The following is a 113245-nucleotide window of genomic DNA, read 5'->3' as shown; positions in this document are numbered from 1 at the left end:
GCTAGGCCTCATTGGTCCGCGCAGAAAAGGGAACGAGCCTACAATCTAAAGGTAGATACTGCGAGATTCCTTAGTGGTGCCACAAGTCGGTGCAACTGCCGCAATATTTGATAGATGATCTTCAAGGAGCATATTTTGACCTCCGTCAGCCTCGGCATGCCGCCACTGCCACCGCCAGTCCTTGCGCCGCGCCGCAAAACCCGGCAAATCAAGGTCGGAAGCGTCGGCGTCGGTTCGGATTCGCCCATCAGCGTGCAGTCCATGACCACCACAAAGACCACCGACATCAATGCCACATTGCAGCAGATCGCCGAGTTGACGGCGTCAGGCTGTGACATTGTGCGCGTGGCCTGTCCGCACCAGGATGATGCGGATGCCCTGCCGATCATCGCCAAAAAGTCGCAGATCCCCGTGATTGCCGACATCCACTTCCAGCCGAAGTACGTCTTCGCGGCCATCGAGGCCGGTTGTGCAGCGGTGCGAGTGAACCCGGGCAATATCCGCAAGTTTGACGACCAGGTCAAGCAAATTGCCCAGGCCGCCAAGGACCACGGCACCTCCATCCGGATCGGTGTGAATGCCGGTTCGCTGGAGCCGTCCATCATGAAGAAGTACGGCAAGGCCACTCCCGAGGCGCTCGTTGAGTCGGCCGTCTGGGAGGCATCCCTGTTCGAGGAGCACGGCTTCCACGACTTCAAAATTTCCGTCAAGCACAACGATCCGGTCATCATGGTTGCCGCCTACGAAATGCTCGCCGAACAAGGCGACTGGCCCCTGCACCTGGGTGTCACCGAAGCCGGCCCCGCCTTCCAGGGCACCATTAAGTCTGCCGTAGCGTTTGGCGCATTGCTCGCCAAGGGCATCGGCGACACGATCCGGGTGTCCCTCTCCGCCCCGCCGGTTGAGGAAATCAAGGTCGGCAACCAGATCCTGCAGTCGCTGAACCTGCGCCCGCGCAAGCTGGAAATTGTCTCCTGCCCCTCGTGCGGCCGCGCCCAGGTTGACGTGTACAAGCTTGCCGAGGAAGTCACCGCCGGCCTTGAGGGCATGGAAGTTCCGTTGCGCGTTGCCGTCATGGGCTGCGTCGTCAACGGACCCGGCGAGGCCCGTGAAGCGGACCTCGGTGTGGCTTCAGGCAACGGCAAGGGCCAGATTTTTGTGAAGGGGGAAGTCATCAAGACTGTGCCCGAGGACCAAATTGTTGAGACACTCATTGAAGAAGCCATGAGGCTTGCCGAGCAGATGGAGTCCGACGCGGATGACACGACTCTCCAGGGTGGCCCCGTGGTTACCGTTTCCTAGGGGGGCGCACCACAATCCGGTGCGCGTCCTTGTCCACAGGGACACGGACGCGCTCCGGGCGCTGATCGCCCGCGACAGGGTCGCCAACGTGTTTGTCGATTCCCTCGTGAACCAGAACAACAGTGCTGTGCCCGCCTCCCAGGGCGCTGACATGCTCGGCTTTTTCGAGGACGACGGCGTGACCCTGGCCGCTGCCTGCTGGGTCGGTTCCAATGTGGTCCCCATCGAGGCAAACGCATCGCAGGCCACCAGTTTCGGCGAGTGGATCGTCGCCAATTGGCAGCCCCACGCTTCAATTTTTGGCCCCGCCGAGGCCACGCTGGCCATGATCGATGTCCTGCGCAAGGCAGGAATCCAGGCCCAGGAGGTTCGCGCCAACCAGCCGCTGCTGGCCATTTCAGGACCGCCGAAGGTGGCGCCCAACCCGCTGCTGGCCGTCAGCGAAAGCAGCCAGTTCAGCGATATCCTCACAGCCGCAGCTGCCATGTTCGAGGAAGAAGTGGGATACTCACCTTTCCTTGGCGGCGAGGCAAACTACCGGCGCCGCGTCGCCTGGCTGATCAGCAACGGCTATTCGTTCAGCCACGACGAACACCAGGGCGAGGTCATCTTCAAGGCGGACCTCGGGGCAGTCACAAAATTTGCCACCCAGGTCCAAGGCGTATGGATGAACCCGCGCTACCGCGGCCTCGGCCTGAGCGCCGGCTACATGGCCGCCGTCGTCCTGCTGGCCCAGGCCCACGCGCCCGTGACCAGCCTGTATGTCAACGACTACAACGCCCCCGCACGGGCCCTGTACAAGCAGGTCGGCTTTGAACAGGTCGGAACATTCGCGACTGTGCTGTTCTAGTCCCCGCGCCCTCCCACAGCTCGCAAGCTCGCCGTGGGTCCCTCGGGCGCGTGGGCCCACCCGCGCCCAAGATGCCGACGGCCGGAAGAGTCGCCTCCACTCGGCCAGCGGGTTGCTGCTCCGTCGAAACCCGTGTCCAGCCGATCAGCATTGTCATAGCCTGATCCAATGTGTCTCATAACCAACAAAGGGGACGCCGATTCAGCCCGAAGGATTCGAGGCATGGTATTGAGAATTGGCATCTAAGGATGTGACTCTCAGCGCTAATTGGTAGGGTTCTCGCAGCGATATGTGGCACGCCCTACTGGGTCTCGCCGGGTTTCAACGCTCTGACCTACGGCTTTCAAGACAGCAGAGCACCGTCCCGGGCACTGCTGTGTGTCGAGGTACCACCTCCCAGGCTCCGGCTACACCATATCGTTCAGGCGAGCGTGGCGGACAGGGAGCGCCGGAGCCAGTCCCGGTAGGCGGGCACGGACCACCCCGCATCGGTAACCAGTGTGCGATATCCCTGGGGATGACCCAGGGACCAGATGGCAGCGGCAGCATCAGCGTCTGACATACCGGAGGTGAGCCCGCCGCGGGAACGTACGGCCGCGGCCGCCTCCGCATATCGTTCTAGGCGCTGCAGCGCGCGGTCCTTTTGCAGCTTCTCCACAACCGAGTCGACGGCGGCAGCCTGAGCAATGATGTCCATTACCGGGCCGATACGGTGATGGACATCCACGAACCAGTCGGTGAGTACGGTGATCAGGGAGTCGAGGTCGGCGGCGTCGGCGGTGCGCTTGCGCATCAGTTCAAGCACGCTCATCGGGGAGTCGAGGCCCGACGCTGCCGCGTCCAATACCGCCGACAGCACCGCAGCCTTGTTGCCCACAGAGTTGTAAATAGTTTGGAGGGCAACGCCGCTTTCGCGGGCTATCGCTTCGATGGTTGTGACCACATACCCGTGCTGGAGGAAAAGGCGGCCAGCAATAGAAATGATGTGCGCCCGCGTATCTGCTGCCTGCACGGCACGGCGGCCAGCTTTGCGGACAACCGGTACTCGGGGGGCCGGGTCTGAAGCGGAATGAGAGACAGGCATGTAATTAGACTATCCCTCTAGTGACTAGAATGGTATTCTTGTTGAATCCGCCGGGCACCACCCCGGAAGCGCCCCGGTCTGGTGAAGGAGCCAGCTATGAAACAGGATGTCAAGGATGTTGTGGTCATTGGCGGCGGGCAGGCAGGACTTGCCACCGGCTTTCATCTGCAGAAAACGGGACTGCACTTCAGTATTCTGGAAAGGTCGGCACGGGTGGGCGACAGCTGGCGCAACCGGTGGGATTCGCTGCAGCTGTTCACCCCTGCCCGGTACAGTGCACTTCCGGGCATGCAGATCCGCGCACCCGGCGGATGGTTTCCGGACAAGGACCAGTTCGCCGATTACCTCGAAAGCTACGCACGGCAATTCCGGCTACCGGTCCAGACGGACACCCAGGTTGTGTCGGTGCGCAGACTGGACGGGACCTTCGAGGTCCGCACCAGCGAAGGAACTCTCCTTGCCCGCAGCGTGGTGGCGGCGCCCGGTCCCACCACTACCCCGCGGATTCCTGCCCTCGCGCAAGAGCTGAATCCAGGGATCACGCAGCTTCACAGTTCCCAATACCGGGCACCCGACGCCCTGCCGGTGGGCGACATTGTCGTGGTTGGGGCAGGGACGTCGGGTGCGGAGATCGCGATGGAGCTCGCCGGCGCCCACCCGGGCGGAACCGTGTATCTAGCGGGTCGCCCCACCCCGCACATTCCAGACGCCGTGTTCCGCTTCGCCGGCCCGGTTTACTGGCAGCTGGTGAACTCGCTGCTGACCCTCGACACCAAGCCCGGACGCAAGGTCGCCGCCGGCTTCCATGACCGCGGTGCGCCCCTCATTCGGGTGTCCATGCACGACGTCGAGCAGGCGGGAGTCGTGCGGCTCCCGCGCCTCACGGGGGTGGTGGACGGACAGCCGGTGTTCGACGGCACGAAAGCGGCGGCCATCGCCGCGAACCAGAGCAGAGCCCCGGCGCCGGGATACGTCCGCACTATCATCTGGGCGACGGGATACCGCCCGGAGCTAGACTGGATCGAGGATCTTCCGGTAGGCGCGCATGGCTGGCCCGCCACCGTGCGGGGCGCCGTGGCGGAGCTGCCCGGGCTCTACTTTGTGGGCATGCCGTTCCAGTACGCGCTGACGTCCGGGCTGATCGGCGGCGTTGGACGCGACGCGGCATACGTGGTGGAACACCTCAGGGCCCGGAAAAGCTGAGCCGGTGGCCGGCGGAGAATCCCGTAATTCATTCGGGAATTACATCCAGAACTCCGTGCAGCCCACGCATCGAGGCAACATTGCTGCCCTTGGGGTGAATCGCAACGGTATATGGGCGGCACTAAATGTCCCCTTTGATGTCCGTTGGCCGGTCCTTCACCTTGCCTGCCGTCGTGATGACCGAGCAATGACCAATGCGCGGTGTGAACCGCAGTGGTACGGCCTCGCTTTCGTAAATGGCGTGCCGGACTCTCGAAAAGTCATCCCGCCGTAAAGTGTCTTGGCCAACGCGCACTATCGAATTGGCGCGACGGGTCGTAATATCACCTTAGGAGACCTCACCGAGCGTTTGGTTGACTATTCGCAATTAAATCCCAAGGCTTCGGCGATCCCGGGCCACTCCGTGGAGGTGCGTCATGTACAGGTTAAGATTGCTGACGGCGGCGGCTGCCGCCGTCCTTTTATTACCGATTCTCCCCGCAGCCGCAGCGGTCACGGGCGACCAGCTCGTGAACACCGGCAGCACTTCAGCGCCATTCTCCCAAAACAAGCAGAATGAGCCTGGTCTCGCCGTCGACGCCGCGCACCCTACGGTGCTCGCGGCTGGTGCAAACGACGAAATCGACATGGAAGCTTGCGCCGCGGGCGCGCCGAACACCTGCCCGTTCACCCAGGGTGTGGGCGTCTCCGGAATCTATTTCTCCCTAGACTCCGGACACACCTGGACCCAGCCCACGTACAGTGGCTGGAGCGCACGTGACTGTGTCGGACCAGCTGTGTGTGCAGCCCACGTCGGTCCGATCGGAACTCTGCCGGGCTACTACGAAAAGGGTCTGGTTTCCAATGGTGATCCAGAATTGGCATTCGGGCCGCGCAAGGGCGCGGACGGAAACTTCTCCTGGGCGGCTGGCTCCCGGCTCTACTACAGCAACATCGCCACCAACTTTGGGACCACTCGCAGCGATCAGGCATTCAAGGGATCCGGGGCGATTGCGGTGTCCCGCACCGACAACGTGGTGGCCGCTGCGAACAACGATGCCAGCGCCTGGATGGCTCCCGTCATTGTGAGCAAGCAGAGCAGTGCCACTTTCAGCGACAAGGAGCAGATCTGGGCTGACAACGCTGCCAGCAGTCCCTACTTTGGAAATGTGTACATTTGCAACGTCAGCTTCCGCAGCAATGGCCACGGGGGTGCTCCGGCGCCGGTTATGCTGCACCGCTCCTCAGATGGGGGTGACAGCTGGACTACCCGCCAGATCTCCGCCGCAGTGAATAACGCTCAGATCAACGGCCGCCAGGGTTGTGCCGTACGCACAGACAGTGCAGGCCGGGTATACGTGGTCTGGTCCGGCTTTACGCAGGCAGGCGTAAGCGTCTTCTACCAAGTGACCTCGGACAACGGCGGCGCCAACTTCACACGGCCGCAGGTCGTGACGGCGATCGGTGGTATCGGCCAACTGGATCCCGTCACCGGGCGATCCACCATTGACGGCGTCGCAGGTTCGCGGACCGACGTCTTTCCGAGCATCGATATCGCAAATGGTGCGCCGACCGGCGTAGGGGCTCTGAACACGGTGGTACTCGGCTGGTCCGATGACAGCGCAGGAACCAATATGGAGCGGGCCTATGTCTCCTACTCCAGTGACCGCGGCGCGAGCTATAGCCCAAAGCAGGCGGTATCCACCACCGGCGACCGCGCGAACCAGCCAGCGGTTGCCATTTCGCCCAATGGAGGCACGGTCTACATGACCTACAATGCCTGGCAGGCTCCTTGGCAGATGACCACTGCCAACGCGCGCCCGATGGAGGGCGTCGTGCTCAGCGGCCCGACTCGGGGCACCCTCGCTGAAGTTCATCGTGGAGTCTCGGGTGACGCCCGCGGCTCGAGCGCCAATTCACTGAATGCGGAGTTCCTCGGCGATTACAACTACGCGGTGGCGACCGACAGCTACGGTGCGGCCGTCTGGAACGATGTGCGTAACGCGACCGATTGCCCCGCGGTGGATGCGTACCGCGAGGCGCTGGCCAACGGCGGCACCCCGACCCCGCCCGTGCCGTGCCAGTTCCCAATGACCGCCTTCGGCAATACGGACATCTACGGGTACACCTCGGCACCGTAGGCAGATACGAGGTCGCTTGACCGGGCCGTCGCGCTTCTGCGCCGGCCCGGTCAAGAGGCGTGTCGTCACCTCGCTGCTCTCGCTCGGCTGGAAACTACCGGCATGCTTGGCTACGTCCATGACAGCACAGTACACACACGACGACTGGGCCAGCATGGCAGAGACCCTAGAGACCTCGATGCGTTGCTGTTGGACGGCGTCCGCTCAGCATTTCCCTTGCGGACACCATCTTGCTGCTTGCACGAGTACTGAAAATTGTTCTGCCGGGTTCGGGCAATGACACGTTGCCTCTTAACCCTATGCCGCCGACAGCCTCATAACCTCAGTGCCTCGAATCCCATGCCATTCAAGACAGCTTCAGCCGGGCTGAACTCCACCATGCACAGCAGCGTCCGCCATCGTGCAAGCGGCCCTTCTTGGGGCGCAGGCGGGGGTCAATGAGGCACATCACACTTTTACCTGGATGTGCGCTACGCTTATGCAACTTGTTGCGCAAAGGAGTGCATAAATGAACGCCGGTCAGTTTCCGCACCTGTTCGCCCCCTTGGATCTTGGATTCACCACCCTGCCCAACCGGGTGCTGATGGGGTCAATGCATGTAGGGCTCGAAGAACAGCCGGGCGGTTTCGAACGCATGGCCGCGTTCTATGCCGAGCGGGCCCGCGGAGGTGTGGCACTGATGGTCACCGGCGGCATCTCACCCAACGAGGCAGGCTGGCCCATGCCGGGCGGCGCCAAACTCAGCACCCCCGAAGAGGCGGCACAACACAAAGTTGTCACCGCTGCCGTGCATGCCGAGGGCGGCAAGATCGCCCTGCAGTTGCTGCACTTTGGCCGCTACGCCTCCCATTCACACCTCGTCGCACCCAGTGCAGTCCAGGCGCCGATCAACCCGCTCACCCCGCACCCGCTCAGCGGCGCGGAAGTGGAGCAGACCATTGAGGACTTCGCCAACGCCGCCCTGCTCGCTCAGTCGGCGGGCTACGACGGCGTTGAAATCATGGGTTCCGAGGGGTACCTGATCAACGAATTCATCGCCAAAAGAACCAACCACCGCAGTGATGAATGGGGCGGCCCCTACGAAAACCGCATGCGCTTCCCCGTCGAAATCATCCGCCGCACCCGGAAACGCGTGGGCGAAAACTTCATCATCATCTACAGGCTTTCCATGCTCGACCTGGTCGAGGGCGGCTCAACACTGGATGAGGTCATCACATTGGCTCGGGCCATCGAGAAGGCCGGCGCCACCATCATCAACACGGGCATCGGCTGGCACGAGGCACGCATCCCCACCATCGCCACTTCCGTGCCACGGGCCGGCTTCGCCTGGGCCACAAGAAAGGTCATGGGTTCGGTGGGCATTCCGCTGGTTGCCACCAACCGCATCAACACCCCCGAGGTCGCGGAGAAGCTTCTGGCCGACGGCACGTCCGACATGGTCTCCATGGCACGGCCATTCCTTGCCGACGCATTCTTCATGCGCAAGGCAGGGGAGGGTCGCAGCGACGAGATCAACAGCTGCATCGGCTGCAACCAGGCCTGCCTGGACCACACGTTCGTCGGCAAAACCTCCTCATGCCTGGTCAACCCCCGTGCGTGCCACGAGACGGAAATCATCATCAAAGAGGCAAGCAAAACCAAGAAACTCGCGGTTGTCGGTGCCGGTCCGGCCGGCCTCGCCTTTGCCGTGACAGCCGCAGAGCGCGGCCACACCGTCACGCTTTTCGAGGGTTCCGGGGAGATCGGCGGGCAGTTCAACCTTGCCAAGCAGATCCCCGGCAAGGAGGAATTCCACGAGACCATCCGCTACTTTAACCGCCAAATCCAGCTGCGCGGCATCGAACTGCGCCTGGACACCACAGCCACCGCGGACAGCCTTCTGGCCGAAGGATTCGATGAGATCGTGCTGGCCACCGGTGTTCTCCCGCGCACACCACAGCTCGACGGCGTGGACCACCCGAGCGTGTTGACTTACCTCGACGTGCTGCGGGAGAAGAAGGAGGTGGGCGCCAACGTTGCCATCCTCGGCGCCGGCGGCATCGGCTTCGACGTCGCCGAATACATCACCGCGCACGGCACCAGCGCAACCCTCGTGCCGGAAAAGTTCTACCGCGAATGGGGCATCGACCCGGACTACAAGAACCCCGGCGGCATCACCACGCCCGCCCCGCCCCGGCCCGACCGACGCGTGGGTCTTTTTCAGCGCAAGGAATCCAAGGTTGGTGCGGGGCTTGGCAAGACCACCGGCTGGATCCACCGCACGGCGCTGAAGGCCAAAGGCATCCACATGGTGGCCGGGGTCGAATACCAAAGGATTGACGACGCCGGACTCCACCTCCGCGTCAACGGCGCCGACACCGTGCTCGCCGTGGACACCGTCATCCTGTGCACCGGCCAGGAGCCACGCCGCGAACTGCAGGCGGGGCTGGAAGGAGCTGGCGCCGTCGTGCATCTCATTGGGGGAGCGGACGTGGCCGCCGAACTTGACGCCAAGCGTGCAATTGACCAGGGAACCCGTCTGGCGGCCCGGATCTAGATGTCTCTCACTCACGCAATCCTGACCTCGCTGATGGAAAAACCCTGCACCGGGGCCGAATTGGCGCGGCGTTTTGACAAATCGCTGGGACATTTTTGGCAGGCCACACACCAGCAGATCTACCGGGAACTCGGACACCTGGAACGGGGAGGACTGGTGGAGGTCCGGGAGATGCCCTTAAGCCGCGGGCAACAGCGCCACTTTCAGGTACTTCAGGCGGGACGGAACGCGCTGCAGCAGTGGTGCGCCGGGCAGGGCGAACCGCGCCCTATCCGGGATGAACTCCTGGTGCGGCTGCGGGCCGCTGCCGTGCTGGGAACGGTGGATGTCACCCCTGAAATGCGCCGACATCAGGAGGCGCACGCCGACTCCCTGCAACGGTTCGAAACCATTGAACGGAGCGACTTTCCTGAGGGCGGGCAACGCACCGCGGCCGATGAATTGCAGCTTGCTGTGTTGCGGGCGGGGATCGCGTACGAGAAATCGTGGCTGGCCTGGTGCGCGCAGGCCCTGGCCGACATCGAGCCCGGAAGCCAGCAGCCCTAGCTGCTGGCAGTGTCCTGTTCGCAAGCCTGGGCCGTGAGCATCCTCGCCGTATCCGACAGCATGGCCGCGGTCCGTCCGATCACTGGCGCATAGGAGGACTGCCAGGCGTGCCTGAAGACAAAGGCGTCCGGTCCCTCCCAGCGCAGCGTGGACGTGATGCATGAGCTGAGCTCGCTCCTGACTGACAACAGGACATTTTGCGCACGGAGTAGCTCACGGGCAAATTCCCGCAGGTCCTCGGGGTCTGCCCCGTACAGGCCGGTGCCCATTCATTCTCCCGTGATAGCCGTGCCGCCAAATCCCAACAATGGTGGTGTTCGGCGCTCATTGACCTTCAACACTAGGGCGCCGGCCGCGATCAGGCGATGGGCAGAGGTGCCCATGCGTCCTTCTCAGGCCGTCCGGCGCCGCAACGTCAGCGAAGCAGCCAGCAGCCCTGCCACCACAAACCCCGCAACCACCATTAGGTCAACGGCCAGTGCGGAGGTCGGAGCGGCGTGCGCTGCCACCTGCTGCAGCCCGTCAACGGCGTAACTGAGCGGCAAGATGTTTGAGATTGCCTCCAATACCCCGTTCATGTGGTCCCTAGCCACAAACAGCCCGCACAGCAGAATCTGCGGTATCACCACGACGGGCATGAACTGGACCGCCTGGAATTCGGTGGTGGCAAACGCCGAGCACAGCAGGCCAAGTGCCACGCCAAGAACCGCCGTCAAGACCGAGATCAGCACCACCCACCCCGCATTGCCCTCAATCTTCATCCCAAAGATCCAGTACGCAGTCGCCGTGGCCACCAAGGCCTGCAGCGCGGCCATGATGGAAAACGCCAGGGCGTAGCCGAAGAGGAGATCGGCCTTGTGGATGGGTGTTGTCAGCAGGCGTTCCAACGTGCCAGATGTCCGCTCGCGCAGCATCGTGATCGAGGTGACAAGGAACATCACCACGAAGGGGAAGATGCCAAGCATCATCAGGCCCACCCGGTCAAAGGTGCGCGGCACACCCGGCGGCAGTGACTCATTCTGGTACAGCCAGTACACCAGTGCCAGAAGCACGGCCGGGACCACAAGGATCAACCCGATGCTGCGGGGGTCGCCCTTGAGCTGTCGCAGTACCCGGGCGCACGTTGCCCACAGCATTGCAAGGTTCATGAGAGTGCCCTTCCGCGCGTGACGCCCGGTTCCTTCCCACCGGCGTCGGCCTCCATCGACGCGCGGATCAGCCGGAGGAAGGCCAGCTCAAGGTCGTCTGTCCGGCCGCTTTCTCGCAATTGCGCCGGCGTCAGCTGGGAGAGCAGCAGGCCGTCGCGCAAAAGCAGCAGGGAATCGCAATGCCCGGCCTCCTCCATCACATGGCTTGAGATCAGAAGCGTTGTCCCCTCTGCTGCCATGTCCGAAAATTGCTGCCACAAATCCGCCCGCAGCACGGGGTCAAGCCCCACAGTCGGCTCGTCTAGGATCAGCAGCCGCGGCTTGCCCACCAGCGCACAGGCCAGCGAGACCCTGCTGAACTGTCCGCCCGAGAGGTTTCCCGCCTTGCGTTTGGCCAGTTCGGAAAGCCCGACGGCGGCCAGCACCGCATGCGCGTCCTCCCGGCTTCCGCCGTGGACGGCGCCGAAGTAACGGACATTATCGATGACGCTGAGGTCCCTGTACACGCTGGCAGCCTGGGTGACATAGCCGACGTCGTTCCTGTTCCGCGGATCCCCTGCCGGACGGCCAAGGACAGTGACAGTGCCTGCGGCGATCCGTTGGACACCGACAAGCGCCCGCATGAACGTCGTCTTGCCGCTGCCTGAGGGGCCGAGCAGGCCGGTGATGCGGCCCGCCGGAATGTTGCAGGAGATGTTGGCCAGCACTGTTGTCTTGCCGCGGTTCACGCGCAGACCCTCAACGTTGACACTCACCGGACCGTTCATGCCCGAGGGGTCCGCCGGCACAGGGGCGAATGGAGGGTCGGGGGAGGGCATGGCCGCTCTGTGGGACATTGGGGCTCCAACGCTGCAGGGTCATGGACGTTTCACTTCAAACTAGACCCCGGGAAAGTCACTGTCCAGCATGTGCACCCGCGGACGCGAGCCTAATCATGGGACGAGGCAAGGGCCTGCGGGCGTGAATCGCCGAGCCGGCCCATGGTCAGCGTGGGCGAGAAGCCGCAGAAAGATTCGAACTCGTGGATCAGGTGCATCTGGTCGTGGTAACCGGCGTTCACAGCGATATCAAGCCATGATTTATCCGGAGATCCAACCTTGGCATCCAGCGCTGCCTGGAAGCGGGCCACCCGGGCGAACCTCTTGGGTGTGATTCCCATGTCCTGGATGAACAACCTCTCCAGCTCCCGCACACTGACATTCACATGCGACGCCAAATCCACGATCGTGATGCGCCCTGCCCGGCGCGTCAGCAAGGATCCCGCAGTGGTGGCGATGGTGGCCGCACCCCTTTCCAAGGCCAGCTGCCGCAGAAGGAACGTCTCGCTGATGCGTATTCTGTCAAGGAAATTGGTTGTTTCGGCCAAGACGTTCCACAGCGTCGAAAGGGAAGCCCCGAGGACGTCCGTCGAATCGTAAAAGGTGTCCACGATGGTGCTGATTGGCACACGGAACAGCGGCCACAGTGCGGTTGGTTCGAGGAAGATCGCGAACGAATCGATGGTGCCCTGGAACAGCAGGCTGGTGCAGGTGTGGGTGTGTGGTCCCACCAGCGACATGGGACTGCCCGCCTCGCAGCTTCCGTCAGCTGATTGAATCGTCAAGACGTCGTTGAAGTCGAAGTGGAGGACAGTCTCCAGGAATGCCGGCATGGGTTGCGCCTGAAAGGTGTCTGTCAGGGTGCGCTGGGCGAAGGCACGCACGAACGGGCGAAGCGCCGGTGATGCCTGTGCAGATTGCACTGAACGCATTGGTCCATCCCCCTTCCCCTGCTTCACGGGGTGCGTCGCATTTCTACTAGGCGAGGCGAATTCCTGCCGTGAATGATGTAGCTAAGCGCATCATCATTGATTCGTGGCAGAAATGCAATGCCCCGGGGGATGCACTTTTAGGGGCGGGAGATCCAAACCATTCTCCAGTGGCTTGGAGGAGTAGGAGCTCATGATGTCCGATGGAACCGAAAACCGGCAGATAGCGGCGATCCGACCTGTCAAGGAGTCGGCCGAGGATCAGATCCTCAGCGTTCCTGGCGTCGTTGGCGTCGATATCGGCGAGAAGATCAGCGGTGGAAAGCCCACCGGTGAGATGAGCATTCTCGTCTACGTCAAGGCGAAGAAGAAGAAGTCTGCACTGTCCGCCAAAGATCTGGTTCCGCCCATGGTTGATGGCGTCAAGACGGATGTCCAGGAGCTGGTCATCGAGCTGCAAGCGGCCATGGGAAGGCTGGAGGGCGAGCTGCAGATCGATGCCGGGACCTACACAACATTGCACGGTGGCATTGGCATGGGCCCATCACGCAGCGTGTACATGACGCCGCCGGACGTGCCGACGGCCGGGAATTATGTGTTTGTCGGAACCTTGGGTGCCATGGTGCGTGACCGGGCCAGTGGCGCCACCATGGCGTTGACCAATTTTCACGTTGCCGCCATCAACAGCGGCTGGAACGTGGGCGACCGAATGGTTCAGCCCGGCCGCGTGGATGGAGGGAACCCGGCCACCCAGGAATTCGGCGCGCTGACGAGGGCCCAATTGACTGAAAACACCGACGGTGCCGTTGTCACAGTTGATTCCGCCAAGGCGTGGGACTACACGGTGGAGGGTATCGGGGATGTTGCGGGCACCTCGACAGCGACGGCCGGCATGGCTGTCCAGAAGCGTGGACGGACAACGGAACATACATTCGGCAACGTCGCATCCGCGGATGCCACCATCAGCATCGACTACGGCGATGGCATTGGCACCCGGACGTTGCGGCATCAGATTCGTATTTCAACGGACACATCACAGTCCGCCCGATTCTCCGACCACGGCGATTCCGGGTCCACGGTGATGGACATGAACCGCAACGTTGTCGCGCTGTTGTTCGCCGGTTCGTCAGACGGCTCCACCACCTTCGCCAATCCAATTGCTGGAGTCCTCAACGAGCTCGGGGTAGACATCCTGGTGCGTCCGGTCATCGTGGTTACCAGGCCGCTCATTTCATGCCTGAACACCCGGATTCAAATCTGTGATCTGACGCGGCCCACCACATGCTTCATCCAAACGCGCACCGCGGTGTGCACGCTGACCCGTCCCGTGATCTGCGAGATCGTGACCCGCACGCCGGTCTGTAATATCGTGACCCGCACGCCGGTCTGTAATATCGTGACCCGCACGCCGGTCTGCAATATCGTGACCCGGGGTGGGTGCCCTGGGCCACATCCCGGCGAAGGCATGAACAACGGAGCGAATCTCGGATACGGCGACCCGACGTGGATGGGTTCCCAATACGACACGGGCCCCTTCGACGCGGATCCTTCCTTCGTCGCCGGCTACCTCGCGGCCCTCGAGGAAATCGTAGCCATCGAAGAAGAAGGCGAAAACTGAGCACCGTGACAGTCCCCGAGCTGGTCGCCCGCGGCATTGCGGCAGGCTTGCTTGCGGCCAGTGAAGTGCTCGACGGTGCCATTGCCGTGTACCCGCAGTCACGGAGCAACGTTGTTTACAGGGTTGAGCGCCACGGGGTTCCCTTCGCCTATGTGAAGCAGCGGGGGCAGTCATCGATGCTTGACGGGGACGACGTCGTATTCAACGAACGTGCGGTGCTCACGGAACTCGCAGGGGTGGGCTGCCTCCCGCAGGTATTGTCCATTGACGATCCGGGGGCCCTCTGGGTGAAGGCGGTGCCGGGCAGACCGCTCGCCGAGCTTCTCAGCGGCGGTGCCGAATTCGATGCCGCCTGCAGCGGGTTGGCACAATCGCTGGTGGAGCTCCACTCCTGGCCCGCGGCCGGGACGCTTTCCGGACTGCCCCGTGCACCTGAACCGTGGGCGCTGCGCCCCGATGAACTCCCGCCATCAATGGCCGGGAGTCCGCCGGACTCCGCGTGTGCGGCAGTCTTGGACCTCACACGGGAGCCGGACGTGCGGGCTGCACTCGAGCATGCATCGTCAAGGTGGACGAGGACAGCCTGGATCCATGGGGACGTTTCGGCGAACAACATCATCATCGATCAAGGACGGGCCACACTTGTGGATCTGGAAGGCGCCGGGTTGGGCGCCCCTGACTGGGATCTTGCGACCGCCGTGTCGACACTGGGTGGACTCGGCAACACCGGAACGGCATTCCTTACCGAGTATTGGCGGCAGGGCGGTCCGGCCCGGCTCGATGATGCAATGCTCACCGTCCGCGCAGTCCAGACAGCGTGGCAGGTGGCTGTGCTCACCACGGAGCAGGGCGACTCCTTCGTCGATGCGCCCGGGCATCTCGAGGCTGCGCGGAAGCATGCCGCCTCATTCGTGTCCACCCATGGCAGGCGATGAAAATGCACGGGTTCCCCGCCATCCACGCGCGGACTCTGGGTGAAGCGAAAGTACTGGCGGAGTCGCCTGCCGCAAAAGGCCAGGACCTCGCCACCTACCTCTACACCCGGTGGTATGCCGCAACGGGTACGGAAACCGGCCTTGACCCGGCATGGCCTCCCCTGGAAGGCATGTTGCGCGTCGCCCAATCTGAAGTGCTGGGGTGGCAACCGGCCCTCGTCCTGCGGCAGGGCGCCAGTGGAATCGTCCTCGCACGGGGCGCTGACGGCCGTGCGCGGGCCCTGCTCCGCGGTGGTTACACACATCAGGACGCCAGCGAACACATGGGCCTGCCGCCGCAACGGGGGGACTCCATCGTGGCGGTCCCTCGCTCCGGCGCCGTCGTCTCCGAAGGATGGTGGCGTACATGGGGTTGTGGCTGGGATCCACGGTCGGCGCCGGAAGGAGTCACCCGCGTGTACATTGGCCCGAAGCTTGTGGAACTGCCGGTCCTGATGGCTGCCCTGACTGTGACCCTCCAGACGCACGCAGTGCCGTGGATGATCAAGGTGGCCACGCAGGCCGGGAGCCTTGCCCGGCCCGACGCCGTCGTGCTGTATCTGAGGTCAACGGCTGCTTTCGAGGACATCGTGGCGGCCGCCAGGGACCGGGTGCGCAAGGAACCTGGGCCCGCGCTGACAGAGACGCTCGCCCCAGGGGTTTCTTGGGCGCAGGATCCCGGTGACGGACGCAGCTTCGGCGAAAGCCGGTGCTCTCTCGTGGCGACGGCGCTCCTGCGTGCATCCAACGGCGGCACCGAAGCATTTCTTGGCATCCTCCGGCAGGAATTTGTGGCAGCCGGGCTGGATCCCGCTGCCCCACATTTGTGCGGGAGAGCCAATGGCTGAGCACGAGCCGCTGCCCCTGCTCCGGGACGCGCTGGATCGATGTTTGGACGCGCTCTGTGCCACTGCCGTAAGGTCCGACGACCGGGCCGGGTGGCTCAGTTGGGACCTTGACGTAGACGGCGGACCCCGACGGATGCTGGGTGGACGGGCCAGCCTCTACGACGGTGATGCCGGGATGGCGTGGGCCCTTGCGACTCTCGCCAACGCAACAGAGAGAGAGGATCTGGCAGATCTCGCCACAGGTGCCGCGCGCAATGTGGGCGACGCCGGCCACGCGGGATTGCTGGCCGGGCAGGCCGGATTGCTGGCCGGGCAGGCCGGCATTGCGCTTGCACAGTACCGGGCGGGACAGCCATCACAAGGGCTGCCTGTCCCAACATCCTTCGCGGGAGCGGACCTCTCCAATGGCCTTGCGGGCCTGTTGCTGGCCCAGGTGCGCATGGGGCGCTGCGGTCAGGCCACCATCGATGCAGTCGACCTCCTCCAGGCAAACGCCTACAAGACCCCGATGGGTGTTTGCTGGCCGGAATCCGAAGGTCCCGATGGAAGGCCCCTCTGCGGTTTGGCCCATGGCAACAGTGGGATTGCCCTGGCTCTGGCCGAGGCGGCCGCAGCCTATCCGCCCTGTGCGCCCCAGGCCGTGGAGCTCGCGGTGGAAGCGCTTCGCTGGGAATCAGCCTGGTTCGATCCACTCCTGGGTGGATGGCCGGACCTGAGGACTGAGCCGCCCTCATACCCTGCGCTGTGGTGCCATGGCGCCGCAGGAATCGCAGTGGTACGGCTGCGGCTCCTGGGGCTCCCAGCATCCTTGGGGCTGCCCGTAAACATCCTCAGGGCCGAGGCTGAGGCCGCCGTCGTGGCCTGTGGCTCCGACCTGACGCGTGTGCTCGGCAGCGGCAGCATCCCACCTACAGGGCTGACGTTGTGCCATGGAATCGGCGGGGCACTTGAGGCACTCACGCTTGCCCATGACCTGTGGAAGGTGGTGCCCCACCTCGCCGCAGCACGCGAATTTGCCGCGGCCGCCGTCGCCGGCCTCGATGAGGACCCCCTTGCCTGGCCAGGTGGTGTCAGGGCTGCTGGCAGTACAGGACTGTTCGTGGGGGTCGCCGGAGTTGCTCTTATCTTGGCCAGATTGATCGACCCCGGGAAGATCTCCAGCCCTGCATTGCTGTTGTGACAGTGGATCCCACGGGCCCCGCGGGCAGGAGCCGGGCGGCTGGCTACCTGCGGGCGCCGGGCCGGGTTCGCAGTCCTTCCGCGGGCTGCGTGTGCCACAGCCACTGCCTGAACCGGTAGATTGGTACCAGCACGTCTGTATCCACGACTGCACCCATCAACTTCAAGAAATGGAAAATTACGCGTGGCACTTCGCCTTTCCACCCTCTTTTTACGTACCCTGCGTGAAGATCCCGTCGACGCCGAAGTGGACAGCCACAAACTGCTGCTGCGCGCGGGTTACATCCGCCGGGCGGCCCCGGGCATCTACACCTGGCTCCCGCTGGGCCTGCGCGTGCTGCGCAAGGTCGAAGCCATTGTGCGTGAAGAGATGGACGCGTTCGGCGCTCAGGAAGTCCACTTCCCGGCCCTGCTGCCCAAGGAACCCTACGAGCTGACCAACCGCTGGCTCGAATACGGCGACGGCATTTTCCGCCTGCAGGACCGCAAGGGCGCGGACTACCTGCTGGCCCCCACCCACGAGGAAATGTTCACGCTGCTGGTCAAGGACCTGTACTCCTCCTACAAGGACCTGCCCCTGAGCCTGTACCAGATCCAGAACAAGTACCGCGACGAGGCACGTCCCCGCGCCGGCCTGCTGCGCGGGCGCGAGTTCATCATGAAGGACTCCTACTCCTTCGACGTCGACGAGGCCGGCCTGGACGCCAGTTACCTGGCCCACCGCGCCGCCTACCTGCGCATTTTCGAGCGCCTGGGCCTGGAAATCATCCCCGTGGCAGCCACCGCCGGTGCCATGGGTGGCTCCAAGAGCGAAGAGTTCCTGCACCCCGTGGCCATTGGTGAGGACACCTTTGTGCGTTCGGCCGGCGGATACGCTGCCAACGTCGAAGCCGTCACCACCGTTGTTCCGGAGGACATCGACTTCACCAACGCGCCCGCCGCGATCGTCCGCGACACCCCCGATACACCCACCATCGACACCCTGGTTGAGGCAGCCAACGAGCTCGCGCCCCGCGCCGAAGGGGCCTGGACCGCGGCCGACACCTTGAAGAACGTCGTGCTGGCCATCGACCTGCCCACAGGCGAACGCCGGATCGTCGTCATCGGCGTTCCCGGGGACCGCGCCGTGGACCTCAAGCGCATCGAAGCCAACATTGGTGCCCACCTCGAGGTCGGCGGTGAAGTTGGCGTGGAAGCAGCCGGTGAAGCTGACCTGAAGAAGATCGCAGGGCTCGTCAAGGGCTACATCGGCCCGGGCCTGAGCCTTGACGCCGCCGTGCTCGGCGCCGAAAGCACCACCAAACTGCTGTACCTGGTTGACCCGCGCGTCGTCTCCGGCACCACCTGGATCACCGGGGCTAACGAGGCAGGCAAGCACGTGTTCGGCCTCGTGGCTGGCCGCGACTTCGCCTGGGATGGCACTATCGAGGCCGTTGAAGTTCGCGAAGGCGACCCCGCCCCCGACGGATCCGGCCCCCTGGAAACCGCCCGCGGCATCGAAATGGGGCACATCTTTGCCCTGGGCACCAAGTACGCCGAAGCACTGGGACTGAAGGTCCTGGACAAGAACGGCAAGCTGAGCGTTGTCACGATGGGCTCCTACGGCATTGGCGTCACCCGCGCCGTTGCAGCCTTGGCCGAGTCCAACCACGACGACAAGGGCCTGATCTGGCCCGCCAACGTGGCTCCGGCCGACGTTCATGTGGTGGCCGTTGGCCGCGGCGATGAAATCTTCGACGCGGCGGCGCAGCTCACGGCCGACCTTGAAGCTGCGGGCCTGGACGTCATTTACGACGACCGCCCCAAGGTTTCCCCCGGCGTGAAGTTCGGCGATGCCGAGCTCATCGGCGTCCCGACCATCCTGGCCGTTGGCCGCGGACTTGTCGACGGCGTCGTGGAGATCAAGAATCGTGCCACCGGCGTTGCCGAGAACGTTCCCGTTGCCGAGGCCGTGCAGTACATCCTCGAGAACCAGTAGCCACTTCATCTGACCCGCAGAAAACAGCGAAAACCGTGGGAAATCCACGCCTTTTTCGCAGTTTTCTGCGGGTCAGTTGCCATTTATGAGGGGAATGCATGATTTCCGGCCTTGAAAACATCACGACGGCGACGATCCTGCTGATCATTGTGGCGGGCTTCGCCGCCGGCTGGGTCGACGCCGTCGTGGGCGGCGGCGGCCTTATCCAGCTCCCTGTCATGCTCATGATCCCCGGAATCACGCCCGTGCAGGCCCTTGCCACCAATAAGATGGGCTCGATTTTCGGCACCGCCACGAGTTCGATCACCTATTACAGGCGGGTGAAACCAGACCTGCGCACGGCCCTGCCCATGGCCGGTGTGGCACTGGTGGGCAGTGTCTGCGGGGCGGTTGTTGCGGCGAGCCTGCCCGGTTCGGTTTTCAAGCCGATCATCGTTGCGGCCCTGGTTGCCGTGCTGCTGTTCACAGCGCTCAAGCCAAACATCGGCGAGCTGACGGCCCTTCGCCACAGCGGCCGCAAGCACTACGTCGTCGCTGGGTGCATTGGCGCGGTGATCGGCTTCTACGACGGCCTCATCGGCCCCGGCACCGGCTCATTCCTGATCATCGCGATGGTCACCCTCATGGGCTACGCGTTCCTTGAGGCCAGCGCGAAGGCGAAAATTGTCAATCTTGCGACGAACGCCGGTGCCCTCATGTTCTTCCTTCCCCACGGCTCGCTGCTGTGGGGCGTGGGACTGATTGTGGGCGGAGCGAACATGGCCGGCGGCTATCTCGGCGCCCGCACGGCCGTAAAGCAAGGCAGCAAGTTCATCCGCATCGTTTTCCTGGTCGTCGTCACGGTGCTGATCATCAAGCTCGGAATCGACGTCTGGAATGAAAACGTCCTGCTGGGCTAACTAGTACAGCAGCTTCAGACCTTGTACGCCGGGGAGCCCTGGAAGCGTCTTCCCCGCCATGGTGCTTGCCACCCACAGGGACCGCTGGGCGTCGCCGCCATGTCCGGGTTCCTCCAGGTAGCAAAGTGCGTTTTCGACCTCCCTGACCACCGACCAGCCCGCGGTAAGCCCCTCGTCGAGCCCGGCAGCCTGCGCCAGCGATGACGCACGACGGCGGAGCCCGGCTTCCGGGGCCGACGTCGGCAGGTCCCGGAGCCGGTTCCACAGGCACGGTGCGACCGAAAATTCCGCGTCACCGACCTGGGCCTGCGGGTCAATGGCCAGGTACTGGCTTGAGCCGGGCTTCGCCAGGACGTTCAGGTAGTGCAGGTCTGTGTGGACAAGGACGTCATTGCTGCTGCGGCGAGCCACGGCACCCCGGGTTTGGCAGACCTCAAGCGCGGCCTCGAGCAGCCAGCGCGGAAACGGTTCCGACAGCTCGGACCAGCGTTGGGGAAGTTCGTCGCAGTACTGTTCGGCGGTCGCCGCAATGTGGGGGATCTCCCGCCATTGTGGCCGACCGTCGGGGCGGATGCTCAGGTCCTTCACAAGTGCTCCCCAGATGGCGATGGCTTCCTCCATGGGAAGTTCAAGCAGGGAGCGGTGTTCCTCCAGCCTGTCCATGAGCATGGCTCCGATGGATTCATCGCTTTGAAGGACCCGCACCGCACCGTGTCCCTCCCATAGGCGGAGCGCGACGGGCTCAAGCAGGGCTTCCTCGTGGGGGAAGGCCACCTTCAAGGCTGCGGGCACGCCTTTGCGGGTCAGGACCGGGACAACAACCCCGGTGTGCCCGTGCCACGGCAGTGCCCCGTTGGGAAGGTCGACGCTCAGCTGCCATTGCGCCAGGGCCGCCCTGATGAAGCCCGGCAGACGGCTCAGCCACGCGCGTCCCTCAACGGTTTGGCGGTGGCGCAGGCGCAGCGGTTCGGGAATTTCGACTCTTACGGGCACACCAACGAGCTTAGCCTGCGGCAATTAGCCGACGAGTCCGCTGGACCCCAGCAGGCGCCCGATCGCGAAGGTTGCGGCCAGGGCCAGGGCGCCGCCGAACACCACACGTGCCGCGGCCGTGGCGCGGGAACCGCCGCCAATCCGGGCTGCGGTCCAGCCGGTGATGCCCAGTGCCAGCAGGACTGTCACGAACGTGACGGGGACCCTGACGCCCTCCGGTGGCAGCAGGATGGCCAGCAGCGGCAGGATGGCGCCGAGCGTGAAGGCAATGGCCGATGCGAAGGCAGCATGCCAGGGGCTGACGACGTCGTCCACGTCAAGGTTGAGCTCGGCCGACAAGTGGGCGCCGAGCGCGTCATGCCCGGTCAATTCGCGGGCCACAAGGGCGGCGGTCGAGGGGGAGAGGCCCTTGCGTTCATAGGCCGTGGCGAGGTGGGCCAGGTTTTCCTGCGGGGCGCGAGCGAGATCGCCCTCCTTGGCGGCGATCATGGCCTTTTGGCTGTCGCGCTGGCTGCTGACCGAAACGTATTCGCCCAGTGCCATGGAGATGGCGCCCCCGATAAGTGCGGCCACCCCTGCCGTCAGGATGGCTCCGTTGCCCGATGTGGCTCCGGCAACGCCAACCACGACGGCGGCAACGGAGACGATTCCGTCATTGGCGCCCAGGACTCCGGCCCGCAGCCAGTTCAGCCGCTGGGCGATTTCCCCGGTCTTGGGGAGTTCACGGGGAATGGTCAGGTCTTCTGCTCGCTTCATGATCCAAGCCAATCATCGGCGTGTTGTTGGCGCCAGCAAGGCAAGGATGTGCTCGCTGAGGCATGCCTTTCCTCACCCCGGGGCCTGTTTAGCCGGCGGGCATGCCGGCGAGGGCGCCGGCCGGCCCACCCCAGTGCTCCTGTGCCTGGGTTGAGTCCAGTAGCCAGGTGACGGAGATTTCACGCAGCAAGCTGGTAGCCGCCGGTGCCTTGCCGCCCGTTGTGGAAGGGGATGCCGTTTCCTCGACGGGGGCGGCGGGGCTGAGCGCGGCCAGGTCGGCGTAAATGGCGGCGAGGTCCCTTTCCAGCCCGGCCAAAGCCTTCCCGGGTGTTGCCGTGAACGATGCGTCCAAGGCAAACCCTGCGACGGGTTTCGCCACCGGCAGGCACCGCACCAGAAGTTCACCGTTGAGCACCTCCAGCTTGCCCTGGTGGCGGGCCAGCAGTGCGGCGGACTTGCTGAACTGGGGTTCGGCCAGTCGCGTCGCAGCCACCTGGTAGGCGTAGATGGCCTTCTGCTCGCCGATGGCGGCGGCACGCAGCGCAGAATCGATCGTGACACCGGGTCGCGGCTCAAGGGTGGATGTGCACGTGGGGCCGCCCGGGGCCGGGAAATCAACCCGGGTGGGGGGCAATGCCGGCGCCGGAGGCGTGCTGCCCACGGTGGTGCCCAGGGCCTGTGCCCGCAACACTTGGTTCGTGCCCACCGCCGCGAAGACCCTCCCCATGGCCTTGTCCGCGGTCAGGGCGTTCTTGAGCAGTTCGTTGCCGCTGGCTCCCAGCGCAGCCATGAAGCCTGCCACCGTCGCCGCAGGGGTCGGTGCGGCAGTCGCCGGGGACGTGCTCGGCGGGAGCCCGTCACCCAAGGACTCAGCCTGGATGGCAAGGTCCTTGACTGCCCTGCCCAGAATCTCCTTCACGGCCGGTGAGCTGGTGGAATTGTGCAAGGCGGTGGCCTGGCTCAACAGTGCTGTTGTCCTTTCCCGCGCGGCCGCGCGGTGCTGCTCCGTCTGTGACGGACCGACAGATGCTTCCTTGGTGCCTGAGAACACGGTGCCCATCGCGACAACCACGGCCGAAATGACAAGCATGAAGAACAGGCCCCTGATGAAGGCCGTGAAGCGGCTCCGCTTCCTGCGCGGCGCCTTGTTCCCGGCGTTCGTTTGGGGCTGTGGGGGTTCGACGGACGGCGTTGCGCGCACACCGTTTTTCACATCCGGGGCACCTGCTCCAACCTCCACGTCGGCCGTCCCGTTTTGTTCGGCAAGCCGCCTTTCGCGACGGGACAGGGGAACCTGCTCCTCGCCGGCTGCAGATGCTCGCCCGCCATCGCCTGCATCTTCCTGCGTCGAAGCAGGTTCCGCAGGGGTTTCGTCGCGCGGCTGGGCCCCGGCACCAGGTTCCGGTGCGGCGGCGGGCGACTGGCCGGCGTCGTGCGTGACGGGGGAGTCCGCGGGGTCAGGCGCCTCGGTGGGCACAAGCTGGCCATCCGTGCCAACAACCAGCAGGGCAGGCGCAACTGCGGCGGCCTTCGCGGGGGCACCTGCAGGGGCAGTGGCGCGACGGGGCCCCCTGCGCGGCTTCCTGCCTGCCTTGTTGCCTGTGGCGGCGGGAAGCGAAGCGTCGGGCCGGGCCTGGGAATCGGGATTGGTCACAACTGTTGATCATCTCATGAGAGCCCAAACCGGTGCACGCCGGCGGCGTCGGATCCGCAGAATTGGGGCGGCAGTGCGTCCATAGTCACACCCAATCCGTTCAGCGCAGCTGCCGGAAACTCGGTAGCATGTATATCTACAACAACATCAATAGGGAGGCGTGCGTTTTATGACGAAGCCGGATAGGCCGAAAGTGGCCGCACGCTCAGGGAAAGCACCGTCTGCATTGGATGCGGCGGCGGAAGCGCAAAGACTCCATGCTTTTCTGGCCCCCACGGTTGCCGCCGCGAACCTGTACCTTGAGGAAGTCAAAGTACATTTCGACGGCTCGCAACGGACAGTCTCCGTCGTTGTTGACCTGCCCGAAGACGCGTCAGGGGGAGTGGGCCTCGATGCGATTTCCGTGATCTCCCGTGAGCTTTCGGACGCCATGGATGCAGATCCCAACGACGACGGCAGCGTCTACACCTTGGAAATCTCCTCACCCGGGGCCACCCGGCCCCTGACCGAACCCCGCCACTGGCGCCGGGCACTGGGGCGCATGGCGAAGGTCAACGTCTCCGACCGGGAAAACTTCATGGGCAGGATCCTGGCCGTGGACGATGACGGTGTGCTCTTCAAGCCCGAACTGCCCGTAAAAAAGGGCATGAAGCCCAAGCAGGGCGAACCCGAAAAGATCTTATTTACGGTCATCCGCCGTGGTGTTGTTGAACTTGAATTTGCCCGCCTGGACGAGGCGGAGCTCGATTTGGAATTTGAACCGACCGGCGGCGACGCTGTCGATGGAGAGGGAAGCTGACTATGGACATAGATATGAGCGCACTACGTGAGTTGGAGCGCCAACGGGAGATCCCGCTGGACCTGCTCATTCCCACCATTGAGCAGGCCCTGCTGATGGCCTACCACAAGTCCCCCGGCGCCTACGAGATGGCCCGTGCCGAGCTTGACCGCAAGACCGGCCACGTCACCATCTGGGCTGCCGAGCTCGACGACGACGGCGAGCCCGTCGGTGAATTCGAGGACACGCCCAGGGGCTTTGGCCGCATTGCTGCCAGCACCGCGCGCCAGATCATCCTGCAGCGCCTGCGCGACGTTGAGGACGACGCCGTTGTGGGCGAGTTCCGCGGCAAGGAAGGCGAGCTCGTCTCCGGCCAGATCCAGCAGGGCAACAACCCGAACATGATCCAGGTCAACCTCGGCGCCGTCGAGGGTGTACTGCCTCCGAACGAGCAGGTGCCCGGCGAGGACTACCGCCACGGAACCCGCATCCGCACGTTCGTGGTGGATGTGCGCCGCGGCACGAAGGGCCCTTCCATCACGCTTTCACGCTCCCACCCGGGCCTCGTGCGCAAGCTCTTCGAAATGGAAGTTCCCGAGATTGCCGACGGCACGGTCGAGATCGTTGCCCTGGCCCGCGAAGCCGGCCACCGCAGCAAGATTGCCGTCCAGGCCAACAAGCTCGGCGTCAACGCCAAGGGCTCCTGCATTGGTGAGATGGGCTCGCGTGTTCGTGCCGTCATGACCGAGCTCAACGACGAGAAGATTGACATCGTTGATTTCGACGAGGATCCGGCCACATTTATCGCCAATTCCCTCTCGCCGTCGAAGGTGATTTCAGTCACCATCCTCGATGAGGCTTTGCGCTCCGCCAAGGTCGTTGTCCCCGATTACCAGCTGTCTTTGGCCATTGGCAAGGAAGGGCAGAACGCCCGCCTCGCCGCCAAGCTCACCGGCTGGCGCATTGACATCGTCTCCGACGCCGCGGCTGTTTAGGTCTGCGGTCACGGGGCGCGGTAGAATATAAACAACCGGGCCCAAAACTGCCCTGACATCCCAAGACCTGAAGGCACGGCACAGTTGGTAAAGAAAGCAGTGGCAGCGCACAGCGAAGCTGCAGACACCAACGAAGCAATGCGGACATGCATTGGGTGCAGGAAGGTTGGGGAACGGTTTCAGCTTGTGCGGCTGGTGAGGTCAACCAACAGCTCCGGTGAGACGGTGGCGTTGGTTGATGTTCGACGTCGTATGCCTGGCAGGGGTGCATGGCTGCACGCCGGTGAGGAATGCTGGAAGCTTGCGATCAAACGCCGCGCCATTGGCAGGGCCCTTCCGGGGGTCACCGATGTGGGTGACGTTGAAGCGTTTGCGAAGGACGGGCTGCCGCCATTGGCAGTCCAAGATCTACGAACCTAATTGTCCCTTTTGTGAAAGCGGGTCAGAAAACCGATGGAAACCCGATGAGTACCCAGCGATGAGTGCCCAAAAATGAGCATCTTTGTGCTCTCTCATACCGCCCATTCCGACGTGGAATGTTGCAGTAAGAATTAAACGGTTCGTACCTGTCCGGTGCGGGCCGAGACAGGAGTAATGTGGCCAAGGCCCGCGTACACGAGCTTGCAAAAGAGCTCGGCATCACCTCGAAAGAAGCAGTAAGCAAACTTCAGGAACTGGGCGAATTCGTTCGTTCGGCATCCTCCACCATTGAGGCCCCCGTCGTGAAGAAGCTTCGCGACGCATTCCCCGTGACAGCCCCGAAGGCTGGCGAACCCAAGCCTGCGGCAGCTGCCCCGGCCGCCCCCAAGGCTGCCGCACCAGCGGAAACAACACCTAAGGCAGCGGCTCCAACCGCTGGGAGTGCTGCGGTTCCCGGCCCGAAGGCTCCGGCTGCAAAGCCCGGCGCGAAGGCTGCCCCAGCTCCTGCTGCGCCTGCCGCCCCCGTTGAGGCAGCGCCTGCACCGGCAGCCCCGGTTGAGGCAGCTTCGGCCGCCGCACCCAAGGCGGCCGCACCCAAGGCTGCAACGCCGGGCGCCCCGCGCCCCGGAAACAACCCCTTCGCAACGTCGCAGGGCATGCCGCGCTCAGGCAACCGCCCGGACCGCAACGAGGGACGCAACGACAACCGTGCGCCCCGTCCGGCTGGTGCCGGCGCCCCGGGTGGCGGTGCTCCGCGCCCCGGAAACAACCCGTTCGCAACCTCACAGGGCATGCCCCGTCCGGGTGCCCCGCGTAACGCCGAAGCAGGCGCCGCAGGTCCCCGTCCCGGTGGTCCGCGTCCCGCAGCCGGTGCAGGTGGTCCCCGTCCGGGTGCCCCTCGTCCCGCCGGTGCCCCCGGTGCAGGCGGCCCCCGTCCGGGTGCCCCGCGTCCCGGCGGTCCCCGTCCCACTCCGGGCATGATGCCCAACCGCACCGAGCGCCCCGCTGCGCCCGGCCGCGGAACTGACCGTCCCGGTGCTCCGGGCCGTGGACGTCCGGGTGCTCCCGGCGCGACCCCCGGTGGCGCACCTGGTGGAGCTCCCGCCGGTGGTGGCTTCGGCAAGGGTGGCCGCGGTCGCGGTGGCACCCAGGGTGCATTCGGCAAGGGCGGCGCAGGCCGTGGCAAGCAGCGCAAGTCCAAGCGTGCAAAGCGCCAGGAACTTGAGCAGATGAGTGCTCCTTCACTGGGCGGCGTGAGCGTACCCCGTGGAGACGGCAGCACTGTTATCCGCCTGCGTCGCGGTTCCTCCATCACGGACTTCGCCGACAAGATTGAGGCGAACCCGGCAGCACTCGTGACTGTGCTCTTCCACCTGGGCGAAATGGCAACTGCCACGCAGTCCCTGGACGAAGACACCTTCGGCCTGTTGGGTGAGGAGCTTGGCTACAAGGTCCAGGTTGTTTCCCCTGAAGACGAAGAGCGCGAACTGCTGAGCAGTTTCGATATCGACTTCGATGCCGAACTCGAAGCAGAAGGCGACGACGACCTCGAGGTCCGCCCGCCGGTCGTCACCGTCATGGGTCACGTTGACCATGGTAAGACCCGCCTGCTGGATGCCATCCGCAAGTCGGACGTTGTTGCCGACGAGCACGGTGGAATCACCCAGCACATCGGTGCCTACCAGATCGTGCACGAGCACGAGGGCAACGAACGCCGCATCACCTTCATTGACACCCCCGGCCACGAGGCGTTTACCGCCATGCGTGCCCGTGGTGCCAAGGTCACCGACATTGCCATCTTGGTTGTTGCCGCTGATGACGGTGTCATGCCGCAGACCATTGAGGCGCTCAACCACGCCCAGGCAGCAAATGTGCCCATCGTGGTTGCTGTGAACAAGATCGATAAGGATTCAGCAAACCCGGAGAAGATCCGTGGCCAGCTGACCGAGTACGGTTTGGTTCCCGAAGAATACGGTGGCGACACCATGTTCGTGGACGTATCCGCACGCAACGGCATCAACATCGAGGAACTCCTCGAAGCTGTGCTGTTGACGGCTGATGCTGCCTTGGACATGCGCGCCAACCCGAACAAGGATGCCCGCGGTATTGCCATTGAGGCGAACCTGGACAAGGGTCGCGGTTCCGTGGCCACCGTTCTGGTGCAGTCAGGTACCTTGCACGTTGGTGATACCATCGTTGCGGGCACCGCCCATGGCCGTGTTCGTGCCATGTTCGACGAGAACGGTGACGTCATCACCGAGGCCGGACCCTCGCGTCCTGTCCAGGTGCTGGGTCTGTCCAACGTTCCCCGTGCAGGTGACACGTTCTTCGTTACAGGCGACGAGCGCACCGCCCGCCAGATCGCTGAAAAGCGTGAAGCTGCGGACCGCAACGCCGCACTGGCCAAGCGTCGCAAGCGCATCAGCCTGGAAGACTTCGACCAGGCCGTCGCTGACGGCAAGGTTGACACCCTTAACCTCATCCTCAAGGGTGACGTGTCCGGTGCCGTTGAGGCCCTGGAAGACTCGTTGCTCAAGATCGATGTTGGCGAGGGCGTGCAGCTGCGCGTCATCCACCGCGGTGTGGGTGCCATCACGCAGAACGACGTCAACCTGGCAACAGTGGACAACGCCATCATCATCGGCTTCAACGTCAAGCCTGCTGAGCGTGTTGCCGAACTGGCTGACCGTGAAGGCGTTGACATGCGCTTCTACTCGGTCATCTACGGCGCCATCGATGACATTGAGCTGGCTCTCAAGGGCATGCTCAAGCCTGAGTACGAGGAAGCCGAGCTGGGTACCGCGGAAATCCGCGAAGTATTCCGTTCCTCCAAGCACGGCAACATCGCCGGTTCCATCGTTCGCTCCGGAACCATCCGTCGTAACTCCAAGGCACGTGTTCTCCGCGCCGGGAAGATCATCGGTGAGAACCTCACCGTTGACTCGCTCAAGCGCTTCAAGGATGACGCAACCGAAGTCCGCACCGACTTCGAGTGTGGTATTGGTTTGGGATCGTTCAACGACCTGCAGGCCGAGGACATCATCCAGACGTACGAAATGCGCGAGAAGCCGCGGGCGTAACACCCCCAAGCTCCCAGGCAGCGGCCCGCCCGCGGGCCGCTGCCTGGGGCCCTCACGCTTGTTGGCCCAACGCACGTCGTAGGCCCTGCACAGCCGGTTGGGCGTCCACATGGGCGCCCAACCGGCTTTGTTTCCCTAGGATGGTCCTTAGACCATCCTTGTCTTTCATCTTCTAAGGAGTTCATCATGGCTGATTCAGCCCGCGCATCAAAGTTGGCGCAGCGCATCAAGGTTGTGGTGGCCGTGGGCCTTCGCTCAAGGGTCAAGGATCCCCGCGTTGAAGGCATAACCGTCACCGACGCCCGTGTCACCAACGACCTGCAGCACGCCACCATCTACTACACCGTTTTCGGTGACGAGACTGCCAGCACCGAGGCAAAGATCGGCCTGGAGCGCGCCAAGGGTGTGCTTCGTGCAGAAGTCGGCAAGAACATCACTGTGCGCCTGACGCCCACACTTGAGTTCGTTGCCGACGAAATCCCGGAGAACGCCTCCAACCTGGAAGCCCTGCTGCGGGTCGCCAAGGAACGCGACGCCAAGCTGGCGGAGATCTCAGCCAACGCCGAGTTCGCAGGCGAGGCAGACCCGTACAAGAAGGACGAGGACGACACCGAAGAGGCATAGCCTCGCCATGCGCGATGCCGCCGGGGCAGGGCAAGAATGACCCGTGTGTGACAAATGCCATGGTTTGACACAATTGCCGGGGTTTGAACCCCGGCAATTGTGTCAAACCATGGCATTTTTGGTGCGGTTACCGCAATCCCTTCGTGATCAGGCTGCCACCGGTTTCGGCAAGGGCGTTCGTGAGGGCTGCCAGCGTGGAACCGCTGATTGCCACATCCGAGGCCATCACGGCGGGCAGGACATTGGTGACCTTGCCCTTCTTGATGACGCTGACACCGTCGCCCATCAACTGGGCCACATAGACGTTGTCGTTGCGGTCAACGGCGATGCCCGTCGGTGCGGCCAACCCCTGTGCCAACAGCTGCGTGGTGCCGCTGTGCAGGTTGGTCCTGTAGGCCTTGCCCATACCCAGGCTTTCCCCCGGCACGCCGGGCAGGACGGTGTAGTAGAGCCACGATCCGTCAACCTCGACATCGGTGGGCACCGCCTGTGCATAGTACTGCAAGCCCAGCATGCAGTCCGGGATGACCATTCCCATGTTGGACGCAACGGCCACCACTGAGGCATCAATAGTGATCGGTTCTGCCGGAAGTGCCTTGACGAGCCTCACCTTTCCGGTGTTGCTGACGTACAGGATGGCATTGGCTCCGGCATCGCCCACGTACACGCCATTCTCGACGGGTGCCGATGAGTACGGGTGGGAGAAGACCTCGCCCGTCTGCTGCAGGTACGGGGCCTGGGCCAGGCAGTCAGCCGAAGCGTCCCGGACCCCATAGACGGTGTTTCCATCCGGATTGTTTGCGGCTTCGAAGATACTCAGGTCGGCCATCTGCCGGGTGTTCCCGTGATGGTCGATCTTCATCAGCCTCGCAGGAAGCAGCTGGCCACCTGGTTCCGGTCCCGTTCCCATGTCGTTGTTGAAATAGTAGGTTGAGCCGTCCTTATAGGAGACGCCCGCGATTTCCTGCCCGGGTGCGTTGACGACCGTCGTCTTCACGCCCTTGCTCGAAATGCTGGTGAGCCGACCGGCGAAGGACTCCGCCACAAGGAAGCTGCCCTTCGGGCCAAAGGCAACCTTCAGCGGAGTGATCAGCTGGGAGGCAACCTCGGTGACGGGGGAGGGGTGGTGGCCGGGATGGCCGGATCCGGCGCTGTTGCCGGGATGGGCAAACGCAGGACTGGCAGAGATGACCACGGCAAATGCGCAGGCGGCAGCGATGGCCGCAATTCTTGACCTCATAATGATCCCTTGCTGGGAGGGCCCGGTGATGACGGGTTGGGAATTATGGTGCCAGGTCCTGGCAAAAAACGCCGCGCCCTGGCATTCAACCTTTAACAGGCGACGTGGATCTTTGCCCCCAGGACCATCATTCCGGCGATCTTGCCGCGCACAACCTCCAGGGGGTGGGCAAACAAGTGGTTCAATCCTAAAGCAGGTCAATACCTACGGTCAAAAAGTTTTCCTGTCGGCCGCAGCCGCTGACAAGGTCAGGCCCCGGTACGGATATACTTCAAAGCGTGCTTTCTGGACTGGTAATCGTAGACAAACCGCAGGGATGGACCAGCCACGATGTGGTCGGCCGGATGCGAAGGCTTGCAGGGACCCGAAAAGTCGGGCACGCAGGCACCCTCGACCCCATGGCAACAGGCGTCCTGGTGGTGGGCATCAACAAGGCCACCCGATTGCTGACGTACATCGTGGGCACCTCCAAGACCTACGAGGCAACCATCCGCCTCGGCGCCACCACCATCACCGACGACGCCGAGGGCGAGGTCACGGCCACCGCCCCGACCGACGCCGTCACCGATGAGGCCATCGAGACCGGCATCGGCGTGCTCCGCGGACCCATCTCGCAGGTGCCCAGCAGCGTCAGCGCCATCAAGGTCAACGGCGAACGTGCCTATGCGCGCGTCCGCTCCGGCGAAGAGGTCAAGCTGGCCGCCCGCCCCGTCACCATCCACGCCTTCGACGTCCGGGCGATCCGCCACGGTGTCACGGCCGATGCCGCCGGGGATTCCGTGACGCCCGACGGCGTGACATACGTAGACATTGACGTCACCGTGCGCTGTTCCTCGGGAACGTACATCCGGGCCCTGGCCCGGGACCTGGGCGCCGGGCTTGGAGTTGGCGGACACCTCACAGCCCTGCGCCGCAGCGCCGTTGGACCGTACACGCTGGACCAGGCCCGCACCCTTGAAGAACTCGCGGACGATCTGCGCATCCTGGACATTGCAGATGCCGCCCGCGCCCTCATGCCCGTGCGCGAGCTCAGTGCCGAGGAAGCCGTGGAGCTTTCCTTTGGCCGCCGCATCCCGGCCAGCGCCGACGGCATGCACACAGTCGCGGAGCCCGCCGCTGCCTTTGCTCCCGACGGAACCCTCGTGGCCCTGTTGGCCGACGCCGGCAAATACGCCAAGCCCGTCCTCGTGTTCCCGCCAGACCCTGAACCGCAGGCAGCCGCTCCCGTAGCACCCGATGCGGACACGGAGCCCACCACATGACCCTTGACGCCTGGTTCATCAGTGGCGCCATCGTCGGGCTGGCCTCCACCATCGTGTGCATCGTTGCAGCGGTGATGAAAAAGAAGCCGAACGACGTCACGCTCCTGGCGCTGATCGCCGTCGAACTTTTCATTGTGGCTTATGCGATCGGCTCGATTGTCAGGCTGTCTGGCGGGGCGCACCTGGCGGGGGAGGCCTGGGAGTTCTGGGGCTACATGTTCACAGCCGCAGCCCTCCCTGTCGCCGGTTTCTACTGGGCCATGATGGAACGCACGTTCTGGTCCAACTACGTCATGGGTGCCGTGGGCGTAACGGTCGTGGTCATGATGGCCCGCATGGCCCAGATTTGGTACGGAACACCCGTTCTCGCACAAGCCGCGCAGGCTTTGAACCCCCTGCAACAAGGATTTGGACTATGAGTTTCTTCAACAAGGTCGACAAGAACAACGCCGAAAAGGCCGAAGCACAAGCCCCCCACGGGCGCACCTCGGGCGCGGGACGGCTGCTGATCACCGTCTACGCCGTTTTCGCCATATCGGCCTCTGCCCGCGCCGGCTACCAGATCGCCACCCAGTTCGCCGACGCCCCGCTCGCCTACCTCCTTTCGGCGTTCGCCGCCGTCGTGTACATCGTGGCCACCGTGGCACTGGCAAAGCCGGGCGCCATGTGGGCCAGGGTCGCCACGGTTGCCATCTGCATTGAGCTGCTGGGTGTCCTGGTGGTCGGTACGCTGAGCTTTGTTGACGCGGCCGCGTTCGAGCATGCAAGTGTTTGGAGCAAGTTTGGTCAAGGCTACGGCTACATCCCGCTGCTGCTGCCCATCATCGGCCTGATCTGGCTGCGCCGGCACCCCGAAGCGAAGTGAGATGACGGCCGGCCGGCATTCGGGGCCAGACCCCGTGCTTGTGGATGGGGCAGTCTCGCTGCGCCGCTTCACAGCCGTCGACGCCCCGGCGTTTGCCGCCATCCACAGTGACCCGTTGAACGTCCTGTGGTCCGGCTCCGTTGCCGACATGGACCCGGCCCGGGCCGTTGACTTCATTGAAGGATCCATTGCGGCCGGGTGGGACAACGGCAGCAGCCTGCGCTTTGCCATTGTTCAACGAATGGCAGGGGCCAAGACCGGGGAAGTCGTCGGGACCCTGAGCCTGCAGGATCTCTTCCGGACGCCCAAGGGCGGATCGGCAAGTGTTGGGATCAAGATGCTTCCGGCCGGACGCGGCACCGGAAGCGCCGGACGGGCCATTAGGCTGCTGTGCGACTATGCCTACGGCACGCTTGGCCTTGAGATCCTGCACTGGCGCTGCACCTCGGGCAACCTCGGCAGTGTCTCGCTCGCCGGGCGGTGCGGATTTGTGCTCGCTGCTGAAATTCCCGGTTTTGGCCACGTGGGCGGCGAGGTCGCCGACGGCCTGATGTTCACCCAAAGCGCACGGCAATGGGCGGGGCGGGACAAGCTCACCGGGCAGGACAGCCACGACACGGACGGCAGCCGGCAGGGACATTCCAGGGGTACCAACCTGGACCCCACCCCCGTCGTGCCCGTGCTGCGCGGCCCCACGGTTGTGCTCCGCGCGCCGGCCATGGCCGACGCCGGGCAGCTGGTGGAGATCTGCCGTGACCCCGAATCCGTCCGGTGGACCACCATTCCGCTGGACTACACGATGGATCATGCCATCGACTTCATCAAGAACATCACGCCCAAAGGCTGGCGCACAGGGGAAACCCTGACGTTCGCCGTCGCCCATGCCGAAACCGACACCCTGCTTGGCACGGTCGACCTGCAGTGCCCGAACCCAGGCACGGCCGCCGTCGGCATTAACATCGGTGCCGGTAACCGCGGCACCGGCACCGCCGAAGCCGCCGCAAGGCTGCTCCTTGACTACGCCTTCAACCAGCTAAACCTGGCCTATGTGCACTGGCACGCCCTGGTGCCCAATTGGGGCAGCAGGAAGCTTGCCTGGAAGCTGGGTTTCACCTTTGACGGGCAGCTTCGCGGTGACTACAACGACCGCGGCACGCCGGCTGACCGCTGGGTGCTGTCCCTTGCCGCCGGTGAGGAACATGCGCCGCGGGAACCCTGGACGGGACCGGCTCCGCTCAGCAGGTAATCTAGGAACGGCGGCGGCTCTGCTTCGCCCGGTGCGGACACCGCACGGAGCGTCGGCAGCGGCCGCGATTGGACACAGGGCGCAAGCCACCGAATGGATGAGGGAAACGTAGTGCAGATTTGGAACTCCTTGGACGAGGTTCCCCGGGACTTTGGCCCCTGTGTGGTTACCCTGGGCAATTTTGACGGCCTGCACCTGGGGCACCAGGAAGTTCTCGGACAGGTCCGTGCCGAGGCAAAGGCCCGCGGCGCGCTGTCGGTCGCGCTGACCTTTGACCCGCACCCGGCACTGATTCACCGCCCCGAGAGCGCGCCCGCACAAATCATGGGCCTGCCAGACAAGCTCGCCGCCATGGAATCCCTGGGCCTGGACGGTGTCCTCATCCTGCCCTACACCCTTGAGTTTGCCCAACAAACTGCCGAGGAATTTGTCCGCAATGTCTTCGTCGACACCCTGGGCGCCTGCACCGTGGTCGTGGGACACGATGTCAGGTTTGGCAGGGCAAACTCGGGCGATCTGGCAACCATGGTGAGCCTGGGTGCGGACCTGGGGTTCGACGTCGTGGTTGTCAATGACGAGGGCCACGACCGCCGCTGGTCCTCAACCTGGGTCCGGGAGGCACTGCACAAGGGCGACGTCGACACCGCCGCGCAGGTGCTCGGCCGTTCGCACACCATGAGCGGGGAGGTGGTGCACGGCGCCGCCCGCGGGCGCGAGCTGGGATTCCCCACGGCAAACCTTTCTCCCGATGCGTGCGGGATCATCCCGGCCGACGGCGTGTATGCAGGCTGGTTGACCGACGACGACGGACACCGCTGGCCGGCCGCCATATCCGTTGGCTCCAACCCCACCTTCGTCGGTGTGAGCCGGCAGGTCGAGGCGTTTGTCATCGACAGGCCGCAGGAGCCGGTGGAGGCCTTCAACCTGTACGGGCGGCATGTGGTGGTTGAATTCGTGAAACGGCTGCGCGGCATGGTCGCCTACACCGGAGCTGAGGCCCTCATAGAGCAGATGCACCACGACGTCGAGCAGAGCCGCGCGATTCTAGGCTGAACTTTTGGGCCGAACACGTTCAGACTGCCCGGTCGGGCCCGGGCCACTTCGACTTAACCCCTTGCCCTGCCGTAAACTGGTTCCTTGGGTCCGGCTGCAGTCCGTGGTTGCTGGATTCCCCTGTGTTCACGGCAAGCAGTTGCCACGGGCCGGGATCATGCTCACGGCACATATCTAGGAGTTACTTGTGGCATTGACCGCCGCTGTAAAGCAAGAAATCATGCAGGCTTTCGCAACTGTTGAGGGTGACACCGGTTCACCTGAAGTTCAGGTTGCCATGCTCTCACGTCGCATCGCCGACTTGACCGAGCACCTGAAGATGCACAAGCACGACCACCACACCCGCCGCGGCCTCATGGGCCTGGTTGGTCGCCGTCGTCGCCTGCTTGGCTACCTCAAGGACACTGACATCACGCGTTACCGTGCGCTCATCGAGCGCCTCGGCCTGCGTCGCTAGTCTGTGGACAAAGGCGGCCTTCCACCTGCCGGTGACTTCGTGTCACCTGGTGCTGGAAGGCCGCCTTTCACAGTGTGGGAACCCATATTGTGAAGGGTGTTCCTGCCGCTGAGGCGGCGGGCACACCGGCATTACTGCACCAGCGTTGCTGCTCTGCAGGCACCCCAGCACGTTCAAGGGCACGACCGACGCATTCACGCATTCGCGGTCCTCGGTAGTGGCCTCCGGGATGAAGCGTTACGCTTCACGCCCGTGGGCCTCGATCGAAGACCGGGTGTTGTACAGAGAGCCACAGCACGATCCGGTGGTGATCCTGGGAAGAATGCCCGGAGCCGTTCCTTGGCCGGGGTTCAAAAGAACATCTACCAGGAAATGGAGGTGACTCTCATATGGAGGGTCCCGAGATTCAGTATTCAGAGGCCGTCATTGACAACGGTCGCTACGGCAAGCGGGTCATCCGCTTCGAAACCGGCCGTCTTGCCCAGCAGGCCGCCGGCGCAGCCATGGTCTACATTGACGAAGACACCGTCCTGCTTTCGGCCACCACGGCCGGCAAGCACCCGCGTGAAGGCTTCGACTTCTTCCCGCTGACCGTTGATGTGGAAGAGCGCATGTACGCCGCCGGCCGCATCCCGGGCAGCTTCTTCCGCCGCGAAGGCCGTCCCTCGACGGAAGCCATCCTGGCCTGCCGCCTGATGGACCGCCCGCTGCGCCCGGCATTCGTCAAGGGCCTGCGCAACGAGGTCCAGGTCGTTGTCACGGTTCTGGCCATCAACCCCGACGTGCTCTACGACGTGGTCGCCATCAACGCGTCCTCCATGTCAACGCAGCTCTCCGGCCTGCCGTTCTCCGGCCCCATCGGCGGCGTCCGCGTTGCCCTGATCGACGACGGCAAGGGCCCCCAGTGGGTTGCCTTCCCGAAGCACTCCGAGCTGGAAAACGCCGTGTTCAACATGGTTGTTGCCGGCAAGGTTGCCGGTGACGACGTCGCCATCATGATGGTTGAAGCCGAAGCGACCGACAACTCCTGGAAGCTCATCAAGGAACAGGGCCACCAGGCCCCCACCGAAGAGGTTGTTTCCGAGGGCCTGGAGGCCGCAAAGCCGTTCATCAAGGCCCTGTGCGAGGCACAGGCGGACCTGGCAGCACGCGCAGCCAAGCCCACCGTTGAGTTCCCCGTCTTCCTTGACTACGAAGATGACGCCTACGCCGCCGTTGAAGCAGCTGCAGCCACCAAGCTGGCCGCCGTGTTCACCATCGCCGACAAGCAGGATCGCGACAACGCCTCCGACGCCTTGAAGGATCAGACCCTTGCAGCACTGGCCGGCGCCTTCGAAGGCCGCGAGAAGGAACTCTCCGCAGCCTTCCGCTCGGTCACCAAGCAGGTCATCCGCCAGCGCATCCTCACCGAGCAGGTCCGCATCGACGGCCGTGGACTGACGGACATCCGCCAGCTCACCGCCGAGGTTGAGGTTCTGCCCCGCGTGCACGGCTCCGCAATCTTCGAACGCGGCGAGACCCAGATCCTGGGTGTCACCACGTTGAACATGTTGAAGATGGAACAGCAGATTGACTCGCTGAGCCCTGTAACGCGCAAGCGCTACATGCACAACTACAACTTCCCGCCGTACTCCACCGGTGAAACCGGCCGTGTGGGCTCGCCCAAGCGCCGCGAAATCGGTCACGGTGCCCTGGCTGAGCGCGCCATCATGCCGGTGCTGCCGACGCGTGAAGAATTCCCCTACGCCATCCGCCAGGTATCCGAGGCACTGAGCTCCAACGGCTCAACCTCCATGGGTTCCGTTTGCGCATCGACCCTGTCGCTGCTGAACGCCGGCGTGCCGCTGAAGGCCCCCGTTGCAGGCATCGCCATGGGCCTGGTCTCCGACCAGGTTGACGGCCAGACCCGCTACGCAGCTCTCACCGACATCCTCGGCGCCGAAGATGCCTTCGGCGACATGGACTTCAAGGTTGCAGGTACCGCAGAGTTCGTCACGGCCATCCAGCTGGACACCAAGCTCGACGGCATCCCGGCCTCGGTTTTGGCCGCAGCCCTGAAGCAGGCCCGCGAAGCCCGCCTGCACATCCTGAGCGTCCTGACCAGCGCCATCGACGTACCGGACGAGCTCTCCGAGTTCGCGCCCCGCGTCATCTCGGTCAAGATCCCCGTTGATAAGATCGGCGAGGTCATTGGGCCCAAGGGCAAGATGATCAACCAGATCCAGGAAGACACCGGCGCAGACATCTCCATTGAAGATGACGGCACGGTTTACATCGGTGCAACGAACGGCCCGTCAGCTGACGCCGCTCGGTCAGCGATCAACGCAATCGCCAACCCTCAGGTTCCTGAAATTGGCGAGCGTTACCTGGGCACAGTTGTCAAGACCACCACATTCGGTGCGTTCATCTCGCTCACACCGGGCAAGGATGGTCTGCTGCACATCTCCGAGCTCCGCAAGCTGGCCAATGGCAAGCGCGTGGACAACGTTGATGACGTGGTTTCCGTCGGCCAGAAGATCCAGGTTGAAATCACCAAGATCGATGACCGCGGCAAGCTCTCACTCTCACCGGTTGTTGCCGAAGAAGAGAACGCTGCTGAAGAAGAAGTTACCGAAGGCGCTGCAGAGTAATTCATGGCGATCACCCTTTTGCCGCTGACAAGCGCTGCCGATGGCTCGGCCTCCGATGACTCCACACTGATTTCCGGACAGGTGGGCGGCTCAGTAGTGCGCCGCTCCGTCCTTCCCGGCGGTGTGCGGGTACTGACCGAGGCCATGCCCGGGCAGCGCAGTGCGACAATCGGGTTCTGGGTTGGTGTTGGCTCTCGGGATGAAACCGAGGGCCAACACGGCTCAACCCATTTCCTTGAACACCTGCTGTTCAAGGGAACCAAGCGCCGCACGGCGTTGGAAATTGCCTCCGCCTTTGACGAGGTGGGCGGCGAGTCCAATGCCGCAACGGCCAAGGAAAGCACCTGCTACTACGCACGCGTGCTGGACACCGATCTGCCCATGGCCATCGACGTCATCGCCGACATGGTCACCTCAGCCGTGATTGATCCGGCCGAGCTTGAGCAGGAACGCGACGTCATCCTGGAGGAGATCGCCATGGATGGCGACGACCCCACCGACGTTGCCCACGAACAATTTGTGGCCGCCGTCATGGGCGGCCATGCACTGGGCCGCCCCATTGGCGGAACCCCGGAAGCCATCCTGGCCGTGCCCCGCGAATCCGTGTGGTCGCACTACCAAAAGCACTACCGGCCCGAGACGCTTGTCATCACCGCGGCCGGCGGCCTCGACCATGAGGACGTCTGCGCCCAGGTGCTCAAGGCACTGCGCACGGCGGGATGGTCCCTCGACGAAGGCGTTGTCCCCGCGCCGCGCCGCGCCAATGACGCTGTTGAGGTTTCCGGGACGGCCGGGTTGCATGTGGTCAAGCGCCAGGTCGAGCAGGCCAACATCATCCTCGGCTGCCCCTCGCTGCGGGCCACTGATTCACGCCGCTTTGTGATGAGCGTGTTGAACTCTGTCCTGGGCGGCGGCATGTCCTCGCGGCTGTTCCAGGAGATTCGCGAGAAGCGCGGCCTGGTGTACTCCACCTACTCCTTCGCTTCCTCCTACGCCGACACCGGCTACTTCGGCATGTACGCCGGCTGCGCACCGGCCAAGGTGGGCCAGGTCATCGGCCTGCTGAGCGCCGAACTGGAAAAGCTGGCCGAGCACGGGGTGAGCCAGGCCGAGCTCGCCAAGGCGTTGGGCCAACTCTCCGGCGGTATCGTCCTGGCCCTGGAAGACAGCGGATCCCGCATGTCGCGTCTGGGCCGTGCCGAGATCGTCACCGGCGAATTCATGGATACCGATGAATCGCTGGAACGCATCCGCAAGGTCACCGCTGCCGAGGTCCAGGACCTCGCCCGCGAACTGGCGGCCTCCCCGCGCACCATCACAGTGGTTGGTCCGTTCCAGGAATCCGAAACCTTCGGTCTGTAAAGACTACCCGTGCAATAACCTAAATCGAACGTACAGTTAATGCCCATGTTCCGGGAGAACATGGGCATTAACTGTACGTTCGATTATTCGGGGGGTGGTGAACGGGCCCCGGCCGGAGCTGTTAGCCGCCAGCAAACGGGGGGAGGACGTCAACCACGTCCCCGGCGTTCAGCTCCGAGGCAAGATCCCTCGTTGAGACCTCGTTGACCAGGAAGCTGCACCGTGTCAGGACGTCAGCCAGCGGCGGCGTGTGGCTTGAGGCCGACGCCGGATAGCTCGCCACGAGTGCCGCGGCCAGGTCCGCCAAGGTGAACGGGTCGGTCCCGGCCAGCGTGGCAAGGTCAACACGGTGTTCCTCAACCCCTGTGGCCGCTGCGGCGGCTGCAAAGAAACGTACGTTCATGCTCATCCTCCAATGGCACTCATGCTGCGGTCGGGCTGCACAAAGTCTGCATCTCCCAATCCAGGGTGTCCCATTCCGTGGGCGCGGGGTTTAGCCCACATGGCGTCCTGCCAGCGGGAGGCGACGGCGTCGTCGTCCTCCGTCGATGCCCCTGCACGCAGCAGGGCGAGCAAATCGACCTCGGTGCGGGAGAACAGGCAGCTCATGACCTTGCCCTCGGCGGTGATGCGGGTGCGGCGGCAGTCCGCGCAAAACGGTTCGGTGACCGAGGCGATGATGCCAACTGTCCCCAACAGCGCATCCGATCCACGGTGGCGGACCTCGAATCGTTCGGCGGGGGCGCCGTCGCGGGACCTGGGATCTGGCGCAAGCTCGAAGGTGCCGGAGAGGAGGGTGCGGATTTCGGCAGCGGTGATCATGCCCTCGCGGGTCCAGCCGTGGTCGGCGTCCAACGGCATTTGTTCGATGAAACGCAGCTCGTAGCCACGGTCAAGGCTCCACTGCAGGAGCTCGGCGGCATGGCCGTCATTGATGCCGCGCAGCAGGACGGCGTTGATCTTGATCGGCGCGAGCCCGGCGGCTGATGCGGCCTCGATCCCTGCCAGCACCTGGTCAAGAAACGGCCGCCGGGTCAGCTGCAGGAAGGCGTCGTGGTGCAGGGTGTCCATTGAAACGTTGAGCCGACTCAGCCCGGCATCGGCCAGGGCCTGGGCCTTTTTCGCCAAGCCCACGCCGTTGGTCGTCAGCGAGATGGGCAGGGACGGGTGGTTTTGACGCAGTGCGGCAATGATCTCCACGAGGTCTGCACGGACAAGCGGCTCACCACCTGTCAGGCGCAGCTCGCGCACACCGAGCCGCTCGACCCCAATCCCCACGAGCCTGACAATCTCCGCCGCCGTGAGCAGCTTGTCCTTCTTCAGCCAGTCAAGCCCGGCTTCAGGCATGCAGTACTGGCAGCGCAGGTTGCACTTGTCCGTCAGCGACAGACGCATGTCGGTGGCGACCCGCCCGAACTGGTCCAGTAAGCCTGTTTCGGCGCCGCCGGTGCGAAGGGCGCCGGAGCGGGGGCTGCCAGACTCGGAAGTTCCGGGGCGCACTTCCGGCATGCCCAAGGTGACGCGTTCGGTATCCATGGTTCCACGCTACGCCATTATTGGGTTCCCGGACGGGGTCATCGAGCAGCCAACCCACGCTTGAGGGAAGATTCATCGACTCATTCGTGGGTATGGGGGCGGGTTGAGGCCAGCAAACGGCCCGCCGCACCCGGCGTCTGTCTGGCCCCTCACCTAGGATGGGTGGAAACGGGGTGCCGCGCGGCGCCCGAGGGAAGGATGTCATGCGTAGAACTGTCGCCGAACACCAGCAGGCCGTTGAGCGGCTTTTGCGGCAAAGCTGGGCCGCGCAGCCTGCCTCGGTGATGAACGACGGCGGCGCCTCCGTCGCGCTGCGTCAGGCCCTCGGGCGTGTGCTCGCCGATGACTTGGTGGCGCCCCTTGACCTGCCACCGTTCGCGAACTCGCAGATGGACGGGTACGCCATTCACATCCCCTCTGGGCAACCTGAAAGCATTGATTCTTCCGAATCAACCTCCTACCGGGTTGCCGAAACCATTCCGGCCGGGGCCGTTCCCACGGAGCTGCTTCCTGGCGAAGCCGCCCCCATCATGACCGGGGCCATGATTCCGCCCGGCGCCAACGCCGTTGTCCCGATTGAACGGGCCGTTCCGGCCCGGTTTGCCGCCGCGGGTGAAACCGTCGGGCTGCCGGGAACCCCTGCGGGCAAATTTGTGCGCGGCCAGGGGAGCGACGTCCAGCGCGGGTCGGTGGTCATCGCCGCCGGAACCGTGCTCAATGCCGCCCATCTGGGCCTTGCCGCCGCGCTTGGCTGCACCGAGCTGGCGGTCAGGCGCAGGGCGAGGGTGCTGCTGCTGACCACCGGCGATGAAGTCCTTGCGCCCGGAGATCCTGCCGCCGCCGACGGACTGCCGGCCGGCATGATTTTTGATGCCAACGAGGCGCTCCTGAACGCCTGCTTGCAGGAAGCGGGGGTGGAAGTGGTGCATTCCGAGGTGATCAACGACGACCCGGCGGCCCTGCTGCGCCTGTTGGAGGCCAGCGTTGGGGTGGTGCTGGGCGGATTGGGGAAACCGTCTCCCGGGTATGACTTTGTGATGTCAGTGGGCGGGATCAGCGCCGGAGCCTTTGAAGTGGTGCGGCAGGCCCTGGGTGCAGCCGGCAGCGCAGCTGAGATGGAATTCCTCCCGGTGGCCCTGCAGCCCGGCGGCCCTCAAGGGCTGGGCACATTCAGGGGCGTCCCGTTCCTTGGCTTCCCCGGCAATCCCGTCAGCGCGTTTGTGTCCTTTGAACTCTTCCTGCGACCTGCGCTGTCGGCAGTGCTGGGGGCTCCTGTCCGGCGGCACCAGGTGATCGCCATACTGGAACACGCAATATCCTCGCCACTGGGAAAGCACCAGATCCGCCGGGGCATCTACTCCGGGCCGGAATTTGAATCCGCCGCATCCGTCCGCGAGGTTGGCGGGGAGTCCTCCCATTTGCTGGGCTCCCTGGCCCAGGCCAACGCCCTCATCAACATCCCCTCGGGCGTCACCGAATTGCAGGCCGGGGCAAAAGTGGAAGTATGGCTGTTGTGACTACCTCAGATGCCCCTTCCCTGACCCACCTGCGCCGCGACGGCACCGCCGCCATGGTGGACGTGTCGGCCAAGGCCGAAACCATCCGCGAAGCAACCGCCACGGGCACCGTGGAGACCACCTGCGACGTCATGAGGCTCCTCGGTGAGGGCGGGCTGCCCAAGGGCGACGCCCTGGCCGTGGCCCGCGTTGCCGGCATCATGGGCGCCAAAAAGACTTCCGAGCTGATTCCCCTCTGCCACCCGCTGCCCATATCAAAGGTCACTGTTGACTTTGAACTGGGCGAAACCGCCGTCACCGTGTTGGCGACGGTGAAGACCCGTGGGGTGACAGGAGTTGAGATGGAGGCACTGACAGCCGTTTCAGTTGCTGCGCTGAGCGTGTACGACATGATCAAGGCGGTGGACAAGCACGCAGTCATATCGGGCATCCGCGTGCTCGCCAAGCGTGGCGGCAAGAGCGGGGACTGGGTCGCCGGTTCTGGACCGGCAGCCGTTGCGGCAGAGGGGCAGTCAGCATGAGCGCCTGCGAACCCGGCACGCAGCTGGGCACGGCAGCGGTGGTCATCGCCTCCACCCGCGCAGCCCTTGGTGTCTATGACGACACGACCGGTCCCATCATTGTTGACTGGCTCCGTGAGCACGGTTTCGAGCCGTTGGCCCCCGTCGTGGTCCCTGACGGTGCCCCGGTAGGGGCGGCGTTACGGGCCGTGCTGGCCCAACATCCCGCGGTCGTACTGACAAGCGGGGGGACAGGGCTGAGTCCGGATGACCAGACCCCCGAAATGACATTGCCGCTGCTTGACCGGGAAATCCCCGGAATCATGGAGGCCATGCGCGCAACCGGGCTGGCCAAGACACCCATGGCGTCGCTGAGCCGTGGCCACGCAGGTCTCGCGGGCAAGACAGTGATCGTGAATTTGCCAGGATCGCCCTCGGGCGTCATGGACGGGCTGGCGGTGCTCGATCCCATCATCAAGCACATGATCGACCAGGTTGGCGGACACCATGGGCATTAATGTTGACGTCGTTTACGCCGGACTCAGCGCCGAACCCATATCCGTCGACGCCGCGATCGCCGCGGTGGAATCCGACACGGCCGGCGCGGTCGTCTCCTTCAGCGGCGTCGTGCGGAACCACGACGGGGGACGGCAGGTCGCTCGTTTGAGCTACAGTTCGCACCCCCTCGCGGCCAGCGTGCTCCAGGGCATCATCGACTCCCTGGTCGAAGGGATGCGGGACCCGAGCGGACATCCCGTGCGCATCTGGATTGCCCACAGGGTGGGGCCGCTGGAAATAGGCGAACCGGCACTCGTGTGCGCCGTCGCCTCCTCCCACCGGGCCGAAGCCTTCGAGCTGTGCTCGGAGTTGGTTGAGCGGGTTAAGGCCGGGGTGCCCATTTGGAAGGAGCAGTTCTTCACCGACGGGACCGCTGAATGGGTGGGTGCCGGCAACCTGCCGCAGGCGGAGCGGGGCTTGCCGGAAAACCAGTAGTCTTAAACGCATGAGTGAAATGCTGAAGGTGGCCGTGCTCGGCGCCAAGGGACGAATGGGAACGGCTGCCGTTGCGGCCATCGAAGCGGCGCCGGACATGGAATTGGTGGCCGCACTGGGCCGCAACGACGCCCTCGATGTGCTCGTTGAGACAGGCGCGCAGGTCGTGGTCGATTTGACAGTGCCCGATTCCACCGAAGCCAACGTGCGCTTTGCCGTTGAGCACGGCATCCATGCGGTGGTCGGCACCACCGGCTGGGATGCACAACGGCTTGGCGACCTTGAGGAACTGCTGGCACAGCACAGCCCAACGGGTGTGCTGATCGCACCCAACTTTGCCCTTGGCTCGGTGCTGGCAACGCACTTTGCCGCGAAGGCAGCCAAGTACTTCGACTCCGTTGAAATCATCGAGCTGCACCACCCGCGCAAGGTCGATGCGCCGTCCGGAACCGCGCTGCGCACCGCCGCGCTCGTTGCCGCCGCCCGCGCCGCCGCAGGCGTTCCGGCTGCGCCCGATGCCACCGAAACCGAGCTCGACGGCGCCCGCGGAGCCTTGATTGACGGCGTCCCCGTCCACAGCGTCAGGCTGGCCGGCCTCGTCGCCCACCAGGAAATCCTGTTCGGCAGCCACGGTGAGGCACTGACCATCCGCCACGACTCCTTCAACCACGAATCGTTCATGCCCGGCGTCCTGCTGGGTGTCAGGACCGTGGGCACCCGCCCGGGCCTGACGGTTGGCCTTGACGGCTACCTTGACCTGGAAGGCTAAGCCTGTGGACAATGCCGCCGGGCCCGCAGCGAAGGGGCCGAAATTAAAAATCACCAAGACCAAGATCTGGGTGGCGCTGATTGCGCTGCTGCTCGTCTTTTACATGGTCGTCATGGTGCAGCGCGCCGTCCTGTTGCTGGGTGACCCCGACTGGATCGCCAAGCTCCTGGGCGCCGCCTACCTGCTCATCCCGCTGGTTGCCGCCTGGGCGCTCGTCAGCGAACTGGCCTTCGGCGCCAGAACCGAGCAGATGGCAAAGGTCCTTGAGGCCGAGGGCGGCCTGCCGGTGGACAACCTTCCCCGCACCCCCGCCGGGCGGATCATCCGTGAAGCTGCGGACGCCGAGTTTGAAAAGTACAAGGTGGAGGCCCAGGCTGCGCCGCAGGACTGGCGTTCCTGGTTCAGGCTCTCCTGCGCCTATGACGCAGCCGGGGATCGCAAGCGCGCCCGCAAGGCCATGCGCGACGCCGTCTCCTTGTTCAGGCAGCGCTAGCCATGCCCGTCGCACGGAACCCGCACGACGGCGTCGAACTTGCCTATGACGCAGTGGGGGAGGGCGCGCCCCTTCTGCTGGTTCACGGAAGTGCGCTGAGCAAGGCAATTTGGCGCGGATTCGGCTACACCAAGGCGTTCCGCGACAACTACCGGGTCATCACCATGGACCTGCGCGGCCATGGCCGTAGCGGCAAGCCGCACACCCCGGCCGACTACGTCATGGACACCCTCGTGGCCGACGCCCTCGCCGTCCTCGACGACGCCGGCGTGCACAAGGCCCACTATGGCGGCTACTCGGTGGGTGCCCGGCTGGGCTTTTCACTGGCCGTAGCCGCGCCCGAGCGGCTGCTGTCGCTGACAACACTGGGCGGCACTTTCCGGATCCAGCCAGGCAGCATCGGGCGGCTTTTCTTTCAGGAGTACGACGCCGCCCTCGGCTCCGGCGCCATGGACGCCTTTGTCCAGGGCTGGGAGGCGCGGATTGGGCGCCCCCTCGAGGCGCAGACCCGGGCAGCCTTCCTTGCCAATGACGCCGCTGCCCTGCGGGCCTATTTCGCCCAAACAGAGGCCGACCCCGCCGTTCCCGAGCATGAGATTGCTGCCATCACCATCCCTGCCCTGCTCATGGCCGGAACAGAGGACAGGGCCCGGCTCGAGGACTCGCGGCGGGCAGTGGAGTTGATGCCCAACGCACGGCTGGTTGAACTGCCCGGGCGCAACCACGGTTCAACGCTGGTGCCCCCGGCCCCGGTGCTGGCGGAATGGCTCCCCTTCCTGCGGTCCCTCTGACGCTCGGTTACTTCCTGTCGTGTTTTCCGTGACGCTCGGTTACAACCTGTCGTGTTTTGCGAATCCCTCCCTCAGCAAATCCAGCGCTGGTCCTGAAATGACCCCGTTGCACGGTGGACCGCACAGGACTCGTTGGGGGCGGGGTCCTCCACAGGGTGTGCTGGGGGCGTGGTTGTGCAGGAAGCCGAACGGTTGGCCGAGAACGGGCGCATCGACCCGGACATCTAGGCCGAGGTTGAAACCACGTTGATACAGGCCGGGCGGGCAAAAACCTTCCCATGCTGACCTGCTGGCGAAGGTGGGCATCTTCTTCGAGATAACTTACCGGGGCTTGGTCGGCATCGGCGGGCATATCACGATCGCCCAGCATGAGGAGTTCATGGCCATCGTTGGCCGCGCCGCGCCGCCAACCGGAACCTCCGACGGCGGCAAGGGTGCCGGCAACGGCTTACCGGCGGCACAAGTCGTGACCGTGCCCGCGACACTGACAACAGCCGTGACGATGGACCGGTGGTGGAGGTGTGGATCCCGTTCTCGGGGTCAGGGGATTTGCTTGAGGGGTTGGTTCCGATCGATCCGGAAAGCCCTGACCGAATCGTGAAGGATGAGCGGACCTACGCCCAGAAGCTCCCGGACATGCTCCCTCGCCTGGAGCCCGTCCTCCCGGAATAGCAACGCAACCGCACCCACCGCTGCTGACTCTTGGGCGACAGCCGCAGTCGCGGCCAGCAACGCCTTGCGGGGCGGGGAATGCGGATGGAAAACGTTGATGAGCGAAGTATATTCTTGCGTCCCGGCTCATTTTGGTGACCGGCACGGTCGCAGCGTTGCAGAAAAACACCAAGTAGCAGGTAACGTTTTAGGTATGTCTGCCTCTGAAATCTCCCCGCGTCCGTTCGGCACTTTGGTGCCCGCCATGGTCACCCCCTTCACCGCCGATGGGGCAGTGGACTATCAGGCCGCCGGGGAACTGGCCAGCAAGCTAGTCGACGACGGCTGCGACGGCATTCTCGTCACGGGAACCACGGGCGAAACCTCCACACTGACCGATGAGGAAAACCTGGGCATGTTCCAGGCAGTCATCGACGCCGTCGGCGGCCGCGCACGTGTCATCGCCGGAACCGGAACCAACGACACCCGCCACTCCGTCAGCCTGTCCCAGCGTGCCGCCAAGCTGGACATTGATGGACTGCTCATCGTGACCCCGTATTACAATAAGCCCAGCCAGGCCGGCATCCAGGCCCATTTTGAGGCGATCGCCAATTCTACTGATCTGCCCGTGATGTTGTACGACATTCCGGGCCGCTCCGGTGTGCCCATCACCACCGAAACCATCATCAAGCTGGCCGATCACCCGCGGATCACAGCCCTGAAGGACGCCAAGGCCGACTTCACCGAAACAAGCCGTGTACTGGCCAACACCGACCTTGATGTCTACTCGGGCGACGACGGACTGACGCTCCCGCTCATGGCGGCAGGCGCCGTCGGGCTTGTCAGTGTGACGGCGCACATTGCGGCCAAGCAGTTCCGTGCCCTCATCGATGCCGCAGCGGCCGGGGACTTCGCAACAGCGCGCAGGTACCACTTTGAGCTGGACCCGTTCATCAGGGCCACCATGGGCCACGTCCAGGGCGCGGTGGCCGTCAAACAAATTCTTAAGTGGCAGGGAATCCTGTCCAACTCGGTCGTCCGGCTGCCCCTCGTGGAGCCTGGCGAGGCCGAGATCGCCATGATCAAAGCTGACCTCGCGGAAGCTGGAATGGAAGTGTAAGCATGACCCAAATGACCGAGCCCGGACTGCGCACCCCTCCTGAACTGGCCAAGGGGACGCTGCGGATTGTTCCCCTGGGCGGCATCGGTGAAATCGGCCGGAACATGACCGTCTTCGAAATGGACGGCAAGCTGCTCATCGTTGACTGCGGCGTGCTCTTCCCCGAGGAGGACCAGCCAGGCGTTGACGTGATCCTGCCGGACTTCTCCTACATCAAGGACAGGCTCGACGACGTCGTCGGCCTTGTCCTGACCCATGGCCACGAAGACCACATCGGCGCCGTCCCGTACCTTCTGCGTTTGCGCGCTGACATCCCCCTGATCGGTTCGCAGCTGACCCTGGCGTTCATTGAAGCGAAGCTCATGGAGCACCGCATCAAGCCCTGGACGCTCACTGTCAAGGAGGAACAGGTGGAACAGCTCGGCCCGTTCCAGTGTGAGTTCGTTGCCGTGAACCACTCCATCCCCGACGCGCTGGCCGTGTTCATCCGCACCGAGGGCGGCTCCGTGCTGCATACGGGCGACTTCAAGATGGACCAGCTGCCGTTGGACGGGCGCATCACCGACCTGCGCCACTTTGCCCGGCTGGGTGAAGAGGGTGTGGACCTGTTCCTGGTTGACTCCACGAACGCCGACGTTCCAGGCTTCACCACCAGCGAGGCCGAGATCGGCCCCACGCTGGAGGCATTGTTCGGCAAAGCCAGCAAGCGCATCATCGTGGCCAGCTTCTCCTCGCATGTGCACCGCGTGCAGCAGGTGCTCAACGCCGCAGTGAAGCACAACCGCAAGGTGGCCTTCGTGGGGCGCTCCATGGTGCGCAACATGGCCATTGCCTCAAAGCTCGGCTACCTGCACGTCCCCGAGGACGTACTGGTGGACCTGAAAAATGTAGGCAACCTGCCCGATGAGCAGGTGGTCCTGATGTCCACAGGGTCCCAGGGCGAGCCCATGGCGGCCCTTTCCCGCATGGCCAACGGGGACCACAAGATCGTCGTGGGCAAAGGCGACACCGTCATCCTTGCCTCATCGCTGATCCCCGGCAACGAAAACGCCGTTTTCCGGATCATCAACGGCCTGTTGAAGCTGGGCGCCGACGTCATCCACAAGGGCACCGCCAAGGTGCACGTTTCCGGTCACGCGGCTGCCGGCGAGCTGTTGTACTGCTACAACATCCTCACGCCGAAGAACGTCATGCCTGTCCATGGGGAGACCCGCCACCTGATCGCCAACGCCAACATCGCCATCGCCTCTGGGGTGCCTGCGGAAAACGTGCTGCTCACGGACGACGGCTCAGTCATTGACCTCAAGGACGGCGTGGCCCAGATAGTGGGCCAGGTCGAGTGCGGATTCGTGTACGTTGATGGACAGAGCGTCGGCGAGATCACCGACGACGACCTCAAGGACCGCCGCGTGCTGGGCGATGAAGGGTTCATCTCCATCATCACCGTGGTTAACCGCGCCACGGGGAAGATCGTCACCGGGCCCGACATCCATGCCCGTGGTGTTGCCGAGGACGATTCCGTGTTTGATGAAATCAAGCCCAAGATCGCCGCAGCCCTTGAGGAAGCAGTCATGGCCAGCTCCGACCACACAACACACCAGCTCCAGCAAGTGGTGCGCCGCGTGATCGGCACCTGGGTCAACCGCAAGCTGCGCCGCCGCCCCATGATCATCCCGGTGGTCCTCGAGGCATAAGCCCGGCCGATGCAGGAGGCAGTTCCAGTCGGCGCGGACCCGTCAGCGGCGAAATGGGCGCCCCGTGCCCCGGCGCTGTGCCCGTCACCACGAGTGGTTTAGCGGTCAAATCCGCATGATTCCGCGCTGCGGGCGGTACCGTTGAAGCATGGCGACTCGTTCTTCCCCCGCCCGTCCGTCCTCCGGTCACCAGGGCGGCGCTTCATCGCGCACCCCCAAGACCACGAAGACACCGGTGTCCCGCAGCAAACCTTCCGCGCCCGAGCCCGAGGTTCATTTGGTGTGGCCGCTGCGCATGGCCGTGTCGATCTGGCAGGGACTAGGACACCTGGTCGGCGCGGCCATCCGCCGCATGGGCACAGACAAAAGCACCATGCCGGCAGAGGAACGCCGCGACGGTGCGGGGCTGCTCTTCTTTGTGCTGGCCCTGGTTATCGCCATCTTTGACTGGTGGGGTCTGACAGGGGCCTTCGCCGACGGCGTGCGCGGCGTGCTCCAGGGCAGCTTTGGCTGGTTCGCCGTGATGCTGCCTCCCATGCTCCTGATTTTCTCCGTGCTGGTCTTCCGCCAGCCCTCCGACATGTCAACGAACAACCGCGTGGCCCTGGGCTTCTCCATCCTGACACTGGCCGGATGCGCCATCGCGCACGTAACGGGCGGCAACCCCAGCATTGCCGACGGTTTCGAGAAGGTCAGCGCCGCCGGCGGCATGGTCGGCGCACTCAGCGGCGGTCTTGTGGCCAATCTTGGCTCGGTCACGGCAGTCGTCTTCTTCTCCGTCGTTGCGTTTGCCAGCATCCTGGTCCTGACCAACACGCCGGTGCGGCACATTCCTGCGCGCCTGCGCGGCATTTACGAAAAGCTGATGGGCGCCGACCCCGGCTTCCAGGGGCAACCGCAGGGCGACGGCCATGACCAAAGCTACCTTTACGACCACCAGGAGCCGGCGAAGAAGCCGCGCAGAGCGCGTGCACGGCAAAAGGCTGCCCCGGAGGAGGAGTTTGAGGACGTCCTGGGCGCCGAGGCCTTCGCGACCCCGCTTGTGGAAGGGGACGACGGCGAAACCCGGGTTCCGGCGTCGGGCGCGCCCAGGGTGCGCCCGGGCGTGCGCAGGCCCACCAGGGACGAGCTGGCCGCGGACAAGATCAAGGCCCGCCAGGGCCTGCCCACCTCATCGGAGGTGTTCGACGCCGACGCCGAGCCGGTCACCGAGGCGATCGGGATCGTTGCGGGCAACTCCATCCGCGCAGACGCCGGGGCGGGCGTCTACGACTTCGACGAAACCGCCACCCAGGCCATGCCTGCACCGCCCATGGCCCCGCCCATGCCCATCCCCGCACGCTCCGAGCAGCTCCAGCTGTCAGGGGACGTCACCTACACGCTGCCCCAATCCGACTTCCTGCCTGCGGGCCCTCCGGGGAAGGACGCCACCGAAGCCAACGACACAGTGGTGGCAGCCCTGACCAACACCCTGCAGCAGTTCAACGTTGACGCGGCCGTCACAGGTTTCAGCCGTGGACCGACAGTGACCCGCTATGAAATTGAGCTGGCACCGGGCACCAAGGTTGAGAAGGTGACGGCGCTCAGCAAGAACATCTCCTATGCCGTGGCATCCTCGGATGTGCGCATCCTGAGCCCCATCCCGGGCAAGAGCGCCATCGGCATCGAGATCCCCAACGCCGACAAGGAAATTGTTGTTTTGGGTGATGTGCTGCGCTCGGCCAATGCACGGCGCACCGAACACCCCATGGTCATGGGCGTGGGCAAGGACGTCGAAGGCGGATTCGTCGTGGCCAACCTGGCCAAGATGCCCCACCTGCTCGTGGCCGGTGCCACCGGTGCAGGCAAGTCCTCGTTTGTGAACTCCATGATTGTCTCCATCCTGATGCGGGCCACCCCCGATGAGGTGCGCATGGTGATGGTCGACCCCAAGCGCGTGGAACTGACGGCTTACGAAGGCGTGCCGCACCTGATCACGCCCATCATCACCAACCCCAAGAAGGCAGCCGAGGCGCTGCAGTGGGTCGTGCGTGAAATGGACCAGCGCTACGACGACCTGGCCAACTACGGCTTCAAGCACATCGACGAGTTCAACAAGGCAGTCAAGGCCGGGAATGTGCACCCGCCCGAAGGTTCAAAGCGCATTGTCAGGCCCTACCCGTACCTTCTTGTCATAGTCGACGAGCTCGCCGACCTGATGATGGTGGCCCCGCGCGACGTGGAAGACTCGATCGTGCGCATCACCCAGCTGGCCCGTGCCGCAGGCATCCACCTCGTCCTGGCAACGCAGCGCCCGTCGGTTGACGTGGTCACGGGCCTGATCAAGGCCAACGTGCCCTCCCGCATGGCCTTTGCCACCTCATCCGTCACCGACTCCCGCGTGGTCCTTGACCAGCCGGGTGCCGAGAAGCTGCTGGGCCAGGGTGACGCCCTGTTCCTGCCCATGGGCAAGTCAAAGCCCGTCCGCGTCCAGGGTGCCTGGGTCACGGAGGCGGAAATCAAGGCCGTCGTAGACCACGTCAAGGGCCAGCTCAAGGCCACCTACCGCGACGATGTTTCCGTCGAGGCCCCCAAGAAGGTCATCGAGGACGACATCGGCGATGACATGGACCTGCTGCTGCAGGCCACCGAGCTCGTCGTCACCACGCAGTTCGGGTCCACCTCCATGCTCCAGCGCAAGCTGCGCGTGGGCTTCGCCAAGGCGGGGCGCCTCATGGACCTGCTTGAATCCCGCGGCGTCGTGGGGCCCTCGGAAGGCTCGAAGGCGCGCGATGTCCTGGTCAAGCCCGACGACCTTGCCGAAACCCTCGCCGCCATCCGCGGTGACGGGCCCATCCCGGGCGGCTCCGGCGTCGAACCTTCAGAGTCGCCAGCTGCCGTTGATCCGATGACGGCGGCGCTGGCCGAAAATGCGAACGCGAACCACGCCCACGCCAATCCGTCATGGGGCGGGGATCTTGTGGCCGATGACCTGGCGAGCCGCCCCCTTGCGGTTGACTACGGCGACGGCGACGATGAAGAGGGTGGCGAGGACGCATGGTCGTTGACTGGACGCTGAAGGCCCTGCCCGCAGGAAATGTCCCTGTGGGCCCCTTTGCCGATAACCTTGACCTGTGAGTGATACGGTGGCGCCGCGCCCTTCGAATTGGAACCTGCCCAACGCCTTGACGCTTTTGCGGATCGTGCTGGTGCCCTTCTTCATTTGGGCCTTCGTGGCCGACGGCGGCGATTACGGGCCGCTGCGGTGGATTGCCGTGGTCCTGTTTGTGGTGGCCATTTACACGGACAAGCTCGACGGCGACATCGCCCGGGCGCGCGGGCTCATCACCAGCTTCGGCAAGATCGCGGACCCCATCGCCGACAAGCTGCTGATCGGATCGGCGCTGATCCTGCTTTCGGCCGTGGGGGAGTTGTGGTGGTGGGTCACCATTGTCATGCTCGTCCGCGAAATCGGCATCACCCTGCTTCGCTTTGTGGTGATCCGCTACGGCGTGATGGCCGCGTCAAAGGGCGGCAAGCTGAAGACGGTGCTGCAGACGGTAGCCATTTTTGTGTACCTGCTGCCGGTGACGCCGGCCCTTCCCTGGCTGTCGCTTGTGGCGCTGATCGTCATGCTGGTTGCGCTGGCCGTTACTGTTGTTACGGGCGTTGACTACATTGTTAAGGCGTGGCAGCTGCGCAGTGCCGGGCGCAACCCAGGGCGGGTGTAGCCGGTGCAGACTGTGACGCAACTGGCCCTGCTGGTGGAAGCCGCCGTGGCCGCTGACATTACCGTGGCCACCGCCGAGTCGCTGACAGGGGGCATGCTGGCGGCCACGCTGGTCCAGGTACCAGGCGCGTCGGGAATGTTCCAGGGCGGTGTGGTCGCCTACCAGAACTCGGTGAAGGCGGCGCTACTGGGAGTTTCCGCGCCATTGCTGGAGTACCGCGGTGCCGTTGACCCCGACGTCGCCTGCGCCATGGCGCTCGGGGCATGCGCCGCGACGGGTGCCCGGGTGGGAATTTCGACGACGGGAGTCGCCGGGCCCGAGCCGCACCAGGGCAAGGATGTGGGGGATGTGTTCATTGGTGTGGCGTTCGACGGGGAGGTTCAATCCTATGAATACCACTTTGCCGGTGACAGGGAAATGATCCGGGTGCAGGCCACCCAGGAGGCTATTTCACTGCTCGAACAAGTAATTAAAGCTGCCGGGGAACAAAAGTTGTGACTAGATAGTTGGTCATAGTGAACGCAAAGTGCTTACATCCCCTTTAGGATAAGAACACCAAGCGGGCAAGGCGCCATGACGGAGTTTCCGGCAGGCGCAACCGAATGGATCGAAGTGATTGAATCGACCACAGTGATTGAACAAGGAGCAAGGCGATACCGATGGTGAAACAACCCGTATCCGTAAACGGCGTAGTGCGCTGGCGGGATGTGGGTTTGGCAGTTGACAAACCGCATCAGCAGAAGGAGCGCAAAATGGTGGTGTTACGCCACGAGATTGGTGATGTTCTGCGCGATGTTCGTCAACGTCAGGGCCGCACACTCCGCGAAGTCTCACACAATGCGCGCGTCTCACTGGGCTATTTGAGCGAGGTGGAGCGCGGACAGAAGGAAGCGTCTTCTGAGCTGTTGGCGTCCATTTGTGCCGCATTGGAAGTGCCCCTGTCACTCATGCTCCGCGAAGTGAGTGATCGTTTGGCCATTGCTGAAGGCGTGGCTGTCCCGGACACTGTTCCGCAGGAATTTTCGGCCCGTTATGGCCGTGACCTGAACCAGGAACTCTCCGACGAGTTGAGCAAGGGCTTGATGTCCAACGCTTTCTAAACCCGGTTGTCCCGCACGGTGCAGCCCCTAAAGCTAAGCTGGATCCCGCCTTCGGGCGGGGTCCAGCTTTTTTTGGTGCCACGCGCCGACACGTCGTCAGGGACCTCAGTTCCTCGAGGTTCCATGACGGCAGGCGTTCCTGGAACGTTTCCTGCCGGCTCCAGATCGGGGTGCACACTGCCGGTCAGCTGCAGGTTCATGGCGCCTGCCCGGGGCGCGGGCATGCGAGAATGGGGGAGTGCGAGTAAGCGAATTTTGGCGATTGATGGATGACGAATTCAGCCCCTCCTATTCCCGGGTCCTGGCCCGCGATTTGGTCCTTGGCGGCGTAGGCGGCAATACCGCCAGCGACGCCCTGCGCGCCGGATTCGATCCCAAGGAAATCTGGATTGAGGTGTGCAAGGTCCAGGATGTGCCCCAGTCACGATGGCTCGGCAGGGACGTTGCGCCCAAAAACTGAGGTTCGGGAGCACTCCGGGGTTTCAGCGGCAGCGCCTGCCCGGCGGCCCCGGTGCGACACGCTGAACTGCGCCAAAGAAGTGTTCGAATATCTATTCGATCAACGCTATAATGTGTTTAATGGGTGCTGCGCCGTGGGCACACTGAAAAGTTGTCCACAATTTCCGTGGGTGGGGCGTGGAAGCCGCAGACAATGTCACACCCTTGAACTAGCGTTTTAGGTAGAGGGACAAACCTGCGGATCAGTTCCGCCGGCGGACACCGGGAAACCGGTGATGAAGTAAAAAAAGTTGCATGTGCATTGCAAAAGACCACTAACCGTGTGCTGCGCCAACCGCGCAGTGGCACGGGGCCGGAAACGGCGCAAAGGAAAGACCGAGGTGAATCATGGCCGCTTCCGCAGACCGTGACAAAGCGCTGGCAGCAGCATTGGCCCAGATTGACAAGCAATTTGGCAAGGGCTCAGTCATGCGCTTGGGTGATGACGTCCGTGCACCCATCGAAGTGATCCCCACCGGGTCCATTGCCTTGGATGTGGCCCTGGGCATTGGTGGCCTGCCCCGCGGGCGTGTCGTTGAGATCTATGGGCCGGAATCTTCCGGTAAGACCACCTTGGCCCTGCATGCTGTTGCCAGCGCACAGAAACTTGGCGGCCTTGCGGCTTTCATTGACGCCGAGCACGCCCTTGATCCGGATTATGCCGCCAAGCTCGGTGTTGACACAGACGCGCTGCTTGTCTCCCAGCCGGACACCGGCGAGCAGGCGCTGGAGATCATGGACATGCTGATCGGTTCGGGTTCCTTGGACGTCATTGTCATTGACTCCGTTGCAGCGTTGGTGCCCCGCGCTGAAATCGAAGGCGACATGGGAGATAGCCATGTGGGTTTGCAGGCCCGTTTGATGAGCCAGGCCCTGCGCAAGATCACGGGCCGCCTGAGCCAGACAAAGACAACGGCCATTTTCATCAACCAGCTGCGTGAAAAGATCGGTGTCTTCTTCGGCAGCCCGGAGACCACCACCGGTGGCAAGGCGCTGAAGTTCTACGCCTCCATCCGCATCGACGTTCGCCGCATCCAGACCTTGAAGGAAGGCGCGGACGCCGTCGGCAACCGTACCAAGGCCAAGGTTGTCAAGAACAAGATGGCACCGCCCTTCAAGATCGCCGAATTCGACATCATCTATGGCGTTGGCATTTCCCGTGAAGGCGGAATCATTGACATGGGTGTTGAGCACGGCATCATCCGCAAGTCCGGTTCCTGGTACACCTACGACGGCGACCAGCTGGGACAGGGCATGGAGAACTCCCGCCGGTTCCTGAAGGACAACCCGGAACTTGCAGACGAGCTGGAGCGCTTGATCAAGGCCAAGCTGGGTGTGGGCATCACTGCCGAAACCCAGGTTGAGGCTGCTCCCAAGCTCAAGGCAGTCGACGGCTTCTAGGGGCAACCATGAACACGGCACGCCCGGCACCGGAACTGGACCCCGAGGCCAATCCGGCCTCGGTGGCCCGGGCCATCGTGCTGCAACAGCTGACGCACTCGCCCAAGAGTCGCTTCCAACTGGGCCAAAAGCTGGCCGAGCGGAACATCCCCGTGGATGTGGCGGAGGCCGTGCTGGACCGCTTTGAAGCCGTGAAGCTGATTGACGACGCCGAATTCGCCACCCTGTGGGTGCGCAGCAGGTCACTGCACAAGCATCTGGCACGCGGGGCTTTGCGGCGCGAATTGGCGGAAAAGGGAATCGATCCGGAACTTGCCCAGGATGCCCTGGAGCAAATCGACGACGACACCGAACTGCAGCAGGCCCGGGAATTGGTCCAACGCAAGCTTCGTGGTTCCATCGACCTGGGCGAGCGCAGCGAACGGGACAAATACACCCGCCGCTGGGTGGCCATGCTGGCCCGGAAGGGTTTCAACCCCTCCATGGCCTACCATGTTGTAGGCGAGGTCATCGACGAACACCTGTCCGCGGACTAGTGGTGTGGCAACGTGCCGGTGGGCGCACGTAAGCGCAGCCGGGACCGTTGAGCGGCTATGCTAGCGGCATATGAGTACGCACCCTTCAATACTTCCCCGCTGCCTGGCCGTCGCCGTGACGGCCGGATTCATGCTGGCAGCAACCCTCACCGGCTTGCCTGCCCAGGCCGACGACGGCCCGCCAACAGGTTTCCCCAGCTGGTCGGACGTCGAGGCGGCCAAGGGTGATGCCGCAGCCACGGCCGTGGAAGTCCAGAAGATCTCATCCCTGCTTGACTCCCTGGAGCAGGAAGCCGGCGTCCTTGGCATGGCAGCAGTCACTGCCGGGGGCGACTTTGCGCAGACGCAGCACAAGCTTGACGTCGCCACGGCCGAGGTTGATGTCCTTGGCGCCCAGGCAAAGCGCGCCGCCGACGAGGCCGGGAAGTACAAGAAGGCAGCCGTTGCCGTAGCCGTGCAAAGCTATAAGAGCGGTGGGACCGGACTTGGCCTTTTCGCCACCATCTCGGCACTGGACTCACCCGAAAGCCTCAACGGCGTGGAATTGCTCCACAGGGTGGGTGAGCGTGCCGCCGTGAAGCAGTCCCAGGCAAGGGAGTCACAGAGCGCAGCCGCAGCACTTGAAAAGACCCGGAAAGCGGCCGAAACCGCCCAGCAGGAGCTGAGTGCACAGGCCGCACATGCCCGTGATGCAGCCATCGCGGCGCAGACCGCCGTGGCCGAACAGCTCAAGGCCAAGAAGTCGCAAAACGAAACGCTCGTGGCGCAGCTGGCCTCCCTGAATAACACCACGGCAGCCAAGGAGCACGAATTCCGCCAGGGGCAGACCGCCTTGGCCGTCTACGAACAGGTCCAGGCTGCCAAGCGGCAGGCCGCCGAGCGCCAGGCTGCTGAGGAGGCAGCCCGGCGTGCCGCGGAGGAACGTGCGAAGCCCCCGGCGCCCCTGCCCGCCATGCCGAACCCGGCTCCCAACCCCGGTCCCGTCAAACCCCCGCCGGCGGTGACGGAGCCCGGTGGCTCCGGTCCGGTAGGGGCACTGGACCCCGGCATTCCCGGCGGAGCCGTCAATGACCCCGCCGGTGCAAAGGCGTACGCTGCAGGACGGCTGGCGGCCTATGGGTGGCCGCAAAGTGAATTCAGGTGCCTGAACCTCTTGTGGGAGCGCGAATCCAACTGGCGCACCAATGCGACAAACCCCTACAGCGGGGCCTACGGCATTGCCCAGTCGCTGCCAGCGAGCAAGTATGGCGAGGAGGGCCCCGACTGGCTGACCAACTACAGAACACAGGTCAATTGGGGGCTCGGCTACATCACGGGCCGTTACGGCTCGCCCTGCGGTGCCTGGGCGCACTCGGAAGCCGTCGGCTGGTACTGATCGGCCCGGCCCGGGAGCCGGATCGGCCCGCCCACAGGGCGGTAAATCCGTTGCGCAACGCCAGCCGGCTCCTGTTTAGCCGATACACGGCAGAGGTCTTAAGCTGGTGGGGTGAGCCTGACCCAGAACAGCGTTGATTCTTCCGCGACCACAACCATGCCAACCAGCGTCGAGACAGTGGCAGCGCCAGCCGGCGGTGTCCGCACCTATCAGGTGCGCACTTATGGTTGCCAGATGAACGTGCATGACTCCGAGCGCATGGCCGGTCTCTTGGAGACCGCCGGGCTGGTGGCCGTCGAGGAAGCCGGCCCCGCACGAATCCTGGACGCAAACGGTGAAGCCGTTCCCGACGTCGTCGTCTTCAACACCTGTGCAGTGCGCGAAAACGCCGACAACAAGCTGTACGGAAACCTTGGCATGCTGGCCCACATCAAGGAATCCAACCCCGGCATGCAAATCGCCGTGGGCGGCTGTCTGGCCCAGAAGGACCGCGACACCATCCAGAAGCGCGCACCCTGGGTTGACGTCGTGTTCGGCACGCACAATGTTGGCGCGCTGCCCGTACTGCTTGAACGGGCCCGCCACAATGCCGAAGCCGAGATGGAAATCCTGGAGTCCCTTGAGGTCTTCCCCTCCACCCTGCCCACCCGGCGCGACTCCGTGTACTCGGGCTGGGTCAGCATCTCCGTCGGCTGCAACAACACCTGCACGTTCTGCATCGTTCCGTCCCTGCGCGGCAAGGAACGGGACAGGCGCCCCGGTGAAATCCTCGCAGAAATCCAGGCCCTTGTTGACGACGGCGCCATCGAGATCACGCTGCTGGGCCAAAACGTCAACTCCTACGGCGTCGAATTTGGGGACAGGCTGGCCTTTGGCAAGCTGTTGCGCGCCTGCGGGAAGATTCAGGGGCTGGAACGGCTCCGGTTCACCAGCCCACACCCGGCGGCCTTCACCGATGACGTCATTGACGCCATGGCCGAAACGCCCAACGTCATGCCGCAGCTGCACATGCCCCTGCAATCGGGCTCCGATAAGATCCTCAAGGACATGCGCCGTTCCTACCGGTCGACGAAGTTCCTCGGCATTCTGGAGAAGGTGCGGGAAAGGATGCCCCATGCATCGTTCTCCACTGACATCATTGTTGGCTTCCCCGGCGAGACCGAGGAGGACTTCCAGGCGACCCTTGATGTGGTCCAGAAGTCACGCTTTGCCACGGCCTTCACCTACCAATACTCCAAGCGCCCCGGCACACCGGCCGCGGAGTTGCCCGACCAGCTGCCCAAGGAAGTGGTGCAGGAACGCTTCCTGCGGCTGACAGCCCTGCAGGACAGGATTTCCGCCGAGGAAAATGCCGCGCAGATCGGCCGCGAGGTCGAGGTCATGGTCACTGCATCCTCGGGGCGCAAGGCAGCACAGACCAACAGGCGCTCGGGGCGGACCCGCGACCAGCGCCTGGTCCACTTCAGCGTTCCCGACGGTGCACAAGAGCCCCGGCCCGGCGACCTTGTCACACTGACCATCACAGGTTCTGCGTCCTTCCACCTCGTGGCCGATCCCGCGACGGCAGCCGACTACACGCTGCGCCGGTCACGTGCAGGCGATGCCTGGGACCTGGCCCAGGCCGATTCCTGCGGAGTCCCCGCCACAGCCACGTCCGACGGCGCACGGCCTAAGGTCAGCCTCGGCATGCCGTCACTGCCCATCCGCACAGCGTGAGCCTGCCCGCAGCAGCCCTGCCGCTGGTCGCCGTCGTCGGCCCCACCGGATCAGGGAAGTCGGAGCTCGCACTGCAGCTCGCCGAACGCTTCGGCGGTGAGGCCATCAACGCCGATTCCATGCAGTTCTACCGGGGCATGGACATCGGCACGGCCAAGCTGCCGATGGCCGAACGGCGTGGCATCGCCCACCATTTGATGGACTTCCTTAACGTCCGCGAGGACACCACTGTTGCGGCATTCCAGACCATGGCCAGGGATGCCATTGCCGACATTCGATCACGCGGAAAGCTGCCCATCGTGGTCGGCGGATCCGGGCTGTACGTGCGCGCCGCCGTCGACGTGCTGGAATTTCCCGGCACCGATGCCGCGGTGCGCGCCCGCCTTGAAGCCGAGCTCGACGCCGGAGGGCTGGCAGCGCTGGCCGCCAGGCTTTTGTTGGTGGATCCGGTGTCGGCGGCCCGCATCGGCGACGGAAAGCGGGTGGTCCGTGCCCTTGAGGTGTTTGAGCTTACGGGCCGGCCCTTCAGCTCCTTCATGCCCGCGCGCGAGTACGTCAGCCCCACGGTGCAGATCGGCCTCAACGGCGACCGCGCCGAACTCCACCAGAGGCTGGCCGCCCGCGTCCACACGATGGTCGAAGGCGGCCTGCAGGAGGAAGTGGAGCGGCTCATTCCGCAGGGCCTGCGTGAGGGCAGGACGGCGCAGAAGGCTCTGGGTTACCAGCAGTTCCTGCGTGTTATTGACGGCGCCTCCACCGTGGCCCGGGCAAGCGAGGAAACCATTACGGCAACGCGCCAGTTTGCCCGCCGCCAGATCACCTGGTTCCGTGCCGACCCGCGCGTGCAGTGGCTCGATTGGTCAGCGCCCACCCTGACAGCCTCGGCAGCAGCCATGGTGGCTCGGGTGCACGACGGCGAAGCTAGGTAGCTGGCGCCCGGCGTCGCACGTGTTAGGCTCCCTGTGCCTTAAAGTGGAACCATGACTGATGCCCCGACACCCCTGACAGGCCTGCGATTTTCCAAGGGCCACGGAACTGGCAATGACTTTGTGCTGATGGCCGATCCCGACGGGGACCGCCTGCTGTCGCCGCAGCAGATTGCCGCCGTGTGCGACAGGCACCGCGGCATCGGCGGCGACGGGCTGATCCGTGCCGTACGGTCCCGCCATGTGCCCGAGGGTGCGGCGTTGCTGGCAGCGCATCCAGGCGCCGAATGGTTCATGGATTATAACAATGCGGACGGCTCGCAGTCGGAAATGTGCGGCAACGGTGTACGGGTCTTCGTGCACTTTCTGCTCACCCAGGGGCTCGTTGAACTGGAGCAGGGCCGGGAACTGGCCATTGGAACCCGGGCCGGCGTGAAAGTTGTCTCACGCACTGACGGTGGCTACCGCGTGGACATGGGCCCTTGGGATTTCATTTTCCCGCAGGAGGCCCGGGAACGCGGCGCGGATTCACGAGTTGACGCCGACGGCCTTGCAGGCACGCGTGAGGCCCTGTCGATCACCATGGGCAACCCCCACACAGTGGTTGCGCTGTCGGAGATGGCCGAGCTGGCCGGAACGTCCCTGGTGGCGGGACCTGCCGTCTCGCCGCTGCCCCCGCATGGGACCAATGTTGAATTTGCCGTGCGCAATGAGCCCCTCGAGTCAGACGGCGTCGGGTACATTAGCATGCGTGTCCACGAACGTGGCGTGGGGGAGACGCTTTCCTGCGGAACCGGCGCGTGCGCGGCCGCCGCGGCAGTCCGTTTCCGGGCCGGCAAGGGCGCACCTGACGACTGGTCTGTCGAGATCCCCGGCGGCACCGTGGGCGTCGAATTTTTCCCCGGGCCCGACGGGCGCGAGCACGTTGCGCTCAGCGGTCCCGCCGTCATGGTGGCCGAAGGGGTCATCGCCGACGGGTTGTTTGGCTGATAAGTTTCAGCCAGGCCCCGGTTAGGGCTTGGTGCGGGTGACGCGCAGGATCCTGAAGGCCTTGTTCGTGGAGTCCCTGACAACGGTGAAGCCGGCTTCCGGGAACTGTTCGTTGAGCTCGGCCGTGAGCCAGCGCTGCAGTGAGTCGGCGCCGAGATTCTTTTGGACCACAAGGTACGCGGTGCCATTGTGGGCCAGCCGGGGCAGCCACATGAGCAGGATCGAGTGCAGTTCGGACTTGCCCACCCGGATCGGCGGGTTCGACCAGATCGTGTTGAAGCGAAGGTCGGGGTCCACGGCGTCAGGGGTTGAGGCGCGGACATTGTTCAGGCCCAGTGCCTTGGCGTTCTCCGTTGTCAGCTCGATGGATCGTTCGTTGACGTCCACCGCATACACGGTGGCTTCGGGGGAGCGCAGGGCCAGGCTCAGGGCAATCGGCCCCCAGCCGCAGCCGATGTCAAGCAGGTTCCCTTCAGCGACCGGTGGCGGGGCCTGCGAGAGCAGGATGGTTGTGCCCTTGTCGAGCCCATCAGGGCTGAAGATGCCGCCGGCTGTTTGAAGATTGCGCACCTCACCGGCCAAAATCACGCTGAGGGGCCGGCGTTTCATCGGCGTTGACGGTTGTGAACTGAAATAGTGCTCTGCACCCTGAGTACCCATAGTCATGCCAGATTAGTGTGGTTTTCGCCCGTTGGGAATCTAGGCGCGCCTACCGGGACGCCGACACGGGCGTGAGTTTATCCACACGCGGTGGGCGGCAAAGGTGTGCGCGTCGGTGGGGCGGACTACGATTGAGGTAAGCGCCTATATAAGGAGAACATGTCCAACGCATCTGCACACAACGGTTCCGACGACAACCCGCTGCCTCGCAACAGCGGTGACGGAACAACCCCCCACGGCACTGGAGCTGCTGACACGGACCTGTCCGTCGCCGAAATCGAGGCCGTGATCGAGCGGATCCTGGCCAAGGATGCGGCTGCCGGCCGGGCTGTGCGCGAGGACGCTGACATTGAGGCGCAGGACCCCTTTGAGGGCGCGCCCACCACCCGGCCACTGGCCGGGCAGGCGCAGGCCGTCTCCTCCTTGAAGTTCCAGCACAGCCGCTTTGACGGTGACCAGAGTGAATTGGCCGACCGCAACGCACTGCGCCGCCAGGCAAGCCTGTCCACCGAGCTCGAGGACGTCACCGAGGTTGAATACCGCCAGCTGCGCCTGGAACGGGTTGTCCTGGCCGGACTGTGGTCCAAGGGGACCATGACCGACGCCGAAAACTCCCTCCGGGAACTGGCGGCACTGGCAGAAACAGCAGGCTCGGAGGTTTTGGACGGACTCGTCCAGCGCCGTGCCAAGCCGGACCCTGCAACGTACCTGGGCCAGGGCAAGGCCCAGGAACTGAAGGAAATTGTGCATGCAACAGGTGCTGACACTGTCATCATTGACGGTGACCTAGCCCCGTCCCAGCGACGCACCCTTGAAGAAGTCGTCAAGGTCAAGGTCATTGACCGCACGGCCCTGATTCTTGACATCTTCGCCCAGCACGCGCAGTCGCGTGAAGGCCGGGCCCAGGTTGAGCTGGCCCAAATGGAATACCTCCTGCCGCGCCTGCGTGGCTGGGGCGAGTCCATGTCCCGCCAGGCAGGTGGCCGTGTCGGTGCAGCCGGCGGCGGCATCGGATCCCGTGGCCCGGGTGAAACGAAGATGGAGCTTGACCGCCGGAAGATCCGTACGCGGATGGCAAAGCTGCGCCGTGAAATTGCCGCCATGCGCCCCGCCAGGGAAACCAAGCGGGCCAACCGCAAGCGCAACAGCGTGCCCTCGGTGGCCATTGCCGGGTACACGAATGCCGGCAAGTCCTCGCTGCTGAACCGCCTGACGGACGCCGGGGTGCTCGTTGAAAACGCGCTGTTTGCCACGCTGGACCCCACTGTGCGGAAAACCGAAACATCGGAGGGTCTGGGCTACACCCTTGTCGACACCGTCGGCTTCGTGCGGGCACTGCCGACCCAGCTGGTGGAGGCTTTTAGGTCAACGCTGGAGGAAGTGGCCGACGCCGATTTGATCCTGCACATCGTCGACGCCTCGCACCCCGACCCGGAGGGCCAAATTTCGGCCGTCCGTTCGGTGTTCGCCGAGGTTGGGGCGCTGCAGATCCCCGAGATCATCATCTTGAACAAGGCCGACATTGCCGACCCCTTCGTCATTGAACGGCTGCGCCAGCACGAGGCACGCACGGTCGTGGTTTCCGCGCGCTCGGGGCAGGGCATCGAGGAACTGCTCGAGGCCATCGCCGAGGCAATTCCGCACCCCAGCGTCAACCTGACGTTGCTGATTCCCTATGACCGCGGCGACATCCTGAACAAGCTGCACCGCAGCGACGCGGAGATCGTCAGCCTCGAACACGGCGAGCTCGGCACGCTGGTGAACGTCAGGGTCCGTGAGGACCTGGCAGCCGAGGTTGGGCCGTTTGTCCAGCATGCCTGAGAGTGATTTTTCCCACCAGGCCCTGGAGCTTTTGGACAGGGCCGTTGAAGCAATGGGCGGGCAGCGTCGCGACGGACAGCATGAAATGGTCAAACGGGTTGTTGATGCCATAGAAAGCGGCGACCACCTGTTGGTGCAGGCCGGAACGGGCACCGGAAAATCCCTCGCCTACCTGGTGCCGCTGATCGTCAACGCCCTCACGAGCGACAAACCTGCTGTTGTGGCCACTGCAACACTGGCCCTGCAGGCCCAAATCGTGGGCCGGGACGTACCCAGGCTGCTGGCGGCCCTGGAGCCTGTTCTGCCGCGCCCCATCGAGGTCGCCCTCGTCAAGGGGCGCAGCAACTATGTGTGCAAGCAAAAGCTCGGCGGTGGATTCCCCACCGAGGACACCGGCGAAGGGGCCTTGTTCAGCCTCGGCGAAGACACGAGCGTCGCGCACCTGCCAGGCGCGAGCACCGGACCCACGTCCGTGCTGGGCAAGGAAGTTATCCGTCTGCGCGAATGGGCCCAGGACACCGAAACCGGGGACAGGGACGAACTTGTCCCCGGAGTCACCGACAAGGCCTGGCGCCAGGTTTCGGTCACGTCCATGGAGTGCCTAGGTGCACAAAAGTGCCCGCTGGCCACCGAGTGCTTCTCGGAATTGGCCCGTGCCCGGGGTGCCGAGGCTGACATCGTGGTGACAAACCACGCCATGCTCGCCATCAGCGCTTTTGAAGGCATCGCTGTGCTGCCCGAATACGACGTTGTGGTTGTCGATGAGGCCCACGAGCTCCAGGACCGGGTGACAGGTGCCGTCACGGGCCAGTTGTCGGTACAGATGATCCAGGCGGCTGCCTCCAGCACCCGCAAACACACGGCTGTTTCGGTCGACGCGCTGCACGCAAGTGCCACTGGCCTTGACATGGTCCTTGCCGGGATTCCCGAGGGGCTGCTGCCCAGCGGACTCAACGAAGCCCAAAGCCAGGCCGTGGAGCAGGTGCGAGACGCCGTGCGGGCGGCACTATCGGATTCCAAGCCTGAGGGCAATGCCGCCGCCGACGGCGGGCGTTCCATTGCCAGGTCACGGTTGAACCTGATCTTTGACCTGTGTGAACGGCTGCTGGCAGCCAACGATGCCCGCGAAGTGGTGTGGGCATCGCGCCCCGGAACTTTTGCCCCGGGCAAGGGCTACCAGAAGGCTGACGAGAGCGAACCGGCAGTACTGAGCATTGCTCCCCTGAGCGTGGCCATGAAACTGCGGGAGGGCTTGTTCACAGACCGCACCGTGGTCCTGACATCGGCCACCCTTGCCATCGGGGATTCATTCCAGGCCACGGCCGCAGGCCTGGGGCTTTTGGGTCCCAGCGCGCCGAATTGGACAGGTGCCGACGTCGGCTCCCCGTTCGACTATCCGAAGCAGGGCATGCTGTATGTGGCAGCCCACCTGAAGAAGCCAGGCTTCGGCACTTCCCCGGAACAGCTGGATGAATTGGCCGATCTGATTATGGCGGCCGGAGGCGGCACCTTGGCCTTGTTCTCCTCGCGCAGGGCGGCTGAGGACGCGGCCGAAAAGCTGCGCAAGAGGCTCAAGGTGAAGATCCTTTGCCAGGGCGACTCCTCAATGTCAGGGCTGATCAAGCAGTTCGCGGATGAAACCGACACCTGCCTTTTTGGCACCATGTCCCTGTGGCAGGGCGTTGACGTCCAGGGGGCTTCGTGCCGGCTTGTCGTCATTGACAGGATTCCCTTCCCGCGCCCCGACGATCCACTCGTCACGGCTAGGGCCCGCGCCGTGGCACAAAATGGCGGTGACGGATTCATTGCCATATCGGCGACCCATGCGGCCGTCCGCCTCGCCCAGGGAGTTGGACGCCTCATCCGCTCAAGCGGGGACCGCGGCGTCGTGGCCGTCCTTGACTCCCGGCTGGCCAATGCCAGCTACGGCGGCTTCCTGCGTGCGGCCCTGCCGCCGTTCTGGGCCACCAAGGACAGGGCAGTGGCCCTCTCGGCGCTGACGAGGCTGTCGGGCAAGTAGCCGACACTTCCGTGCCGGAGCATGTTCGCGAAACGATACCGCGCACACAAAAAGTGAAACCAAGCAGTGAAGCGCCCCGTCCACACGTGGACGGGGCGCTTCACTGCTCTTCAGGCTGGTGGCCGGAGGTGCCGGGCCTAAAGGCTGCGCTGCACTAAAGGCTGCGCAGGACCGAAACGACCTTGCCCATGATAGTGGCGTGGTCGCCAAGGATCGGCTCGTAGCGGGTGTTTTGCGGCAGCAGCCACGTATGCCCGTCGCGCTGGCGGAACGTCTTCACCGTGGCCTCGTCGTCGAGCAGGGCCGCGACAATCTCGCCGTTGTTGGCGGTGTTTTGCTGGCGGATGACAACCCAGTCCCCGTCGCATATGGCGGCGTCGATCATGGAATCGCCCTGGACCTTGAGCATGAACAGTTCCCCGCTGCCCACAATTTGGCGCGGCAGCGGCATGATGTCATCCACCGACTGGTCCGCAAGGATGGGGCCGCCGGCCGCAATGCGGCCAACGAGCGGGACGAATGCGGTGTCGGAGGAACTGCTTAGTTCGGCAAAGTTCAGGCCGTTTGAGCTGCGCAGGGATGCGGGGGAGTTGACCCCGTCAATTTCCACCTGACCATTGTCAAGCACCAAGGGAATCAGGACTTCCATGGCGCGGGGGCGCTTGGGGTCGCGGCGCAGGTAGCCGTGCCGTTCGAGTTGGGTCAGCTGGTGCGTGACGCTTGAGAGGCTGGCCAGTCCCACGGTGTCGCCGATTTCGCGCATGGAGGGCGGGTATCCCTTGTCGGCGATCGAGCGCTGGATGCATTCGAGAATCTTCTTCTGGCGGACCGTCAATCCCTTCATTCCGGCGCGGCTGGGTGCCTGGGGGATGCGATGCGGCGGTTCTGGAAGTGTCATGGTTCCGTGTCCTTTCGTGGCTGCCCTGAAGAATGTCAGTGCCTGCTGGTGGACTGCATCTAACGGCCCATCCTTGTACCGCAAGTTTAAGCCACGTCAGGGGCAATATCAAACATTTGTTCTATTTGCCCTTGGCAAGTGTCGTCCATAGATGCTAAAACTGTACTAGTAGAAAAATAGAACATACGTTCTATCGAATATGTATCGTGTGGAAATTTGATCCATTGGATGTTTGTGGCCAGGGATCCGGCTCCACGGCGAAAGGACCAGAAGTCATGAATGCAATGGTTATCTCCGCAGCAACCCTTGGCAGCACCCGCGGAAACCTTCGGCTGGCCGGTGCCGAGGCCCCGGCCGACACGCCGGCCGAAGCCGTCCGCCCAGGCACCACCTGGTTTGGGCTCTTCCGCCCCGGCGTGGACTGCCCCGGCGGCGGACGGCAGCAGCTGACGCGCCGGGGCCGCCTGGTGTTCCTGGGCATCCCCGCCATCATCATGGCCGTCGTTGTCGTGTTTGCAGCCCTGGCCATCGTGCTCGGGTCGGTGGCTGCCCCTGCCCATGCAGCTGTCCAGTACGCCCCCGTTGACATGGCCGACTACGCCATGTCGGTGACGGTGCTGCAGGGGCAGAGCCTGTGGACCATCGCCGCCGAGTCCAACCCCAGCCGCGACACCCGCGAGGTCATGGGTGAGATTGTCGCCCTCAACGAACTGGACAACGGAGCCATTCAGGCCGGCCAGCGCCTGTTCGTTCCCATTCCCCGGTAGCTGGGCCGGGCAATGTGTCCGCATGCTGTCGCCGGTTCGATCTTTCGCGGCCCCTGCAAATAAGCTTGGATCATGGATCAGTTTGAACGCCTAGGTCAATTGCCGCTCCGTGACGATCTGCGCGGCCTTCACCCCTACGGTGCCCCCCAGTTGGATGTTCCGGTACTTTTGAACGTCAATGAAAATACTTTTGGCGTTCCCGCAGACGCGAAGGAAGCCATCCTCAACGCCGTCGCAGCCGAACTCGATGGCCTTAACCGCTACCCGGATCGGGAATTTACGGTATTACGCCAGGAACTGGCCGCCTACCTGGGCCACGGGCTCGGTGAAGAAAACCTCTGGGCCGCCAACGGCTCAAATGAGGTCCTGCAGCAGTTGCTCCAGGCCTTTGGCGGGCCTGGCCGTACGGCCATGGGCTTCCCTCCCACCTACTCCATGTACCCGCTGCTGGCCAGTGGCACCGGAACCGGCTACATTGCCGGAGTGCGTGCGCAGGACTACAGCCTTTCTGCGGAGTCGGCCGCCGAGCAGGTCCGCCAGCACGCGCCTAACATCGTCATCCTGTGCTCACCCAACAACCCCACAGGCACAGCCCTTGGCCTTGACGTCGTCGAGGCGGTGTATGAGGCCGGTGAGGCGTCGCAGGCCATCGTCATTGTTGACGAGGCCTATGCGGAGTTCTCCCACGCAGGCACCGCCAGTGCGCTCGGCCTGCTCGCCGGACGCCCCCGCCTCGTGGTCTCACGCACCATGAGCAAGGCCTTCGCCCTCGCCGGCGCGCGCCTGGGCTACCTCGCTGGCGCACCTGAAGTCGCCGATGCCCTGCGTCTTGTCCGGCTGCCGTACCACCTCTCGGCCATCACGCAGGCAACCGCCGTCGCAGCCCTGCGGAATTCGACGTCCCTGCTGGCCAATGTTGAAGCCATCAAGGTCCAGCGCGACCGCATCGTCACCGAACTGACTGAGCTTGGCCTGACCCCCGCGCCATCCGACTCGAACTTCGTGTTCTTTGGCGGGCTCGAAAATCCTCACAAGGTATGGGAAGCCCTGTTGGCCGACGGCGTCCTGATCCGCGACGTCGGCATCCCCGGGCACCTGCGGGTCACCGCGGGCACCGAGGCTGAAACCAGCGCGTTCCTGAACGGGCTGCGCACCATCCTTGCGGGCTAGGACGAACGTCTTGAATCGGCGTCGTGCCCTGGGTGCGGCGCCGGCCGTTTGGGCATTACCCGGCACTCTCTTCTAAACTGGTGTAAATACTTAGTACCGTTCGCGCGCCCACCCCTGCCCGGTGCATGGCAAGTGGTGTTCACAAACCGAAGGACTGCTGCAATGACTGAGACACTTCCGGCCCAGGGCCGTACTGCCCGTTTGGAGCGGGCCACGAGCGAATCAAGCGTCATGGTTGAGATCAACCTCGACGGCACGGGAGTGTCGAACATCGACACGTCTGTGCCGTTCTATGACCACATGCTGACGGCCTTGTCCAAGCACTCGCTGATCGACATGAACATCAAGGCCACGGGCGACACCCACATCGACGCGCACCACACGGTGGAAGATGTTGCCATCTCCCTGGGTGAGGTCCTCAAGGTTGCGCTGGGCAACAAGGCGGGGATCCGCCGCTTCGGCGAGGCGACTGTGCCGTTGGACGAGGCCCTCGCGAATGCCGTTGTTGACGTGTCAGGCCGGCCCTACCTCGTTCACAGCGGTGAGCCTGCAGGCCAGGAATACCACCTGATCGGCGGCCACTTCACAGGCTCGCTGACCCGCCACATCTTCGAGGCAATCACCCTGCATGCCCAAATCTGCCTGCACATGACCGTCATCGGTGGCCGGGACCCGCACCACATCGTCGAAGCGCAGTTCAAGGCCTTCGCCCGTGCCCTGCGCTCTGCCGTCGAACCCGATCCCCGCGTTACGGGAATCCCCTCCACGAAGGGCCTTTTGTGAGTTTCGACGCCGATCAGCCAGCAGCAAGGCAACCCACAGTCACCGTCCTTGATTACGGTTCGGGCAATGTGCGCTCCGCCGTGCGCGCCCTGGAGCGTGCCGGCGCAACGGTAACCCTGAGCGCCGCACCGGATGACGTCCTGAACGCCGACGGTCTGGTGGTTCCCGGCGTGGGCGCCTTTGGCTCGGTCATGGCCGAACTGAAAAGCGTCGACGCCTTGCGGATGATCGGGCGGCGCGTTGCCGGCGGCCGTGCGGTGCTGGGCATTTGCGTCGGCATGCAGGTGCTCTTTGACGCCGGTGTTGAACACGGCATGCAGGAGGAAGGCATGGGGGAGTGGCCCGGAACCGTAGAGCTGCTGCCCGCCGACGTCGTCCCCCACATGGGCTGGAACACCGTCAAGGCACCCGAAGGCTCCATGTTGTTCGAGGGCGTGGAAGACGAGCGCTTTTACTTTGTCCATTCCTACGGCGTGCAAAAGTGGGACTTTGAAGTGCTCCAGCCAAAGATGCGCCCGCCCATGGTGACCTGGTCCGAACACGGGGCCCCGTTCATTGCCGCCGTGGAAAACGGACCCCTGTGCGCAACCCAATTTCACCCGGAAAAATCCGGTGATGCGGGCGCACGTCTGCTGCGCAACTGGGTGGCCTCCCTCACCAGACCGGCGGGCAACCCTGACGGCGGGACGGCCAACTGATGTGGTCATTGCTGCTGATGGGCCTTGCAGGACTGCTCATTGGAGGGGCGTACACCTTCTACCAGCAGAAATCCGCCCGTTGGATACCCGTCAGCTTCGTGCTGCTCGCCGCCATGTCGCTCGTGGCCGCCTACATGTTCACGCTTTAGCTCCACGCACCAACCCGCGGCCGGGCCGCGGTTTTCCATCCACCGGACCAACAACGTTGAGGACCCCATGACCACCCCCATTTTGGAATTGCTGCCCGCCGTCGACATCGTGGACGGCCAGGCAGTGCGCCTGGTGCAGGGCGAGGCCGGCTCTGAAACCGGATACGGTTCGCCGCTTGAGGCTGCCATGAACTGGCAGAACGACGGCGCCGAGTGGGTCCACCTGGTTGACCTCGACGCCGCCTTTGGCCGCGGATCCAACAAGCACCTGCTCCAGGAAATGGTGGCAGCGCTGGACATCAAGGTGGAACTCTCCGGCGGCATCCGTGACGACGCCTCCTTGGAAGGCGCGCTGGAACTTGGCATTGGCCGCGTGAACCTTGGCACCGCCGCATTGGAAAACCCGGAATGGACCGCCAAGGTCATTGACCGCTTTGGGGAGCAGATCGCCGTCGGGCTTGACGTGCGCGGCACCACCCTGGCCGGCCGCGGCTGGACCAAGGAAGGCGGCGACATCTGGGAAGTCCTGGCCCGCCTGGAGGATGCCGGCTGCGCCCGATACGTCGTCACCGACGTCACCAAGGACGGTACCCTGCGCGGGCCGAACGTGGAACTGCTGCGTGAAATGTGCACCCGCACGTCAAAGCCCGTAGTGGCCTCGGGTGGCATTTCCAGCCTGGAAGACCTCCGCGTGTTGCGCGAGCTTGTCGGCGAGGGCGTTGAAGGTGCCATCATCGGCAAGGCCCTGTACTCCGGCCAGTTCACGCTCCCGCAGGCACTCGACGTTGCAGGCCGCCGCTAAACCATGACCGAAATGCCCAAGAAAGCGCTGCCCGGTCACATTGCCGCCGCACTGGCGGGGGCCGGTGGACCCACCGACTCCGCCGGGCAGCCCTGGACGGGCCGTCATTTGCCCGGGGATGAGAAGTACCACAACTTCGACACGGACGACGGCGCCATGGATGCCGGTTATGCCGCTGCCCTGGCGGGGCTTGCCTCGGGCGCCGGGACGGAGGCGCAGGTTGTTGCTGCCCTGGCCACAGCCCGGGTTTTCATTCCCATTGTGGCGCAGCTGGCGCAGCAGACCGTCGGGGAGAACGGACTGGTCTCGGACAAGGAGTCCGACATGGCGTTGGTGACCCTGCAGGGTCCCGACGGGCGCCGGGCACTGCCGGCGTTTTCCCATGCCGAGGCACTTACGCGGTGGCATCCTGAAGCCCGCCCCGTGGCTGTCTATGCGGCTCGGGCCGCGTTGTCAGCAGTGGCCGAGGAAGCCCAGCTCATGGTGGTCGATCCAGGTTCGCGGCGGCCGTTTGTTGTTCGCAGGCCCGCAATGTGGGCGCTTGCCCAGCAGCAGGACTGGGTTCCCAGTTACGCCGATCCCGCCGTTGAAAAAGTTCTGTGCGAATCCGTTGCGTCCTTGGGCCACCCTGCCGTTCTCGACATTTCTGCAAGCGCCGGGCAGGGCATACAATCCCAGTGGGACACCATTGAAGAACCGCAGGGACGGTTGGTCATGGGCGGCGGAACCGGACCGGAACTGTGTGTCACCATCACCCTTTTGCCCGGACTTGACCAGTCCGGCGTGAACGGCGCGCTTGCATCATTGCAGGAATACTGGGCAGGCGCCGACGCCTTTGCCCAAGCGGTTGACTCTGTCCAGATTCGGCTGCGAAACCCGAATCCAAAGACATAATTCATCGCAGGGGCGCACCACGTCTTGTGTGATGGTTCACAAGAGAGAGTAGTTCCAACGTGAATTTTGCCGCCTACCGCGAAATCCTCGCGGTCGGACCTGTGCGCAGGCTTCTGATTGTCGCCATGTTTGCACGCATACCGCACGCAGCCGCCGGCGTGCTGTTGACACTGCATGTAGTGGAAACCATGAAGCTCAGCTATGCCTCCGCCGGCCTCGTCGCGGCAGCCATCACCATTGGCATGGCCTTCGGGGCGCCTTGGCGCGGCCGGGTGGTTGACATCCACGGCCTTCGCCGGGCCCTGGTGCCCTCCATTGTTGCCGAGGCGGCTGTCTGGAGCGTGGCACCCTTCCTGAATTTCCAGCTGCTCGTTGTTGCAGCTGTCATTGGCGGCATCTTCGCCGTCCCCATCTTCTCCGTTGTCCGCCAGGCCCTGAGTGTGATGGTTCCCCAGGAACAACGGCGCACGGCCTATGCTCTGGATTCAATGGGCGGGGAACTCACCTTCATGGTCGGCCCGGCCGCAGGCGTCATGCTTGCCACCACCACCCACACTGTGGTCGGCCTTGTCATCATCGGTGTTTCCGCGTCCATGGCGGGCGTCTTCCTGATGGTGTTCAACCCCCCGACGCGAACGGGGCAGAAGGGTTCCTTTGTTGCCGTCGGCGCCCCGGAAGTGAATCCGGTGGATCCTGTTGAGGACAGGCCGGCCCCCGATCTCAGCGGCAAAAATCCCATCGCCAAGCTGTGGGGCAGCTCCCGGCACAACCTGCGCTGGGTCAACATTGCCGTGCTTGCCATCCTGGGAACATCCCTGGGTGCCGGCCTGGTCCTGGCTGGAACCAATGTTGGCATGGTCGCCGTCATGCGTTACAACGATCAGGTTGGCGACCTCGGCATCGTGTTCTTGTTCTGGTGCGGCGCCTCAATTGTCGGCGGCATCATCTACGGCGCACTGAAGCGCTCAATCAACCCGCTGTGGCTGCTGATGGCCATGGCAATCCTGATCATTCCCATGGGCTTCGCCACGAATGCGTGGCAGCTGGGTCTGCTCTCCATCCTGCCCGGCCTGGTATGCGCACCGGTGCTGACCTCCAGCGCCGAACACATTGCGGACCTGGTCAATGAGAAGCGCCGCGGCGAGGCCATGGGGTGGTACGGCTCGTCGATGACAATCGGCAGCGCCATGGGCTCGCCCTTTGCCGGTGCCGTGATCGACGGAATTGGCCCGTGGGCCGGGTTTGCGATCGTTGGACTGATCTGCGGTGTGTTGGCCATCGTCGGCCTGCTCGCCGTGGCTGTGTGGCGCCGTCGAAGTTCCGCTGCCGCGCTGCGGGTCAATGGTGGCAGGGGATTCTCCGACGGCGTTGAAAACCTCGGTGGATCGCAGCGCGCCGAAAATTCCCGTGACTTTGATGACCTTTTGGGCGAGCCCGACCCCGTGTAGGGCCCAACAGCAAGAACCGCCGGAACGGACGGTGGGCAGTCGCCTGGGTGTGGGGCTCGCAGCTGTGGCCAGCAAAAAAACCGCTCCGCCGCTGGTGAAGGCCAGTGGCGGAGCGGTTTTTAGTTGACTGCTCCGGTGAATTTCTCGCCCGGGCCCTTGCCCGGAGCATCCTGGATGGTCGATGCCTCGCGGAACGCCAGCTGGAGTGAACGCAGGCCGTCGCGCAACGGTCCGGCGTGCTGGCTGCCGATTTCCGGTGCTGCGGCAGTGACGAAGCCGGCAAGGGCGGTGATCAGCTTGCGGGCCTCGTCCAGGTCCTTGAGCTCCTCGGCGTCGGGGCCGGCGGCAAGTCCGCACTTGACTGCGGCTGCGCTCATGAGGTGGACGGCCGCCGTCGTAATGACTTCAATGGCCGGAACTTCAGCGATGTCACGCACCGCGGAGGAGGCCTGGGTGTCCGTCAAGACTTCCTCCGGGGCTGCCTGAAACGTGTTGCGGGTGTCCGAATTATTATCTGGGGTACTCATACTGCTAAGCTTGTCACAGACCGACTCGATGCTGTTATTTATCGTGTGTCCTAAAGACGAAAGTCACAGGGCCAACGAACGTGATCGCACCGGGTTTGCAAGTGGAGTCCTCTCCCACCTTTCGACCCTTCATGGCGTTGTCTGGTTCAGGTCGGCGCCTTTCCCTTGGGGAAGGCAGGCAAATCCCTTTGACGGGGGTGCCGCGCCGATTATTTGAGGCCTCCATTGCATCAGCAACTGGGGGCCTTCTTCGTTGCTGGTGGTACTCACCCCTTCTTATGCAACAGGAGCTACACATTAGCGAGCCACGCATCAATGATCGAATCCGCGTCCCAGAGGTGCGGTTGGTTGGGCCGGCAGGCGAACAGGTTGGTATCGTCCGCATTGAGGATGCCCTTCGTTTGGCAGCCGAGTCCGACTTGGATCTGGTTGAGGTAGCACCGACGGCCAAGCCGCCGGTGTGCAAACTGATGGACTTCGGCAAGTACAAGTACGAAGCCGCCGTCAAGGCTCGTGAAGCCCGCAAGAACCAGACCAACACTGTTTTGAAGGAAATTCGTTTCCGCCTCAAAATCGACAAGCACGACTACGAGACCAAGCGCGGACATGCACTGCGCTTCCTCGGTACCGGTGACAAGGTCAAGGCCATGATCCAGTTCCGCGGCCGTGAGCAGCAGCGCCCCGAAATGGGCATCCGTCTCCTGCAGAAGTTCGCCGAGGATGTGGCCGAGGTCGGCATCATCGAGTCGAGCCCCCGCATTGACGGCCGCAACATGGTCATGGTCATCGGTCCGTTGAAGAACAAGGCCGAAGCCAAGGCTGAAGCCCGCCGCAACCAGCAGCGTGCCGACGCGAAGGCCCACAACGAGGCAGTTGCCAATGGCACTGCCCGCGTTGATGTTGACCGCGACAACAAGGCGCCCATGACCCAGTCATTGGCCGACCTGCTCCCTGACGGACTGCACCTGGGTGACGACGCCGCGGCTCCGGCCGCCGACGTTGCTCTCGAGACGGCCGCTCCGGTTGCCGACCTTGTTGTTGAGGCGCCCGCCGCAGAGGCAGCGCCCGTTGTGGAAGCACCCGCACCGGTTGTTGCACCCAAGGCGGCCCCGGCCGAGAAGCCGGCTCCCGCCGTCGTACCTGCAAAGGCTCCCGCCAAGGCAGCCGCAGCACAGGCCCCCGCAGCCAAGGCACCTGTTGCCAAGGCCGCAGTGAAGCCGGCCGTTGCACCCAAGCCTGTGGCAGCGCCGAAGCCGGTCGCCGCCAAGCCCATCCCCATGCCGAAGCCGATGGCCAAGCCTGCAGTTGCGAAGCCCGCAACGAAGCCGGCCCCCAAGGCTGCAGCAAAGCCGGCCGCCAAGTCCGCTCCCGAAAAGAGCGCACCGGCGGCCGAAACCCCCAGCTCGGCTGAATAAGGTTTCACCTTTTCAGCGGTGAATACACCCACACAGTGACCCAACCAGTCGCTGCAAGAGAACCACAGGCAGCGCCGGTGGATACGTAAGGAGACAGGTCCTCATGCCTAAAATGAAGACACACAGTGGTGCGAAGAAGCGATTCAAGCTGACCGGTTCCGGTAAGCTGCGCCGCCAGCAGGCCAACCGCCGCCACTACCTGGAGCACAAGCCTTCCAGCTTGAAGCGCCGCCTCAAGGGTGACCTCCTGGTCGCCAAGGCAGATGTGCGCAACATCAAGAAGATGCTCGGCATCTAATTTCGCAAGTCAATTTGGTGTGAATCCCATTTCGGGGCGATCACCGTTTCATCAAAGCCTTCCCTGGCATGATTGGCTTGGGATCTTTAAACTTGAAGGAGTACGCACGTGGCACGTGTGAAGAGGGCTGTAAACGCCCACAAAAAGCGTCGGGTTGTTCTTGAGCGCGCAAAGGGTTACCGCGGACAGCGTTCACGCCTGTACCGTAAGGCCAAAGAGCAGCTGCTGCACTCGTTTGTGTACAGCTACGGCGACCGCCGCAAGCGCAAGGGTGACTTCCGTCGCCTCTGGATCCAGCGCATCAACGCTGCATCACGCGCCAACGGCCTGACCTACAACCGCTTGATCCAGGGCCTGAAGGCTGCTGAGATCGAGGTTGACCGTCGCATGCTGGCCGACCTGGCCGTCAACGACGCCGGTGCTTTCGCCGCTCTGGTGAACATCGCCAAGGCTGCACTGCCCGCTGACACCTCAGCTCCGGCAGTAAAGTAATTCCAGTTTTTCCCGAGGAACCCTCCGGTTCCTTGTTCGTGTGCGGTGGCTGATAAAGTCCTAAGCATGAGTGAACCCGGGCGCCCGCCAGCAGAAGCAATGACCAACCCTCGAGCAGATCGAGTGAGGGATGTTGCCAAGCTGGTTGGGCGCTCGGGCCGTTTAAAGCGCCGGCAGTTCCTTGCCGAGGGGCCGCAAGCTGTCCGTGAGGCGTTGCGGGCACACCGCGAATGCCTTGCAGCCGGTGGGACGCCGGTTGTCGCTGAGCTCTACGCAACGGTTGAATGCCTCAAGAGGTACCCCGAGCTGATGGACGCCGCATCAGCTCCAGGGCAGCGGCTGCAGGTCAGGATTGCCAGCGAGCTTGTCCTGTCCGCCATGACGGACACGGTGAACCCCCAGGGCATTCTTGCCGTGTGCAACTTCGTGGACGTCCCTCTGACTGAGGTTCTGGCCGCGAAGCCGAAGCTTATCGCCATGCTCTGCCGTGTGCAGGATCCCGGAAATGCCGGCACCGTCCTTCGCGCCGCCGACGCAGCCGGGGCGGACGCCGTGATCTTCTCCCAGTCAAGCGTTGACATCTACAACCCCAAAGCCGTGCGGTCAACGGCAGGTTCCCTGTTCCACCTGCCCGTTGTGCTCGGAGCCGACGTCGGCGAGGTTGTTGCCGCTGCCAAGGCAGCCGGGGTGGGCATCCTTGCCGCCGACGGCTACGGCCAGCTGAACCTTGACATGCTGCAGGATGAAAGCGCCGCCCGCGCCTTCGACCAGGAAATCCCCGATTCCACGTACGCCCTGGAGAGCCCCACCCTGTGGCTCTTTGGCAACGAGGCGCAGGGCCTGGCCGGTGAGGAAAAGGCGCTGGCCGACCACCGGGTGGCCGTGCCCGTGTACGGGTCTGCGGAGTCCTTGAACCTTGGCACCGCCGCCACCGTCTGCCTGTACGCCAGCGCCCGGGCACAGCGCCGCGCGGGGTAACGCCGTGCCCTAAGTGGACGGGGCGCCCAACACAGTGGCACCGGCATCTGGGACCTGCCTCCACACCGCTGCGGATGCAAAAAACCCCGCCCTCAGTGCTGAAGCGGGGGACGGGGTTCAGGCCTGGGGGGCAGTCAGCGGGCGCCCTCCTGTGCGGCTCGCCTGCCGCCGATCTTGTCCAGCAGGCCGCTGAGCAGTGCAATGCCCAGACCCAGAACCGCAAGCGCGGCACCCACCAGCGCCGGGGCGGTGAACCCCCAGCCCCAGGTGATGACGAGTCCGCCGACGAAGGCCCCGAGGGCATTGGCCATGTTCAGGGCAGAGTGGTTCAGCGAGGATGCCAGCGTTGGCGCGCCGGGGGAAACATCGAGTAGTCGTGTCTGCAGCGAGGGAACCAGCATGGACCCGGAAGCGCCAATGACAAAGATCATCAGCAGTGCCATCCATTGGATGTGGACAGTGGCGGCGTAGATGACAAGCACGACGGCAATGAAGCCCATCATGGCGTAGATGCTGCCCATGACAGACCAGTCGGCCATCCGCCCTCCCACGTAGCTTCCGGCGACCATTCCCACGCCGTACAGGCCGACAATGAGAGGCAGGAAGCTGGCAGCGAAGCCTGCAACGTCCGTCATGGTGCTTGCCACGTACGTGTACACGGCGAAGAAACCGCCGAAGCCGACGACGCCCACCAGCAGTGTCAGCCACACCTGGCCGCGGCGCAGGGCGCTGAGTTCCCTGCGCAGGCCGGCCTCGGGATGCGCCTTTTGTGCAGGGACAAAAATGGAAACGCACACGATGGTGACGACGCCAATGATGCAGACGAAAACGAACAGCCAGCGCCAGCCAAACTGCTGCCCCACAAAGGTAGCCAACGGCACGCCGAGGACGTTGGCCACCGAAAGTCCCATCATGACCATGGAGATTGCCCGGCCACGTTTGCTCGGAGCCACCAGGGAGGCCGCCAGCACGGCAGCCACACCAAAGAACGCGCCGTGCGGCAGGCCCGCGATGAAGCGGGTGACAAGCAGGGTTGGGTAGTCCTGGGCGAAAACCGACAGCAGGTTGCCCACTGTGAACAGGCCCATCAGGGCAAGCGCCAGTGCCTTGCGCGGCATTTTGGCCCCGATGGCGACCAACAGCGGGGCGCCGACGACCACGCCAAGAGCGTACGCGGAAATCACGTGGCCGGCCGTCGGCTCGTTGACGCCCACGCCCTCGGCGACGTTAGGCAGCAGGCCCATCATGGCGAATTCCGTGGTGCCGATGCCAAACCCGCCAATGGCCAGGGACAAGATGGCCCAGGCCACCACATTGGGGGACGCGGCGGTCGTGGCAGTGCGCTGTTTTTTAAGCAGGGACATGTATGACTTTCGAAAGGGAGCGAATTCTGTGCGGCCGCACAATGCTGGGCGGGCGGTGTAGACGTCCTGGGCGCAGGCCGCTCGGTCGGGCATGAAGATGCTGTCCCCAGTCTAGTTCGCCCTAGACTGGGCAGGTGACGCGGATAAAACAAATAGTGGGCGCGGCCCTGGTGGATTCCCTTGAGCGACCGGAGAGGCTGCTGGCGGCCAGACGGACCGCCCCGCCGGAATATGCCGGCATGTGGGAGTTCCCCGGCGGCAAGATCGAACCCGGCGAGTCGGCCCAGCAGGCCCTGCTGCGGGAATTGGTTGAGGAGTTGGGGGTCACGGCTGCACTGGGTGCCGAACTTGAAGGTCCGACGCCGGGCGGCTGGCCACTGAATGCCGGCGCCGGCATGCGCGTGTGGCTGGGCCGGGTGACGGACGGTACGCCCGAGCCGCTTCAGGACCACGACACGCTGCTGTGGGTGGACCTTGCGGGGCAGGAAATCCTCGCGCTTGAGTGGATCCCGGCTGACCTTCCCATCGTGCACGCGCTCATTGCCTTGACCACGGCCCCCGGGGACAAAGGATAGCGGTCGGGGAAGAATGGGCCCTGCGGGGTGTTGAAATTCCGCCTCCCTGTGCCAGACTGGGTGCAGTAGACCCCAAGGAGGTTGTGCCATGACGAGTGAGAACCACGACGAACAAGCCACCACCGGGGCCAGCGACGAAACGAAGGAAAAGTTTCGCCAGGCCCTGGAAAACAAGAAGAACCAGCAGCACGGCAGCGTGACGGCAACGGGAGGCGCAAAGATCAATGCGTCCCACGGAGCAGCAGCCCACAAGCGCGAGTTCCGCCGCAAGAGCGGATAAGCCACACAGCATGATAGGCAGGCCTTGACGCGGTTAGAACAAGGTCGGAGCAAGACTTGAAGAGGCGGGAGTCCCCACGGGGGTTCCCGCCTTTTTGCGCAGTGAGCCACCGTGCAGGGGGATGCGACGAATGCCGGTCCCGGTTGTACTGCCTGTCCCCGGAGTGACCGTTGTCGGCATGCTGCCCGCTGGGTATTGGGCCTCCTCCCGGCGGGCGTCGTGAATGAAACCCTCGGAGGTGAAGCCGTGGCGGGACTTTGCTTCGTTCACCCGCACCGAAAGCCACTGGCGGTATTCTTTGGAGGCGTAGGCGCCCGGTCCGTACAGCCGCTGGTAGCGCCCCACCAGTGAGGGGTGCTCGCGGGCCAGCCACTGCATGAACCACTCACGGGTTCCAGGGCGCAGGTACAGCGCCCCGGCACTGACCCCCGTTGCTCCGGCATGGGCAAGCGCGCCGAAGAGCGCATCAAGGGCTTCCTCCGAGTCCGTGAGCCAGGGCAGGATGGGCATGGCCATGACGCCGCAGGGCAGATTTGCCTCGCGCAATTTGCTGATCAGGGCCAGGCGCGCCTTGGGTGAGGGCGTCCCCGGTTCGATGGCCTGCGCCAGCCCTTCATCCACCAAGGCCAATGAAATTCCCATGCCCACACTCACGCTCTCCCCGGCGGTGCGCAGCAGCCCGATGTCACGCGCCAGCAGCGTGCCCTTGGTCAGGATGGAAAACGGGGTGCCTGAATCGGCAAGGGCAGCTATGATTCCGGGCATGAGCCGGTAGCGTCCCTCGGCGCGCTGGTAGGGGTCGGTGTTGGTCCCCAGCGCCACGTGGTGGCGCTGCCAGGATGGCTTGAGAAGTTCTTTGCGCAGCACCTGGGCCACATTTACCTTCACCACGACCTGGGAATCAAAGTCCACGCCGGAATCGAAGTCGAGGTATGTGTGGCTCTTGCGCGCAAAGCAGTAGACGCAGGCATGGGAGCAGCCACGGTAGGGGTTGACCGTCCACTCGAACGGCATGGTCGAGCTGGGCGGCACCTTGTTCAGCGCTGACTTTGCAAGAACCTCATGGAAGGTGATGCCGGCGAACTCGGGCGTCTGGACGCTTTTTACCAGTCCTGCCAGCGGCAGCAAGGGCACAGCCGGTGTGTCCGGGGCTGGCTGTTGTGCAAAAAGAGGCTGGTTGAGTTGCTGACTTGTCCACCGCATGACTTTATTGGAACATATATTCTAATTCAGGGCAATGCGCCGATACGCGGACGCTTGTTACCCGCCGGTAGTCATGTGGCGGAAATCACGTCATGTGGCGTTAGGGTTGAGTCATGGGGCGACGGTGCCCCGGCGGCCGGTGCAAGGCGGCCCCCGCACAAAGGAGCAGACATGACGAACCTGGCCACCATTGTTGGCGCATCTGCGCGGCGAAACCCTGCTGCGGTTGCCATCAAGATGGATGACATTGAGATTTCCTACGGTGCCTTGGAGACGCTCGGCTCGAAGGTGGCCGGGCTGCTGGCGGCGCACGGGGTAAAAGCGGGGGACAGGGTGGCCCTGATCTCGCCCAACATCCCCCAAATGCCGCCGATCTACTATGGAATCCTGCGCTACGGGGCCGTCGTGGTGCCGCTGAACCCGCTGTTGAAGTCCCGTGAAATTGAATACCACCTCACCGATTCCGGCGCCACGTTGGCCTTCGCCTGGGAAGGGGTCATGGGTGAAGTCCAGGGGGCAGCGGCAGCCACAGGAACCGACGTCATTCCCATCAATGCGGACATCATGGCCCTCCTGGCCCACAGTGAGGCCATCACGGAGGTTGCCGCCGCGCAAAAGGACGACACCGCCGTCATTCTTTACACCTCCGGCACCACGGGCAAGCCCAAGGGGGCCGAGCTCACCCATGGAAACCTGCTGAGCAACGCCGAGTTGTCGGTAAGCCTGTTCAGCATCGAGGCAAGCGACGTCCTTTTTGGCGGGCTGCCGTTCTTCCACGTCTTTGGCCAGACCTGCGCCCTGAATGCCGCCGTGCTGGGCGGGGCAACCGTGACAATCCTGCCCAAATTCGATCCGGTCAAGGCACTTGAAATCATCCAGCGCGACAAGGTCACCATCTTTGAGGGTGTGCCCACCATGTACATCGCCCTGCTGCGGGCACCCGGCCGGGAGAACTACGACGTCTCCAGCCTGCGCGTGGCAGCCTCCGGCGGATCCGCGCTGCCCGTGGAGATCCTGCATGAATTTGAAAGCCGCTTCGAAGCCACGCTCCTTGAAGGCTACGGACTGTCCGAAACCTCCCCCGTCATCTGCTTCAACCAGGTGGACGGCATCCGCAAGGCGGGGTCCATCGGCACGGTCGTGGCTGGGGCCGAGCTGAAAATCGTCGACGACGCCGGCAACGACGTCGAAGCCGGCACCGTGGGCGAGATCGTCGCATCCGGCGGCTTCATCATGAAGGGCTACTGGCAAAACCCCGACGCCACGGCCGCTGCCATCAAGGACGGCTGGTTCTTCACAGGCGACCTTGGCCGCAAAGACGAGGACGGCGTGTTCTTCATCGTCGACCGCAAGAAGGACATGATCCTGCGCGGCGGCTACAACATCTACCCGCGCGAGGTGGAGGAAGTCCTATACGAACACCCCGCCGTGGCCGAGGCCGCGGTCATTGGAAGGCCCGACGACGTCCATGGCGAAGAGGTCTGCGCTGCGGTTGCGCTCAGGCCAGGAGCCGTGGGGGCGGAGGACCCGGAAGCGCTCGCAGCCGACATCCAGGAGTTCGTCAAGGCCAGGGTTGCGGCCTACAAGTACCCCCGCAAGGTCATCATCCTTGACGCCCTGCCCAAGGGGCCCACCGGAAAGATCCTCAAGCGCGAGATCGTCGTGCCCTAAGGCGTTCCCGAAGGGATTCCAGCTAAGAAGAACCGGTTGGTGCGGCACCCGGGTTGGGTGCCGCACGAGCCGTTTTCCCTAGACCAGCTGCCACGTCACCTTGACGGAAAGCGTGACATTGCTTTGGCCGGGCTCGATGGACATGGCGCTGTCCGTGGTCAAGGCGGCGCGGGCCATCATGGGGCGCGGGACGGCGTCGTGGACCGTGCCCTCGCTGACGCAGCGCACAGCCCCCAGAGATCGCCCGGCCAGGGACGCGTAGAGTCCGGCGGCCCGCAGGGCATCGGCCCAGGCGAGCGCCCGCGCCGCATCCTGGGCGGGGGCCGGATCGGAAAGGACGGGGGACAGTCCGTTCAGGCGCACTGAGTTGTTCCCCGTATCCACGACGGCCGCAATGACGTCCTGGGCACCCTGGTCGTAGCGCAGCGCCACAGTCAACGTGCTCGAGACCGTATAGCCGGTGACCACCGATCCCGTGCCTTCCTGCCAGCGTGTGTCGGCCCTGACGTCAAGGGAGGAGGAACTGATGACGTCCCTGGCCACACCAAGCGAGAGCAGCGTGGCATTGACGGCGTTCATGGCGTCGCTGGCCTTCGCGTAGGCCTCGCGCACCGTGGGTTGGGCAGCCTCAATGCCAATGTTGATGTTAAAGAAGTCTGGGGCGGCCTGAACGGTGCCCTGGCCGGTGACTGTAATGCAGTTCTCGTGATCGGTCATGGGCGGATCCCTTCCCTAGGTATGTCTGAACGTGATGATGGATTCAACGGAGGGCGGGCAAGAAAGTTCCTGAGCCGGGGCAGCCGGGTGATCGTTGGCAGCTCGCGGTAACCACCAAGGGCCAACCCCGCATTGCGCTCGAAGAAGTTCCTGCTGCCGGGATCGCCGGTTCGCCACCAGGAATATGCTGCGCAGGCCGCGTAGAGCGGGAGGAAGGGCAGGCCAAGGCACCACGCGTACTGGGTGGCATGGCGTGCTTCGTGTTCAAGCAGGTCCGGGCGGGAGTCGATGAAGGCCCGCCCGGCCCGGTAGAACACCACATTGCCCACAGTGAATGCTCCGGCGAGGGGGAGCCTTGGCTTGTAGTTTGTGCCAAACACCAGCCCCTGCGGACCCTTTTCAACCCGTGTGCGTGTCAACCCGGCAAGCAGCAGCCCTGCCGCCGTGGACAGGTTGACGGCATTGGCCACGGCGCGCACGCGCAGGGTGCACCCGCCAGACACCAGCGCAGGGGAGGCAAGCAGCGCAAGGCGGCAGGCCGGCGTCGTGCGTGAAGCGCCGAATGGCGGGAAGAAGCCCATGAGCGACAGCGTAGCAAGGCGGATGCGGGCATGGGCGCTGCAACGGCCAAAGAGTCGGCGGCACGGGGGACCGGCGGAGACAAAACACGCAGGCGCTGTCAACTAGACTGGACTCGGCGGGAGGAGCTACCCCGCCGCTTACTCGCACACGAGCTTAGGTAAAAACTGTAGATGTCTGAGATGCCCCCCACGACGGCCGAGATGCCCGAACCAACCACAAAACCGGCAACGGTCCCAGATCCGCTCGACGAAGCCGCCATTGGTGCAGCCGTCGAGAACGCGCTCGCAGCCATTGCCGCCGCGTCAACACTGGATGAACTGAAGGCCGCGCGCCTGGCGCACACCGGCGAAAAGTCGCCGCTGAGCCTTGCCAACCGTGAAATCGGCGGACTCGCCAAGGAATTCAAGGCCGCAGCCGGCAAGATCATGGGCGCCTCGCGCGGCCGTGTCGCCAAGGCACTTGCCGCCCGTACAGAGGTGCTCGAGGCCGAGGACGCCGCGCGCATCCTGGTCGAGGAAACCGTTGACGTCACCGCGGCTCCGCGCCGCCGTCGCGCCGGTGCCCGACATCCCCTCTCCACCCTGCAGGACCGCGTCTGCGACATCTTCGTGGGCATGGGTTGGGAAATCGCCGAGGGACCCGAAGTGGAATCCGAGTGGTTCAACTTTGACGCGCTGAACTTCGCCCCCGACCACCCGGCACGCGAAATGCAGGACACGTTCTTCGTGGAGCCACCCGAGGCCCACCTGCTCATGCGCACGCACACCTCACCGGTGCAGGTCCGCTCCATGCTGGAACGCGAGGTGCCCATCTACGTGCTGTGCCCGGGCAAGGTGTTCCGCACCGACGAGCTCGACGCCACGCACACACCCGTGTTCCACCAGTTCGAGGGCCTGGCCATCGACAAGAACCTGTCCATGGCAGATTTGGTGGGCACGCTAGAGCACTTCACCCGGCAGATGTTCGGCGAGGAAGCCAAGGTGCGGATCCGTCCCAACTTCTTCCCCTTCACCGAGCCCTCCGCCGAGCTGGACATCTGGCACCCAGGTGCCAAGGGCGGCCCGCGCTGGATCGAATGGGGCGGCTGCGGCATGGTCAACCCGAACGTGCTCCGCGCCGCCGGCATTGACCCGGATGAATACTCAGGTTTTGCCTTTGGCATGGGCATTGAGCGTGCGCTGATGTTCCGCAACGAAGTGGGCGACATGCACGACATGATCGAGGGCGACGTACGATTTAGCGAACACTTTGGGATGGAGATCTAAGCGGTGCGTATTCCACTGACTTGGCTGCGCGAGTACGCGCAGGTACCGGCTGGCGCAACAGCCGAAGATGTAATGAACGAACTCGTCAAGGTTGGCTTCGAAGAGGAGGGCGTGCACCGTCCCCTCGATGAGATCAGCGGTCCCATCGTGGTGGGCCAGGTTCTCTCCAAGGAGCCCGAGGCGCAGTCCAACGGCAAGACCATCAACTGGTGCTCCGTGCGTGTGGTGCCCGAAGGTGCAGCGCAGCCCCTGGACATTGACGGCATTGACCCCTCAGGTGTGCAGGGCATCGTTTGCGGTGCGCACAACTTCGAGGTGGGGGACAAGGTTGTTGTCACCCTTCCCGGAGCAGTGCTGCCCGGCGACTTCCGCATCACACCCCGGACGACCTACGGCCACGTTTCGGCGGGCATGATCGCCTCCGTGCGCGAGCTGGGCATAGGAGATGACCACGACGGCATCCTGGTGCTCTCCACCTTGGGCCTTGACCCGGAACTGGGCACCGACGCGCTGGCCCTGCTGGGCCTGGACGACGAAGCAGCCGAAATCAACGTCACCCCTGACCGCGGCTACGCGTTCAGCATCCGCGGCGTTGCCCGCGAATACGCACACGCCACTGACAGCGTCTTCACCGATCCGGCATCGCGGGTTACGGTTTCCCCCTCGACAGGCGCCGGCTTCCACGTCAGCCTTGCCGATGAGGCGCCGATCTACGGCAACCCCGGCTGCGATCGCTTTGTGGCCCGCACCGTCAGCGGAGTCACCGCCGCTGCGCCAACTCCGGCGTGGATGTCCGCACGCCTGCGCCTGGCCGGCATCCGCTCCATCTCCCTTGCCGTTGACATCTCCAACTACGTCATGGTGGAGCTTGGCCAGCCGCTGCACTTCTACGACGCCGACAAGCTCGCCGGCGGCATCGTTGTGCGCCGCGCGGCAGCCGGTGAAACCCTGGAAACCCTCGACGGGAAGGTGCGCACGCTCGACGTCGAGGACCTCCTGATCACCGACGGCTCCGGTCCCATTGGCATCGCCGGCGTCATGGGCGGTGCCTCCACCGAGGTCACCTCCGCCACCACGACCGTGCTGGTCGAGGCAGCGCACTTCGAGGAAGTCTCGATTGCCCGTTCACGCCGCCGCCACAAGCTGCCCTCCGAGGCGTCAAAGCGCTTCGAGCGCGGCGTGGATTACGCCGTCGCCGACATTGCCGCCCAGCGCGCCGTCGACCTCCTGGTTGAATTGGCCGGCGGCACCGAGGAGACCTCCTCCACAGATGTTGGCAGCCCCGTCGTGCCGGCTCCTGTGTTTCTGCCGTCGGGATTCACCTCGGCCCGCATCGGCATCGAGTTCACGCAGGCCCAGATCATGGGTTCGCTGACGGACCTGGGCGCCTTGGTTGAAAAGGTCGACGGCGGATATTCCGTCTCGGCCCCGAGCTGGCGTCACGACCTTCTCACCAAGGAAGACCTGACGGAGGAAGTGGCCCGCCTTGTCGGCTACGACTTGATCCCCTCGACCCTTCCTACGGCACCTCCGGGCCGCGGCTACACGCGCGTCCAGCAGCAGCGCCGCCGCACGGTCCAGGCGCTGGCCGATTTCGGTCTGACCGAGATCCTGGCCTACCCGTTCGTGTCCAAGGCGTCCAACGACACATTCGGCGTGGCCGAGGCTGGGGCCACACGTCCGGCCATCAAGCTGGCCAACCCGCTGAGCGAGGAATTCGGCTTCCTGCGGACCTCGATGTTGCCGGGCCTGATTGAGATTGCCAAGCGCAACCACTCACGCGGCTTCCACGACCTCGCACTGTTTGAGTCGGGTCTGGTGTTCCTGCCATCGGACACCCTGGGGACCGCCTCGATCCCGCCGCTGGGTGCCAAGCCGTCGGATGAGGTGCTTGACTCCCTGTACGACGGGATTCCGTACCAGCCGCTGACCATCGGCGCCGTCTTCACGGGCAAGGATTCCCCCGCAGCACCGGCACACACGCCGCATGCATGGGACTGGGCCGACGCGATTGACGCCGCCCACCTGGTGGCAGAGGTTGTTGGTGTTGAACTGGTCGTTTCGCAGGGCGCACACCAGGCGTTCCACCCGGGACGCGCCGCCGCCTTGGCGCTGCGCAACGGCGACGTTGTCGGCTACGCCGGCGAGCTTCATCCGAAGCTGCTGGCAGAACTGAATATGCCGGCACGCACCGTCGCCATGGAGATCAACGCCGACGCCGTGTTTGCCGCTGCTGCCGACGTCATCGTGGCCAAGCCGATCTCCACCTTCCCCGTCGCGACCCAGGACGTTGCCCTGGTGGTTCCCGAGGAGATTCCTGCACAAGCTGTTTTGGAAACCCTGCGCGAAGGCGCCGGCGAACTGCTTGAGGACGTTGCCTTGTTCGACGTCTACCAGGGCACCGGCATTCCCGAGGGCCGGAAGTCGCTGGCGTTCGGGCTGCGCTTTCGCGCGGCAGACAGGACCCTGACGGCAGATCAGGCGTCGGCGGCGCGTGCGTCCGCCGTCGACCTTGCCGCCGAAAGGTTCGGCGCCACCCAGCGCTGATCCCCGCCGCCGGCCACGACTCCCGCGGGAGCGTGGCCTACCAAGTGACCTGCAGTCAACGGCGAAAATTCACGATTTCCGTGAGTTTTTCGCCGTTGACTGCGGGTCACCTGTTTAAGGCGCGGCGCTAGAGCTTACGGGTGACCCTGCCGTGGCCGGGGCAGACCCAGTCGACGTCGAGCGCCTCAAGGATCTGCATCGACGCCCGTGCCAGTGGCCTGTCCGTGTTCAGGAAGGGGATGAACTCCTTCATGTCCCCTCCGGGCTGCACCCTGGCTGCGTCTCCGCAAAAGATCGTCCGCTCCCAGGAAAACGCGAAATGCCCCGGCGTGTGTCCGGGCGTGGGAATGGCGGTGATGGAGTCGGGGAAACGGGCGTCCTTCTCGATGTAAAGTGCGTTGTCGGGGAGCTTTGGCCGCATGAAACGGGACGTGATCCGCCGCCCGGGCGACCCTGGCGGACGGCGCCCCGCCAGGATGTCCGCATCGGCGCGCCCGATCCACAGCTGAGCACCCGTCTCGTTTGCCAGGGCCAGGGCGGCCCCTGCATGGTCCAGGTCATAGTGGGTCAACAGGATGTGGCCCACCGATCCGAGGATTCCGGCGGTGGCCAACTCTCCAATGACGGCCTTCGCACCGAACCACATGCCCGGGTCGAGGACGGCGTACGTGCTGCCCAGCGGAATCACGTAACCGTTCGCGCCGGAAGACTTCTGCAATTGAAGGGCGCCACTCTCAAGCTCTCTCATAAGAGAACGATCCCACATGGCGGCTTTTTTGGCACTGCCTGTCGGCGCGTTCATAGTCTTCGCATTGTTATAGTAGGATTGCAAACATGTTATTCCGTGTTGATGCGACGTCGCCATTGTCCCTCGCGGATCAGATTGCTATCCAGGTGCGCTCCGGCGTCGTGGATGGAGCCCTACTGCCGGGGGAGCGCCTGCCGCCTGCGCGGGACCTCGCCACTGCGCTAAAGGTCAACATGCACACGGTGCTTCGCGCCTACAAGACGCTTCGCGATGAAGGCATCATCGAGATGCGCCAGGGTCGGGGGGCCTTCGTGCGTCACGATGCCGGCCCCGGACTTGTCCGCATCACGGAATTGGCTCAACAACTAATGGACGAAGCGCGCAAGCTGGGCATGAACCAGCAGGACATTGTGCGATTGATTGGGGGAGTTGCACAAGCATGACTGAGGTACAGCAAAGGACCAGTGCCACGCGCCGGATCGGTGCAGCTATTGCGGGGATTCTGCCGCTGGTAGTCGTCGGCGTGAGTTGGTTCGCATGGCGCGATATACTTCCGGCCGAACTTGCCTCACACTGGTCCGGAACCGGCAGGCCTGATGACTTCATGAGCACCGGGGCGACGCTCACCGTAGCATTATTGCTGACGGGCATTCCCGCTGTGAGTGGACTTGTCGCAGCCTTCTTCAGCGGCCTGCGCCCAGCAATTTTGCGCGGAACACTGGGATTCGCTGGGATGATCTCGGGCATGGGTGCGGCCACCTGGCTCATCTCAGCCGGTTTGACCCTCCGCGCCGGTAGCGCCGAAGATGCGATCCTGGGGTGGTGGCTCGCAGCATTGGTGGCGTCCTTCCTGTTCGGCGCCATCCCGTATTTCATCGCGCCCAAGCCGAAGTTCACGACCACGGAATTCGAGCGCCGTATGCCACTGGGGGAGCAGGAGGCCGGGGCCTGGTCGCGCACCATCACGTCAAAAACGCTGCTCTGGTTGCCAGCGGTTCTCCTGGTTTCAATGGGTGCCTTTTTCATCCCCGCATTCACCGAGGGTGATCTTTCCAGCGCCTGGATCGGCAGCGGGGCCATGCTGTTGAGCGCCATCCTGGTTGCCTTGATCGCACACATGCACGTGACTGTCGACTGGCGCGGCCTGCGCATTGTCTCCACCCTGGGCCGGATTCCGCTCAAACGCATCCGCCTTGATGACATTGTCTCCGTTGAGGTCGCCGAAATTCGCCCTGTCGAATGGGGCGGCTGGGGCTACCGCGTCATGCCCGGCCGGTCCGCCGTCGTGATGGGAGCAGGACCCGGCCTGATCGTGACCACCACAGCCCACAAACAGTTCGCCGTCACGGTTGGGGATCCCGAGACCGCAGCCAGCCTGCTGTTGGCCTTGCGTGATAGGAAGCACGTCGGCGGATCCCACCCGGGTGCCAGCGAACGGTCGGTGTAATCCGGCCAAGGGAGTGCTGCGCCGGGTCGAGGTACTGGTGGGGTGCCGCGCCACGGAAATGCCCGTGTGTAGCAGGTGGATGGATGCCGGCGCGTACATCGTGCCACAAGCGAAAAGTGCTCCGAGGGCCATGGACTTGCCCGCTGTGAAGGCTAGTGTTGGTTTCATGCCCGGCTGGGCCGTTCCGGCGACGGAACGTTCGAACAGGCCGAGCTGCTGACTTTTTTGAAAGGGCATGAACAACGTCATGGCATTTTTTAGCCGCCCACAACCGGGTACCTTGCCCACAACCCTTAAACTGCTGGTGGCGCTTTTGGTGCCCTCGGCATTGGTGAGCGTCCTTGTAGGCCCCGCCGCAGGCATGGGATTTGGCATTGCCATGGGACTCGGCATGGCCGTTTCACCCATCAGCACACCCCGTCAGACAGCAGTTCTTGTGCTGATCGGTGCTGCACTTGGCTCTCTTGCCTCCTACGCAGGCGAGACCCCGTGGGCCATCGCCGTCCTGCTCTTTATCTCAGCCATCATCTCCGCGCTGACCAACCAGCGATCGGCCGGGTTGCTGTCACTTGCGCCCATTCTTGTCATCTTGTTTGGTCCAGGCCCTATCGATCTTTCGTGGTGGCAGGCCGCTGTATGGATCGTTGTCGGTGGCGCCGTAGGTACGCTGATCACCAAACTGCTCAAGTTCCAGGCACCTGTCCAGCCTGTGGCCAAGGCCGTCGCCTGGGAGCACGGCATTGTGGTGGGCCTGCTCTGTGCAGCTGTCATGTATTGGACGTTATCGAATAACATCCCGCACGGCTACTGGATAGCTGTCACCGTATTGATGGCCCTGCGCCCCTTGCCTAACCAGCGGAGGGCGACGCTCAACGGGCGAATTCTGGGAACGCTGCTGGGAGCTGTTTTCGCCCTCCTCGTTGTCATCTTCCTGCCCCTGTGGGCCGCCGTGGTTGTTGCGGTTCTCTGCCTGTTCATGCTCGTTTGGTACACCATGGGAGGGGCGTATTTGATGCAGACGCTGGCGCTGACACCCATGCTCTTGATTTTCGCCTCCCTCGGCGACGCCGAGCGTGGCTTCGAACTCACCGTGGAGCGGGTGCTGTTCACGGTGGTTGGTTTTGTTGTTGCGGTGCTGATTGCCCTGCTGCTGCGCCGCTGGGAATCCCGCCGGGAGGACAGCCAGGCAGAACCCGCCTGATTCCGGCCTCGCCCGAACCGGTTATTTCAATCATTTCCCGTAGCTCGTGGTCCGAGGAGCCTTGAGTGGGAATTCTGGTTATTTACAGGCTGAAGCCGGAGGAACCCAGAGTCCATAGGGGAACAACAACTGCAGCGACACCCAGCGCTGCCATGAGCCATCGCATGACAACTACTTTTAGTTCTGGTCGAATCACGGCACTGGCTGCTAACAATGCAGAGAAAAGACTGATGATGACAACAGTTCCCCAAACTGCGGGACTGAAGCGGGCATCCGGGCTGCAGCTGGCTGGTGCCGGATAGATGGCCGGGCAGGTCATCGGTAATTGTTGGGCTGTCCAAGTGAGCCACAGTGAGGCAGCGGAGACGACTGCTGCGCCAATGGTTCTGTGCCAGATCGGACGGGACTCGGTCGCAGCGGCAGGTTGCATCATGGCTTCACCATAACGGCTGAGGCGGACTGCTTGGTACTGAGGCGATAAGTCCCAGCTATGTTGCACAGAAATGGCCGTTTGGAATGGGACAGTCCATATTGCCTTATGCATTATGGGACAGGAAACTGCCCGGGATGTGTCCGTATCAGCAGAGTCGGCCCTGGCCCGTCGCGGTACGCCTATGGTTCCAGGATGACCTTGCCCGTTGTGACCCGACCCTGAAGGGCTGTGTGCGCCGAACCGGCCTCGGCCAGCGGGAAGCGCGCACCGATCCTCGCCGCCAGGTGGCCGGATGCTGCAGCATCAAACACTGACGTTGAACGCCACAGGCGTTCCTTGGCGTTGAGCAGGTAGTCTCCGAGCTTGGGTCGGACCACCGTCAGGGAGCCGCCCGCGTTGAGCCGTTGGAGATCGAACGGCGGGACCTGACCTGACGCGCCGCCAAACAAGACGAGTGTGCCCCGGGTGCGCAACGACGCTAACGAGCCGTCGAAGGTGTCCTTCCCAACGCCGTCGTACACCACGTCGACTCCATCACCATCGGTGAGCTCGCGAACTGTCGCGGCGAAATCAGCGTAGCGCAGCACGTCGTCAGCACCGGCTGCCCGGGAGAGCTCTTCCTTCTCATCCGTTGACACCGTGGTGATGACCCTGGCCTCGCGTTCCTTGAGCATTTGGGTCAACAGCAGTCCAACGCCGCCTGCCCCTGCATGCACCAGAACGTTCTGTCCCGGTTCAACATGGTAGGTGGAATTCATCAGGTAATGCGCTGTCATGCCCTGCAGGGGCAGTGCCGCGGCAACATCCAACGGCACGCCCGCGGGCACCGGCAACGCCTTGTCGGCCGGAAAAATGGCGTATTCGGCGTAGCAGCCAATGCCTTCGGCGGTGGCCACGCGATCGCCTACGTCAAAGGACTTCACCCCGGGTCCCAAGGAGAGGATGGTTCCGGCTGCCTCGGCACCGGGAGTGAAAGGGAACGGGACCGGATAAATGCCTGAGCGCTGGTAGCTTTCAATGAAATTCACGCCCACCGCGGCAATCTTCACCAACACCTCACCGGGGCCGGGGACGGGAATTGGCACTCGGGTGAGCTGCAGAACCTCGGGCCCGCCGGGTGCAGTGGCGACGATGGCGTTGCATTGTTCGGTCATCAGTGACTCCAAATCGTTGGAAGCTGCATTGCTTACCCTCATCATAAGGTGGGCCTGGAACGCGAAGTCATCAAATGCATAAATATCGGTAACAATGAATAATATTGCTGTATAGTCAACATATGACAATCTCAGTAGCCGTCTCCGGAGCCAGCGGATATGCCGGGGGAGAAGTGCTGCGCCTGCTGGCCAGCCACCCCGAAGTGACCATTGGTGCCATCACCGCCCACAGCAACGCCGGTTCCCGGCTGGGCAGCCTGGCCCCCAACCTGCATGCCCTGGCCGACCGCGTCCTTGTCGACACCACGGTGGAAAACCTTTCCGGGCACGACGTCGTGTTCCTGGCACTTCCGCACGGCGCCTCAGCGGCGATCGCAGCCCAGCTGCCCAAAAGCACCCTTGTCATCGACGCCGGGGCCGATCACCGCCTCGAGGATGCCACCGCGTGGGAAAAGTTCTACGGCTCCGAACACGCGGGCACCTGGCCCTACGGGCTGCCCGAACTCCCCGGCCACCGCGAGAAGCTGCGCGGCGCCAAGCGTGTCGCCGTTCCCGGCTGCTACCCCACAAGTTCCCTGCTGGCATTGATGCCTGGCTTCGCCGCCGGCGCCCTGGTGCCCGACGACGTCGTGATTGTGGCAGCCTCCGGCACCTCCGGCGCCGGCAAGGCGGCCAAGATCAACCTGATCGGCTCCGAGGTCATGGGTTCCATGAGCCCCTACGGCGTGGGTGGCGGCCATCGCCACACGCCCGAAATTGAACAGGGTCTCTCGAACGCGTCAGGCCTGGAGGTAAAGGTATCCTTCACCCCCACGCTGGCGCCCATGAGCCGTGGCATCCTGACCACAGCCACGGCTAAGGTCTCTGCTGAGTTTGCCGCGCTCGAGGATCCTGGTGCGGCGATGCGCGAGATCTGGGAAGAGGCCTATGCCGAAGAGCCCTTTGTACGGCTTCTCCCTGAGGGTCAGTGGCCCTCCACCAAGTCGGTCCAAGGCTCCAACTATGCGGCCTTGCAGATCGCCTATGACGCCCACGTCAACCGCGTGGTTGTTTGCTGTGCCATCGACAACCTCACCAAGGGGACGGCCGGCGGCGCAGTGCAGTCAATGAATATCGCCCTCGGCCTGCCCGAAACCACTGGCCTGACCTTCCAAGGAGTAGCACCATGAGCGTGACAACACCACGAGGATTCCGCGCCGCAGGTATCACGGCCGGCCTGAAAACATCAGGTAATCCTGACCTTGCCCTGATCGTCAACGATGGCCCGCAGCGCAGTGCGGCCGCAGTCTTCACCACAAACCGGGTCGCTGCGGCCCCCATCCACTGGTCCCGCCAGGTGCTCAGCGATGGCCGGGTGGACGCCGTCGTCCTGAACTCCGGCGGTGCCAATGCGTGCACAGGTCCGGAGGGTTTCCAGAACACGCACGCCACGGCCGAGAAGGTCGCGGCGGTTCTTGGCCTGTCAGCGACAGATATTGCAGTATGCTCCACCGGCCTGATCGGCGAGCAGCTTCCCATGGATAAGATCCTGCCGGGTGTCGATGCCGCGGCGGCAGCTCTTGCTGACGACGGCGGAGCTGCCGCCGCCACGGCGATCATGACCACCGACACTGTCCCGAAGCAGGCGGTCTGGACCTCGTCGCCCAACGGCGACGGGCTCAGCTACACCATTGGCGGCATGGCCAAGGGTGCCGGCATGCTGGCCCCGGGCCTTGCCACGATGCTGGTGGTCGTCACCACCGATGCGGGAGTCGGTGCCGAGGGCCTGGATTCGGCCCTGCGCGACGCCGTCCGCGTCACCTTCAACCGGACTGACGCCGACGGCTGCATGTCAACCAATGACACCGTGCTGCTCATGGCCTCGGGTGCCTCCACGGCGTTCCCCGACTTGGATGAGTTCACTGCAGGTCTCACCCAGGTCTGCGCCACGCTGGCCCGGGACTTGATTGCCGACGCCGAGGGCGCCAGCCATGACATCGCCATCACCACTAAGAATGCCGACAGTGAACGCGACGCCGAAGTGGTCTCACGCTCCGTAGCCCGCTCCAACCTGTTTAAGACCGCCATTTTCGGCAACGATCCGAACTGGGGCCGCGTGCTGGCCTCCGTGGGCACCACCGACGCCGTCTTTGACCCCGACAAGATCAACGTCAGCATCAACGGCGTCCAGATCTGCCGCAACGGCTGCATCGGGGACTCCCGTGACCTGGTCGACCTGACACCGCGCGAGGTCACCGTCGAGATCGACCTCAACGCCGGAGACGCCTCAGCCACGATTTGGACCAACGACCTGACCCACGCCTACGTCGAAGAAAACAGCGCCTACTCGTCGTAACCCCGGGGTATCCTGGCCGGCGGCGCCGGCGCCGCCGGCGGCCCCGGAGCGAGGATGGATTGTGCCAGCGAGGTCGCGAGCAGCAAAATCCTACTGCTCGCGAGGGGCAACCGACGCCGCAGGACCGCACCCAGGCAGTACACAACGACTTTGAAGGAAAACATGATGACTTCGGTGGAAACCGCGCAGGACAAGGCCGGCACGCTGATTGAGGCGCTGCCCTGGATCAAGCAACTGGCCAACACGGTGGTGGTGGTCAAGTACGGCGGAAACGCCATGATCAACGACGAGCTGCGCCGCGCCTTCGCCGAGGACATCGTGTTCATGCACCACGTGGGCATCAAGCCCGTGGTGGTGCACGGCGGCGGCCCGCAGATCAACGCCATGCTCAAGCGCCTGGACATCAAGAGCGAGTTCAAGGGCGGCCTGCGCGTCACCACCCCAGAGGCCATGGACGTTGTGCGGATGGTGCTGACGGGCCAGGTGGGCCGCGAGCTTGTTGGCCTGATCAACGAACACGGCCCGTACGCCGTGGGGCTCTCCGGGGAGGATGGCGCCCTGCTGCAGGCCAAGCGCACGGGCACCATTGTCGACGGGCTGCCCGTTGACCTTGGCCTCGTCGGTGAGGTAGTGGGCGTGAACCCCGGCGCGATCCTTGACCTGTTGGAGGCCGGGCGGATCCCCGTCATCTCGACCGTGGCGCCGGAGGTTGGGGACGCCTCCACCGTGCTGAACGTCAACGCCGACACCGCCGCGGCAGCCCTGGCCGTGGCGCTGGGTGCCTCACGCATGGTGATCCTGACCGACGTCGAAGGCCTCTACGCGAACTGGCCCGACAAGTCATCGCTGCTGAGCGAGCTGAGCGCCAACGCGCTGCGTGCAATGCTGCCATCGCTGGAATCGGGCATGATCCCGAAAATGGGCGCGTGCCTTGCCGCGGTCGACGGCGGTGTGGGGCGTGCCGCCGTCGTGGATGGGCGCAGCGCCCACTCGGTGCTGCTTGAATTGATGACTTTCGAAGGCAATGGGACGCAAATTTTCCCGGACGAGGACCAAAACTGATGACTGAGCAAGCCGACGGCGCAAGCCTGGATTTGAACAACGCAAACGCCGCGGCCGTGACAGGCACCGGAACCAGCGAACAGTGGCTTGGGCGCTACAACAACGCGCTCATGGGCGTCTTCGGCAGCCCGCAGCGGGTCCTGGTGCGCGGCGCCGGCGCCCTGGTCTGGGACGCCGACGGCAAGGAATACCTCGACCTGCTCGGTGGCATCGCCGTGAACGCACTGGGCCACGCCCACCCCTTCGTCACCTCCGTGATCGCCAGCCAGCTGGCAACCCTGGGGCACGTGTCGAACTTCTTCACGAGCCCCACGCAGATTGCCCTTGCGGAAAAACTGCTTGATTTGTGCCAGGCCCCGGCCGGGTCCAAGGTGTTCTTCGCCAACTCCGGCACCGAGGCCAACGAGGCTGCCTTCAAGCTGGCCCGTGCCCACGGCGGCAAGGAACGGCCCACCATTTTGGCCCTCGAGGGCGGCTTCCACGGCCGCACCATGGGCGCCCTGGCCCTGACGGCCAAGCAGGCCTACCGCGAACCGTTCGAGCCCATGCCCGCCGGCGTGCGGCACCTCCCCTTCAACGACATCGATGCCCTGCGCCAGGCCATGGACAGCACCGTTGCGGCGCTCGTCATCGAACCCATCCAGGGCGAAGCAGGCGTCCGGCCGCTCTCCGCCGAGTACCTGCAGGCCGCGCGCGATCTGGCCACCGAACACGGCGCCCTGCTGATCCTGGACGAGGTCCAGACAGGGGTGGGCCGCACGGGCAACTGGTTTGCCGGCATCGCCGCGGGCATCACGCCCGACGCGATGACGCTGGCCAAGGGGCTCGGCGGCGGTTTCCCGATCGGCGCCATCGTCACCTTCGGTGAGAGGGCCTCACAACTGCTCAGCGCCGGCCAGCACGGCACAACCTTCGGCGGAAACCCCGTGGCCACCGCCGCTGCCCTTGCCACCCTGCACGTGCTTGAATCCCAGAACGTGCTCGCCAACGTCCGCGCCGTCAGCGACCTCTTCGCCCGGGGCCTCGCCGAGGTCGACGGCGTCACCGACGTGCGGGCGTTTGGCCTGCTGATCGGATTTGACCTCGCCGAGCCCGTGGCCGCCGGGCTTGTCAGCGCGGCGCTGGATGCCGGCTTCATCGTCAATGCGCCCCGCCCCAACACCGTCCGCCTTGCCCCGCCGCTGAACCTGACGGCCGAGCAGGCGCAAACTTTTATCGCAGCGCTCCCGGCACTGCTCGCCACGGCACTTGCCGCGCACCAATCGGAAGGAAATTCCTGATGACTCGCCACTTCCTCGTCGACACCGACCTGACCCCGGCCGAGCAGGCCGAGGTCCTGGACCTCGCGGCGCAGCTGAAAAAACAGCCGTACTCCAAGAACACCTTTGCCGGCGACGGCTCGGGTTCCCAAACGGTGGCTGTCATCTTTGACAAGACCTCCACCCGCACCCGTGTCTCCTTCGCCGCAGGCGTCGCGGCACTGGGCGGAAACCCGCTGATCATCAACCCCGGTGAGGCCCAGATCGGCCACAAGGAATCCGTCGCCGACACGGCCAAGGTGCTTGAACGCATGGTCTCAACCATCGTGTGGCGCACCTACGCCCAGGCAGGGCTTGAGGAGATGGCCGCCAATTCCAAGGTGCCCGTCATCAACGCACTCTCCGATGATTACCATCCGTGCCAGCTGCTCGCGGACCTGCTCACCATCAAGGAGCACAAGGGTGAGCTGGCCGGACTGACCATGACGTACATGGGCGATTCCGCCAACAACATGGCCAACTCCTACCTGCTCGCCGGTGTCACGGCCGGTATGCACGTGCGCATCACGGGACCTGCCGGGTATTTGCCGGCAGAGGCCGTGGTGCTTGCCGCGCAGGAACGTGCCGCGCAGACAGGCGGCTCGGTGCTGATCACCACAGACGTTGCGCAGGCTGTGGCCGGGGCCGGCATCCTGGTCACGGACACCTGGGTGTCCATGGGCCAGGAGGAGGAGAAGGCCGCGCGCCTGGAGCTCTTCACCGAGTACGCGCTCGACGACGCCGCGCTCGCCCAGGCCGCCCCCGACGCCATCGTGCTGCACTGCCTGCCGGCGTACCGTGGCTATGAGATTTCCGCGTCGGTCATCGACGGCCCGCAGTCGGTTGTGTGGGACGAGGCCGAGAACCGCCTGCACGCCCAGAAGGCGCTCATGGTGTGGCTTGTTGAAAAGAGTGCGGCCGACGCCGTTGCTGCCGCCGGCTCCGGCGCAGCAGCCGGCGCGGGTGCCAGTCCGGCCGGTCGATAAGGATGGCCAGGGCCACCAGTGCCGGTGCATCCATGCCGGCAACGAAGACTGCCAGGCAGGCCCGCGTCTCGGCACTGCTCACCAGCCGCGACGTGCGCTCCCAGGCGGAATTGGCCACATTGCTGGCCGACGACGGCCTGGTGGTTGGCCAGGCAACGCTGTCGCGCGACCTGGTTGAACTGCGGGCCGTGCGGGTGCGCGGCAAGGACGGTGCCCTGATTTATGCGCTGCCGCGCGAGGGAGGGGAGCGGAGCATGCACTCAGCCTCCTCGCAGGAGCTCCTTGACACGCGCCTCGTGCGTCTGTGCGGGGAACTGCTGGTGACGGCCGAGTCGTCGGCGAACATCGCGGTGCTGCGCACCCCGCCCGGGGCCGCAAACTTCCTGGCCCTTGCCATCGACCATTCGGTCATTCCATCCATCCTTGGCACGATTGCCGGGGATGACACAGTCATGGTCATCACGAGGGACCCGCAGGGCGGTGCGGAGGCGGCCGAACGCTTCCTGCAGTTTGCCGCCGAATCAAGCGCCGGGGCATGACGGGCTAAAGCGCCGGGAACCTCATTCAGGGGCGGGAGCTGCCCGGAACCGCCGCTGAAGTTCGCTAGGCCTTCTGTGCCTGTGCCATCCACGCCTCAATGCCTGCGGCATCGATCGGGAGTGCCTCGGATAGGACCAGCGAGCCGCCGTCGGTGATCAGGACGTTGTCCTCAAGGCGTACGCCGATGCCGCGCAGTTCCGGCGGCAGGGTCAGGTCGTGCTCGTGGAAGTACAGCCCAGGCTCAACGGCAAGCACCATGCCGGGCGCCATGGGTGCGCCCTGGTAGTTGTCGTGGCTTGACTGTGCGCAGTCGTGCACGTCCAGGCCCAGGTGGTGGCCCACCCCGCACACGAGGTAGCGCCTGTGGTGCTGGCCCGCGGGGGACAGGGCCTCGTCAACCGACACGGGCAGCAGGCCCCAGTCGTTCAGGCCGTTGGCAATGACCTCCATGCAGGCGTGGTGGAAGTCGTTCCACGGCCTGCCAGGTCCCACGGCGGCCAGGCCTGCCCTGTGCGACTTTTCCACCAGGTCGTGGACCTGGCGCTGGATCGGGCTGAAGGTGCCGCTTCCCGGGAAGGTGCGCGTGACGTCGGCCGTGTAGAAGCTGTTGGCCTCCACGCCCATGTCAAGCAGCAGCGCAGCATCCTCAAGGACGGGGCCGTCGCAACGCACCCAGTGCAGGGTGGGTGCGTGCTTTCCGCTGCCGACGATGGTCGCGTAGCCCACCCCGTTGCCGTGCGTGCGTGCGTGCCTGTCAAAGGTGCCCTGCAGCCAGCGTTCCCCGCCGCCCCTGATGGCCGTCGGAATTTCACCGACGACGGCGGAAAACCCGCCTATCGTGTGGTCCACGGCTTCGCGCAGCTGGGCAATCTCCCACTCATCTTTGATCATGCGAAGAACGGCAAGGGAGCTCCCCAGTTCACTGCCTGCGGGAATCCCGTGGCGGCTGCGCACTTCGGCGTCGATGATTCCCGCGGAAAGCGTGCCCGCGCCGGCCCGCATGGCGGCGATGATGCCGGCGTCGAGCTCGGTGAGGGGCTTGACGGGCAGGTGCAGGGCCTGCGACCAGTCCGAAAAGTCGGGGGCCGACCCCACCCACATCTCGCCGTGGGCCGCGTTGGCAAAGAACTGCGGGTCACCGGGATAGTAGGGCGCGGGGATGAACAGGGTTGCATCGTGGGATGCACCCGTTGGTGTCATGAGGAGGACCGCGCCTTCGATGGCGGCGCCGCTGAGCCAGTAGAAATCGGAATCCGGCCGGAAGTCGTAGTAGGTGTCGTTGGCGCGCAGCGGTGCGGTGCCGGCCCCTACCACCAGGGTTTGGCCGGGGAACTGTTCGGAGAGGCGGGAGCGGTGGTGTCCTGCGGCTGTGGCGGCACCTTCGACGACGGGCGGGGTGCGGTCAGGTGTTCCCCAGCCCTGGCCCATGTAGTCGATGAACGCCGGGACGGTGGCCAGCTTCGGCGGTCGCCCCTCGCCCGTTGCCAGGGCCGGGCCGGAAGTGCTCGGTGATGCTTCTTGTGCTGACATTCTGGAAATTCCTCCACCGGTTGCGGCTGGCGGCAGGATCTGTGCCACACCGGCCTTCGGTCCCGCCTCTTTGCCTTCCATCTTCCCCCACAGGCCACGTGCCCTGCCAGTTTGCCGGTAGCGGGCAATTGCGCCGGGACGTGCTTTGTGACGGCCCTCCCGGCGCGCCATGAATATCTTTTAGCCATAATGCATAATCATGCACTATGCTTTGAAGCAACGAGGAAACACACTCTGCGGAGTGTTCAATTTTTTTAGGGAGACACGAACGTGACAGAACGCATTGTATTGGCCTACTCCGGTGGCCTTGACACCTCCGTTGCCATCGGCTGGATCGGTGAAGCCACCGGTGCAGAAGTCATCGCCGTGGCGGTTGACGTTGGACAGGGCGGGGAGTCCCTTGAGGACATTCGCCAGCGCGCGCTCGGTTGCGGCGCCGTCGAGGCCTACGTTGCCGACGCCCGTGACGAGTTCGCCAACGAATACGCCATGCCGACCCTGAAGGCCAACGCCCTTTATCAGGGCCACTACCCGTTGGTGTCGGCCATCTCCCGCCCCGTCATCGTCAAGCACCTTGTCAAGGCAGCGCGCGAATTCGGCGCCACCACCGTCGCCCACGGCTGCACCGGCAAGGGCAACGACCAGGTCCGCTTCGAGGTCGGCATCCAGACCCTGGGCCCGGACCTGAAGTGCATCGCACCCGTCCGTGACCTGGCCCTGACCCGTGACAAGGCCATCGCCTACGCAGAAGCCCACAACCTGCCGATCGAGACGACCAAGAAGAACCCGTACTCGATCGACCAGAACGTTTGGGGACGCGCCGTCGAAACCGGCTACCTCGAAGACATCTGGAACGCCCCCACCAAGGACATCTACGACTACACGGCCACCCCGGATTTCCCCCCGGCACCGGACGAGGTCATCATCTCCTTCCACCAGGGCGTCCCCGTTGCCATTGACGGCGTGAAGGTCTCCCCGCTGCACGCCATCCAGGAACTGAACCGCCGCGCAGGCGCCCAGGGCGTTGGCCGCATCGACGTCGTCGAGGACCGCCTCGTCGGCATCAAGAGCCGCGAAATCTACGAGGCACCCGGCGCCATGGCGCTCATCACTGCCCATAAGCACCTCGAAGACATCACCCTCGAGCGCGAGCAGGCCCGCTTCAAGGCCACTGTCAGCCAGCGTTGGGCAGAGCTGGTCTACGACGGCCAGTGGTTCTCACCGCTGAAGCGTTCCTTGGATGCTTTCATCGAAGACACCCAGAAATACGTATCAGGGGACATCCGCATGACCCTGCACGGTGGCCAGGCCATCGTCAACGGCCGCCGCTCCGAGACGTCCCTGTACGACTTCGACCTGGCCACCTACGACACCGGCGACACCTTCGACCAGTCGCAGGCCAAGGGCTTCATCGAGCTGTGGGGCATGTCCTCCAAGGTCGCCTCGACCCGCGACCAGCGCGTCCAGGGTCTCTAGCGATGTCATCTTCCAAGCAGGGCCCACAGACGCAGGGGTCCCCGGCCGAGCGCAGCGAGGCAGGGGTGCGTTCGGGGACAAACGAGGGCGCACTGTGGGGCGGCCGCTTCCAGGGCGGCCCCGCAGATGCCCTCGCGGCACTGAGCAAGTCGACGCACTTTGACTGGCGGCTGGCGCTGTACGACATCGCCGGATCCAAGGCACACGCCCGTGTGCTGAACTCGGCGGGCCTGCTGTCCGCCGCCGAGCTTGTGGGCATGCTTGCCGCCTTGGACGAGTTGGAGGCCGACGTGAAGTCGGGCGCCTACGGTCCGGCCGAGTCCGATGAGGACGTGCACGGTTCGCTCGAGCGCGGACTGATTGAACGGGCGGGAACGGCCCTGGGCGGCAAGCTCCGCGCGGGCCGCTCACGCAACGACCAGATCGCCACGCTGGGCCGCATGTACCTGCGCGACCACGCACGGATCATCGCAGCGGGCGTCCTCTCGGTGATTGACGCGCTCGTGGAGCAGGCCAAGGCGCACCACGGCGTAGCCATGCCGGGGCGCACACACCTCCAGCACGCCCAGCCCATCCTGTTGAGCCATCACCTGCTGGCCCACGCCTGGGCCTTGCTGCGCGATGTGCAGCGGCTCGTCGACTGGGACAAGCGTGCAGCGGTTTCGCCGTACGGTTCAGGTGCGTTGGCCGGTTCATCGCTGGGTCTTGACCCTAACGCCGTCGCCGCCGATCTCGGCTTCGACTCCGCAGCGTGGAACTCGATCGACGGCACCGCCTCCCGTGACGTTTTCGCCGAATTCGCCTGGGTGTGCGCCATGATCGGCGTCGACCTCTCAAGGATTTCCGAGGAAGTCATCCTGTGGGCCACGAAGGAATTCTCCTTCATCACCTTGCATGATTCCTACTCCACGGGGTCCTCGATCATGCCGCAGAAGAAGAACCCCGACGTGGCAGAGCTTGCCCGCGGCAAGGCCGGACGCCTCATTGGTGATCTGACGGGTCTGCTGGCAACGCTCAAGGGTTTGCCCCTCGCCTACAACAGGGACCTGCAGGAGGATAAGGAGCCCGTCTTTGACGCGGCTGACACCCTTGAACTGCTGCTGCCCGCCGTTTCCGGGATGATGGCCACGCTTGTCTTCAACACCGAGCGCATGGAGGCACTGGCACCGCAGGGCTTCGCACTGGCCACGGACATTGCCGAATGGCTTGTCCGTCAGGGCGTTCCCTTCCGGGATGCGCACGAGCTTTCGGGCGCTGCCGTGAAGATTGCTGAAGGCCGCGGCGTTGAGCTGTGGGACCTCACGGATGCCGAGTACGCGGGCATCTCCGAACACCTCACGCCCGAGGTACGCTCGGTCCTGAGCACCCAGGGATCGCTGAACAGCCGCAGCGCCCAGGGCGGCACCGCGCCGTCGGCAGTGCTGGCGCAGCTGGCGGCACTTGAGGGACAGCTGGGCGAGGTCCGCACCTTCCTGGCCTGACCGGCGTCGTACCTGCCACAACAGCACACGCAAATTGCCCGCATCCTTGATGGACTGCGGGCAATTTCCGTCTAGCGCTTCTCGGCCTCCCACCACTCGCAGGCTCCCACCACTCGCAGGCTCGCGGCGGGTCCCTGGCAGCCATGGGCCCAGTTGGGCGCCTCGGCCGCTACGCTGGGGGCATGACTGAAATTTCCAATGCGCAGCTGATGGACCGGCTCAAGGCTGCAGCCGACAATGTAAGCGTAAAACTCGGCGGCCTCAGCGACGCCGACATCCTTGCGCCCACCGACCTGCCCGGCTGGACGCGCGGGCACGTGCTGGCGCACATCGCTCACGTTTCCAACGCCGTTGCCCGGCAGGTGGAGTACGCCCTGCGCGGGGAACTCGTCGATTTTTACGATGGCGGCCAGGGTGGACGCACACAGGCCATCGAGATGCACGCCGGACACACCGCGGCCGAGCACCGTGACTACATTTCTGCCGCCTTAACCCGCGCGCTGACGGTTCTCGACGGGCTGGACGAGGCACAATGGTCGCTTCCCATCAGTTACCGCAACGGCGTGGTGCGTGACGGGGCGTTGGCGTATTGGCGTGAGCTTGTCATCCACCTGGCCGATCTCAAGCTGGGCCGGGGACCTGAGACATGGTCAAAGGAGTTCTGCCTGTACCTGATCGAATTCCTCTCGGTCCGTGTGCCCGCCGGCATCCGCCTGAAGCTGCTACCCCTGGCCCTGCCGCCCATGACGGTCGGATCCGGCGAGAACGCTGTGTCCGTCTCGGGCATGCTGACCGACATTGCCGCATGGCTGTCGGGCCGCACACCCACCATGGGAAGTCTGCGCGCCGAGGCCGCCGCCGATTCGGTGGAGCTTCCGACGCTGCTGCCCTGGCCCTCAGCGTTTAGCGCGAAGTAGCGGTCACGGAACCTCTCCGCCCGCCCGCGTCCTGCGCTCTCCCGCCACATCGGTCGTACAGTTGATGGCAATGTTTTTCAGAAACATTGCCATCAACTGTACGACCGATTTTTTAGGCGCCTCATTCCCCTGTGGATAACCCGAAAACGGTCGATTTTCCGCGAAACAATGGGGTATGCGCCGTTCCGAACTGCCCCAGCACCTGCTCCGGAGGTCTTTTACCACCAAGTCCTCCGATGCCGCAGGGGTGCCGCGTGTGCGAACCCGTGCCAAGGACCTGATCCGTGTTTCGCGCGACATCAGGGTGCCCGATGGGGTGCCGCTCCGGGGGCCCGATGCGGTGGCGGCGTATACCGAGGTCAACCCTGTACACGTCCTGAGCCACCTCTCGGCCGCCCGGTTGTGGGGGATCCCGCTGCCGCCCAGGCAGGACGGTGACTGGCGGATCCACTTGGCGGGCCCGCCGACGGCGGGAAACCCGAGACGGGTCAATGTGGTGGGGCACCGGCTGGCCCTCGCCGACACGGAGATCTGGGAGTTCGACGGCGTCAGGCTCACCAGTGCGGCCAGGACCTGGCTGGACCTGGCAGCCTGCCTGTCACTTGAGGAACTCGTCGCGGCGGGTGATTACCTGCTCTGCTGCCACGGACCCGAATTTCCTGTGCCACGCCTGGCGATCTGCAGCATCGGGGACCTGGCCCGGATGGTGGCCCGGCACCCGGGATTGCGTGGCCTGCGCAACGCCCGCGCCGCATTGGACCTTGTTAGGGTTGGTTCGGACTCGCCGCCGGAGACCTTCATGCGCCTGGCCGTGGTTGCGGCCGGGCTGCCGGAACCGGAACTGAACGTTGTTGTGAAGGATCAATATGGCCGGCCAGTCCTGTGGCCCGACGGCGCCTACCGACAGTACCGGTTCAGCCTGCAGTACGACGGCAACCACCACAACGGACCGGAGCAGTACCAGAGCGACATCCGCAGGTTGGAGACCACCATGTCCCTCGGGTGGCAGGAAATCCGGATAGCACGCGATGATCTCCGGGGTGAGCGCCCCGCCGTCGTCCGTAAGGTTGCCGCAGCGCTGCGGGCAAGGGGCTGGAAGCCGCAGTGAGCCCCATCGAACGTACAGTAGATCGCAATCCCCGGCTGGAACATTGCCATTAACTGTACGTTCGAGTGCGGGGACGGCGTTAGCGGTGCCGGGAAGACTTGATACCAACAAGCACGAAGAACCTTGTGAATGTGAAGGAACCGATCATGGTATCGACAAACCGACCCCGCACTCCATTGATGCTACCCGCCGAGGCCCCGTCCAACGCCCATGCGGGAGGTCACCTGGCGGGCTGTTGCGGGTTGTGGTTACCCTGTCGGATGGAACCGACAAGGATTTGTCGGGCCAGTTCGGAGGTGAGCAGTTGCGCCAATTGGTTATGCACGGAGATTTTTCCCGGATCCCCGGTGAGGTGGTCCCAGAGGGCCTGCTCGTGAAAGTCCTCCCGGGCCACGATGCGTTCAATGTGTTCGGCCTCGGCCGGGCGGTGCAGCGCGGCAAACCAGTGGCGGATTTGGGTGGTTGCCATGCGACGTATGCCGGCAAGCACGCTGTCCGGGTCTGCCCGGTGCCCCGGTCCTGCGGCCTCGATGGCCTGCGCTGCCAAAGCGGCCATGCTGGGTTCATCAGCCAGCATCTCATGGGGAATTCTTTCCTGCAGTTCGACGCCGCGTGCATTCTCGATGGTCATGACCTCTCCTGATGATGCCATCGCGCAACAGTGCGTTCGCGAGAGCATCCGCCTAGCTGAACTGTAGGCAGGAAAAGCCGCTACGCCGGATGGCTGCGAGCCGAAAAACCCGATTTGTCACTCAAACGGGTGACAGGAAAGGCAAGGGAGGGTCCGGTGCGTTACTTCTCCCCGGCAACACGCCACAGGTGCAAGGTGGCGTAGGAACGCCAGGGCTGCAGCGGGGCCGACATCCGGGCGAGCTCGGCAGGCTTGATGGTGCGGGCCGCGGCCAGTGTGTCCCCGCGCAGGAGCCCGTAACCGTTGCGGACCGCCGCGTCCGTGGGCAGGAAGACATCGGGGCTGGCCAGCACCCGCATGGCCAGGTAGCCCACAGTCCATGGGCCGATGCCCGGCACTGGAAGCAGCTTGGCACGAAGGGATTCCACGGTGTCCCGTCCGTCCACGTGCAGGGTGCCGTCGGCCAGCCTTGCCGCCGCGCCAAGAATGGAGTCGACGCGGCGTTGCGGGCCCCGCAGGATCGCGCGCCCTCCTCCGGCAATTTCCGCAGGTGTTGGGAAGAAATGCGTCATGGAGCCGTGTGGCAGCCGGCTCGGTGTTGACAGGGCGACGAGCTGGTTCAGTGCCGTCCTGGCAGCTGCGACGGTTATTTGCTGGCCGACCATGGCCCGGACCAGCATCTCCGCGGAGTCGACGCAGCCAGGCAGCCGAATGCCGGGCAAGGCCGCCACCCGAGGCGCCAGCTGGGGATCGGCAGACAGCGTCTCATCGGCGGCACGCGGGTTGTGGTCAAGGTTGAACAGGTGCCGGACCCGCAGCATGAGTTCCGCCCCGTCGCCCGGCTCCTCCACCTCACTTTCGAGCCACAGGGCTGCCCCGTCCCAGGCAACGCGGAACCAGCCGTGGCCACCGGGCAGGAGCAGTGTGCGCGCATAGCTGGCGGAATCCGCTTGCTCGACCCCGCCGACGGCGCGTGCGGCAAGGAAGTCAAAGATGCCGGGGTCAAAGGGCGGGGTGAAGTCCAACGCAAGAGCCATGGGGGAATTCTTTCACGGGGCGGCCCGGCACCCTGCCGCAGTGGGCCACACTGCTAAGTTGGGGGCATGGACAAGCCAATTAACATCCTTGAGCTTCTTCAATACCCCGCACCGGAGGTGGGGCCCCACCTGCTGGGCGCACTGGTGCGGCACGAGAGTCCGGAGGGCCCCGTCGTCGTCCGTTTGACTGAGGTTGAGGCATACCTCGGGCCGCGCGATTCGGCGGACCCCGACCCCGGATCGCACAGTTACGGGGGCAGGACCGAGCGCAACTCGGCCATGTTTGGCCCGCCCGGGCGCCTCTACGTCTACTTCAGCTACGGCATGCACTTCAGCGCCAACCTTGTCTGCCGCGGGGAGGGGCTGTCCTCGGGCTGCCTCATGCGCTCGGGTGAGGTGGTCGAGGGCATTGAACTGGCGCGGCGAAGGAGACCCACAGCCAAGCACGACGGCGAGCTGGCGCAGGGTCCCGCCCGGCTGGCCAAGGCCATGGGGTTCTCCCGCGAACACAACGGCATGTACGCGCTCGGCGGCGAGGTCACGGTGACCCTGCCGAAGGTGCCAGTTGAACGGGTCATGACAGGTCCGCGGGTCGGCATCAGCGGCCCCGGTGGCACCGACGCCTATCCGTGGCGGTTTTGGATCGACGGCGACCCGACGGTGTCCAAGTTCAGGCCGGGAGCGGTACGTGCTGGGCGTCGGCCCGCGCCAGCTGTTCCGAAAACTCAATGAGTTCGGTCACCTCCGGCAACAGGTCCGCAGGCGTGAGCCGGTGTACGAGGCCCGAGCGCGAGGCCGGCCATTCGTGCTCGAGCAGCGAGTACACGCTGGAGTCAACCCGTGCGCCGTCATGCCCGCGCCGATAGCCTCGCAGCACACCTTCCAGGGTGGCGCCGAGCTTGGTGATGGCAGCCGCGCTGCGCACATTGCGCACGTCACAGCGCAGCGTCACCCGGTGCACCAGGAGTTCCTCGAAGGCAAAGGTCAGCAGGGCCAGCTTCGAGGCGGCATTGACGTTGCGGCCCCAGTATTTCCGGCCAAAAAACGTCATGCCCAACTCGACCCGTGACTGCTCCGGCACGAAGTCGTAAAGGCTGGTTGTGCCGGCCACGGTGCCGGTGTCCTCATCGATCACCGCGAAGGCAATGATCGAGGGATCGGCGATCCTGGCCGCAAAAAGACGTTCCAGGGCACGCTTGGAGGTAGGCCTCTCTGAGGCCATGCCCGCCCACATGTCTACATCGATGTAGGGGAACAGATCTGCCGCGTGACGACGCCTTAGCGGCACAAGCCGGACACCGTGTCCGGGAAGTGAAATGTTGTGTTGCACGGAGAATATATAAGCACCTTTTTGGGCGCCGGAAAAGCCCCTCTTCCGAACGCTGTACCGTTGAAGGGTGAACGAGACATTACGTACCCCTGAACCACCCATTTCCACCCCGGCGGAAACTGCTGAAAATCCGCAGGTTTCCGCTGTTCTTCAGCGATTGTGCGCGACGGTGATGGACTACCCGTCGGAGGGTATTGTTTTCAAAGATTTAACCCCCGTTTTTGCCGACGGTCCGGCACTGAAGCTGGTGGTCGATTCCATCGTCTCCCGCTTCGCCGGGAAGTTCGACGCCGTGGCCGGGGTTGAGGCCCGCGGATTCCTCCTTGCGGCGGCCGCGGCGTACGCCACAGGAACGGGCGTCATCACGATCCGCAAGGCCGGAAAACTGCCCCGCGAGGTCTACTCCGAGAGCTACGCCCTCGAGTACGGCGAGGCGACCCTGGAGCTGCACCAGGACGACATCCCCACCGGCACACGTGTGTTAATTCTCGACGACGTCCTAGCCACAGGCGGAACGCTCGGCGCGGCAGCCGCACTGCTTGAGCGAACAGGCGCCGTGGTGGCAGGTGTCGGTGTGGTGCTTGAAATCGACGCCCTGCCGGGACGCGAAAACCTTGCCGGTTACGACGTGGAGTCACTGCTGCACGTGTGAGGTGGGGCGGGACGGTGTTGCCGTCCCTACACCTGCCGCCACCGAGGCCCTTGGCGGGATATACTGGGCGGTCCGCCTTTTTGGCGGAATGCCTTCAGTATCAGGAGCCTTGCATGTATGACGACGAGTTGGCCCAGGAACGCAGCTATGTCCACGGACTTTATTCACGCCTGGATGAACTCCGCGCCGAAAAAGTGGAGCAGCTAGGTGACGTGCGCCGGGCCAAGTCCATGGGAACGCACCAAAACCGTTCCGAACGTGACGCCTTTGCGGCGCTGTACGAGAACCGCCTGGCGCAGCTGAACGCCGTCGACGACAAGCTCGTGTTTGGCAGGCTTGACCTCGACGACGCGCAGAGCCGCTACATCGGCCGCATCGGGCTGCTCGCCGAGGACCTGCGCCAGCTGATGGTCGACTGGCGTGCCCCCGAGGCAGGCACGTTTTACCAGGCCACGGCCTTCGAGCGCATGGGTGTGCGCCGCCGTCGTCATTTGCTGCTCCAGGGCCGCAACGTCAAGGCCATCGAGGACGACGTCCTTGACCACACCATGCTCGTTGACGGTGAAGGCCTCCAGGGCGAGGGTGCGCTGCTGGCCGCCTTGAACTCCAAGCGTACGGGCCGCATGAATGACATCGTCGGCACCATCCAGGCCGAGCAGGACAGGATCATCCGCTCACCCCTGAGCGGCGCCCTGGTCGTGCAGGGCGGTCCCGGCACCGGAAAGACAGCCGTGGCGCTGCACCGTGCCGCGTATCTTTTGTACACGCACAGGGAACGGCTGCAGTCGGCAGGCGTGCTACTGGTGGGCCCCTCCAACGCATTCATGAAGTACATCGAACGCGTGCTGCCCTCGCTGGGCGAGACCGGCGTGGTCATGGCAAGCGTTGGCAACCTGTTCCCCGGAGTCACTGCCACGGCAACTGAATCGGCCGAAACCGCCGAGCTCAAGGGCCGCCTTGCCATGGCCCAGGTTATGGCCAATGCCGTGGCTAACCGCCAGCGCCTGCCGCGCGAGGATGTCAGGCTCGACGTCGAGGGCACCCGTCTGGTTCTCACCGTCAAGGCGGTGCGCCGCGCCAGGGACAAGGCAAGGGCCACCGGGCTGCCGCACAACGAAGCCCGCCTCACCTTCGTCAAGACGCTGCTGCGAGAGCTCACGGAGCAGTTGCGTGAGCACATTGAATCGGCAGGCGCCGGAAACAACGCGGACAGGTCCTACCTGGCTGAGGACGTCCGCTCCTCCCGGGACGTGAGGGTCATGCTCAACCTGTGCTGGATGCCGATGACCGCCCGCCAGCTTGTCGGCGACCTGTTCAGCAAGCCCGAAATCCTGGAGGCCGTGACGCCGGGATTCACCCCGGCCGAGCGCCGGCTGCTGGCCCGCCGCCCCGGTGCGCCGTGGAGCGAATCGGATGTGCCGCTGCTGGATGAGGCCGCCGAACTCCTGGGCGAAATGGATGCCTCGGGTGGCCGGGTCCAGGCGTCCGCGGAGGCCCAGCGCAAGCGTGACCTCGCCAATGCCGAGAAGGCCATCTCCAACATGAACCAGCAGCTGGAGGATTCCGGCGTTGACGGCATCCTCACGGCAGAGCAGCTTGCCGACTACAACGTTGTCGGGGAAGCTTCGATGACGAGTGCCGAACGTGCCTTGACTGACAGGACCTGGGCGTACGGCCACGTGGTGGTTGACGAGGCGCAGGAGCTTTCACCCATGCAGTGGCGCCTGCTGGTGCGCCGTTGTCCCGTGAAGTCCTTCACGATCGTCGGCGACATCGCCCAAACAAGTTCCTCGGCAGGCGCCATGTCATGGGAGCAGGCGCTCACGCCGTTCATGGGCGAACGCTGGACCATGGAAGAACTGACAGTCAACTACCGCACACCGGCTCAAATCGCCGAGGCCGCGGTGCGCATGGCGAACGCCGCCGGCCAAGTGGTTTCGGCACCCAAGGCAGTGCGCGAGGGCGAATGGGAACCCATTGTTGACCACGTGGCCGTTTCCGATGTGATCGCCCAGGTGGTTTCCGTCATGCCCGAGGAAACAGCAGCCGTTGGCGGGGGGCTGGTGGCAGTCATTGCACCGGCATCCATGGTGCAGGCCACCGCGGCCGCCCTGCGTGCCGTGTATGGCCAGCGGATCGGCCACGGCGCGGGTTCCCTTGAACAGGACATTGTGGTGATTGACCCGCACGAGGCCAAGGGCCTTGAGTTCGACGGTGTCATCATCACAGAACCCGCGGCGCTGCTTCGCGGTGCGGGCGGACGGGTCGGGGACCTGTATGTCTCCATGACCCGCCCCACCCAGCGCCTGCGTCTTGTCACCTCTGAACCTCTGCCGGCGGGAATCGAAAAGTAGAACCCTCCCGATGCGTCCCGTTCCTTAGCTGACCGGAGCGGGACGCAACGGGGCGCGGATGGCGCAGATACGCCGTCGTGCTGGTAATTTTGTGGTGTGTCTTTGCAAACTGAACTCCGCGCCCCCGAGAACGACTCCACCTTTGCCAACGTTTGGCAGGAACTGAAGTGGCGAGGCCTGGTCCAGGTCTCCACCGATGAAGCAGCCCTTGAGGAACTGCTCGCCGGCGAGCCGATCACGTACTATTGCGGCTTCGACCCCACAGCCCCCAGCCTGCACCTTGGCAACCTCGTCCAGCTCCTGACCATGCGCCGCATGCAGCTGGCCGGCCACAAGCCGCTGGGCCTGGTGGGCGGATCCACCGGTTTGGTGGGGGATCCGCGTCCGACGGCGGAGCGCACCATGAACACCAAGGAAACAGTTGGCGAGTGGGTTGGCTACCTCCAGGGCCAGGTGCAGCGCTTCCTGTCCTTCGAGGGTGAGAACTCGGCGCGTATGGTCAACAACCTCGACTGGACCGCGCCCATGAGCGCCATTGACTTCCTGCGAGACATCGGGAAGTACTTCCGGGTCGGCACCATGATCAAGAAGGACATTGTTGCCTCGCGCCTGAACTCGGACGAGGGCATCAGCTACGCCGAATTCAGCTACCAGATCCTGCAGGGCATGGACTACCTGGAGCTGTACCGCCAATACGGGTGTGTGCTGCAGCAGGGTGGCTCGGACCAGTGGGGCAACCTGACAAGCGGTACCGAGTTGATCCGTAAGGTAGAGGGTGTCTCCGTGCATGCGCTGGGCACACCGTTGATCACCAACTCCGACGGCACCAAGTTCGGCAAGAGCGAAGGCAACGCCATCTGGCTCGACGCCACCATGTGCAGCCCCTTTGACATGTACCAGTTCTGGCTGAATACCGCCGACGCCGATGTGGTGGACCGCCTGAAGGTCTTCACCTTCCTTTCACGCGAGGAAATCGCCGCCATCGGTGAGTCTGTGGCCGAAAAGCCGCAGGCCCGCGAAGGCCAGCGCACCCTTGCCTTCCAGGTGACGTCCATTGTTCACGGTGTGGATGCGACCTTGAAGGTCATTGCCGCCTCGGCAGCACTTTTCGGGCAGGGCGAACTGGGCGAGCTTGACCTGGCAACCCTCGAATCCGCAACGCGTGAATTGCCGCGAGCTTCGGCCCCGGCTGCCGGGCTCACGATTGTTGAATTGCTGGTTGCTTCGGGCCTGTCCAAGAGCAACTCTGATGCCCGCCGCACAGTGGGGGAGGGCGGCGCCTACGTCAACAACGCCAAGGTCACCGATGTGGACGCTGTTCTTGGTGCCGCGGATGCGGTGCACGGAAAGTACCTGCTGGTGCGCCGCGGCAAGAGGACGCTGTCCATGGTTGAGCTGGCCGGCTGATCCCCAACCTGAGAGTTTCCCCAGAAGCCCGTCCCTGATTTGCGTTGGGGCGGGCTTCTGTGTATTGTTCTATCTGTTGCTTGCACAAGGTTGAGCCGCTTCGAAAGAAGCACCGACTCCCAATTTGCAGGCAATCAAATCTAATAAATCTTCTTTCTAATATCATCGACTCTACGAGTCGGAATATATGAACGGAAATGTTGATTTGAGGAATTCATGAAGTGACCAGCCGCACACTCTGCGGATTAGGTAAATGAATTCCAATAGAATAAAGTATGGATATCGCGTCGATGAAAACTAAATGCGGAAAGCGTTTAGGAATTACTCGAAT

General features: G+C 64.2%; 108 protein-coding genes (1 of these 108 cut by a window edge). 82 read left to right on the top strand and 26 right to left on the bottom strand.

Annotated elements, in window-relative coordinates; all coding sequences use genetic code 11:
• From AAGW05_RS07370 to AAGW05_RS07360, 3 genes are all read left to right on the top strand, one after another.
• Positions 1-5, top strand: the 3' portion of a protein-coding gene (locus tag AAGW05_RS07370) for a YciI family protein (protein WP_411803845.1). The gene continues 289 nt to the left of window position 1, outside the view; 5 of the gene's 294 nt are visible here — the last part of the coding sequence; the start codon falls outside the window, past its left edge; it ends in the stop codon at positions 3-5.
• 130 nt (positions 6-135) lie between these two features.
• Positions 136-1302 (top strand): flavodoxin-dependent (E)-4-hydroxy-3-methylbut-2-enyl-diphosphate synthase, encoded by a 1167-nt coding sequence (gene ispG / locus AAGW05_RS07365; RefSeq protein ID WP_411803944.1) that lies wholly within the window; start codon positions 136-138, stop codon positions 1300-1302.
• Between the two features lie 19 nt (positions 1303-1321).
• Positions 1322-2152 carry a GNAT family N-acetyltransferase gene (locus AAGW05_RS07360; protein ID WP_411803844.1) on the top strand — a complete coding sequence of 277 codons (831 nt, stop codon included), beginning with the start codon at positions 1322-1324 and terminating at the stop codon, positions 2150-2152.
• Positions 2153-2573: 421 nt separating this feature from the next.
• Here the strand turns inward: AAGW05_RS07360 and AAGW05_RS07355 are convergent, their stop codons facing one another.
• Positions 2574-3236, bottom strand: coding sequence for a TetR/AcrR family transcriptional regulator (locus AAGW05_RS07355; RefSeq protein WP_411803843.1), 663 nt, complete (start codon positions 3234-3236; stop codon positions 2574-2576).
• 96 nt (positions 3237-3332) lie between these two features.
• Between AAGW05_RS07355 and AAGW05_RS07350 the strand changes: the two genes are divergently transcribed.
• The 4 genes from AAGW05_RS07350 to AAGW05_RS07335 all read left to right on the top strand — a co-directional run bounded on the left by AAGW05_RS07350 (position 3333) and on the right by AAGW05_RS07335 (position 9641).
• A complete protein-coding gene (locus AAGW05_RS07350) occupies positions 3333-4439 on the top strand; it encodes a flavin-containing monooxygenase (protein WP_411803842.1) in 1107 nt (368 codons plus the stop codon).
• A 416-nt stretch (positions 4440-4855) separates the two neighbouring features.
• Complete coding sequence (locus AAGW05_RS07345) at positions 4856-6559, top strand: sialidase family protein (RefSeq protein ID WP_411803841.1); 1704 nt, start codon at positions 4856-4858, stop codon at positions 6557-6559.
• A gap of 508 nt (positions 6560-7067) precedes the next feature.
• Entirely contained in the window at positions 7068-9095 is a 2028-nt protein-coding gene (locus AAGW05_RS07340; protein WP_411803840.1) for an FAD-dependent oxidoreductase, read from the top strand.
• A complete protein-coding gene (locus AAGW05_RS07335) occupies positions 9096-9641 on the top strand; it encodes a PadR family transcriptional regulator (RefSeq protein ID WP_411803839.1) in 546 nt (181 codons plus the stop codon). It begins immediately after the preceding gene.
• On the opposite strand, the gene AAGW05_RS07330 is transcribed toward AAGW05_RS07335, so the two are convergent.
• From AAGW05_RS07330 to AAGW05_RS07315, 4 genes are all read right to left on the bottom strand, one after another.
• On the bottom strand, positions 9638-9910 hold the full coding sequence (locus tag AAGW05_RS07330) for a hypothetical protein (RefSeq protein ID WP_411803838.1): 273 nt from the start codon (positions 9908-9910) through the stop codon (positions 9638-9640). The genes AAGW05_RS07335 and AAGW05_RS07330 overlap by 4 nt on opposite strands.
• A gap of 123 nt (positions 9911-10033) precedes the next feature.
• Positions 10034-10777 carry an ABC transporter permease gene (locus tag AAGW05_RS07325; protein ID WP_411803943.1) on the bottom strand — a complete coding sequence of 248 codons (744 nt, stop codon included), beginning with the start codon at positions 10775-10777 and terminating at the stop codon, positions 10034-10036.
• Between the two features lie 8 nt (positions 10778-10785).
• Positions 10786-11625 carry an ABC transporter ATP-binding protein gene (locus AAGW05_RS07320; RefSeq protein WP_411803837.1) on the bottom strand — a complete coding sequence of 280 codons (840 nt, stop codon included), beginning with the start codon at positions 11623-11625 and terminating at the stop codon, positions 10786-10788.
• 92 nt (positions 11626-11717) lie between these two features.
• A complete protein-coding gene (locus AAGW05_RS07315; protein ID WP_411803836.1) occupies positions 11718-12539 on the bottom strand; it encodes a helix-turn-helix domain-containing protein in 822 nt (273 codons plus the stop codon).
• A gap of 193 nt (positions 12540-12732) precedes the next feature.
• On the opposite strand from AAGW05_RS07315, the gene AAGW05_RS07310 reads away from it, so the two are divergent.
• The 6 genes from AAGW05_RS07310 (at position 12733) to AAGW05_RS07285 (ending at position 20032) form a co-directional block, all read left to right on the top strand.
• Positions 12733-14154, top strand: coding sequence for a hypothetical protein (locus AAGW05_RS07310; RefSeq protein WP_411803835.1), 1422 nt, complete (start codon positions 12733-12735; stop codon positions 14152-14154).
• Between the two features lie 5 nt (positions 14155-14159).
• Positions 14160-15089: a phosphotransferase family protein gene (locus AAGW05_RS07305; protein ID WP_411803834.1), complete on the top strand. Its 930-nt coding sequence runs from the start codon at positions 14160-14162 to the stop codon at positions 15087-15089.
• Positions 15090-15091: 2 nt separating this feature from the next.
• Entirely contained in the window at positions 15092-15976 is an 885-nt protein-coding gene (locus tag AAGW05_RS07300; RefSeq protein WP_411803833.1) for a T3SS effector HopA1 family protein, read from the top strand.
• Positions 15969-17156, top strand: coding sequence for a lanthionine synthetase LanC family protein (locus AAGW05_RS07295; protein WP_411803832.1), 1188 nt, complete (start codon positions 15969-15971; stop codon positions 17154-17156). Before AAGW05_RS07300 ends, AAGW05_RS07295 begins: the two co-directional genes overlap by 8 nt.
• A gap of 183 nt (positions 17157-17339) precedes the next feature.
• Positions 17340-19133: a proline--tRNA ligase gene (locus tag AAGW05_RS07290; protein WP_411803831.1), complete on the top strand. Its 1794-nt coding sequence runs from the start codon at positions 17340-17342 to the stop codon at positions 19131-19133.
• Between the two features lie 98 nt (positions 19134-19231).
• The gene (locus AAGW05_RS07285; protein WP_411803830.1) at positions 19232-20032 is read left to right on the top strand and encodes a sulfite exporter TauE/SafE family protein; all 801 of its coding nucleotides are present in this window, start codon (positions 19232-19234) and stop codon (positions 20030-20032) included.
• Here AAGW05_RS07285 and AAGW05_RS07280 read toward each other — a convergent pair whose 3' ends face one another.
• From AAGW05_RS07280 to AAGW05_RS07270, 3 genes are all read right to left on the bottom strand, one after another.
• Positions 20033-21025 carry an aminoglycoside phosphotransferase family protein gene (locus AAGW05_RS07280; RefSeq protein ID WP_411803829.1) on the bottom strand — a complete coding sequence of 331 codons (993 nt, stop codon included), beginning with the start codon at positions 21023-21025 and terminating at the stop codon, positions 20033-20035. It abuts the gene before it with no gap.
• 24 nt (positions 21026-21049) lie between these two features.
• Positions 21050-21781: a VIT family protein gene (locus AAGW05_RS07275; protein WP_411803828.1), complete on the bottom strand. Its 732-nt coding sequence runs from the start codon at positions 21779-21781 to the stop codon at positions 21050-21052.
• 88 nt (positions 21782-21869) lie between these two features.
• On the bottom strand, positions 21870-23435 hold the full coding sequence (locus tag AAGW05_RS07270; protein ID WP_411803827.1) for a DUF4439 domain-containing protein: 1566 nt from the start codon (positions 23433-23435) through the stop codon (positions 21870-21872).
• A gap of 169 nt (positions 23436-23604) precedes the next feature.
• Here AAGW05_RS07270 and rimP point away from each other — a divergent pair, with 169 nt between their 5' ends.
• The 5 genes from rimP (at position 23605) to rbfA (ending at position 29332) form a co-directional block, all read left to right on the top strand.
• A complete protein-coding gene (rimP, locus tag AAGW05_RS07265) occupies positions 23605-24234 on the top strand; it encodes a ribosome maturation factor RimP (protein WP_411803826.1) in 630 nt (209 codons plus the stop codon).
• A gap of 2 nt (positions 24235-24236) precedes the next feature.
• Positions 24237-25208 (top strand): transcription termination factor NusA, encoded by a 972-nt coding sequence (gene nusA / locus AAGW05_RS07260; protein ID WP_411803825.1) that lies wholly within the window; start codon positions 24237-24239, stop codon positions 25206-25208.
• Between the two features lie 138 nt (positions 25209-25346).
• Positions 25347-25628 (top strand): YlxR family protein, encoded by a 282-nt coding sequence (locus tag AAGW05_RS07255; RefSeq protein ID WP_411803942.1) that lies wholly within the window; start codon positions 25347-25349, stop codon positions 25626-25628.
• Between the two features lie 176 nt (positions 25629-25804).
• Positions 25805-28708 carry a translation initiation factor IF-2 gene (gene infB, locus AAGW05_RS07250; RefSeq protein WP_411803824.1) on the top strand — a complete coding sequence of 968 codons (2904 nt, stop codon included), beginning with the start codon at positions 25805-25807 and terminating at the stop codon, positions 28706-28708.
• Positions 28709-28894: 186 nt separating this feature from the next.
• The gene (gene rbfA, locus AAGW05_RS07245; RefSeq protein ID WP_411803823.1) at positions 28895-29332 is read left to right on the top strand and encodes a 30S ribosome-binding factor RbfA; all 438 of its coding nucleotides are present in this window, start codon (positions 28895-28897) and stop codon (positions 29330-29332) included.
• A gap of 127 nt (positions 29333-29459) precedes the next feature.
• On the opposite strand, the gene AAGW05_RS07240 is transcribed toward rbfA, so the two are convergent.
• Positions 29460-30572 carry a ScyD/ScyE family protein gene (locus AAGW05_RS07240; protein ID WP_411803822.1) on the bottom strand — a complete coding sequence of 371 codons (1113 nt, stop codon included), beginning with the start codon at positions 30570-30572 and terminating at the stop codon, positions 29460-29462.
• 278 nt (positions 30573-30850) lie between these two features.
• On the opposite strand from AAGW05_RS07240, the gene truB reads away from it, so the two are divergent.
• From truB to AAGW05_RS07200, 8 genes are all read left to right on the top strand, one after another.
• Positions 30851-31834, top strand: coding sequence for a tRNA pseudouridine(55) synthase TruB (gene truB, locus AAGW05_RS07235; RefSeq protein ID WP_411803821.1), 984 nt, complete (start codon positions 30851-30853; stop codon positions 31832-31834).
• Entirely contained in the window at positions 31831-32253 is a 423-nt protein-coding gene (locus AAGW05_RS07230; RefSeq protein WP_411803820.1) for a hypothetical protein, read from the top strand. The genes truB and AAGW05_RS07230 overlap by 4 nt, the downstream gene beginning before the upstream one ends.
• Positions 32250-32699 (top strand): hypothetical protein, encoded by a 450-nt coding sequence (locus tag AAGW05_RS07225; RefSeq protein ID WP_411803819.1) that lies wholly within the window; start codon positions 32250-32252, stop codon positions 32697-32699. The genes AAGW05_RS07230 and AAGW05_RS07225 overlap by 4 nt, the downstream gene beginning before the upstream one ends.
• Position 32700: 1 nt before the next feature.
• Positions 32701-33945 carry a GNAT family N-acetyltransferase gene (locus tag AAGW05_RS07220; protein ID WP_411803818.1) on the top strand — a complete coding sequence of 415 codons (1245 nt, stop codon included), beginning with the start codon at positions 32701-32703 and terminating at the stop codon, positions 33943-33945.
• A gap of 93 nt (positions 33946-34038) precedes the next feature.
• Entirely contained in the window at positions 34039-34998 is a 960-nt protein-coding gene (locus AAGW05_RS07215; protein ID WP_411803817.1) for a bifunctional riboflavin kinase/FAD synthetase, read from the top strand.
• A gap of 187 nt (positions 34999-35185) precedes the next feature.
• Positions 35186-35455: a 30S ribosomal protein S15 gene (gene rpsO, locus AAGW05_RS07210; RefSeq protein WP_411803816.1), complete on the top strand. Its 270-nt coding sequence runs from the start codon at positions 35186-35188 to the stop codon at positions 35453-35455.
• Positions 35456-35844: 389 nt separating this feature from the next.
• On the top strand, positions 35845-38085 hold the full coding sequence (locus AAGW05_RS07205; protein WP_411803815.1) for a polyribonucleotide nucleotidyltransferase: 2241 nt from the start codon (positions 35845-35847) through the stop codon (positions 38083-38085).
• 3 nt (positions 38086-38088) lie between these two features.
• Positions 38089-39447, top strand: coding sequence for a M16 family metallopeptidase (locus tag AAGW05_RS07200; protein ID WP_411803814.1), 1359 nt, complete (start codon positions 38089-38091; stop codon positions 39445-39447).
• A 121-nt stretch (positions 39448-39568) separates the two neighbouring features.
• Here AAGW05_RS07200 and AAGW05_RS07195 read toward each other — a convergent pair whose 3' ends face one another.
• Both AAGW05_RS07195 and moaA read right to left on the bottom strand, forming a co-directional pair.
• Positions 39569-39850, bottom strand: a complete 282-nt coding sequence (locus AAGW05_RS07195) for a MoaD/ThiS family protein (RefSeq protein WP_411803813.1) — start codon at positions 39848-39850, stop codon at positions 39569-39571.
• A gap of 2 nt (positions 39851-39852) precedes the next feature.
• Positions 39853-40956 carry a GTP 3',8-cyclase MoaA gene (gene moaA / locus AAGW05_RS07190; RefSeq protein WP_411803941.1) on the bottom strand — a complete coding sequence of 368 codons (1104 nt, stop codon included), beginning with the start codon at positions 40954-40956 and terminating at the stop codon, positions 39853-39855.
• Between the two features lie 230 nt (positions 40957-41186).
• Here moaA and glp point away from each other — a divergent pair, with 230 nt between their 5' ends.
• The 13 genes from glp (at position 41187) to AAGW05_RS07125 (ending at position 54321) form a co-directional block, all read left to right on the top strand.
• Positions 41187-42500, top strand: coding sequence for a gephyrin-like molybdotransferase Glp (glp, locus tag AAGW05_RS07185; RefSeq protein WP_411803812.1), 1314 nt, complete (start codon positions 41187-41189; stop codon positions 42498-42500).
• Positions 42488-43021, top strand: a complete 534-nt coding sequence (gene moaC / locus AAGW05_RS07180) for a cyclic pyranopterin monophosphate synthase MoaC (RefSeq protein ID WP_411803811.1) — start codon at positions 42488-42490, stop codon at positions 43019-43021. The genes glp and moaC overlap by 13 nt, the downstream gene beginning before the upstream one ends.
• Positions 43018-43518: a molybdenum cofactor biosynthesis protein B gene (locus AAGW05_RS07175; RefSeq protein WP_411803810.1), complete on the top strand. Its 501-nt coding sequence runs from the start codon at positions 43018-43020 to the stop codon at positions 43516-43518. Before moaC ends, AAGW05_RS07175 begins: the two co-directional genes overlap by 4 nt.
• On the top strand, positions 43508-43993 hold the full coding sequence (locus AAGW05_RS07170) for a molybdenum cofactor biosynthesis protein MoaE (protein ID WP_411803809.1): 486 nt from the start codon (positions 43508-43510) through the stop codon (positions 43991-43993). The genes AAGW05_RS07175 and AAGW05_RS07170 overlap by 11 nt, the downstream gene beginning before the upstream one ends.
• A 10-nt stretch (positions 43994-44003) precedes the next feature.
• A complete protein-coding gene (gene dapB / locus AAGW05_RS07165; protein WP_411803808.1) occupies positions 44004-44762 on the top strand; it encodes a 4-hydroxy-tetrahydrodipicolinate reductase in 759 nt (252 codons plus the stop codon).
• Between the two features lie 103 nt (positions 44763-44865).
• Positions 44866-45255, top strand: a complete 390-nt coding sequence (locus AAGW05_RS07160) for a hypothetical protein (protein ID WP_411803940.1) — start codon at positions 44866-44868, stop codon at positions 45253-45255.
• A 2-nt stretch (positions 45256-45257) separates the two neighbouring features.
• A complete protein-coding gene (locus tag AAGW05_RS07155) occupies positions 45258-46046 on the top strand; it encodes an alpha/beta fold hydrolase (RefSeq protein ID WP_411803807.1) in 789 nt (262 codons plus the stop codon).
• Between the two features lie 865 nt (positions 46047-46911).
• Positions 46912-47817: a 4-hydroxy-tetrahydrodipicolinate synthase gene (gene dapA / locus AAGW05_RS07150; RefSeq protein ID WP_411803806.1), complete on the top strand. Its 906-nt coding sequence runs from the start codon at positions 46912-46914 to the stop codon at positions 47815-47817.
• Positions 47818-47819: 2 nt separating this feature from the next.
• The gene (locus tag AAGW05_RS07145) at positions 47820-49511 is read left to right on the top strand and encodes a ribonuclease J (protein ID WP_411803805.1); all 1692 of its coding nucleotides are present in this window, start codon (positions 47820-47822) and stop codon (positions 49509-49511) included.
• Between the two features lie 148 nt (positions 49512-49659).
• Positions 49660-52569, top strand: coding sequence for a DNA translocase FtsK 4TM domain-containing protein (locus AAGW05_RS07140; RefSeq protein WP_411803804.1), 2910 nt, complete (start codon positions 49660-49662; stop codon positions 52567-52569).
• A 55-nt stretch (positions 52570-52624) separates the two neighbouring features.
• Positions 52625-53221, top strand: a complete 597-nt coding sequence (pgsA, locus tag AAGW05_RS07135; RefSeq protein WP_411803803.1) for a CDP-diacylglycerol--glycerol-3-phosphate 3-phosphatidyltransferase — start codon at positions 52625-52627, stop codon at positions 53219-53221.
• Between the two features lie 3 nt (positions 53222-53224).
• A complete protein-coding gene (locus tag AAGW05_RS07130) occupies positions 53225-53719 on the top strand; it encodes a CinA family protein (RefSeq protein WP_411803802.1) in 495 nt (164 codons plus the stop codon).
• Between the two features lie 161 nt (positions 53720-53880).
• On the top strand, positions 53881-54321 hold the full coding sequence (locus AAGW05_RS07125) for a helix-turn-helix domain-containing protein (RefSeq protein WP_411803801.1): 441 nt from the start codon (positions 53881-53883) through the stop codon (positions 54319-54321).
• On the opposite strand, the gene AAGW05_RS07120 is transcribed toward AAGW05_RS07125, so the two are convergent.
• The gene (locus AAGW05_RS07120) at positions 54318-54545 is read right to left on the bottom strand and encodes a hypothetical protein (protein ID WP_411803800.1); all 228 of its coding nucleotides are present in this window, start codon (positions 54543-54545) and stop codon (positions 54318-54320) included. The genes AAGW05_RS07125 and AAGW05_RS07120 overlap by 4 nt on opposite strands.
• Positions 54546-54559: 14 nt before the next feature.
• Between AAGW05_RS07120 and AAGW05_RS07115 the strand changes: the two genes are divergently transcribed.
• From AAGW05_RS07115 to dapF, 7 genes are all read left to right on the top strand, one after another.
• Positions 54560-54781 (top strand): DUF3046 domain-containing protein, encoded by a 222-nt coding sequence (locus AAGW05_RS07115; protein WP_411803799.1) that lies wholly within the window; start codon positions 54560-54562, stop codon positions 54779-54781.
• 386 nt (positions 54782-55167) lie between these two features.
• Positions 55168-56220, top strand: a complete 1053-nt coding sequence (recA, locus tag AAGW05_RS07110; RefSeq protein ID WP_411803798.1) for a recombinase RecA — start codon at positions 55168-55170, stop codon at positions 56218-56220.
• A gap of 8 nt (positions 56221-56228) precedes the next feature.
• Positions 56229-56756, top strand: a complete 528-nt coding sequence (locus AAGW05_RS07105; RefSeq protein WP_411803797.1) for a regulatory protein RecX — start codon at positions 56229-56231, stop codon at positions 56754-56756.
• Between the two features lie 70 nt (positions 56757-56826).
• Positions 56827-58131 (top strand): coiled-coil domain-containing protein, encoded by a 1305-nt coding sequence (locus AAGW05_RS07100; protein WP_411803796.1) that lies wholly within the window; start codon positions 56827-56829, stop codon positions 58129-58131.
• A 156-nt stretch (positions 58132-58287) separates the two neighbouring features.
• The gene (gene miaB, locus AAGW05_RS07095) at positions 58288-59847 is read left to right on the top strand and encodes a tRNA (N6-isopentenyl adenosine(37)-C2)-methylthiotransferase MiaB (RefSeq protein ID WP_411803939.1); all 1560 of its coding nucleotides are present in this window, start codon (positions 58288-58290) and stop codon (positions 59845-59847) included.
• A 2-nt stretch (positions 59848-59849) separates the two neighbouring features.
• The gene (gene miaA, locus AAGW05_RS07090) at positions 59850-60776 is read left to right on the top strand and encodes a tRNA (adenosine(37)-N6)-dimethylallyltransferase MiaA (protein ID WP_411803938.1); all 927 of its coding nucleotides are present in this window, start codon (positions 59850-59852) and stop codon (positions 60774-60776) included.
• 51 nt (positions 60777-60827) lie between these two features.
• Entirely contained in the window at positions 60828-61763 is a 936-nt protein-coding gene (gene dapF / locus AAGW05_RS07085; RefSeq protein ID WP_411803794.1) for a diaminopimelate epimerase, read from the top strand.
• Between the two features lie 21 nt (positions 61764-61784).
• On the opposite strand, the gene AAGW05_RS07080 is transcribed toward dapF, so the two are convergent.
• Entirely contained in the window at positions 61785-62429 is a 645-nt protein-coding gene (locus AAGW05_RS07080; RefSeq protein ID WP_411803793.1) for a class I SAM-dependent methyltransferase, read from the bottom strand.
• A 153-nt stretch (positions 62430-62582) separates the two neighbouring features.
• On the opposite strand from AAGW05_RS07080, the gene hflX reads away from it, so the two are divergent.
• On the top strand, positions 62583-64244 hold the full coding sequence (gene hflX, locus AAGW05_RS07075) for a GTPase HflX (RefSeq protein ID WP_411803792.1): 1662 nt from the start codon (positions 62583-62585) through the stop codon (positions 64242-64244).
• Positions 64237-66264: an ATP-dependent DNA helicase gene (locus tag AAGW05_RS07070; RefSeq protein WP_411803791.1), complete on the top strand. Its 2028-nt coding sequence runs from the start codon at positions 64237-64239 to the stop codon at positions 66262-66264. The genes hflX and AAGW05_RS07070 overlap by 8 nt, the downstream gene beginning before the upstream one ends.
• Positions 66265-66418: 154 nt before the next feature.
• Here the strand turns inward: AAGW05_RS07070 and lexA are convergent, their stop codons facing one another.
• Positions 66419-67162 carry a transcriptional repressor LexA gene (gene lexA, locus AAGW05_RS07065; protein ID WP_411803790.1) on the bottom strand — a complete coding sequence of 248 codons (744 nt, stop codon included), beginning with the start codon at positions 67160-67162 and terminating at the stop codon, positions 66419-66421.
• Positions 67163-67437: 275 nt separating this feature from the next.
• Here lexA and AAGW05_RS07060 point away from each other — a divergent pair, with 275 nt between their 5' ends.
• The 8 genes from AAGW05_RS07060 to AAGW05_RS07025 all read left to right on the top strand — a co-directional run bounded on the left by AAGW05_RS07060 (position 67438) and on the right by AAGW05_RS07025 (position 73873).
• Positions 67438-67929, top strand: coding sequence for a LysM peptidoglycan-binding domain-containing protein (locus tag AAGW05_RS07060; RefSeq protein WP_411803789.1), 492 nt, complete (start codon positions 67438-67440; stop codon positions 67927-67929).
• A 69-nt stretch (positions 67930-67998) separates the two neighbouring features.
• A complete protein-coding gene (locus AAGW05_RS07055) occupies positions 67999-69099 on the top strand; it encodes a histidinol-phosphate transaminase (protein WP_411803937.1) in 1101 nt (366 codons plus the stop codon).
• 162 nt (positions 69100-69261) lie between these two features.
• The gene (hisB, locus tag AAGW05_RS07050) at positions 69262-69882 is read left to right on the top strand and encodes an imidazoleglycerol-phosphate dehydratase HisB (protein ID WP_411803788.1); all 621 of its coding nucleotides are present in this window, start codon (positions 69262-69264) and stop codon (positions 69880-69882) included.
• Entirely contained in the window at positions 69879-70580 is a 702-nt protein-coding gene (gene hisH, locus AAGW05_RS07045) for an imidazole glycerol phosphate synthase subunit HisH (protein ID WP_411803787.1), read from the top strand. Before hisB ends, hisH begins: the two co-directional genes overlap by 4 nt.
• Positions 70580-70729, top strand: a complete 150-nt coding sequence (locus tag AAGW05_RS07040; RefSeq protein WP_411803786.1) for a hypothetical protein — start codon at positions 70580-70582, stop codon at positions 70727-70729. Before hisH ends, AAGW05_RS07040 begins: the two co-directional genes overlap by 1 nt.
• Before the next feature lie 67 nt (positions 70730-70796).
• Positions 70797-71531, top strand: a complete 735-nt coding sequence (priA, locus tag AAGW05_RS07035; RefSeq protein ID WP_411803785.1) for a bifunctional 1-(5-phosphoribosyl)-5-((5-phosphoribosylamino)methylideneamino)imidazole-4-carboxamide isomerase/phosphoribosylanthranilate isomerase PriA — start codon at positions 70797-70799, stop codon at positions 71529-71531.
• Between the two features lie 12 nt (positions 71532-71543).
• A complete protein-coding gene (locus AAGW05_RS07030; RefSeq protein ID WP_411803784.1) occupies positions 71544-72425 on the top strand; it encodes an SseB family protein in 882 nt (293 codons plus the stop codon).
• Positions 72426-72484: 59 nt separating this feature from the next.
• Complete coding sequence (locus tag AAGW05_RS07025) at positions 72485-73873, top strand: MFS transporter (protein WP_411803783.1); 1389 nt, start codon at positions 72485-72487, stop codon at positions 73871-73873.
• 119 nt (positions 73874-73992) lie between these two features.
• Here AAGW05_RS07025 and AAGW05_RS07020 read toward each other — a convergent pair whose 3' ends face one another.
• Positions 73993-74400: a DUF1844 domain-containing protein gene (locus tag AAGW05_RS07020; protein ID WP_411803782.1), complete on the bottom strand. Its 408-nt coding sequence runs from the start codon at positions 74398-74400 to the stop codon at positions 73993-73995.
• Between the two features lie 278 nt (positions 74401-74678).
• Between AAGW05_RS07020 and infC the strand changes: the two genes are divergently transcribed.
• From infC to AAGW05_RS07000, 4 genes are all read left to right on the top strand, one after another.
• A complete protein-coding gene (gene infC, locus AAGW05_RS07015) occupies positions 74679-75815 on the top strand; it encodes a translation initiation factor IF-3 (RefSeq protein WP_411803781.1) in 1137 nt (378 codons plus the stop codon).
• A 103-nt stretch (positions 75816-75918) separates the two neighbouring features.
• Positions 75919-76113, top strand: a complete 195-nt coding sequence (rpmI, locus tag AAGW05_RS07010; RefSeq protein WP_038467906.1) for a 50S ribosomal protein L35 — start codon at positions 75919-75921, stop codon at positions 76111-76113.
• A 108-nt stretch (positions 76114-76221) separates the two neighbouring features.
• On the top strand, positions 76222-76605 hold the full coding sequence (rplT, locus tag AAGW05_RS07005; protein ID WP_411803780.1) for a 50S ribosomal protein L20: 384 nt from the start codon (positions 76222-76224) through the stop codon (positions 76603-76605).
• Positions 76606-76671: 66 nt separating this feature from the next.
• A complete protein-coding gene (locus tag AAGW05_RS07000) occupies positions 76672-77583 on the top strand; it encodes a TrmH family RNA methyltransferase (RefSeq protein WP_411803779.1) in 912 nt (303 codons plus the stop codon).
• A gap of 134 nt (positions 77584-77717) precedes the next feature.
• On the opposite strand, the gene AAGW05_RS06995 is transcribed toward AAGW05_RS07000, so the two are convergent.
• The gene (locus tag AAGW05_RS06995; protein WP_411803936.1) at positions 77718-78947 is read right to left on the bottom strand and encodes an MFS transporter; all 1230 of its coding nucleotides are present in this window, start codon (positions 78945-78947) and stop codon (positions 77718-77720) included.
• Positions 78948-79081: 134 nt separating this feature from the next.
• Between AAGW05_RS06995 and AAGW05_RS06990 the strand changes: the two genes are divergently transcribed.
• Complete coding sequence (locus AAGW05_RS06990) at positions 79082-79522, top strand: (deoxy)nucleoside triphosphate pyrophosphohydrolase (protein ID WP_411803778.1); 441 nt, start codon at positions 79082-79084, stop codon at positions 79520-79522.
• Between the two features lie 88 nt (positions 79523-79610).
• Positions 79611-79802 (top strand): DUF5302 domain-containing protein, encoded by a 192-nt coding sequence (locus AAGW05_RS06985; RefSeq protein WP_411803777.1) that lies wholly within the window; start codon positions 79611-79613, stop codon positions 79800-79802.
• A 33-nt stretch (positions 79803-79835) separates the two neighbouring features.
• Here AAGW05_RS06985 and AAGW05_RS06980 read toward each other — a convergent pair whose 3' ends face one another.
• Positions 79836-81005 (bottom strand): Rv2578c family radical SAM protein, encoded by a 1170-nt coding sequence (locus AAGW05_RS06980; protein WP_411803776.1) that lies wholly within the window; start codon positions 81003-81005, stop codon positions 79836-79838.
• Positions 81006-81176: 171 nt separating this feature from the next.
• Between AAGW05_RS06980 and AAGW05_RS06975 the strand changes: the two genes are divergently transcribed.
• Entirely contained in the window at positions 81177-82676 is a 1500-nt protein-coding gene (locus AAGW05_RS06975) for a long-chain-fatty-acid--CoA ligase (RefSeq protein WP_411803775.1), read from the top strand.
• Between the two features lie 78 nt (positions 82677-82754).
• Here the strand turns inward: AAGW05_RS06975 and AAGW05_RS06970 are convergent, their stop codons facing one another.
• Positions 82755-83393: an SIMPL domain-containing protein gene (locus tag AAGW05_RS06970; RefSeq protein ID WP_411803774.1), complete on the bottom strand. Its 639-nt coding sequence runs from the start codon at positions 83391-83393 to the stop codon at positions 82755-82757.
• Positions 83390-83974 carry a hypothetical protein gene (locus tag AAGW05_RS06965; RefSeq protein WP_411803772.1) on the bottom strand — a complete coding sequence of 195 codons (585 nt, stop codon included), beginning with the start codon at positions 83972-83974 and terminating at the stop codon, positions 83390-83392. The genes AAGW05_RS06970 and AAGW05_RS06965 overlap by 4 nt, the downstream gene beginning before the upstream one ends.
• A 171-nt stretch (positions 83975-84145) precedes the next feature.
• Between AAGW05_RS06965 and pheS the strand changes: the two genes are divergently transcribed.
• Both pheS and pheT read left to right on the top strand, forming a co-directional pair.
• A complete protein-coding gene (pheS, locus tag AAGW05_RS06960; protein WP_411803771.1) occupies positions 84146-85240 on the top strand; it encodes a phenylalanine--tRNA ligase subunit alpha in 1095 nt (364 codons plus the stop codon).
• 3 nt (positions 85241-85243) lie between these two features.
• Positions 85244-87787: a phenylalanine--tRNA ligase subunit beta gene (pheT, locus tag AAGW05_RS06955; RefSeq protein ID WP_411803770.1), complete on the top strand. Its 2544-nt coding sequence runs from the start codon at positions 85244-85246 to the stop codon at positions 87785-87787.
• A 127-nt stretch (positions 87788-87914) separates the two neighbouring features.
• Here the strand turns inward: pheT and AAGW05_RS06950 are convergent, their stop codons facing one another.
• Complete coding sequence (locus tag AAGW05_RS06950) at positions 87915-88535, bottom strand: MBL fold metallo-hydrolase (protein WP_411803768.1); 621 nt, start codon at positions 88533-88535, stop codon at positions 87915-87917.
• An 86-nt stretch (positions 88536-88621) separates the two neighbouring features.
• Between AAGW05_RS06950 and AAGW05_RS06945 the strand changes: the two genes are divergently transcribed.
• The 3 genes from AAGW05_RS06945 to AAGW05_RS06935 all read left to right on the top strand — a co-directional run bounded on the left by AAGW05_RS06945 (position 88622) and on the right by AAGW05_RS06935 (position 91183).
• On the top strand, positions 88622-88978 hold the full coding sequence (locus AAGW05_RS06945) for a GntR family transcriptional regulator (RefSeq protein ID WP_411803766.1): 357 nt from the start codon (positions 88622-88624) through the stop codon (positions 88976-88978).
• The gene (locus AAGW05_RS06940) at positions 88975-89982 is read left to right on the top strand and encodes a hypothetical protein (protein WP_411803765.1); all 1008 of its coding nucleotides are present in this window, start codon (positions 88975-88977) and stop codon (positions 89980-89982) included. Before AAGW05_RS06945 ends, AAGW05_RS06940 begins: the two co-directional genes overlap by 4 nt.
• A 247-nt stretch (positions 89983-90229) precedes the next feature.
• Positions 90230-91183, top strand: a complete 954-nt coding sequence (locus AAGW05_RS06935; protein WP_411803764.1) for an FUSC family protein — start codon at positions 90230-90232, stop codon at positions 91181-91183.
• Positions 91184-91265: 82 nt separating this feature from the next.
• On the opposite strand, the gene AAGW05_RS06930 is transcribed toward AAGW05_RS06935, so the two are convergent.
• Positions 91266-91616 carry a hypothetical protein gene (locus AAGW05_RS06930; protein ID WP_411803762.1) on the bottom strand — a complete coding sequence of 117 codons (351 nt, stop codon included), beginning with the start codon at positions 91614-91616 and terminating at the stop codon, positions 91266-91268.
• A gap of 179 nt (positions 91617-91795) precedes the next feature.
• Positions 91796-92770: a quinone oxidoreductase family protein gene (locus AAGW05_RS06925; RefSeq protein WP_411803761.1), complete on the bottom strand. Its 975-nt coding sequence runs from the start codon at positions 92768-92770 to the stop codon at positions 91796-91798.
• 122 nt (positions 92771-92892) lie between these two features.
• Between AAGW05_RS06925 and argC the strand changes: the two genes are divergently transcribed.
• The 6 genes from argC to AAGW05_RS06895 all read left to right on the top strand — a co-directional run bounded on the left by argC (position 92893) and on the right by AAGW05_RS06895 (position 98990).
• A complete protein-coding gene (gene argC / locus AAGW05_RS06920) occupies positions 92893-93939 on the top strand; it encodes an N-acetyl-gamma-glutamyl-phosphate reductase (RefSeq protein ID WP_411803760.1) in 1047 nt (348 codons plus the stop codon).
• Entirely contained in the window at positions 93936-95105 is a 1170-nt protein-coding gene (argJ, locus tag AAGW05_RS06915; RefSeq protein WP_411803759.1) for a bifunctional glutamate N-acetyltransferase/amino-acid acetyltransferase ArgJ, read from the top strand. The genes argC and argJ overlap by 4 nt, the downstream gene beginning before the upstream one ends.
• Before the next feature lie 165 nt (positions 95106-95270).
• Positions 95271-96167, top strand: coding sequence for an acetylglutamate kinase (gene argB, locus AAGW05_RS06910; protein WP_411803758.1), 897 nt, complete (start codon positions 95271-95273; stop codon positions 96165-96167).
• Positions 96167-97447, top strand: a complete 1281-nt coding sequence (locus tag AAGW05_RS06905; RefSeq protein WP_411803757.1) for an acetylornithine transaminase — start codon at positions 96167-96169, stop codon at positions 97445-97447. Before argB ends, AAGW05_RS06905 begins: the two co-directional genes overlap by 1 nt.
• On the top strand, positions 97447-98451 hold the full coding sequence (gene argF / locus AAGW05_RS06900; RefSeq protein WP_411803756.1) for an ornithine carbamoyltransferase: 1005 nt from the start codon (positions 97447-97449) through the stop codon (positions 98449-98451). The genes AAGW05_RS06905 and argF overlap by 1 nt, the downstream gene beginning before the upstream one ends.
• 2 nt (positions 98452-98453) lie before the next feature.
• On the top strand, positions 98454-98990 hold the full coding sequence (locus AAGW05_RS06895) for an arginine repressor (protein WP_411803755.1): 537 nt from the start codon (positions 98454-98456) through the stop codon (positions 98988-98990).
• A 64-nt stretch (positions 98991-99054) separates the two neighbouring features.
• Here the strand turns inward: AAGW05_RS06895 and AAGW05_RS06890 are convergent, their stop codons facing one another.
• On the bottom strand, positions 99055-100521 hold the full coding sequence (locus AAGW05_RS06890) for an aminopeptidase P family protein (RefSeq protein ID WP_411803754.1): 1467 nt from the start codon (positions 100519-100521) through the stop codon (positions 99055-99057).
• A gap of 270 nt (positions 100522-100791) precedes the next feature.
• Between AAGW05_RS06890 and AAGW05_RS06885 the strand changes: the two genes are divergently transcribed.
• The 4 genes from AAGW05_RS06885 (at position 100792) to AAGW05_RS06870 (ending at position 105503) form a co-directional block, all read left to right on the top strand.
• The gene (locus AAGW05_RS06885) at positions 100792-101997 is read left to right on the top strand and encodes an argininosuccinate synthase (RefSeq protein WP_411803753.1); all 1206 of its coding nucleotides are present in this window, start codon (positions 100792-100794) and stop codon (positions 101995-101997) included.
• A 2-nt stretch (positions 101998-101999) separates the two neighbouring features.
• On the top strand, positions 102000-103478 hold the full coding sequence (argH, locus tag AAGW05_RS06880; RefSeq protein WP_411803752.1) for an argininosuccinate lyase: 1479 nt from the start codon (positions 102000-102002) through the stop codon (positions 103476-103478).
• Positions 103479-103660: 182 nt separating this feature from the next.
• Complete coding sequence (locus AAGW05_RS06875) at positions 103661-104395, top strand: maleylpyruvate isomerase family mycothiol-dependent enzyme (RefSeq protein WP_411803751.1); 735 nt, start codon at positions 103661-103663, stop codon at positions 104393-104395.
• 175 nt (positions 104396-104570) lie between these two features.
• On the top strand, positions 104571-105503 hold the full coding sequence (locus AAGW05_RS06870) for a hypothetical protein (protein ID WP_411803750.1): 933 nt from the start codon (positions 104571-104573) through the stop codon (positions 105501-105503).
• 220 nt (positions 105504-105723) lie between these two features.
• On the opposite strand, the gene AAGW05_RS06865 is transcribed toward AAGW05_RS06870, so the two are convergent.
• On the bottom strand, positions 105724-106134 hold the full coding sequence (locus tag AAGW05_RS06865) for a hypothetical protein (RefSeq protein ID WP_411803749.1): 411 nt from the start codon (positions 106132-106134) through the stop codon (positions 105724-105726).
• Between the two features lie 161 nt (positions 106135-106295).
• The gene (locus AAGW05_RS06860; protein WP_411803748.1) at positions 106296-107171 is read right to left on the bottom strand and encodes a DNA-3-methyladenine glycosylase family protein; all 876 of its coding nucleotides are present in this window, start codon (positions 107169-107171) and stop codon (positions 106296-106298) included.
• Positions 107172-107237: 66 nt separating this feature from the next.
• Here AAGW05_RS06860 and AAGW05_RS06855 point away from each other — a divergent pair, with 66 nt between their 5' ends.
• Positions 107238-107903: a DNA-3-methyladenine glycosylase gene (locus tag AAGW05_RS06855; RefSeq protein ID WP_411803747.1), complete on the top strand. Its 666-nt coding sequence runs from the start codon at positions 107238-107240 to the stop codon at positions 107901-107903.
• On the opposite strand, the gene AAGW05_RS06850 is transcribed toward AAGW05_RS06855, so the two are convergent.
• Entirely contained in the window at positions 107842-108501 is a 660-nt protein-coding gene (locus AAGW05_RS06850) for a GNAT family N-acetyltransferase (protein ID WP_411803746.1), read from the bottom strand. The two genes, AAGW05_RS06855 and AAGW05_RS06850, sit on opposite strands and share 62 nt — an antisense overlap.
• Before the next feature lie 100 nt (positions 108502-108601).
• Here AAGW05_RS06850 and AAGW05_RS06845 point away from each other — a divergent pair, with 100 nt between their 5' ends.
• From AAGW05_RS06845 to tyrS, 3 genes are all read left to right on the top strand, one after another.
• On the top strand, positions 108602-109153 hold the full coding sequence (locus tag AAGW05_RS06845; protein ID WP_411803935.1) for an adenine phosphoribosyltransferase: 552 nt from the start codon (positions 108602-108604) through the stop codon (positions 109151-109153).
• Positions 109154-109266: 113 nt separating this feature from the next.
• On the top strand, positions 109267-111507 hold the full coding sequence (locus tag AAGW05_RS06840) for a HelD family protein (RefSeq protein ID WP_411803745.1): 2241 nt from the start codon (positions 109267-109269) through the stop codon (positions 111505-111507).
• Positions 111508-111603: 96 nt separating this feature from the next.
• Entirely contained in the window at positions 111604-112914 is a 1311-nt protein-coding gene (gene tyrS, locus AAGW05_RS06835) for a tyrosine--tRNA ligase (RefSeq protein ID WP_411803744.1), read from the top strand.
• The last annotated feature ends 331 nt before the right edge of the window (positions 112915-113245 follow it).

Source organism: Arthrobacter sp. LAPM80, from assembly GCF_046736435.1.
Taxonomy (GTDB): Bacteria; Actinomycetota; Actinomycetes; order Actinomycetales; family Micrococcaceae; genus Specibacter.
The sequence above is the reverse complement of the archived record's forward strand: the minus strand, read 5'-3'. Positions and strand labels throughout refer to the sequence as shown.

What these genes read in the sequence shown, in the direction of transcription:
- argF (WP_411803756.1), top strand. Translation starts at nt 97,447, where the DNA reads ATGACTCGCCACTTCCTCGTCGACACCGACCTGACCCCGGCCGAGCAG.
- AAGW05_RS06895 (WP_411803755.1), top strand. Translation starts at nt 98,454, where the DNA reads ATGGCCAGGGCCACCAGTGCCGGTGCATCCATGCCGGCAACGAAGACT.
- AAGW05_RS07275 (WP_411803828.1), bottom strand. Translation starts at nt 21,781, where the DNA reads ATGAAGCGAGCAGAAGACCTGACCATTCCCCGTGAACTCCCCAAGACC.
- lexA (WP_411803790.1), bottom strand. Translation starts at nt 67,162, where the DNA reads ATGACACTTCCAGAACCGCCGCATCGCATCCCCCAGGCACCCAGCCGC.
- AAGW05_RS07205 (WP_411803815.1), top strand. Translation starts at nt 35,845, where the DNA reads ATGGAGGGTCCCGAGATTCAGTATTCAGAGGCCGTCATTGACAACGGT.
- argJ (WP_411803759.1), top strand. Translation starts at nt 93,936, where the DNA reads ATGAGCGTGACAACACCACGAGGATTCCGCGCCGCAGGTATCACGGCC.
- AAGW05_RS06985 (WP_411803777.1), top strand. Translation starts at nt 79,611, where the DNA reads ATGACGAGTGAGAACCACGACGAACAAGCCACCACCGGGGCCAGCGAC.
- AAGW05_RS07195 (WP_411803813.1), bottom strand. Translation starts at nt 39,850, where the DNA reads ATGAACGTACGTTTCTTTGCAGCCGCCGCAGCGGCCACAGGGGTTGAG.
- AAGW05_RS07230 (WP_411803820.1), top strand. Translation starts at nt 31,831, where the DNA reads ATGACCCTTGACGCCTGGTTCATCAGTGGCGCCATCGTCGGGCTGGCC.
- moaC (WP_411803811.1), top strand. Translation starts at nt 42,488, where the DNA reads ATGGCTGTTGTGACTACCTCAGATGCCCCTTCCCTGACCCACCTGCGC.
- argH (WP_411803752.1), top strand. Translation starts at nt 102,000, where the DNA reads ATGTCATCTTCCAAGCAGGGCCCACAGACGCAGGGGTCCCCGGCCGAG.
- AAGW05_RS07155 (WP_411803807.1), top strand. Translation starts at nt 45,258, where the DNA reads ATGCCCGTCGCACGGAACCCGCACGACGGCGTCGAACTTGCCTATGAC.
- AAGW05_RS06855 (WP_411803747.1), top strand. Translation starts at nt 107,238, where the DNA reads ATGGACAAGCCAATTAACATCCTTGAGCTTCTTCAATACCCCGCACCG.
- AAGW05_RS07030 (WP_411803784.1), top strand. Translation starts at nt 71,544, where the DNA reads ATGCCCAAGAAAGCGCTGCCCGGTCACATTGCCGCCGCACTGGCGGGG.
- AAGW05_RS07335 (WP_411803839.1), top strand. Translation starts at nt 9,096, where the DNA reads ATGTCTCTCACTCACGCAATCCTGACCTCGCTGATGGAAAAACCCTGC.
- argB (WP_411803758.1), top strand. Translation starts at nt 95,271, where the DNA reads ATGACTTCGGTGGAAACCGCGCAGGACAAGGCCGGCACGCTGATTGAG.
- nusA (WP_411803825.1), top strand. Translation starts at nt 24,237, where the DNA reads ATGGACATAGATATGAGCGCACTACGTGAGTTGGAGCGCCAACGGGAG.
- dapB (WP_411803808.1), top strand. Translation starts at nt 44,004, where the DNA reads ATGAGTGAAATGCTGAAGGTGGCCGTGCTCGGCGCCAAGGGACGAATG.
- AAGW05_RS07000 (WP_411803779.1), top strand. Translation starts at nt 76,672, where the DNA reads ATGAGTGAACCCGGGCGCCCGCCAGCAGAAGCAATGACCAACCCTCGA.
- AAGW05_RS07345 (WP_411803841.1), top strand. Translation starts at nt 4,856, where the DNA reads ATGTACAGGTTAAGATTGCTGACGGCGGCGGCTGCCGCCGTCCTTTTA.
- AAGW05_RS07100 (WP_411803796.1), top strand. Translation starts at nt 56,827, where the DNA reads ATGAGTACGCACCCTTCAATACTTCCCCGCTGCCTGGCCGTCGCCGTG.
- AAGW05_RS07175 (WP_411803810.1), top strand. Translation starts at nt 43,018, where the DNA reads ATGAGCGCCTGCGAACCCGGCACGCAGCTGGGCACGGCAGCGGTGGTC.
- AAGW05_RS07145 (WP_411803805.1), top strand. Translation starts at nt 47,820, where the DNA reads ATGACCCAAATGACCGAGCCCGGACTGCGCACCCCTCCTGAACTGGCC.
- AAGW05_RS06970 (WP_411803774.1), bottom strand. Translation starts at nt 83,393, where the DNA reads ATGACCGATCACGAGAACTGCATTACAGTCACCGGCCAGGGCACCGTT.
- AAGW05_RS07225 (WP_411803819.1), top strand. Translation starts at nt 32,250, where the DNA reads ATGAGTTTCTTCAACAAGGTCGACAAGAACAACGCCGAAAAGGCCGAA.
- AAGW05_RS07240 (WP_411803822.1), bottom strand. Translation starts at nt 30,572, where the DNA reads ATGAGGTCAAGAATTGCGGCCATCGCTGCCGCCTGCGCATTTGCCGTG.
- AAGW05_RS07295 (WP_411803832.1), top strand. Translation starts at nt 15,969, where the DNA reads ATGGCTGAGCACGAGCCGCTGCCCCTGCTCCGGGACGCGCTGGATCGA.
- rbfA (WP_411803823.1), top strand. Translation starts at nt 28,895, where the DNA reads ATGGCTGATTCAGCCCGCGCATCAAAGTTGGCGCAGCGCATCAAGGTT.
- pheS (WP_411803771.1), top strand. Translation starts at nt 84,146, where the DNA reads ATGTCTGAGATGCCCCCCACGACGGCCGAGATGCCCGAACCAACCACA.
- AAGW05_RS06935 (WP_411803764.1), top strand. Translation starts at nt 90,230, where the DNA reads ATGGCATTTTTTAGCCGCCCACAACCGGGTACCTTGCCCACAACCCTT.
- AAGW05_RS06925 (WP_411803761.1), bottom strand. Translation starts at nt 92,770, where the DNA reads ATGACCGAACAATGCAACGCCATCGTCGCCACTGCACCCGGCGGGCCC.
- AAGW05_RS06950 (WP_411803768.1), bottom strand. Translation starts at nt 88,535, where the DNA reads ATGAGAGAGCTTGAGAGTGGCGCCCTTCAATTGCAGAAGTCTTCCGGC.
- AAGW05_RS07200 (WP_411803814.1), top strand. Translation starts at nt 38,089, where the DNA reads ATGGCGATCACCCTTTTGCCGCTGACAAGCGCTGCCGATGGCTCGGCC.
- miaB (WP_411803939.1), top strand. Translation starts at nt 58,288, where the DNA reads ATGCCAACCAGCGTCGAGACAGTGGCAGCGCCAGCCGGCGGTGTCCGC.
- AAGW05_RS06890 (WP_411803754.1), bottom strand. Translation starts at nt 100,521, where the DNA reads ATGTCAGCACAAGAAGCATCACCGAGCACTTCCGGCCCGGCCCTGGCA.
- AAGW05_RS06875 (WP_411803751.1), top strand. Translation starts at nt 103,661, where the DNA reads ATGACTGAAATTTCCAATGCGCAGCTGATGGACCGGCTCAAGGCTGCA.
- hisB (WP_411803788.1), top strand. Translation starts at nt 69,262, where the DNA reads ATGACTGAGACACTTCCGGCCCAGGGCCGTACTGCCCGTTTGGAGCGG.
- AAGW05_RS06965 (WP_411803772.1), bottom strand. Translation starts at nt 83,974, where the DNA reads ATGGGCTTCTTCCCGCCATTCGGCGCTTCACGCACGACGCCGGCCTGC.
- AAGW05_RS06870 (WP_411803750.1), top strand. Translation starts at nt 104,571, where the DNA reads ATGCGCCGTTCCGAACTGCCCCAGCACCTGCTCCGGAGGTCTTTTACC.
- AAGW05_RS07170 (WP_411803809.1), top strand. Translation starts at nt 43,508, where the DNA reads ATGGGCATTAATGTTGACGTCGTTTACGCCGGACTCAGCGCCGAACCC.
- AAGW05_RS06905 (WP_411803757.1), top strand. Translation starts at nt 96,167, where the DNA reads ATGACTGAGCAAGCCGACGGCGCAAGCCTGGATTTGAACAACGCAAAC.
- moaA (WP_411803941.1), bottom strand. Translation starts at nt 40,956, where the DNA reads ATGCCGGAAGTGCGCCCCGGAACTTCCGAGTCTGGCAGCCCCCGCTCC.
- infC (WP_411803781.1), top strand. Translation starts at nt 74,679, where the DNA reads ATGCAACAGGAGCTACACATTAGCGAGCCACGCATCAATGATCGAATC.
- dapA (WP_411803806.1), top strand. Translation starts at nt 46,912, where the DNA reads ATGTCTGCCTCTGAAATCTCCCCGCGTCCGTTCGGCACTTTGGTGCCC.
- rimP (WP_411803826.1), top strand. Translation starts at nt 23,605, where the DNA reads ATGACGAAGCCGGATAGGCCGAAAGTGGCCGCACGCTCAGGGAAAGCA.
- AAGW05_RS07330 (WP_411803838.1), bottom strand. Translation starts at nt 9,910, where the DNA reads ATGGGCACCGGCCTGTACGGGGCAGACCCCGAGGACCTGCGGGAATTT.
- priA (WP_411803785.1), top strand. Translation starts at nt 70,797, where the DNA reads ATGACCACCCCCATTTTGGAATTGCTGCCCGCCGTCGACATCGTGGAC.
- AAGW05_RS07355 (WP_411803843.1), bottom strand. Translation starts at nt 3,236, where the DNA reads ATGCCTGTCTCTCATTCCGCTTCAGACCCGGCCCCCCGAGTACCGGTT.
- AAGW05_RS06975 (WP_411803775.1), top strand. Translation starts at nt 81,177, where the DNA reads ATGACGAACCTGGCCACCATTGTTGGCGCATCTGCGCGGCGAAACCCT.
- AAGW05_RS07220 (WP_411803818.1), top strand. Translation starts at nt 32,701, where the DNA reads ATGACGGCCGGCCGGCATTCGGGGCCAGACCCCGTGCTTGTGGATGGG.
- hflX (WP_411803792.1), top strand. Translation starts at nt 62,583, where the DNA reads ATGTCCAACGCATCTGCACACAACGGTTCCGACGACAACCCGCTGCCT.
- glp (WP_411803812.1), top strand. Translation starts at nt 41,187, where the DNA reads ATGCGTAGAACTGTCGCCGAACACCAGCAGGCCGTTGAGCGGCTTTTG.
- AAGW05_RS06940 (WP_411803765.1), top strand. Translation starts at nt 88,975, where the DNA reads ATGACTGAGGTACAGCAAAGGACCAGTGCCACGCGCCGGATCGGTGCA.
- AAGW05_RS07060 (WP_411803789.1), top strand. Translation starts at nt 67,438, where the DNA reads ATGAATGCAATGGTTATCTCCGCAGCAACCCTTGGCAGCACCCGCGGA.
- argC (WP_411803760.1), top strand. Translation starts at nt 92,893, where the DNA reads ATGACAATCTCAGTAGCCGTCTCCGGAGCCAGCGGATATGCCGGGGGA.
- AAGW05_RS06865 (WP_411803749.1), bottom strand. Translation starts at nt 106,134, where the DNA reads ATGACCATCGAGAATGCACGCGGCGTCGAACTGCAGGAAAGAATTCCC.
- AAGW05_RS07105 (WP_411803797.1), top strand. Translation starts at nt 56,229, where the DNA reads ATGAACACGGCACGCCCGGCACCGGAACTGGACCCCGAGGCCAATCCG.
- AAGW05_RS07315 (WP_411803836.1), bottom strand. Translation starts at nt 12,539, where the DNA reads ATGCGTTCAGTGCAATCTGCACAGGCATCACCGGCGCTTCGCCCGTTC.
- AAGW05_RS07340 (WP_411803840.1), top strand. Translation starts at nt 7,068, where the DNA reads ATGAACGCCGGTCAGTTTCCGCACCTGTTCGCCCCCTTGGATCTTGGA.
- AAGW05_RS06945 (WP_411803766.1), top strand. Translation starts at nt 88,622, where the DNA reads ATGTTATTCCGTGTTGATGCGACGTCGCCATTGTCCCTCGCGGATCAG.
- AAGW05_RS07320 (WP_411803837.1), bottom strand. Translation starts at nt 11,625, where the DNA reads ATGTCCCACAGAGCGGCCATGCCCTCCCCCGACCCTCCATTCGCCCCT.
- dapF (WP_411803794.1), top strand. Translation starts at nt 60,828, where the DNA reads ATGACTGATGCCCCGACACCCCTGACAGGCCTGCGATTTTCCAAGGGC.
- AAGW05_RS07350 (WP_411803842.1), top strand. Translation starts at nt 3,333, where the DNA reads ATGAAACAGGATGTCAAGGATGTTGTGGTCATTGGCGGCGGGCAGGCA.
- AAGW05_RS07215 (WP_411803817.1), top strand. Translation starts at nt 34,039, where the DNA reads ATGGATGAGGGAAACGTAGTGCAGATTTGGAACTCCTTGGACGAGGTT.
- AAGW05_RS07080 (WP_411803793.1), bottom strand. Translation starts at nt 62,429, where the DNA reads ATGACTATGGGTACTCAGGGTGCAGAGCACTATTTCAGTTCACAACCG.
- AAGW05_RS06840 (WP_411803745.1), top strand. Translation starts at nt 109,267, where the DNA reads ATGTATGACGACGAGTTGGCCCAGGAACGCAGCTATGTCCACGGACTT.
- recA (WP_411803798.1), top strand. Translation starts at nt 55,168, where the DNA reads ATGGCCGCTTCCGCAGACCGTGACAAAGCGCTGGCAGCAGCATTGGCC.
- AAGW05_RS07125 (WP_411803801.1), top strand. Translation starts at nt 53,881, where the DNA reads ATGGTGAAACAACCCGTATCCGTAAACGGCGTAGTGCGCTGGCGGGAT.
- AAGW05_RS07040 (WP_411803786.1), top strand. Translation starts at nt 70,580, where the DNA reads ATGTGGTCATTGCTGCTGATGGGCCTTGCAGGACTGCTCATTGGAGGG.
- AAGW05_RS07325 (WP_411803943.1), bottom strand. Translation starts at nt 10,777, where the DNA reads ATGCTGTGGGCAACGTGCGCCCGGGTACTGCGACAGCTCAAGGGCGAC.
- AAGW05_RS07285 (WP_411803830.1), top strand. Translation starts at nt 19,232, where the DNA reads ATGATTTCCGGCCTTGAAAACATCACGACGGCGACGATCCTGCTGATC.
- AAGW05_RS06980 (WP_411803776.1), bottom strand. Translation starts at nt 81,005, where the DNA reads ATGCGGTGGACAAGTCAGCAACTCAACCAGCCTCTTTTTGCACAACAG.
- AAGW05_RS07020 (WP_411803782.1), bottom strand. Translation starts at nt 74,400, where the DNA reads ATGAGTACCCCAGATAATAATTCGGACACCCGCAACACGTTTCAGGCA.
- rpmI (WP_038467906.1), top strand. Translation starts at nt 75,919, where the DNA reads ATGCCTAAAATGAAGACACACAGTGGTGCGAAGAAGCGATTCAAGCTG.
- AAGW05_RS07140 (WP_411803804.1), top strand. Translation starts at nt 49,660, where the DNA reads ATGGCGACTCGTTCTTCCCCCGCCCGTCCGTCCTCCGGTCACCAGGGC.
- AAGW05_RS07310 (WP_411803835.1), top strand. Translation starts at nt 12,733, where the DNA reads ATGTCCGATGGAACCGAAAACCGGCAGATAGCGGCGATCCGACCTGTC.
- AAGW05_RS06860 (WP_411803748.1), bottom strand. Translation starts at nt 107,171, where the DNA reads ATGGCTCTTGCGTTGGACTTCACCCCGCCCTTTGACCCCGGCATCTTT.
- AAGW05_RS06995 (WP_411803936.1), bottom strand. Translation starts at nt 78,947, where the DNA reads ATGTCCCTGCTTAAAAAACAGCGCACTGCCACGACCGCCGCGTCCCCC.
- AAGW05_RS07070 (WP_411803791.1), top strand. Translation starts at nt 64,237, where the DNA reads ATGCCTGAGAGTGATTTTTCCCACCAGGCCCTGGAGCTTTTGGACAGG.
- AAGW05_RS07160 (WP_411803940.1), top strand. Translation starts at nt 44,866, where the DNA reads ATGGTCGTCATGGTGCAGCGCGCCGTCCTGTTGCTGGGTGACCCCGAC.
- AAGW05_RS06930 (WP_411803762.1), bottom strand. Translation starts at nt 91,616, where the DNA reads ATGATGCAACCTGCCGCTGCGACCGAGTCCCGTCCGATCTGGCACAGA.
- AAGW05_RS07255 (WP_411803942.1), top strand. Translation starts at nt 25,347, where the DNA reads ATGCGGACATGCATTGGGTGCAGGAAGGTTGGGGAACGGTTTCAGCTT.
- AAGW05_RS07300 (WP_411803833.1), top strand. Translation starts at nt 15,092, where the DNA reads ATGCACGGGTTCCCCGCCATCCACGCGCGGACTCTGGGTGAAGCGAAA.
- AAGW05_RS07120 (WP_411803800.1), bottom strand. Translation starts at nt 54,545, where the DNA reads ATGCCCGCGCCCCGGGCAGGCGCCATGAACCTGCAGCTGACCGGCAGT.